A 115,343-nucleotide genomic window follows, 5' to 3' on the forward strand; every position below is an offset into this window, starting at 1 on the left:
ACTCAATACGACTAAATCAATATTCATACTTTTAGCTTTCTTGACTTCTTGTATCATATTTTGCTCATCGATCAGATTGACTAAGTAGTCTTTTCCCTTTGGCACTGGGATTCCATTTGTACCATATGTGTATGAAAGCAGGGCAAACTTGATACCATTTACATTGAAGGTTCGAATTCGCTCCTTGTCTTCCTGACTTTTAAATGCACCCACATATGGCATGGATATCTTCTCATAATAGTCGATTGCACTCAGAAGACCTTTTTCACCTTGATCCAATGAATGATTATTGGCAGTCGTGACAGCATCCACCCCCACGTCCTTTAAGGATTTCACAATTTCTTTCGGACTATTGAAGAGCGGGTAACTGGAAACCCCCAGTTCCACACCAGCCGGGGTTGATTCCTGATTGGCAATCAGAAAATCAGGGGATGCCAGCATGTCCTTGATCGGAGAAAACATTGGAGCGAAGTTATACCCATTTTCATCTTTTGCATCATTATATACTGTATCATGGAGAAGAATATCTCCAATGGCTGCAAGAGTTGCATTTGACTTTATCGATTTCCCTGAAGCTTGAACTTCTTTCGTCGTATGGAGCAAAGAGGAGAGGGTCTCACTCGGTTCTCCTTCAGCAGAGGTGTTCCAGTCTGCGTATTGCTTATTTACAAGAAACCCGATCACTAAGAGTAAAGGAACACAAAGGAATACTCCTGTCATTATTCGCTTTTTATTCATATTCATCATCCTTTATATATACACTATCTCTATTTTACAAAAAAATAGGGGAAAGCGGGATATATTTATGAAAATATTGAGGTATAATCTCGTATTTTGGTGAAAATTGTACTATTTCGTTTAATCATGATCCTATTTTCCATTTTATATCCATCATCTTTCTCAAACCAATGGAAGGGTATACCTATTTGATTTATTTAAAACCATAAAAAAAGCCACCTCTACAGCCAGAAACTCTCCAATAGAATAAGGGAGAGCCTGTCGCTTAGGTCGCTTTTTTAACTACAGCCACTTGATTTTAGGTTCAGTTTTATTTTTGATTCGGACAATATTCGCACGATGTCTGTAAACAACGAATATGGTCAGGATGCCTACGACAATAATGAGTGGAATATCTCCCGTGAAGATCGAGTACGTAAAGGCGAGCACTGCTGCTATCATAGAAGAGAGTGATACATACTTGGTAGCATACAAGCAAATAAAAAAGACTGCCAGTAAAATTAAAAATAAGATGTAATTATAACCTAGAAGAACACCCGCAGAGGTTGCTACCGCTTTTCCTCCTCTAAATTTTGCAAACACGGGATACATATGACCAATCACAGCAAATACCCCAGCCAATAACATATGTACATCACTTTCAAATACCAATGGTAAGAGAGTTGCTACCGTTCCTTTTAAAATATCCATGATTGTAACAATCATCCCGGCCTTCACACCCAAGGTTCTGAACGTATTGGTTCCGCCAAGGTTTCCACTTCCATGCTCACGGATGTCTTTTCCGTAGAACGTCTTCCCAATCAGTAATCCTGAAGGGATAGAGCCTAATAAATAAGCTAATACAAGTATAAGGGCAAAAATCATCATCACTGCTCCTTTTAAAATTACTAATCCGTTCTTATTTTAACATGTTTCCCATAGGATGGGGAGAAAATAAGCGAAAAAATTAGTACCTGTTCATAAAAGTAGATAATATCTTTTATTCCTCATAAATCTGAATCACAAGGAAGGAAGTATGTTAAAATAGACACACTTTACATAGTTGAAATGAAGGTGTACACATATGCAATTATTTTTATCGGCGTTTCAATGGGTGGCCTTTATGGTCGCAGGCTCAATCGCCGCTCCTATTGCCATAGCTGACCTTTTTCAGTTGTCTCCAGCAGATACGGCAGGGTTCATTCAGAGGACCATCTTTGTGTTAGGAGTAGCCAGTCTTATCCAAGCATTGGTTGGTCATAAGCTCCCCATTAATGAAGGACCCGCCGGACTGTGGTGGGGGGTTTTCGCCATCTATGCAGGTTTTTCAGGAACCCTGTACAGCAGTCACAAAGAAGTGTTGACCGTTTTACAGGGGGGGATGATTGTTAGTGGTGTGATTTTCTTTATTCTGTCTTCAACAGGACTATTAAAGAAGTTATCAACTTTATTTACACCAGCGATTACATTTATTTACTTAATGCTATTGATTCTCCAATTAAGCGGATCTTTTATCAAAGGGATGTTCGGGATACAGCATGAAGGACAATCTCTTCAGCCGTTTGTCTTATTAGGAAGTATCATAACCATCCTTTTGGCATTATACTTTTCAGGTCATAAACGAAAGTGGATTCAACAATACTCCATTATTCTTGCCCTACTCTCGGGCTGGCTAGTCTTCATTCTCATGGGACTGGGTGAAAACGTGACTGTTTCTGACAGCTGGTTTTCATTACCGGATATGTTAGTCTTTGGAGCACCTGTATTCGATACGGGTGTCATAGTGACATCCATTTTCATTACATTCTTGTTAACGACCAATATGATTGCTTCCATTCGAGTGATGGAAGAGGTTATGAAGTCAAAGGGACAACCCACATATGAAAGGTATACAAAGAGCGGCTTTGCTTCGGGATTAAATCAGCTATTCGGTGGAGTATTCTCTGCTATTGGATCAGTACCCATTTCCGGATCTGCCGGGTTTGTTACCGCTACAGCGATGTACTCGATTATTCCCTTTATCCTTGGAAGTGCGATTATTATGATCATCAGTCTGATCCCAAAAGTGATGAATCTATTCGCAAGTCTTCCAGCTCCGGTTGGCTATGCCGTTACAACGGTCATCTTCATCAAAATGGTCGGACTTGCTCTCGGAGAGTACAGAAAAGAAGAGAACGTCGAAAGAATCCATTTTGTCGCCGGCATCTCTCTCATTGTAGGGGTAGGAGCCATGTTTGTGCCCCCTTCCGCATTTAAAGACATGCCTGTAGTGGTTGCCTCCATATTGAACAATGGATTGATACTCGGAACCATCACAGGAATCATTGTAGAACAATATATTCTGTTAAAGAACAAACAAAGCCATGAAGCCAGTAAACAATAGTTTGCTGGCTTTTTCTTATCTTGTATGAGGAATCCACATTATTCATAAACTATGGCCATAAAGGCAATTTCTTGGACAACATGTTTACCTTTTGTATAATGAGGGTATCCCTTCTATGTTTAGAAAAATTTCTCAGTTCATAAAGCAGGTGGAAAAATGATTGAATTTAAGAATGTCACGAAAGTCTACGAAGATGGTACAGAAGCCATAAAGGGTATCAACCTGACGATTCCAAAAGGAAAGCTTGTTGCCTTGATCGGTCCTAGCGGATGTGGGAAAACGACCACGATGAAAATGGTCAATAAGTTAATTGCACCTTCCAGTGGAACGATTATGATTAATGGTAAAGATACTTCAAAAACCGATGAAGTGGAGCTCAGGCGTAATATCGGCTATGTCATACAGCGTATAGGATTGCTTCCACACATGACAATTGAAGAGAACATCAGCCTGATTCCACGCTTAAAAGGGTGGAAGAAGGAACAATATGAAGGCCGTGTAGATGAGCTTTTAAACCTTGTCGGACTTGATCCTAAAGTGTATCGTAAACGATACCCGCTTGAGCTAAGCGGCGGACAACAACAACGGGTGGGTGTCATTCGTGCCCTGGCAGCTGAACCGCCTATCATTCTGATGGATGAACCCTTCAGTGCCCTGGATCCGATCAGCCGGGAGCAACTTCAGGATGAATTGAAAAGCATACAAAATACGATACATAAAACGATTGTGTTCGTCACACATGATATTGACGAAGCGTTAAAGATCGCTGATGAGATCGCGGTGATGCGGGATGGAGAAATTGAACAGATCGCTACACCATCAGAGCTTTTGTCCCAACCTGCAAATGAATTCGTTCGGGCATTTATCGGTGAGGAACGCCTGAACGATCGACAAACTCAGATGCAAGTAATTGACATAATGGAAGACAACACAAATTACGTGCTCTATGAAGAATCGGAATATACCTTAATACCATATGACGCAACGGTCCACGAAGCGGCAAGAGTACTACTTGAGAGCGGAAAACCCTATCTCATGGTGACTAAAGACGGCAAAAAGATTGGAACCGTCACGTCCAGCGGGATTCTTCGTACAGTAGCCTCAGAAGGGAAAAAGGAGGCACGTTCGGTATGAATACATTTACACTATTGTTTATCAAAACCATTTCAAATCGCTCGGACGCCATCTTAAACGGGTTATTTGAGCATCTGTACTTATCATTCGTATCCATTTCCATAGCGATTGCCATCTCTTTGCCGCTTGGTATATACATATCACGAAAAAAGCAAACAGCTGAATTTTACATCGGGATTACAGCCATTTTCCAAACCATACCCAGCTTAGCACTATTTGGTTTTCTCATTCCCCTATTAGGTACAGGTAGTATCACAGCGATTATTGCCCTGACCGTGTATGCACTCTTACCGATTCTCAGGAACACCTACACGGGGATCATCGGAGTTGATGAGGGAGTCATAGAAGCGGGCAGAGGGATGGGGATGACAAACTCACAGCTTCTGTTTAAAGTAGAGCTTCCTCTCGCCCTGCCGTTCATTATGGCGGGTATCAGAACTGCAACTGTATTAACGGTGGGAGTTGCGACGCTTGCAACCTTTGTAGGCGCGGGTGGACTTGGTGACCTCATTTACCGGGGACTATCCACCTGGAATAATTCTTTAGTTCTTGTAGGGGCCATTCCTGCTGCATTACTTGCACTTTCTTTCGATTTTTTATTAAAGCTTCTAGAAAGAATGACAACACCTAAAGGATTAAAAGCACGGAAATAAACCACAATCAAAGGAGAGTAAGAATGAAAAAGAAAATAAAACCATTTATTTTATTAATAGCACTATCCTTCATGATCGCAGGTTGCGGAAATGGAGGGGGTAAAGACACCATCACGGTTTCAGGTAAGATGTGGACTGAGCAGTTTATTTTAACGCAAATGATGGCTGAACTTCTCAAAGAGAAAACCGACCTGGATGTTAAAGTGGAAGAAGGACTGGGAGAAGTATCGATTTTGACACCCGCTCTTGAAAAAGGCGACATCGACGTATATATCGAGTACACAGGAACCGGACTCGAAGCGGTGTTAAAAGAGCAAGCGAAGGAAGGGGCTTCAGCTGAAGAAATATTATCTCAAGTCCGTAAAGGCTACGAAAAAAAGTTCAATGTGACTTGGTTAAAGCCACTGGGTTTCGAGAACACGTATACCCTTGCTTATACTCAAGAACAGGACTTTGATGCCAAAACGTTCTCTGACCTTGTTCCCTTATCGAAAGATTTAAGCTTTGGAGCGCCGCATCAATTCTATGAGCGTGAAGGTGATGGGTACGATGCATTTGCAGAAGCATACGGTTACGAATTTAAAGCGAAAGAAAGCTTTGACCCGAATATTATGTATGAAGCAGTGAAGAAAGGAGATGTAGATATTATTCCCGCCTTTACAACCGATGGAAGAATACAACGTTACAATCTGAAAACGACTACGGATGATAAAGGATTCTTCCCACCATATGATGCCGCTCCTATCATCCGTCAAGACGTTCTGGAAGATCATCCTGAAGTAGAAGAAGTCCTGAATGAATTAGCAGGGCAAATTTCTGAGAAAGAGATGAGTGAGATGAATGCCAAGGTGGATATGGATAAACAAGATCCTAAAGATGTAGCGCGTGAATTTCTCCTATCCAAGGGATTAATCGAAGAGTAAAATGTTAAGAAGTGTCAGAAAGGATAGAGGAGTAATAACATGTCCTTTTTCCATCTGACACTTCATTCTGTTTAGATATATTTTTAAAATTTTGAAAAATTAAAGGGAAATATGGTATAAAAGAAGAATAGGACTTATGGAACAGTTAAAGAATGAATGGATAAGGAACGATGAAGGAGTTGTAATCATCTATGGAAAACCCATCCCGACAAGAAATTGGAAACATCCTTAAACAATCAAATCGCATTGCGGTGATCGGATTAAGTGACAATCCTGCACGAACATCCTATATGGTCTCAAAAGCGATGCAGGATCAAGGTTATGAGATTATTCCTGTAAATCCAACCATTGACGCCGCATTGGGCGTTAAAGCGGTATCTTCTCTGAAGGAGATTGAAGGACCGATTGACATTGTCAATGTATTTCGCCGCTCAGAATTTTTGCCAAAGATTGCGCAAGAATTTGATGAAATCGATTCAAATGTATTTTGGGCGCAACAAGGTGTAATGAATGAAGAGGCTTATCGCTTTTTGAAAGAACGTGGGTATACAGTCATTATGGATCGCTGTATTAAGGTTGAACATGCTTTAACCAAATAATTCTCACTCGTAACAAGCGGCTCTTACCGCTTGTTTTTTTTTCGGGTGGACTTTTCTTCTTTTATTCACTAAAAATTCCGGTCCATACAAATGAAAACAGTCTGATTTCAGAGGTGTTCTAGGAAATTACATTTGCGAAAATCAAATAAAACGCTACAATATAGCATAGTGGTTTACCTTAGAAATGACCAAAACAGGTAAACGAACAAATGTTCTTGTGTTATAGTTAATATATACATAACCAATACTACCGTACAAGCACCATTTACGGTTAGAGAAGTTTTGAAAGGGGAATGTTCGTGGCCAACCAGAATAAGACCATGGATTACAATGATGATGCCATTCAAGTATTAGAAGGTTTAGAAGCCGTTCGTAAGAGACCTGGAATGTATATAGGCTCTACAGATTCAAAAGGATTGCATCATTTAGTATACGAAATTGTCGATAACTCGGTGGATGAAGCATTAGCAGGCTTCGGAAACGAGATTATTGTTACGATACATAAAGATAATAGCATCTCAGTGCAGGATAAAGGACGTGGGATGCCTACTGGAATGCATAAGCTTGGCAAGCCCACTCCTGAAGTCATCTTGACTGTGCTGCACGCAGGAGGGAAATTCGGACAAGGGGGGTATAAGACCAGTGGCGGATTGCATGGTGTAGGTGCCTCAGTCGTAAACGCCCTATCTGAATGGCTTGTTGTGACGATTGAAAGAGATGGAACGAAGTATGAACAGCGTTTCACAAAAGGTGGAAAACCGGAAACCACTCTTGAGAAAATCGGAAAAACGAAAAAATCCGGAACGTGCATCCATTTCAAACCTGATCCGGAGATTTTCAGTAATACCACCTATAATTATGAAACGCTATGTGAACGTCTAAGGGAATCTGCATTCCTTCTTAAAGGATTAAAAATTGAAATCATTGATGAGCGTCAAGATCAGAAGGAAGTCTTTCATTTTGAGAGCGGGATCCAAGCCTTTGTTCAATACTTAAACGAAGAAAAAGATGTGCTTCATAACGTAGCTTTCTTTGAAGGAGAAAATAATACCATCGAAGTGGAGTTCGCCTTTCAATTTAATGACGGGTTCTCTGAAAACATTCTGTCATTCGTGAACAATGTTCGTACAAAAGACGGAGGTACCCACGAAGCCGGAGCAAAGACAGCCATGACCCGTGTCTTTAATGAGTACGCCCGAAAAGTTGGAATTCTAAAAGATCGGGACAAAAATCTTGAAGGGACCGACATTCGTGAAGGCCTGGCCAGTATCGTTTCTGTTCGTATACCAGAACATCTCCTTCAATTTGAGGGGCAGACGAAAGGAAAGCTTGGTACGAGTGAAGCACGTTCAGCAGTAGATGCAGTTGTTTCGGAGCACCTTCTATACTTCTTAGAAGAAAATCCCGATACAAGTTCCCTTCTTATTAAAAAATCCATTAAGGCCGCCCAAGCCCGGGAAGCAGCACGTAAGGCAAGGGAAGATGCGCGTAACGGGAAGAAACGAAAGCGATCTGAAACCGTTCTATCTGGTAAATTAACACCTGCTCAATCGAGAAATCCAGCGCGTAACGAGCTTTATCTTGTGGAGGGTGATTCTGCGGGAGGTTCAGCGAAACAAGGTCGTGACCGTAAATTCCAAGCTATTCTTCCACTTCGGGGGAAAGTCATCAATACGGAAAAAGCCAAGCTTCAGGATATCTTCAAAAACGAAGAAATCAATACAATCATACATGCGATCGGTGGGGGAGTCGGTCCGGAATTCAACGTCGATGACATCAATTACGACAAAATTGTCATCATGACCGATGCCGATACAGATGGAGCCCATATCCAGGTTCTGCTTTTAACCTTCTTTTATCGCTACATGAAACCATTATTAGAAGCAGGGAAAGTTTATATTGCACTTCCTCCTCTCTACAAAGTAAGCAAAGGAGCAGGAAAGAAACAAAAACTTGAATACGCATGGACGGATGAAGAGCTTCAGGGAGCCATTTCTAAAGTTGGCAAAGGCTATATGATCCAGCGCTATAAAGGTCTTGGAGAAATGAACGCCGATCAGCTGTGGGAAACGACGATGGATCCTGAAACACGTGCACTGATCCGTGTCCGCATTGATGATGCTGCCCGGGCTGAGCGTCGCGTGACGACTCTTATGGGAGATAAAGTAGAGCCGCGCCGTAAATGGATTGAAAGTAATGTAGCCTTTGGGTTAGAAGAAGATGGAAGTATTCTTGAAAATGAAAACATTACGGTCCCAGAGGAGGGGTAATACATGACAACTGTAGAAAGATATCAAGACTTACCTCTGGAAGAGGTACTTGGCGACCGATTTGGACGTTATAGTAAATACATTATCCAAGAGCGTGCATTACCTGATGCTCGTGACGGGTTAAAGCCTGTACAAAGACGTATCCTTTACGCCATGTACGTGGATGGTAACACCCAGGAAAAAGGGTTCCGAAAATCAGCGAAAACCGTTGGTAATGTTATTGGTAACTACCATCCTCATGGTGATACATCTGTGTATGATGCCATGGTGCGTATGAGTCAAACGTGGAAAGTGCGAAAATATTTAGTCGAGATGCACGGAAATAACGGAAGCATCGACGGAGATCCGCCTGCTGCCATGCGGTATACAGAGGCTCGTCTTTCTGCTATCTCCATGGAGCTCTTGCGTGATATCGATAAAAAAACCGTGGACTTTGTACCAAATTTTGATGATACATCCAGTGAACCAACTGTATTGCCGTCACGATTTCCGAACCTTTTAGTCAACGGTTCTACTGGTATCTCAGCAGGATATGCAACTGACATTCCACCTCATCACCTTGATGAAGTCATTGATGCGACAATCATGCGTATGGAAAAGCCACAAAGCACGGTGGATGATTTAATGACGGTCTTAAAAGGACCTGATTTTCCAACAGGAGGAATCATTCAAGGGGTAGATGGCATTAAAAAAGCTTACGAAACCGGAAAAGGTAAAGTGGTTGTTCGTGGAAAAGCGGATATTGAAAACATCCGCGGAAGCAAACAACAAATCGTCATAACGGAAATTCCTTATGAGGTAAACAAAGCGAATCTTGTCAAGAAAATGGATGAATTCCGTGTAGATCGCAAAGTGGAAGGAATTGCAGAAGTTCGTGATGAAACAGACCGCGATGGAATGCGCATTGTCATTGAGTTAAAGAAAGATGCAGATGCTACTGGCGTCTTAAACTACCTCTATAAAAACAGTGATCTTCAAATCGCCTATAACTTTAATATGGTTGCGATACATAACCGTCGTCCTAAACTAATGGGACTGCGTGAACTTTTGGATGCTTATATTCATCACCAAAAAGAAGTAGTGACAAATCGTACCAGACATGATCTAAATAAAGCGAAGGATCGCCAGCATATTGTTGAAGGCTTAATGAAAGCTCTGTCAATATTAGATCAAGTTATAGCAACGATTCGTGCTTCGAAAGATAAACGGGATGCGAAGGATAATTTAATTCAGCAATTTCAATTTACTGAAGCACAGTCAGAAGCAATCGTAAGCCTACAATTATATCGTTTAACGAATACAGACATTACTGCACTGCAGGCAGAAGCTGAAGAATTAGCGAAAACGATCGCTGAGTTAACTGCCATCCTGGAAAGTGAAAACAAACTTTACAGTGTAATCAAAAAAGAATTAAAAGGCATCAAAAAGCAGTTCTCTGATGCTCGTCGCACTAAAATTGAGGATGAGATTGAAGAAATTAAAATCAACCTTGAAGTACTGATCGCCAGTGAGGATGTCATGGTTACCGTTACCCGTGATGGTTACATGAAACGAACTAGTCTACGTTCTTATTCTGCTTCAAACGGCCAAGATCTCGCCATGAAAGAAACAGACAGGCTCCTTGGTCAGTATGAGATGAATACGACGGATGTACTATTAGTGTTTACAAACAAAGGGAATTACATCTATTGCCCTGTACATGAGCTCCCGGATATTCGCTGGAAAGACCTTGGTCAACACGTTGGGAACATCGTGCCGATTGATCGCGATGAACAGGTTCTAAAAGCGATACCGATTAGAGAATTTAATCCATCCCATTATTTGTTATTTGTAACGAAGAATGGAATGATCAAGAGATCTGAGCTTCCCCAGTACAAAGCACAGCGCTACTCCCGTCCTCTTGTAGGAATTAATTTAAAAGGAGACGATCAGTTGGTCGATGTACACTTAACCGATGGTTCCTATGATATATTCATCGCTACACACTTAAGCTATGGTCTTTGGTTTTCCGAGGAAGATGTGAACATCGTCGGACCACGGGCAGCTGGTGTAAAAGGGATTAACCTTAAAGATGAAGATTATGTTGTGTCTGGTAAGATCGTTAAAGACCCAGTGAAGGATTACATTTTCTTAGCAACCCAGCGAGGGGCTGTAAAGAAAATGAAATTAGCCGAATTCGAAAAGACATCCCGTGCCAAACGTGGAGTCATCATGCTGCGGGAATTGAAATCAAACCCACATCGTGTGGTAAGAATAGAAGTGGTTAAAGATACAGATATGGTAGGCCTGATCACGAAAAAGGGAAAAACAGAAGAAGTGCTCCTTTCAGATCTTAGACCTAATGACCGTTATTCAAATGGATCATTTGTGATTGATGAAGGGGTTAGCGGATCTGTTTGTGAAACGTGGGCAGAATCACTACTACCCGAAACAAAAGAATAGCCACTCAGAGAAACGACCAGAGTTATTTCTGGTCGTTTTTTATTTCGAAAAACGAATAATGTATGTATATTCATTCGAAATTGTTGTACAATACCCGTAAAAAATTGTACAACAATTAATATTATTTCAACAATATGAATTTATCAGTTGAATAGATATCTGTTTTTTGATAGATTATAGAAGTGTCTTAAGGGGTAAACATACATAGGATCATACATTATTTGTCATAAACACAAACATCTAGGGGGAACAAATATGGAGTTATTTACAAGTATAATAGGCACCTTGAATGATTATATGTGGTCATACATACTGATTGTGGCGCTTATCGGTCTCGGTTTATACTTTTCATTACGAACAAAATTCGCACAATTCCGTTACTTAGGAGAAATGGGAAGATTATTAACAGATAAAACCACCATTTCAGCAGAGGGAAAACGAGGCATTTCTTCCTTCCAGGCTTTCACAATCAGTACCGCATCCCGTGTCGGTACTGGTAATCTGGCCGGGGTTGCAACAGCGATTGCCGGCGGTGGGCCAGGAGCCGTATTCTGGATGTGGCTGATTGCCCTTTTGGGTGGGGCAACAAGCTTCGTTGAGAGTACACTTGCACAAATCTATAAAGTGAAAGACGGAAAAGACGGCTACCGCGGTGGTCCCGCTTACTATATGGAAAAGGGATTAAATGCCCGTTGGATGGGGATCCTGTTTGCCGTTATCATTACATTCTGTTTCGGCCTTGTGTTCAACTCGGTACAATCCAATACAATTTCTCTTGCAATGGAAGAAGCGTATTCAATTGATCGTATGACTGTTGGTATCATTCTTGCCGTGTTAACAGCTCTTGTTATTTTCGGCGGGGTGAAGAGAATTGCCAGTGTAACTCAAATTGTCGTTCCGATCATGGCGGTTCTATATTTGATTCTGGCATTCTTTATTCTAGTCACCAATATCTCCATGCTACCAAATATGTTTGCGATCATTTTTGAAAACGCATTTGGTATTCGTGAAGTAGCAAGTGGCGGAGTAGGGGCAGCCATCATGATGGGAATCAAACGCGGTTTATTCTCGAATGAAGCCGGTATGGGTAGTGCGCCGAACGCAGCTGCCTCTGCGGGTGTCACTCACCCCGTAAAACAAGGACTTATCCAAACTCTTGGTGTGTTCACAGATACCCTGCTTATCTGTACAGCAACAGCCTTCATGATCATCCTGTCTGACCAATACACCACAGGGATCGATGGCATTCAATTGACGCAGGCAGCCTTAAGTTTCCATGTAGGGGAATGGGCAGATACATTTGTCGCTGTCGCTATATTCTTATTCGCCTTCAGTTCGATTATCGGAAACTACTACTACGGGGAAACCAATATCGAGTTTATCAAATACAGCCCGATCACTCTATTCATATACCGAATGGCCGTTCTTGGCATGGTGATTTTCGGAGCGGTTGTCAAACTGGATATTGTGTGGAGCCTGGCAGATTTATTTATGGGTCTCATGGCGATCATCAACTTAATCGCCATCACGTTATTAGCTAAAATCGCGATATCTGCCCTAAAAGATTACCGGGAACAAAAGAGACAAGGTAAGGATCCTGTTTTCTACTCCAACTCTATTAAAGGGTTAAAAGGACTTGAGAGCTGGGATGCAAAACCTGAGACGACTTCAGAACAAAAATAGCATGAAAGGACCAACCTTATCGGGGGTTGGTCCTTTTTCATTTTTCTGACTGAGAAAGATGAGAAGAGAAACGATAATCATTACATAGATTTTCCTTCTTTGGTGAAAATAAAAGTGAATAATTTTCTAAAAAGGAGAGAAAATCATGAGAAAAGAATTACTATTTGCTTTCGGTGCTTTCTTTATTATGTCCCTCCATGCCATTGCAGGAAATTTTTCCAATGAACCTTTGGAAAAACAGCCTGTGAATGAAATGACTGTCAATGTGTATAAAAAAGATGTAACCGGCGATGGTAAAAAGGATACGATTACGCTTAAGGCGATTCCATTTTCTCCTGATGCCCTGTTTCTCAAACAAATTTGGGCGGATATTCAAACGTCTGAAGGAAGTAAGATTCGAATTGATTATGAAGGTGGGTATGAGCCGAAAATCCAATTCGTTGATTTAAATCACGATGGAATAAAGGATATGCTGTACTCATCTCCTACAGGGGGAAGTGGTGGACTTTATAATGTAGCCCTCCATACGTTAGCAGATAATAAACTGGTCGATATTGGATTACCTGAGCCCTTAACGATTCAAGCCCAGTTTGAAGATGACTACCAAGCTTCTATTTCATTTGTGGATACGAATCAATCCTACACAGTCGATTTACGTGACCGCAAAGAAGACTATGATCGATTGGGGATATACAAGGACGGAACCTTAAATGAACCTATGGAATTAATGGTTCTCCCATATGCATTTTTTGAGCCGACGAACATCATGGACAAACCTGGTAAAGGATTAAAAGGTTATCAGCAAATAAGTGGTGCCTATAAGGCTGATGGCATCGGAACGGCGACGTCTTATTGGTATTATGAGAATGATCAATGGAACCTGATGAAGATAAAGTGGAAAGCAAGTAAATAGCTGAACCATTTCTAGGCTTTTATCATACTCTGTTGTAAGCCCATTTTTGTAAAGGAGGCTTACACATGAGTGAATTCAAGCCTGAAAAGCTAGCTGTCACGTATTTGCCACCAGCTTCAATCTTCAGTCCCATTGATAATCGAAAGTACACATTAACTCATTCTGATACGACGGGTGAACTATTTTTAAGCGTTGGTTGTCACTTTGATTTGGAGAAGATCAATCCATCCATGAGGGACGAAGTTTTAGGAGAATGGAGAAGAGACCTTGGTCAATACACTCTTGCAGGAACCGTGTATGTGAGTGGGGGAGAATTTGATCAACAGCTTTCCAACGTAAGGTTTATGATTTTCAAAAAGGAACTGCCATTGGCATTAACAGCAATGGTGAACGGTGATAAGGGATTCTACACGTACTATCCATGGCTTTTGGATGCACCCATCATCGTCTGCTTTGAATCTGTATTCCCGGAATTTCAGCAAACGCTTTATTTCGGGACACCAAGACAGTATTTATTGAAATAGTGCTTAAGCATAAAGAGGTTCAGGCTCAATGTGAACTCTTTATGCTTATTTATATGTAGCTTCACTGCAAGTATTTATTAAGAGAGGGGCTTAGTGAGAGTAGATTCAATCGGGGTTTAACTAAGCTGATTAATAAATTAGAAATGATAGTTAAGATAATGACATAATATTATGTAAACTAATAAGTGAGTATGAACGCAGCAACTAACAAATGAAATGATACATATAAGAAGAAAAAACAAAACAGTATTAAAATCAACTAAATAAATTATCAGATAATGGATATTCGAAAAAAACATACAAATTCACATTTGATATCCAATACAAAAATTTAGATGCATGACCAGACTGAATGGATCATGAGAGAAAAAATTTCAGGATCTGATTAATAAACCATTATAAATGAATAGAATTAACCAAATTTAATTCTTGAAGTAAAGTGTCTTATTTTTTCTTTTGTCTCATTGTTAACAGTATACTTGTGATACGAGACAGAAATCGATTATTTTATTCAGGTACCGATAATAAATATTATGTAAACTATAAACAAACTTTAACATAACAATAACTCTTACCCCCACTTTTGTCCATTGAAAAGAATCTTCCTACATTAATGAAAAGAATCCACCTACATAAGAGCTTGCTTTTTTGATAGAGAGTTTATACTCCCCCTAGAAAACCTCTATTTTACATCTCTTACTTGCTGCTTAAAGAAATTTCATTACAGATCATAACATTTTATTGAAAAGAAACTTCCTACATACAAACTTGTCAATGAAAAGAATGTTCCTACATACTACAAATTAATTAGGTATGTAATCGCTTATCGCTGCCCGATTGTTGAATAAGCTAGTAACTGCAGTAACCAGAGATCAATTGTTGTTCTTCAGTTATTGCTGTAATTTAATTTCCTTTACAACCAAGTTCCCAAACGTTTGTATATCCTCTATGTGATCAAAATTTTTATTCTCATATGTGTATAAACTGTTATACATCCTTACAGCAACAGCATTATATTTAGGAATTACAAGGCAAGCACAACCCGAAGCCCCAAGTATTTGATAGCTCCCTTCTGGTAATTCTGCTCCTAATTCATTATAGTCACAGAAAACTTTATTATCTTTTAACCACCAAAAGAAACCAAATTTAGGAAGTTTCAGCTCAACTGATCCAGGACTTTGAATTGTGGTAGAAAGGTCAAATACTTCTTTTGGCAAGATTTGTTTTCCATCCATTAACCCTTTATTCAAATGTAAACTTCCCCCCACTTCTTTTTGTTCGTCTCTTCATTATTCTGCTTACTTATCTATTCCACAAAAGCATGCGTAACCCTGCATCAGGTTACGCATGCTTTTTAGCATATTACAAATAAGGACTATATATCACTTTTCGTGTACAATATTATATTTTTTCAACAACTCTTTAGCTTGATTGATACCATCATCAGTTAGGTAAACAGACTTTGATCGTTTGCCTCCCATAATGTACTTATTCTCACTTAGTTCGTTTAACGATTCAAAAGGATAACCCTTCCAACTTCTTTGTGCTTCCCCTAATCCATAATCATCTGTAAAAGAAGTTAAATACAAGAGCAATAATGTAAGTTCGTCAATTTGATCCTTCAATTTAAAAGCTCCTTTACTTTTTACTCACGCCTGCTTTGAACCAATTAATATTCTGTTTAACAGCCTTTAACTGCACAACATTCTACTTGAAAATGTTTCTTAAAAGATTTCACTATCTTTTTTCCATTACCTTTATATGATTTTTCATTAAGAACCGCCCTTTATTCTTACTTGACTTAACATTAAATGTAACTTATTTTTATTGTCTCATCATTTTTTTATAGAAGAATAAGCGTTTCATTTATTGCAGAACCGCCCTCGTTCGTATTATAAGGTTAACCAGATATGAAAATATTTCTGGTTGACCTTATAATACTTCCCTCTTAGCTATATATAAACTTGAAAGTAAAGTCATTCCGCGTTTATTAGGGCATGAATTCCCCTAGGTAATCCAATATCGAAGCTTATCTTTCATAGGATGTTGGCTTCTTAGCATTTATTTGATTCTTAATCTTTTTCTTCCGGTTGGCAAATATAGCAAACCATACTTTAGGGTGGAAAAGGTGGAAGGGGGGCCGAATTAAATTCATTACTCTAATTAATCTGAGATAAACTTCCGGATCAAAAGCCGAAAGCTGATATACTTTTTTGCTATACCACTGTTTAAACGACTGCATAAGGGATCTGTTCCCATTAATATCGGGGTGGCGAAATGCCTCTGTAATTGCCATCTCCCATGGTGTTGCAATCAACTTAGAAATTTTCTGATGAAATGTTTTGGTAAACCCTTTATCGGAATAAGCATAATATTTAAAATAACTCTGTAACTCTAAGGCTTCCATAGCAGCAACAGATATCCCTTGCCCAAATACCGGATCAAAGCGGCAGTGAGCATCCCCAACAACCAGGAAACCTTCGGGGACATCTGCAAGGTCAAAACGTCGACGAACCTGATAAGGAATATTATATATTTTCATCTCTGAAACTGGCTCCACTTGTTCTAGAAATTGAAGAACGTCAGTGACGGGTAACCTTTTTGCATAAGCAAAAAATTCCTCATTTGTTTTTGGCGCACGTTCATTGGCGTAACCACTAAAGGTAACAGAGAAGCGATTATCTTCAATCGTTTGAATAAATGCACCGTAAGGGTTTTCAGGAAAACTAGGAGAAATCAGAAGATTACACCAGTCTGGACGGTCTCGATTTTTCAGACGAAAGAGTCTTGTGGCATAAAAAAGTTGAATCCACACCTTTTCTTCCCTAACCTTAATACCGTATGATTTTAGCCACTCTATACTCTTTGATCCAAACCCGCTAGCATCAACAACCATATCTGCAAGAAGGACTTCTTCTCTTCTTGTCTTCAGAGAACGTACCTGTACTCCAGATATTTTATTACGTTGATGATCTAATATTAGTTGCTCGGCCATTGTTTCGTACCTGGTTGTAATATTGGAAACTTGATCAATATGGTGTTGTAATTGCCATTCTAACATAGGGCGGCTTTGTTGAAGCATAACTAATTCTCCTGGAAACCGTTGTTTCCAGAACCCAAAATGATGCCACTTCAAATCTCTTGTAAAATTATTTACAACACTCCCACCTTCTTTTAATTGATCAAGAAGGTTTGGAAAGATTTTCTCAATAGCTTCTTCTCCACCTTTTAATAAGACATGAGGATGATAGCTTTGTGGCACTCTCTTCCTAGGAGCTTTTTCTTTCCATCTTTGACCAGCTTCCACAATGATTACTTGTCGAAAGGTATGTGACAGGGCTTTAGCAACTAGTTTCCCAGCAATGCTTCCTCCGATAACTATTACTTTTTCCATCACGATTCTTCCTCCAATCTCCTATAAGTATCCGATTTCTCTCTAAAAACCCTTCCTCGGCAAACCTTCATTTTAGAGCAAATAAAAAAAATCAATTTTGTAAAAAAGATTGATCAAAAGAAATCCACTTTTATTGATTAACTGGTGATTCTTTTTACTCCTGAAAAACTGTCCTTTAACTTAATAACAATTATTTCAAATCCCCCAAATTTTAACAAGAAGTTATTCAATTATATGGCCCTTTAACGGAATAAGGGTTTGTTAAGGCTTTTCCAAATAAAATGGCTCGTCGTTTTGAAGTGATTGAGTATTTCAGCTAAATCACTAACGGTTGATGCTATATTTTGAATCCCATTCCCAAGCTCACTTTGCCCCAGTCCCTGCCGATGAAACGCTAATACTCTATAGGTTTTACTTAAAGTTTGTATTACCTCATACCACTCCTTAAAAGAACAGCCCATCCCTGTAAGAACAATAACCAGTGACCTTTATTACCCTTAAAAAGAACTTCAAACGACATAACTGTACCAATTTCATATTCATCATAATCCCATCCAACTGATTCAGATTGTTTCAGATAGCTCAATTAAACCAGGGACGTCAGTTTTGTCAAACTGGACTAATTTTAACTTTGACTTATTACTTGTAATCATAAAACCTTCTCCTTTATCAACCCCTTTTTGAGAATATTACCTTTCTTTAACGAACAAATTTGAACAAAAAGAAATACCATTATTTTCAATTCTATCATAATTCACCAATAGAGAGGACATGATCGAGGTTACTCAGAATCATTTACTGATTTGTACCTGACCCTGGAGACGCTAAAGCTTGTCCCTACTGTGGAATGGCTCCATCAATTCTTTTTTAAAATGCTCTGTTAAAGTTTAATGCTGATATATATAGAAAGAAGAGTACCCCAAAATAATTGAAAGTCCTCTTTTGCATTATTGTTCTTATTGAACTAACGCCCCCGTTAGATGAGCACTTTAATACAAGATAAAGTCTCTACTTTCTCAGAGTAAACCGTCAAATCAAGCATCTCTTTACTACCTCTCCCTTTATTAAGTATGATAAAAAGCCAGCACCTAATGCTGGCTTTCAATCTTTCATATTAAATTAAAGCACTTGCATGAAATAAGCACCTTTAATACCAATTAGTCTCTAAAGGTTGATTCAATATGTTTAATTAATTCGCTCTAAAAGCTTCCTGATAATACTCCTTTAATTCAGAGGCATTATCTTTCCATTCCACTGGATGTCCGTTGACTATCTGGTGAAGGACATCCAAGCACCGATGCCATCCTGCAGCGGTATTAACTACCCATGAATCGTCGTCAAAAGTGTGGGTGAAGATCATTCGTGAACCTTTATCCTCTTCCTGCAAAGATATGTTCACTAGATCACCTTCTTCACGGAAACCAAATAAATATGGCTTTTCTAACTCAGTGATGGTAGCCTTATATGTTGTTCCTTCTCCGTCATCGAAGTCAATTTTGCCCCCTAGTCTGACATCCATCTCTCCTGTGGCAAAAGGGTACCATTGGGTGAAGTAACTCGGAGTTGTTATGACATGGAAAACATCTTCTGGATTTTGAAGGGAAAATCGTTCAAATCTTAAAGCATAACGACCGTTTGATTCATGTAATGTACCATACTCATTCATCATTTCATCTCCTTTTCTTTATCCTTGAAGTTTCTCCCGCTACTAATTCAGAAAAACAAATTAATGTTTGTTCAGCTCGGGAAAATATCAACCATTTATTCCATTCTTTTATAGTACCATAATATTTAATCCGTTTAGATTATAATGTTCCGTTCGTTCTTTAATGTTGATGTTTTTTATTTGCATTTCCCCCCAAGTTAACTTTAATAATATTATCGCAACACGAATATACGTTTGGTTATATTTGTTGATAGTAAATTCTATTAATGAACTATTCCACTAAACTGCTCAATAATGGAATAAGGGTACAGGTGAAGATCGGCTGCCCGGCCTTCAGCTGTACCCTTAGAGAATAGCCTTAGCAATGATAATAGATTATGATGTCAAAGCATCAACTTTGTACCAATCACCTTTGACTGTAATTTGTAAATCATCTATAACATTGCTCTTCATCTTAATGTTCGGATTTAGTAAAATCGTTCCATTCTGAGACAGTTTATTTACTTTTGACCTTGAAATGCCAAGAATTTCTGCTATAAGTTTATCTATTCTAAGACCAAAATCATATTTATAGCAAAGTCTAATCGTAAACTTGTTAGATCGTGAATCGAGCTTTTCTTTTTTTAACTCGTATCGTATATCTGTAATTACATCATTACATAGTTTTCTTAATTTGTTGACTTGAAAAGCATAGTACCAAATGGTCTCTTTATCATTATTCATAAACTTTTGAATGAGCATTGAGTCAATTTTATTAATATTTACTCTGGATAAAATGGGGTAATTCCAAGTTCCCTCACAATGTGTACAGTTATAAATAAGCCAAATATCAACTATTTTTTGATTCGCATTTACCCTGAATTTCTCACTACAATAAAATTCTGTGTTCGTTTTACATTTACTGCAATTTCGTTTTATATAAGGGGTTTCCTTAGCAATGACCTCATACGTGAATAAATTATTTAAACTCATACACCAGTTCCTCCTATTTATTCAGAGGAACGCAAAAAATGGTTGAATGGAGAAAGATTTCCCATTTAAAAAAGCGGAATACCATATAGGTATCCCGCTGGAATTAAAACAACTGACTATCCTGCGTTCCCTGTAATGGTTAAAAATAGGCGCACTTCTCCCGTCATTGAACACTAATGTTCAAAAAGAAATGTACTATTTAGTTGCTTAAACCATTACAAGTATGTTGGCAAACCCAATTCCACCTTCCAGATTTCTCCTGTATCTTTAGTATACCATTATTTTATCAATAATTACCATTGTTTTATTATCATTCAGGAGATTTACTGTTGGCTTATTCTCCCCATTCTACATATTCACTGCAATCTTGGGGGGTTTTTGCCCTTTCCCTCAAAAAGTTGGAGTAAGGAGGCTTTCGAAAAATAAATCCTTATCAATATGACATAACTATGCCAATTTTATATTCATCATAATCCCAACCAACTGATTCACACAGCTCAATTAAACCTGGAATGTCATATTTGCTAAGCTGGACTATTTTTAACTTTGACTCGTGACTTGTAACCATTAATTCTTCTCCATCTTTAAATCCTAATTTTTTGGGGGGCTTATTGCATTAACTCACCACTTTATTCCACCAACCTCCCTATAAAGGAACAATGAAAATAGCTGGAGATCGCTATCTATTGATAACGGTCAAAATCTTCAAGAATATCTGGAATTATTTCTGATTTTTTTATTACTTTTTCTTAACCATAGAACAGTACCCTCCCTTTAATTTATATAACTCATTAATTTAATTCATCTGTTCATACTAAGAGTTAAAGGAAATCAAACCATTACTGGGGATGAAGTCATGATAAAACGTTTATTAGTAATTTTTTCTTTTCTTATTTTTGCTATCGGGTGTACCGGCAGCAGCCAGGTCTCGCCCCTGGATACCAAGATACCGTTCCCTCTGCAAACTGGAAGCCAATACCATCCGAAAGTGGTTCTCCTCGTTATTGACTCATTAATGGAAAAATCGCTGAAAAAGGCAATTGAGGACGGAAAAGCTCCCGCCCTGGAATTTTTTAAAAAGAACGGCCAATACAGCACTGATCTGGTAAGTTCGTATCCGACAATGTCGGTCACGATAGACAGTTCTTTAATTACAGGTACTTATCCAGATCAGCATAAAATCCCAGGGCTTGTCTGGTTTAATGATAAAGAAAGACGAATCATTACTTATGGAAATGGATTTTTTGAAATCTTTAAGCTGGGTGTTTCTGATTTTGCAAGGAACGGTCTTTATGCCTATAACAATCGAGACTTGAGTAGCAATGTTAAAACCATACATGAAGACCTGGACAATGCAGGCTTAAAGACTGCTTCTATAAACGCTTTGATTTACCGTGGAAATTATCCTCATACCCTGAAGGTCCCGGCCTTCATTTCGTCAGTGACCAACCTGCCTGATGAAATACAAACCAAGGGCCCTGAAACGCTGTCATTAGGATTGTTTTCCAGAGAGAATCAGGAAAACAATCATATCGTCAATCGAATTGGCCTGAATGATTCTTTTGCAGCAGAGGAGTTGATATACCTTTTTAAGAATAACACTTTACCTTCCTTTACAATCCTGTATTTACCGGAAAATGATTATACTGTACACAAAAAAGGTCCTTCCGCGATTAAAGGAATAGAAGATGTGGATAAGCAGCTCCAAAACGTTCTGAATAGCTTCCCTGATTGGAACGATGCACTCACTAACATTGTGTGGGTTATTATGGGTGACAGCAACCAGTCCTTAGTGAAATCAAATAAAAAAGAAGCTCTCATAGACCTTAGAAAAGAACTCTCTGAATACAACATATTGGAGCTAGGCGAAGCTGTCCGGGCTAAAGACGAAATTGTTATCACCGCAAATGAACGGATGGCGTATCTTTATATTCTTAAAGAGGACATTCAGCTACGGCAAATGGCGAAAATATTACAAAAAGAGTCACGTATTTCTTGGATAGCATGGAAGGACAACGAAGGTATTAAAGTAATTTCCCCTGATCATCAAGGGGAACTGTCATTTCAACCAGAAGGCCCCTATAAGGACCAATATCATCAGTCATGGTCCGTAAAAGGAAACAGTGATATCCTCGATATGAAAATTAAAGACAATACAATCAGCTTTGGAAATTACCCCGATGCTTTAGCAAGGCTATATGGAGCAGCAGAATCACAAAAAGGCAGCTTTCTTATCACGGATGCCAAACCAGGATATGAATTCATAGGAGAAAGTTCACCGGAGCATTCCGGCGGAGGTGCCCATGGCTCGATGCACAAGGCAGATTCAACGGTTCCACTCATAGTGACAGGAACAAATAAAAGTATTGAAAACTTAAGAATCGTTGATTTAAAAGACTGGATTATTGAGATTATCCAAAGATAAAGAAAGCCCACCTGAGTGGGCTTTCTCCTGAATGAGCTTTCTACTATTCATTCTGCATTTGATTCTTGTCAGGAGCTATTTCATTCGCAAATTCGTTAATTGCTGCCAGGTTTGGCTTGGCTCCACTTAAAGGATTAGTGTTCACTAGATTCTGAAACGTACGTCCAATGTTGCTGTTCATGCTTCTTCTGTTCAGACCATAGGCAGCAGCACTCATGGCAAGGCTCAAAACCGATCCCCAAACCATTCTTTTGTTAGCTCTTTTTCTGCCAAACATATTTAGGAAAGAAGATCTCTTTCTTCTATTGAAAAGCGATAATAATTTATTCAAACAAACACCTCTTCGTTTAGATTAAGAAAGTTCTACTTTGACTTTCAAATTTATTATCTGTCTAGTCACTGTCATTATGACTGGTAAAACATTAAAGGGATAAAGGTTCCACCTTATTATCTGCATAACATCATTACCGGTTTTTAAAATAAAACTCCAGCACCTTCAGGATTTCACCTTCCTCCTCAAAGGTTTGGATACGGTCCCCTTCAAGGCACGAAAAATTAGTCGGGCTCAAATAAAGTAACCGTTTGTATGTGTCAAGCTTCCCTCGACATGGTAATATTTTAGCCAACATTTCCGATAGCGTAGTTCTAAAAGGTAAATTTCCTCATATAGACATTGCCGAATAAAATGAACGATGAAGCCATCCAGAAGAAAAGAACGTGGGTTTATAAAACTTTTAGTCGCGTTGACCGACCTAATGAGGAGACATTTTAAATCGTAATCACGGCTGATAATCCATTCTGCTACCAGTTCCTCGACCACCTTTAATCCATTTATCGACCTTGTATTGATCTTCAAATTTTATTGCCCGATACAGGAAAAGGACGCGTTCTTCAATAAACGCGACCGATTGCGGAAGATGCTCAATTTCCGCCAACGTTTGTAAAGTAAAACTTTTACGAAAGATCAACTTTTTGAAAGTGTTCAACTGTCGGGAATGGGTCATAGAAATGATGGAGTTGATGTTTCCATTCTTGATATTCGTGTGATTGTCTAAATCCAACTGTATGATCTTCTAAAGTTTCCCACCTTACTAATAATAAATATTTCCCCTCAGCTTCTATACAACGTTGTAATTCGTGGGATATATAGCCATTCATCGATGAGATAATTTTAGAAGCTTTACTAAATGCCTCTTCATATTCCTGTTCCATACCTTTTTTAACTTGAAGCATGACTCCTTCTAATATCATAAAAGCTACCCCTCTGTGTCAAATTATAGAATGAATATTTTTCACTCTATTTCTTCTTTTTGTGATTAATATTGCTTTCTAAAAGACGCCCTTCTCTATTCAAGAAATGCGTCCTTGGAACTACTGAGCTGCTTCTATTCGCTGGGTTATCAAAAAAAATACTTCAGCAACCTTAATTTTTCATCCTAGTCACCACTTTTTAATTTAACGACAAATTATAATTTCGAGCCACTCCACGGACAAAAATTAATTTCTATATTCTGACAAAATAATCATTTTTAATAAAAGAGATAATAAATATGGATTGATTTTTCATGATGGTGGTATGATAACCGCTGTCCTCGCAACATTGTTCATTCATTATTTTCACTTCTCCAGAATACTTCAACCTCCATTACAGGAAGAAGACATCATTTTTCTAGTCTCACTAACGTTTTTTCGGGTAATTTAATGTGATCAATATCAAAGTTATTGATTTGAAGGGTTAGATCAGCTTCTCGCTTTTCTGTTTCTTCTCCGAGCCAACAGCTATACAATTCGAAATAATCACCTTGTTCAAGATATTCATCCATAATTTCACATAATCTAATAAGCTTTTGCTTTGATTGAGCACGAACACTTGAATTCGTGAATTTCGAAATTTCAATCCCCCAATCAGTTGACACTTCATAAACATATGTAGTAGTAAATTGGTGTTTCTTTACATTTATTCGGTGTTGTTCTTCCGAAAAAGAATCACCTATAAGTATAATATCATTCGAATCTTCACCACTTAGTGGTATTTCAATATTACAGCCAATATAGCTAGCTAAACTCATTTCCATCCATCCCTTTTAATCCTTATTAAGCTAACATGACCCGTTACTCTAAGGACAACATTTGAAATTTCTTCCTAATTTTAGTATTATACCACAACTGCGTTGCTCCATAATCTAGCTCAATTCATTAAATTGAACGCATTTCTTGCTCCAGAAATGCGCCCGATTGTTGAAAAAAAGGCGTATTGTTTCACATATCTATTCAACATATAATTCGTTATTCCGTTATCGTTTTCTGCCATTACTCACTTAGTTGTCTATAGATTTGGATCTATGAACCTCCTCACTCTGTACATCCTTTCATCACTTATCTTCCAGACCAAAAAAAGTCACAAATTGGATCTCCATCAATATGAAGGGAGACGAAATTTTGTAACAGTATATATTCATGGATGCTTATTTAATGTCCTACGGGAAATGCGAGTAAAAGGAGATCCCTCATGCACGTAATGACCGAGGATCGTCAGACCTGCAGCGGAAATCGAGTTTCCCCGAGCGGATCAACAATTAAGTGTCTAATAGATTAAAGAAAAAAAACAATGACTCTTCAGCAGCCATTGCGTTTTTCCAAGCGTCCATTTTTTGATTGACGAGTTTATACTAAATACCGCTCGATGATTAATAAAAGAGTATCGCCAGGTAAATGTAGAGTTACTCACCAAATATATGTGGCCCAACATCTCGGGGCTGCCCAATACACAATCTGACGCATTATCCTATTAATGCGTCAGATTGTGAAAGGTCCTTGCGCAAAGTCTTATTAAACCAATTAAAAGGTTTTAAGCTTTTATTATAAATATTGACCTGTCACAGATGATGGATTCGCCCTGATGTCACTTGGTGTTCCATTTGCAATAATTTGTCCTCCTTTGACACCACCTTCTGGACCCAAATCAATAATCCAATCACTCGCATGGATCATATGAATGTTATGTTCTACCATAATAATTGAATTACCATTATCGATTAAACGGTTGAATAATTCTAACAGATATTGAATGTCAAAAGGGTGCAGTCCTGTTGAAGGTTCGTCTAATAAGAACAGGCTCTTTTGTTTATTTTTCTTCATTAAAGAAGTTGATAGCTTTAATCGTTGCCCTTCACCACCAGATAATGTTGTAAGTGATTGACCAAGTTTTAAATAACCTAATCCGATTTCAGTTAATAATTTGAGGACTTTATGGATTTTTGATTCATTCTGGAAAATATCTAGTGCTTCTTCAACTGAACATTCTAAGCAGTCATTTATATTATAGCCGTTGTACGTGATATTGAGGATGTTTTCTTTGAAACGTTTACCTCTGCACGTCGGACAGACAACTTCCATATCATTAAAAAACAACATGTTACTCATTACATAGCCAAGTCCTTCACATGTCTCACAACGACCGCCATTCGTATTGAATGAGAAGTGTTTAGATGTAAGCCCTTGTGCTTTACTATCTTCGAGTTTGGCAAAAAGATTTCGAATGTCTGTGAATACATTGGTATATGTAGCAACATTCGAGCGTTTCATTTTTGAAATACTTGTTTGGTTAATGGTAATGATTTCGTCAAACTGGTCTAACCCTGAAACATTGTTTGCTTCTTCTCCTACGACATCAAATATCAATGAAGATTTACCTGACCCTGAGACACCTGTTACACTTACCAGTGATTCAGTAGGAACGGATACACTTACAGAAGCGAGGTTATGACGCGTGGCTTCTTGAATATGAATGGGTGTTTTTCCAGCTTGTCTAACATTTTTCTTAGGTTGACTTCTGTTTGAAATGTAGCCTTTAATTAGAGATTTCACATTATTTTCAAGATCTCCTAATGTACCAGTACCAATTAATTCGCCACCGAATCGGCCTGCCTTTGGTCCAATCTCAATTAAATAATCAGCTTCTCTCATGACATCCGTATTATGTTCAATCACTAGAACTGTATTGCCTTTATCTCTTAGTTTTTTCATGATGTCGATGATACCTTCAGTGTCTTTAGCATGAAGACTAGCGGTTGGTTCGTCGATAATATAAACAACATCTGTTAAGTCTGAATCTAAGATGGCAGATAAACGAATGCGTTGACTTTCTCCGCCAGATAAAGTGTTTGTCCCACGTTCTAATGTGAGATAACCGAGACCAAGACGTTTTATACGTTTAAGTTTAGTTTCTATATCACGAATATAGACATTAACTGACAATATTTCCTCCTCAGTCAGGATCAACCTACAGTCATTGACCCACTCTAACAATTGATCTAAATCCAACGTTGAGATTTCTGTGATTGAACGATCCATCACTTTAACACTACTGCTTTGTTCAGTTAACTTCGCGCCATTACAATCAGGGCATGTATCACTATAGAAAAAAATAGATTCTTTCCCCATATCTCCACTTTTTTCTTGATATTTACGCCAAAGGTTTGTCATTACACCTTGGAATTTACCTTCACCTACTGTTTTCGGTTCCTTTTTATCAGTAAGTTTCCCTACTTCTTTACTGCTTGTCCCATAACAAAGTAAAGCATATTGTAATTCACTAAAATGTTTAAGCGATGTATTTTGTTCAAGTGGCACGTTGTAATAGTTCATTGTCCTTTTGATATTATCAAGTTGATAGTCTAAGTATCGACCGTTCCATAAAGCAATCGCACCATTTTCAATTGACAATTCAAAATTAAATAAGGTGTTGACATTAATTTGGATGACTTTACCGATACCTTTACATTTTTGACAAGCGCCTTCGATTGTGTTGTAAGAAAAGTGGCTTCGTATCAATTTTTTATACTTATGCTCACAGTGGGGACAAATTTGAAAAACAGTAAACTCGCCATCTACGTGTTCTGTTTCTTCAATAGCCTGAATGGGGTTCACTTTTTTCTTGCAGTTGGGACATGGGCGGATGCCAAGCTTTTCATAAATCATACGTAAACTCGTATACATGGCAGTTTTAGTTCCTACTGTTGATCGAGGATTAGATGAGGTTTCTTGCTGCTTTAAACTTATAGCAGGAGAAGCACCACTAATATGTGCAACATTTGGTTTTTCAATGCCTTGCATTCCCATTGCCTCTAAATATTGTCGTTGTGACTCATTAAATAGAATGTCATGTGCGAGTGTTGACTTCCCTGATCCAGAAACACCAGTTATTACTGTCAATTTACGTTTGGGAATTTTCACACTAACATCTTTTAAATTGTGTTCGTTCGCATGTTCAATACTTATCCATTCCGTCATCACAACATCCTCCTTATTCTATTGAAGAGGTTATTATATATGTGTACATAAGAGCATGCAAGTAATATCCGAAAGTATTGCTCAAACCTTTACACATGGTTTTTCATTGAAGGGATTGCTCTCGATTTTCGATGATGTTTCTTTTCGTTAATTATAAAGAAAGTAGTGGAATTCATTTCATTTTGCTTATAGGGACTTTAAGGATCCATAACAATCCTACAGTTATCAGTACAGATATCCCAAAAGCCAGTAATGGTTTTTTATTATGAAGTCGTAATATAGGCAAGGAATAAAGATAAAACATTATTGACCATTTGATATTCCAACCATTATGGAAGGTTATCAGCCCTGCTTTGTAATTAATAAACTCTACAATAGATAAAAAGGTAGTAAAGGAAATGATCCAAATACCTTGTTTAACCCACCCAGTTGGATAGCGTCCTAGATATAAAAGTACTAAACATGGGTAAATAATAAACATTACAATCAAATTGTTAAGAGTATGATTTGGAATAATAGCTGTAGGTTCATATTGCCACAAGGTGTAATTGTATGTAAGAAAGTTATAAAGCAGATCGAGTAAAATGAAAAAAGTATGGTCGATTGATACTTCTTCCAGTTCCGCCAATCTCCCCATCGCCATGCGACAAGAATCCATAATACTGACCGTATGATAAGGAACATACAGTAACCTCCTACTAAATATAACTTCAACATTATTTTTAACTATTCTTCATTCGAATATGTGTCACCTAAAGAATAGCAACTTTTAATCTCAAACCTTATTCTTACTTAAAGTTCATTTTTTCAAGATTTCTTTCTAATATTAAAAGAGAAATCTAGTTATGTTTGAAAACCTTATAAAACATAACTACAAGTCTTAAATGTCCATAGATAAAAGTAATCGATCATTTCAACCCCAGGGGTCTCTTTAAATGAAAACTAAAATAACTAGAACCGCATCAGTAATTGTATCTTTATGGTTGTCAAAACAATAAATTTGTACATTAATTCGTCATGGCTTCTCATTGTTATTAACCATTATGACCATGAGTAACTTATGTTATGCGATTAGAGTTGTTTCGTTTATGGTAACTACTTAAATGACTAACACACATAAATAGGCACTTTCCTTATTAGAGAAAAGTGCCGAATATACATCAAGAAATGGTATGTTTCAAATTAACAAACAACATTTGTTGTTACTTCGATATTCCCACAAGTAGCTTTAGCATAAGACAAACCTAATGAGCTTCTGCGACGAATTCCTCTACCTCGCTAGTTTCTAGGAAATTTAATTTAGATGTCCATAGTAATTGCTAGCACATACGGTACAAACTGAGAAAACAGTTGACTAACTTCTTTTAATGACTGCCATCGTACATCGAGCAAAACAATTAAGGTTACCTTCTTCATCTGTATCTTTTATTTCCCCAAATCATTGTCATTTTCCATTGATATAAAATATCCGGTTGCTGTTAAATTCCGTCCTTTTTTCCTTTTACATGATTTGCATTACTCTCTACTGTTGCCACAGTTCGAGCTTTTAAGCTTAATGATCAAGAAATAGAAGCCGCTATTGGGTATTTGGAGCGAAGAATCAATCACTTCCCAAAAAAGTACGATTAAATTTGACGGAATAAATCAATACATAAACAACAATGAGTGCCGCAAACAAGTTTAGCACGATGAGAGAAAGGTTCAAATTGAAAAATTGAGTAAGAGCTCCGACTCCAATAACCGGAACGATAAATCCAGAGTAAGCGCAAAAATAAAAAGCCGAAATGACTCGTGGCCGCGCTTCTGGTTCAGGTAACTGTCCGGCAAATCGTAACGCGATTTGAAAAGTCCATCCGCCGCCGATAGCCTGGATGACAATGCCTGTCCAGAGTAATGGCAGACTTGATGATAAACCAGAAGAAACAATAACCCATGACCCAATCGCAAGTAGCAGGATGCCGAATCTGATACGTGTAACTGGATGACTCGGCCAAGGTATGAGCTGAGCCAAAGCTGCACCACTTAAAAGCACGAAAATGATTAATCCAGAAACGGAGAGGTTAGTCGTTTGAATGACATTTTTGACGAAATTAGGGATAAGGGCAAATGCTATTCCTTGAATCGCGAAAACTGTGAAGATTGGCAAACCGACCATCGACCAGAATTGAGAGCGAATATTGCTAGGTACACCAAGTGATACCTTAGCTTTTACTCGCTTTTGGTCAAATGAAACAACATCTTTAGGAATTGTTTCAAGTAAAATTAAAGAGATGATGAGCAATACGAGCAAAATCCAAAATGGCAAACGGAGCGGCTGAAGATGTATATATTGCAAGATTAAACCTGCGATAGCCGGTCCCAGACCAAAACCAACAAGAATCGTGACTCCTGATAACTTGAGAGCTGCACTTACTTTATTTGGAGGAGTTTGCTTCATGAGAAAAGCAACAGCTGTACCTGTAAAGGCTCCGTACGCGATTCCTTCCAATAACCTGGCGACATAGAGCATCCAGGCATTTTGGCTTCCCAGGAAAAACAAGGTAGATGTGATGGATATCCATATACTGATACGAACCACCCTTTTTAATCCCCAAGTGCTGCCTTTGTCTCCAGCAATAAATAAAGTTGGTAAAAGGAAAGCAGCATAAATGGCAAACAGGATCGTGATTTGCAAACTGTTCAGTTGATAAGTCTCACTATACAAAGGAAATAATGGAGTTATAAAGGTAGCCCCACTTGACATCAATAGAGAAACCAAAAGCATTCTTTTCACTACGACAACCCCAGCTTTCTATAATTAATTCTCCAAAAATATTTTATATAAGTGAATAGTCATACTAATAAATAGTAGTTAACATTTTAATTTCTAATAATAATTTAAACCAAGGTTATAGGCTAAGAATTCAATTCTTTATGCTCGCAATAAATCATCTAACACAAAACTAAACTTACTTACTAAAAGGTAATTTACGCTTAAAAAAACCGTTCTTATGGATTTTTTAAGAAACGGTTTAATTGCTTTAGTACTTCGGCTTATACATCGTCACCAAGAACACGTCTGTATAATAATGCTCCCTTAACATTTGATACTATCATTACCGCTATCAGATGAACGTCTTCAGAACCATTTATAATTTTTTCAATTTATGCCTCTGTAACTATTTCTTTCATTACCGTGTTTCCAGTCTGCTGACTTCCTCAATCCTTTGTTACTCCAAGTTGTTTAGAGATGTCATCATAGCTAAAGGCCACATACCCTTTTGGTTGTATCAATTTTATTGCTAAGTCTAGAATTTGTTTTTTCTGTTTTCCATGTCATTAAATTAACTTACTAATAGGTAAGTGTCGAGGTAAAAGGTCCTGAGGCGAAATAAAATATCTCTCTTCAGAATTGTTGTACTATCAGCCACTAAATCGATTATTTATCATGACAAACACGACTGTGCTAACGATCCCGCCGGAGCAGCAAGGCAGAAGTTACAGCCCATGTATCCCCGACAAGCATGCCATAATCACAATCGTGTCATAATGTGTAAAGAGACTTTATCCTCCCGCATAATCAACTATTTTGCTTATTACTTCATCTTATTGGTAAGATACTGACGATACTCGAACTGTGTGCTGATTAACCAACAACGTTCGATATTACTTCGATATTGCCACGAGTTGCTTTCGCATAAGGGCAAACCTTATGAGCTTCTGCAACGATTTCCTCAGCCATGCTAGTTTCTACACCTTTAATAGTGATGTCCATTGTAATTGCTAGCACATAGCCGTCGTCCGCATCCTTGCCGAGCGTAACATGAGAAGCAATTGTTATGCCTTCTGCTTTGATATTCTTTTTTCTAAGAACCGTACCCATCGCTCCTTCGAAGCATGCGGCAAATCCTGCAGCGAACAACTGCTCCGGATTGGTTCCAGCTCCGTTACCACCTAATTCCTTGGGATATCTCAAATCAACATTAAGATTCTCATCGCTGGAAACCGCTTTACCATCTCTTCCGCCTTGAACGTTTACAGTAGCAGTGTACAACTTCTTTTCAATTTTAATCATTTTTGAAACTCTCCTCCTTTTAATACTGGATTATTATTTACTCTTTGTGCACTAATTAACCAATAACTTTCGATATTGCCACGAGTTGCTTTAGCATAAGGGCAAACCTTATGAGCTTCCGCAACGATTTCCTTGTTGCACTACGCCATTAATAGTGATATCCATTGTAATTGCTAGTACTTATCCGTCGTCCACATCCTTTCCGAGCCTAACATGAGAAGCAATTCTCATCTTTAATTTTTAATCTTTCAATAAAATTTTATTTAATTCATTAGAGATACTAATAAGCACCTTAAAGGAGATCTTAAAAATTAAAGTTCGAACTACTTACTTACTAGAAGGTAAGATTTTTTTAAAAAAATAAACCGTTCTCATAATTTTCTTAAGAAACGGTTTAACTGGTTTAGTACATCGACTAATACATCCTCGCCCAGAACACGTCGATATAATAATGCTCCCTTAATGCTGGATAATATAGTTACAGCTAAAAACTGAAGGTTTTCAGAATCATTTTCGCTTTTTTCATTTTGAGCCTCTGCAACAATTTCTTTGAGAATTGAGAGTTCTAATTTACTGACTTCCTTAACTTTATGTTGAACAATATATGGCAGAGATTCATAATCCGTCTGCAAAGATGAAATCGGGCATATTTCAGTAAACTCGAACCGTTCAGCCTGTTGTTGGATGAATTGTTTTAACTTCTCTTCTGCTGAAACCGAAGAATCTTTAATTGACAACAAAGAGTTTTGCAATCTATTTGTAATCCGTTCGGTAATGGCAACCCCTAAGTCCTCCTTTTTTTCAAAATGATAATGGATACTTGCCTTGGTCACGCCTAGTTGTTTAGAAATGTCATCATAGCTAAATCCTACATACCCTTTTTGTTGTACTAACTTTATTGCTAAATCTATGATTTGTTTTTTTCTGTTTTCCATATCCGTATATTAACTTACTAATAGGTAAGTGTCAAGTTGAAAGTTCACAGGTATTACAATTTATCATTATTTAATACTTAATAATTCATTAAAGACACCCACCTTGCTTCTATTCACATGTGAAATCAATAATTCAATAAAACCTTTTGCGGCTGTCCCAATGTATTTTTGTTTATGGTGCACAATGGTGACTTCCCTAATAATAGCTGGATTTTTAATCTTTATTGCCTTCAATATCCCTTCATTTTCCAGAGAAAAAAGTGTACTGGATATAATAGTAGCCCCTATCCCTTTCTTAACTAGATTCAATATTGACTTTGAATCAGTTGATTCAATAATTGGCTGGATTTGAATTCCTTCAGCACTGCACGCAGCATCAAGTGATTGCCTAAAACAGTGACCTTTAGGATTTAATATTAAGGGGATGCGCTGAATTTCTTTAAAATCTATGGCATTTCTATCTGACCAAACATGATCCCTTGGTACAGCTAAGAAAAATTCTTCTTCGTATAATGAAATATTTGTTAACCTTTCATCTTTTCCTGGCATAAGCGTCAAGGCTAAATTAAATTCATTCTGTATAACCTTTTCAACCACATCATCTAAAGAGAAAATCTGTATTTGTACATCTGGATATATGGAATGAAATTCTAACAATACTGTCGATGCAATATGATTTAAATCACCTGACAAGACTCCGATTACTAGTTTTCCTCTTTTGACATTTTGAAGCTCTTCTATTTGTTCTTTGGCACTTTCTAAATTAGCGAATATCTTTTTGCAGTGTTCAAGGAGAATTTCACCAGCTTCTGTAATTGCTATTTTCTTCCCTAAACGATCAAATAAACGAACACCAAGTTCGTCTTCTAAGGCTTTCATTTGGTAGCTTAAAGTAGGTTGCCCAATTCTTAGTTTCTCAGCAGTCTTTGTAAATTGCATTTCTTCACAAAGAGCCATAAAATGTTCTAATTGTCTCAATTCCAATATTCCCCACACGCCCCTTAGATATCTGTAAATCCATTTTAAAGTTAAACACATATAATATACTATTCGAAATATTTTATAAAATTTCTATTAAATTCTTTTTATTCCATAACAAGGATATAATGAGCTTACGAACTTCATTGATAGTAAAGTAGATAATAGAAAAGTTCAAACAATCTAAAACTAACAATCTGATTTCTAATTAAAGAGACAGTTCACCTATCCTTAAATATGTGAACTGTCCCAAATCAAACTATAACTTTCCCTTTGACTTAATAAACTTCAAACTGCACAACAATCTATTTGACTTGAACGTGAATCTTTTTTCTCTCTGTGTTGCCTGCTCTATCAGTCGCAAGTACGATAATTGAATTGTCCCCTTTTTTCATTACAACTCGATGATGGAAAGCTCCTTTTGAATCCACTTCTGCTTCTTTTCCATTAATAAGCACGTTATCTAAGTAATCATCTTTTGCCAAGCCCCGAACGGTGACCTCATGATCTTTTTCTACCATACCTTTAAAATCGTAGATAGTTATCTTAGGATTCTTCTGATCTAAAATTATGTTGACTGGAGAAGATGGATCTGTACTTCCTTCTTTCGTCATGGCTGTGGCGGTTAACGTATTCAATCCATTCTTCAATTTAATCGAGATGTTAAAGGTACCGTCCTGTTTGCTGGTGCCGGATCCTACATTTTTGCCATTACGTTGAATCGTAACAGTGCTTGCGGGGATCGCTGTCCCCTTTACTAGAACCTTATCTTGATTCGTATACGTATTATCCTGCGGTGTTTCAATGACAGGCGCTGAGATCGCATTGTTCATGACCGCGCGAATCATTACGTTACCTTCTTCTGGTGTCGTAACATGCTCCCAGGTTCCATTAACCCGCAACCAAAGCCTGTCATGGAAAGGGCTATTTATATCACTATAGAGACTTGGTGATCTAGTAGAGTCATAGGGTTGTACATAGACCAAATAGAAATCTCCAGTGACAAAAATGTTTTTATCGGTTAAATCAACATGAGTCCAATCCCCGTCAGTCCGCGCATCAGCTTCAAATGGACCCGCAATTCTTTTACCAGGAGCTCCGTTAAGACCTGTTGAATCATATACTGCTACTTGAAATCTAGTTGATCCCAGGTTAGGGAATTCAGTATTAACTTTAAAGAGTCCACCTGTCAGCCAAGATTTCGTGACTCCTTCTTCCAATGACATTCTAATCGCAAAGCCATTGTTAGCACCGTAAAAAAACCGTGCCTCTTCTGATGTTCCATCATCATAAGCGATTTCTCCAGGAAACCCGATAAACCTTTCCAATTCGACATTCTGTTTGGTATTCTTTTTCGACCGGAGTGTAATCAAGTATTCTTTATAATCATATTCTTTATTGAACACATGTAACGTATAGTTACCTTCATAGGCTGTGAGCGTAAATCTTCCTTTACTATCCGTTTTCACAGGTGTTACGGCGGCATCCTCTACTAAAGAGATGATCGCATCTGATATCGGTTTCCCTGTCGTTTGATCCTTGACTACCCCTTCTACTGTTCCTTTCCCTAAAGGTTTAAGATTAAAGTTTGCTTCGACGGTCCCGTCTTTTGGAATCGAAACAGCTTGGTCTTTGGAATGAAAACCATAGGCTTCAGCGCGAAGAGTAAATTCCCCTGCCTTATGTGTCATGGAGAAACTTCCATCAGCTGGATTAGCTGTAGCTGAGAATCCAGAGTCTACTAGAGTTACCTGTGCACCGATCGGTAACACGTTTGGCTGACTAGAAGTATCTTGAACGAATGTTGCAGTTGGAGCTAACTCACTGTTCTTAGACTTCTTTTTGATATGGATTTCATTTGTTGTATTTTTCTTAAAATTTTCTTGTTTCCTGTCTTCAGTAATAGGTTTATCAGTTAATGCTATGTCATCCAAGTACCAGCCATCATAAGTTTCAGTCTCTGATTCAAGGTTTGTTTTATATGCATACATATAGAAGCTGATATAAATCCGCTTTCCAGCGTAAGCAGAAAGGTCCACTTCCGCATCAACCCAATTATCTGTATAGTACTTTGAAGGTTGTCCGAACTCATCAAATTCAGTAGCTTCCGTTTTAGTAACTATTTCCCAGTTTTGGCGGTCGGTAGAGATTAGGACCGCACCGAAATCGGTTGAACCACCGAATCCATCTGGACTAAAGTCATACCACTGCTTATACTGCAGGTATGACTTACCGTTTTCAGGTATGTCGATAGGAGGCATATTGAGATAAGAAATAGTATCTGGGACATGTGGACCCTCTAAATTGGTTCCATATACGTTTTGTCCTGAATAAGCTTGTCCAGGTCCTGCTGCTGGGCTGCCCCATTCCCAATCGTTATTCACCCCTTCTGAATACCAACCTTCAAGAGCGGTTTCTAAATCGTGGAAATAACCAATCGTGATTGCAGGCTTAACTTCTACATCATATGTGGAAGAAGTTACTTGATTTTGACCATAATCAACGAAATTCCATTTGTACATAAATGTACCTTTCCTTATATCCGCCCCTGGAACTACAGCTTGATAGGTCCCGTTTCTAAAGTCTCCGGCAGTTCTAGTTGCTTTTACAGTCTTCCATTGTTGATCAACTAAATACTGAATTTCTACTGTATCTACACTGATGTTATCTTGTACTTCCACTGTTAATGGCAATACTTCCTGGTCGTATACAAATCCAGTAGAGGTATGCTGGTAGGTGGGATTGGTTGTGTCTTTACCGTCATGGACAACAATACCTTTAACCATTCCATTTCCTTTATTTAATGTTTTTATAGCGTTATAAGCATTAACAAACCCATGCCCATAACCGTAATTAGGTGAGGATGAAAATTCAGAGTCTGTCAATGGTATGGATGTACTTGTAAGAATTTCCTCTATTTGGTCTATCGTCAAAGATGCATTTGCTTGCTTTAACAACGCTACGACTCCTGTAATATGAGGTGATGCCATTGATGTACCACTCATCAGTTCATAATCATTCGTAGGTACGGCTGAGCGGATATCGACACCTGGTGCTGAAGCATCTGGTTTCATTTCGTCATATGGCCCTGGTCCACGGGAAGAGAACCACGCTAAGGCATTGCGATCATCCGTTGCCGCAACCGCAAAAGATTCTGGATAGTTCGCTGGTGAGGAAACCCATCCTTCCCCATTAGAACCGGCATTGCCAGCTGCAAATACAGGGAAGATATTGGCAGACCTCCAATTTTGAACCATAGGGCGATACCATTCATCTAGTCCAGGACCACCACCCCAGGAGTTGTTTACTACATCTGGAGCTAACTCGGGATGAGGATTACCTTCAGCATCTTTTGGCGCCAATATCCACTCTCCAGCTTCGAGCAAATCGACATCCTGACCACCTTTTTTATCGAATGCTTTAACCGCAATCCATTTTGCACCTGGGGCAACACCAATTTGGTTACTTCCATCAGGCTCTGAGCCAACCATGGTCCCAACCGTATGTGTACCATGTTTATTATCATCATACGGTGTTTCTTTTCCTCCGACGGCATCAAACCAGTTTAATTGATGATCTGCCTGATTTGGATTCGCTGGATTGTATCCACGGTATTTTTCCATTAAAGCAGGATGTTCCCACTGAACACCTGTATCGATACTTGCCACCACGATTCCTGCTCCATCGATTCCCATATCCCATACTTGAGGGGCTCCGACTTTTTCAACTCCCCATTCAACCGTTGATGAAATTAGATTGGTCGTTTTTACTTTAGGTTGGATTGGTGTGATTATTTGCCGCGTTTCATTCGGAAGAATTTTTGCTACCTCCGGAAATGCTGCCAATTTGTCCATCACATCTTTTGTTGCTGTCACCGCTATCGCATTCACAACATAGAAGGATTGAACGCTTTTCACTTCCCTTTTCTCCTTTGCTTTCTCAAGATAGTCCATTACTTCCGATTGATTTTCCATCGCAGTATTTCGTAATGTTGAAACAACGGCAGAACGGACCTGTAGTTTTGTACTTGCAGCTGTTTGTTTCTGTTTCTTCGCTTTTTCTGCTGCTTCGATCGCTACCCGGTAAGTATCAACTTGCTCTTGGAACTTTAATATGAATGTAACCTGATTTTGATCCTTAAATTGTTTGATTAGTTTAGAATCTACTTTATTGGTAACCAAAGTTTTCTTACCAATAGACACTGGCTTTCTCTCTTCGGGATTTCCTTGTGCTATTGTGTTAATTGGGACGAACAGGTTGATTAAGAGAATGAAAGCTATTAGTAAACTTAATGGAAAATGATAAACGCTATTCTTATTGGCCAAGATGGTTTGAACTCCTCACAATTTTAAATTTGTTAAATCTACTAAATAGTTTATAACTTGATTAAAATCCCTCCTTTAAAATTTATAAACTACTAGACACAATAGTATTAGTATTCTGAATTGTTAACAATACAACTTTTTTGATCGTATCAATCAAGAATATAAATGGATAATATAGGATGAGCGGTCCATAGAAGAAATAATCTTTTTACTATTACTAACGATTTGCCTTTCTTATCCCTTAACAGAGTTAATAAACAACTTTATTTGTAATGGAACATCTTATGTGATTCAACAGCAGCTGACATCAGACCTTCAACAATCAAAAGTGCAGTTCTCACTGCTCTTTTAAAATATATTTGCTGTTTAAAATCTGTATTATGAAAACTAAATGATAAGTAATAGTTGAACAACTGTAGGCAGAGATAGAGCAAAATCGATAGGTAAACACACGGGTCGTCCTTCACAAACGAGAAGGAATACAGAAGAAGCCTTACGACTATACAAAAGTAGAAACACGAATGGATGAAATGTGAAAGACATTGTGACACCCTAAATTGTGATTGTGCCCGATTGTTGAAGATTGGAAAATGCGAAAAGCTGTAAAAATAGCACTTTTTCTAAAGGACCCCCATAGTTAAAGTCATATAAAAAAGAGCTGCCTTCAGCTGGCCGCTCCACTGAGAAGCAAGAAAATGATCAATCCAGAAACAGAGAGATAAGACGTGTGAAAACAGTGAAGATAGGCAATCCTACCATTGACCAAAAATGAGAACGAACAGCCAATGAAATTGATTTCTTGCATCAAATAAGAAACACAAATATGCTTGGCGATCCTGATGAAGCAGCAAGGCTGAGCTTAACAATTATACTCTTACACCGCCTACAAGCTGTTCAAAATCCCAATGTCTCAACAAGTAGAATGAATCTTATCCCCTTCCCACTTTTCAAACCATCTAGCGATTACTTCTCTAATCCACATGATGCTGACAATACTACTTTGTCAACATCAATAATAAAAACGATAAAGTGAATACAATTTTAGATAGTAATAATAATAAGCATTAAGACATTAAGTCCATATTAGGGAGTCCATTTGTTTATGATAAAGAAAAAAAATGATCAGAATTCTACAGAAAGTCAAACACCTACTGAAATAGTGAATAGAGCTAAAAAATCATCTGATTTTAAAGAGATTAAAAAAAATGTTTCAGGAGTCCAGATATACATTCTATACTTCACTACACTTATTGATCACAAGACGATGGAACGAGTATTTCTTCCATATATTAATGATTGTGAAAAAAAGGGAGACCCATCTCTAGATATTATTCATTTTAAAAACAGCCTTCCTCTCGAAGATGTAATTAGAACTCAGGATGCAAAAGAAATCGAAGAAAAAATTTATCAAGGATACGTACTAATTAAATTTGAAAATACCTCTGAAGATTGTCTTTTAGTGAACATAAGCAATTTATCTAAAGGGATTAGAGAATCTAATGAAACTGAGAATGAGTTTAATGTAATCGGACCAAAATTAGGCTTTGTTGAAAGTCTTGATACCAATATTCTTTTACTTCGAACTAAGATAAAATCTCCTTTATTAACTACTGAAGAGTTCGTACTTGGCACAATGTCAAAAACAAGAGTTACCATTGTTTATTTAGATGGAATAACAAATGAAGAACATATAGAAACAGTAAAAAAAAGACTCTCTAAAATAGATTTTGATATTATTTGGGATACTTCTGTAATAGACCAAATAATTAAAGATAATTCTCGTACTCCTTTTCCACTTTACATGACTACGGAGAGGCTAGATAGACTTACTTATACTCTCACTTCGGGCCAAGTAGTTATATTTAGTGATGGTTCACCATACGCAATATCTGGTCCTGCTACCCTACTCGATTTTTTTCTATCCTCGGAAGATTATTATTATAACTGGGTTATTGGGTCATTCTTTCGTTTTACACGAATATTTGCGATCATCTTTTCAATCTTTTCTTCCTCTATTTATGTTGCGGTTGTGACGTTTCACTATGAGGTTATTCCCGCAGATTTACTAGGTCCGCTAATAGAGTCCAGAGCAAATGTTCCATTTCCACCGTTATTGGAAGTTCTTTTTTTAGAAATGACAATTGAATTATTAAGAGAGGCAGGAGCTCGATTGCCTACTAAGGTAGGACAAACGTTGGGTATTGTTGGAGGTATTGTTATTGGACAGGCCGCAGTTATGGCAGCACTGACGAGTAATATATTATTAATTATTGTCGCTTTATCAGCCTTAGCCTCTTTCACTACACCAACTATGGTTATGTCCAACACGATTAGAATATTAAGATTTCCCTTTATCATTATGTCATCCTTACTAGGCGGGTTAGGTATTATGATTGGTTTTGCTGTGTTACTTTGTCATTTATTTAGATTAAAATCGTTTGAATCTCCTTATATGGTTCCTTTGCATCCGTTTCGTGGTAATAGTCTTGCGGATAGTATTATAAGGTCCCCTTATAATAAATTAAACAAAAGGCCCGATTATTTGAGACCTATAGAAAAAATTAAATATTCACCAATAAAGGGAAACAAAAAGAAGGAAGATATTAATGACGAATAACGCATTTGTTAAAATTATTATTGTTGCTTTATCTCTAAACCTGGCTGGATGTGTACCCCACAATATTATAAATGAAGTCTCTTTGATGCATAATGTAGGATATGATAAAGAAGAAGATATGTTAAAAGCAAGTGTTGTCTATCCAAATTATGCCGAGAATAATAATCCTGCTTTAATCACTGCTGCTGCAAAAAATCCATCTAGCCTACAGGAAGAACTTGGCCATCTGTCTCAATTTCCCTTTGAAATAGGTCAAGTAAGGTTAATAATATTTGGGGATAAACTAAGCAGAGATGGTTTAGCAGACGTATTAGACACGATCTGCAAAGATCCAAAAATTGGTATTATAAGAATTGTTATTACAGATGGATCTCCAGATCTAATACTAAGTAAAACCCTGAATAAGAGTCCGCTATTCTTAATGAATTTAATTGATAAAAGTATTGAAAATGAAGGAATTCCCGAATCTGATCTCCATGTAATGTATGACCAGTATTTTGGAAGTGGAATTGATATGTCTTTACCTAATCTTATAGTTGATTCTAAAGGAAATATTAAAGTAGATGGAATGGGGATTTTTAAAGGTGATAAATTAGTACTTAGGATTTCAGATAAAGAAACATTCTTATTAAAATTAATGACGGATAGAAATAAACGGGGGGTATACAGTTTTACCCTCAACATGAATGGTCACAAAGCTAATATTGGGGTTAGAACTATCAAAGGAAAACATAAAGTCAAGGTAAATCTCAGGGAACAAGTAAAAGTGAGCCTAAATTTAGATATAGAACTTGATTCTTTGCCTGAGTGGATCAACTTGGAAAAGGAAGAGGATCTTAAATTATTTAATAAAGCTTTACAGAAATCAATATCAAACGAAGCTGAATTACTTCTAAAGGATTTTCAATCAAATGGTGTAGATCCTTTAGGTGTAGGAAGAATGTATAAAGTCAACCACAGAAATTTTTCTAAGCAGAGTTTTTACGATAGGATTTATCCTAACATGACCTATGATGTAAGTACTAAAATTGTAGTCAGACAAACTGGGGTGGGAAAATAGTGAACGTAGAAGTAAAAAAAAATTTTCAAGTTTCAGCTTTTTTCACTTTTTTTCTCATCCACTCTTCACAAACCGGCATTGGCATTTTAAATTTTCAAAGTCAAGTTATTAAAGGTGCTGAACAGGATGCTTGGATTTCTGTAATAATAACTGGTGTAACAACCCATATAATACTCTATATCATTTTTAAGCTACTAGGTGGGGGGACCAATGATTTAGTAGCTGTTCATCACTATTGCTTTGGAAAAACGATGGGTAACATTTTATCTCTCTTAGCATTGGTTTATTTTTGGTTGGCATCATTGACGGTTCTTCGCGCCTATATTGAGGTAATACAGATTTGGGTGTACCCTACAATAAATACATGGCAACTTTGTTTAGTATTCGGACTTACGTTTTATTATGTAATATCAAGTGGATTCCGTACTTTAACTGGCTTTAGTTTCTGGGGAGTTATTTTACCTTTCTTTCTCTTCTTTTTAATATATTTCCCAATGAAACATACGAATATTATTTATTTACTCCCAGCCTTCAGCCATTCCCTCAGTGAACTATTTGTATCTTCTAAATCTTATTCCCTGCTTTTTCTTGGTTTCGAATGGATACTGATGTATTTTCCTTTCATTAGGGAATCAAATAATAAAAAGATTTCTAAATGGGCGTATCTGGGGAATCTGTATACAATCATTGTATATCTAATAATAACTTTAATTTCATTCTTGTACTTCAATCAAGACGTATTACGACAATTACCTTGGCCAACTCTTATGATGGTGAAAATCGTTAAATTTTCCTTCTTGGAAAGATTCGAATATGTATTCATATTTATATGGTTTTTAGTGGTAATATCCCCTATATGTATTTCTATGTGGGCATGTACAAGAATCGTAAAAAGATCTTTTTCAATTCCTCCAAAAGTGACTTTAATACTCTTACTTATTGCAGAGATGATTGCTTCCATAAGCTTTAAAGAATTTAAAAGTATTGATCATCTTACCAATTTTACTGCTAATGTAGGAATTGGTTTTGTTTATGTGTATCTGCCACTCCTTCTTATAATAAAAATGCTTAAGAATAATTTTTTTAAAAAAGGTCAAACAAAATCTAGTGAGATTCACAAGCATTGATTTCGAAAAATCCCCATAGATAATGATATAAATGTTTTACTAAAATAGAGCGCATAACTTGTTAAAGATATGCGCCCGTTCCTAATATAAAGTTAGCCAAGATTCTCTTTGCCCTTTTACTTTTTGGTCTTATGATAGCGAATTCAAAGGTAGAACGTAATCACCCGTAATGTGACGTTCTGTGACCTGATTAACCAACTACGTTTGCAATTACTTCGATATTTCCACGAGTTGCTTTGGCATAAGGGCAAACCTTATGAGCTTCTGCAACGATTTCTTCAGCCACGCTAGTTTCTAAGCCTCTAATAGTGATATCCATAGTAATTGCCAGTACATAGCCGTCGTTCCCATCCTTGCCGAGCGTAACATGAGAATCAATTGTTATACCTTCTGCTTTAATATTTTTCTTTCTAAGAATAGTGCCCATCGCACCTTGGAAGCATGCGGCAAATCCTGCAGCGAACAGTTGCTCCGGATTTGTTCCAGCTCCGTTGCCTCCTAATTCCTTGGGATATCTCAAGTCCACATTAAGATTCTCATCGCTGGAAACAGCTTTTCCATCTCTTCCACCTTGAACGTTTACAGTAGCCGTGTACAATTTCTTTTCCATTTTAATCATTTTTGGAACTCCCCTTTTCATACTGGATTATTATTTTATACTCTAGCCGTACTGATGACTGCTTTTGCTTACCGAATGGGCGTTGAACGTTCGTTCAGAAATAAATAATAAATGATTAACCATCATAACCCATTTACTGCTGATACACGAAATATTTTTAAGAGCAAATTGAATTAGATATATTTAAAAGATATTTGCAAAGAAATAATATTAAATTTTAGTAATCCCCCCTTTCGAAAATATAATTACTAAAATTCGAATCATGTTTTGAAATTCTAAAAGTATATTTACTTACTAATAGGTAAGTTATATTCTAAAAAAAATTCCTGAGATAAGTTATTGGGATTGCCGGTTGCTATATCAACGCCCCAATACTCAGGAATAATTATTTTTCAGTTGCTATATTCCCCATCGCAATAGAAATTCTATTCCAGCTGTTGATTTGATTAATTATTAGAACAAGGTCAATATATTGCCTCTCGTCATAATGTTTCCGTACTCGTTGATAAAGCTCATCCGGCACACGCATTGTCGGGATCAAAGTCACGTACTCTGTTAACTCAAGAGCTATTTTTTCTGATTCAGTGTAAAATGTGCACTCTCTCCAAGCACTAATACAATACAGTCGTTGTTCCGTTTCTCCCATTTTTCTAGCATCAGTTGTATGCATGTTAATGCAATATGCACAACCATTTATTTGAGAAGCCCTAATTTTTATAAGTTCACGAAGTTTACGGTCTATACCTGTAGTTTTCGTATACTTCTCCATTTCCATCATTATTTTAATTGCTTCTGGTGCCAGCTTGTAATAATCAATTCTTTGGTCCAATATAAATCCTCCTTTAAAAACTTATTCTATTCATATTTGAACCTTAGATAGAACTAAAGTGACAATTATGGAGAGAACCAATCATCGATTGATATTATCCATAATAAGGTTTATAGTTTATTATGTCAAACCTCTTTTAATGTTAATTAATACCAAATGCATATGTTTGACACGGTAACAAAAAATTTCTAAGATTAACTATAAAATCTCTCTTTTATGAAGAAGGTGTTATTAATGCAGTATAGTATTGGAGTTGAGTATGCACTTCACTGCCTTGTCTATTTAATTGATAATCCAGAGGATTCACCCATTGGCATAAAGGAACTTTCCCATTTTCAAGGGATCTCTGAAACATACCTATCAAAGATATTTAGTAAATTATCTAAGGACGGAATTGTAACTTCAGTGCCTGGAGTTAAGGGTGGTTATAAACTTGCTAAATCTCCAGAAGAGATTTCCTTTTGGGATGTAATTGAAGCAGTTGAAGGTACTAAGCCAATTTTTCAATGTAAAAACATTAAAGATAATGGTTATCTGTATAGAGATAAAATCTGCTCTTCAGGCACCTCCTCTTGCACTATCAATTTAGTTATGCTCTCTGCGGAAGAAACTATGCGTGAGTTCTTGCGTGGCAAAACACTTTCATGGTTAAAAGATGAGCTGGAGCGTGTCTTACCTAAACAAATACGTGAAGAAACTCGGAAATATTTTTCGAAGAGCAGCCTATAAAACAAACCTCTCATGAAATTCCTTAATAAATAGGAATTTAGAGAGGTTTGTTCTTTTTTCACTGCTTCGTTTGCATCAATGTATTCCATCAACATATTCCCCACCATATCCGTAGCGATTTGCATTTGTAATTAGATTTTCAAACACAGGACTATCAAATCATTTTTTTATTGGCAGCATTCCTTAATTCAATTTCTCATCCTTTAGAATTAAATCTAAATAGCAGATAACAGAAGTGAGGGCGTACGTAGATCATGAGCCAAGTTTACTACGAGCTGATCCTTGCTGCTTTCGTGAAATCACCTCTTTCAACAGCTTCTTTCAACCCTTCACTTGCCAAATTTATATCCTGTGCGATATCTCTAGACTCATCATGGGGGAATTCCAACCCGCTGGTGAAAATAACCTTTGTTAGATTATAGATCCACTTGGAAATTTCATTGAAATAGGTGGAATAGGGGTTTAGTGAGTAATAAGAAGAACAATACAGAAAGTGGAATAAATAAGAGCAAAAAGAAATTAATATCTCCAATAGTGTTTGCAAATGCAACATGGTTATTTACGTTGAAGTAGCCAAGCTTGCCAGTCTAGAAAGTGAAGGTACGGACTTGGGCGTAGAACGGTCCCCCCTGTTCAGTTCTTCAGATGGGCTCGATCGGTGTTGATGTTATCACGCTACCATATATATTAAGTACGATTAGTGTTTTACCCCACTGTTCCCGATATGGCACCGGACGGTCATTTTGAAATTTTACTTTTTGGTCTAGTAATTCTGGTTATGCGCTGTATGGGGAAAACTGTATTGGCCCAGTTGACACCGCCTGACCTCACTGTCATAGTGCTTAACGTCACATTGTCCGTTAGACCAATCAAAGTACATGGATTAGGACAGACTGTTATCGGGATTTTCATTTTAGTCACTATGTCTCTCCCTTGGTGAAACCCAATTAATAGTAGTAAACATAATACAATGCTCGAATACTCTAGGTAATATTACACAAGAAACGATTTGATATTATATAAAATAGGTTTAATTCAAAAATTACTCGTTCATAGTCTAAATACCGATTTGAATAAAATGTCATCTTGTTGTTGCAGACTTTAACTATTTAATCAATTTATTACAATCTCGTGCATTTTTTTCAGTTCCGAGGCTAAACTATGCAAGTAATAAGTTGAATTTAAGGTGGTTTCCCATGAATCAAAAGATGATTCAAGCTATTCATATTTATATATTATTTATTATGTCTACAGGATTCATGGTACATGTTCTAATTATCCCTGCTTTATTATCAACCTCTAACAGGGATGCCTGGTTAAGTGTCATTTTCAGTACGATACCATTTATCCTCTGGATTCTACTTGTTTTTTATATTTATAAAAAGTTTAATACTCATGATGATATTATCTCTTTACTTAAAAGAAAATTAAATCAATCTGGGGTTTTTATAATATTTTCAATTGTATTCGGATCCTATTTTCTGATTTCTGCCTTTATAACTCTTAAGTTTACATTTTTTTGGACAAATGCTAATTATACTTTTGAGGTCCCTAATTTTGTTATTGTATTGTTATTCGCTCTCATTTGCTTTTATGGGTCTGCAAAAGGTATACGATCGATAAGCACGATTGCTTTTCTAGTATTTCCAATAGTGTCATTTTTTGGATTTTTAGTAGGATTCGGAAATTCGAAAAATAAGAATTATGAACTGTTATTTCCGATATTTGAGAATGGATACACAGATTTTCTTCAAGGTTTAGTATATAGCTGTGCTGGTTTGTTTGAAATGATCTTTCTTTTGTTTTTAACGTCCTATATGAAAGACAGATTAAAGATTAAATGGCTTATATTGGTTGGGATCATTCTTGTGTTTTTAATCTTAGGTCCACTTGTAGGAGCCATTTCACAATTTGGTCCAGAAGAAGCAGTAAAAATGAGGAATCCAGCTTATGAGCAGTGGAAGCTGTTGGAAATTAGCCAGCACATTACTCGTCTTGATTTTCTTTCAATCTTTCAATGGCTCTCTGGAGCATTTGTTCGGATAAGCTTATCATTATTTATAGCAGACAAACTATTTTTATTAAACAAAAAGAAAAAATGGGGGCTTCCAATCCTTTATTTACTATTAATCATTGGTGCATGCATTCCTTGGAATGCCACCTCATTTTTTTACTTTTTACAAAATTATTTCTTCCCATTAAGCCTTATTTTTCAATTTTGCACGCTGCTGTTTTTTTTACTAATCATTCATTTGAAAGGTGATCAACATGAAGAAAGTTCAACCTAATAAAAAAGTCGTCAGCATAGAGCAATTGAAAATTTGGTTTGAAGGTTCTTCTGATACCGTGATAAAAACGAGGGACTACCAAGATCATACTTTGGATTTTTTGTATTGTCCTCAATTAGTAGATATGAAATTTATTAATGAGTTTATTTTCCCAACAATTAATGAAGTCATAGAAAAGAACGGGCACTTAGATTTTGAATTGTTAAATAATGTTTTGGAGGCCAGTAAACTTAAAGATATACATAACGTTAAAACAGAAACAGAGGAAAAACTTTTTTCAGGTGAATTAATCATATTTAATCATCATTTAAACGAACTTTACTTTCTACCCGTGTCAAATCTTCCAAAACGAGGTCCTGAAGAATCTAACATGGAATCCTCAATTAGAGGACCAAGAGATGGATTAGTAGAAAATATATCGGATAATATGGCATTAATCCGTCAGAGATTATAAACATCATCATTAAAAAGTATTGAATATACACTTGGCGAAAGAAGCAGAACGAAAATCTTATTACTTTATATAAATGATATTTTGAATCCTTCTATTCTTGAAGATGTCAAAAAACGATTAGATTCAATAAAGGTAGATAGTGTCGCTAGCAGTTATGAAATTGAGGAATTTCTATATGACAAAACTTTTTCTCCATTCCCTTTGTTGGAGAATTCAGGAAGACCAGACTTCGCTGTTCAATCCTTAACACAAGGAAGATTTGTGATTTTAGTAGATGGAAATCCGACTTGCTTAATAGGACCCGCAAATTTAAATCAACTATTATTTTCACCAGAAGACGCACATGATAGTTTTATTTACGTTAGTATGGTCCGTGTCCTGCGGTTTTTAGCTATATCTACGACGATATTCTTACCTGGTTTTTATATTTCGTTAATAACTTTTCAACTTGATCAAATTCCTTATGCACTTCTCGCAACAATATCTGCTTCTAGAATAGGCTTGCCTATATCTGCACCAATGGAAGTCTTTATTATGCTTGTTTTATTTGAATTATTTAAAGAAGCAGGTGTTCGCCTACCTAAGGCTGTTGGACAGACTGTTGCTGTTTTAGGCGGATTATTTATTGGTGATGCTGCGATTCGAGCAGGGTTAACATCTCCATCCTGTTTGGTCATTGTTGCAGTTACAGTAATATCAGGTTATATCCTAAGTAATCAAACCATGTCAGGCAATATCGTGATTCTGCGATTTTTAGTTTTTGCCTTTTCAGGACTATTTGGATTATATGGCTTCTTTATTTCTTTTTTTCTCATTCTCACAAACGTGGTTTCATTAGAAAGCTTTGGTCAGCCATATATGTCGTATTTATCCAAACCCAATGCAGCAGATATCATTAAAAATATGTTGAAGCTGCCTTATCGATTTATGAAGAAGCGAAATCAAGCATACCAACCTATTGATAGCGATAGTCAAAAGGAGTAATGTATGAAAAAGATTTTATTTATTATCATGATAAGCAGTCAGATTTTTCTTCTTACTGGGTGCTGGGGTTCAAAAGAAATACAAAGTCAAACTTATATTACAGCTTTAGGACTAGATTACGCGGAAGGAGAATTTATCGTCTATATTCAAGCCTTGAATTTTGCCAATATCGCGAAACAAGAAGGCGCATCTTCTCTGCAGCAAGCCTCCCCCATATTGATTGGGGAAGCTAAAGGAAAAACAATACAGTCTGCCTTAAGCAAATTAGTACAAATGTCAGCATTACCGCTCTACTACGGGCATGTTGAATCCATTCTTTTAAGTGAAATTCTTATAAAGGAGCAAATGAAGTCCGTCATCGAATTTATTGGACAAAATTCTTTACTTAGATACAATCTATGGCTTTTTGGTACAGAAAAGGATATTAAAGAAATTTTAACAAGTGAGAGCTTTTTTAATTTCCCATCTAAATATACAATCATCCATAATCCCAAAGCCTTAACTAAATATAACTTATTTATTCCCATTGAAAAGTATAATAAATTTATCTCGACCTATTACCAGCCAGTTGGTACTCAGATCATACCTTCATTAGAAATGAATAAAACTCATTACTCAGAGGATGAAAAAAAGAAAAATATTACTGTTGTTACTGGGGGATTTGTCATTTCACAGAAACAATACAAAGGATGGGTAAATAAAAACGAACTAGTTGGCTTAAAATGGTTTTCTAAAAAAGCTTCTATCATCCCTCTATCCCTCTATGACGAAAAAGTAAGTATAATCATACAGAACCCTAAAAGAACAATTGAAGTAGTAAATGGCTTTAAACCTTCCTATCACTTAATTGTAAAAGCCAATGCAGTACTGATTCAAAATGAGGAAAATATTAGTATAGATAAAATTAAAAAAGAATTAGAAAAGAAAATTAAAAGGGAATTGTTAAAGACGATGGAGAAAAGTGAAGAAATAAATGCAGATTTGTTAAATATAAGTGAAAAAACATATCGATATCACCTAAAAAAATGGGACGTAAGTGCAATTAAATCAATTGATAAAGATTCTATAGAACACATTGAAGTAAAAATACACATTGAACAAAATATCAAATATAAGCATTAAAATGACTATATTTGATACATAGAAGATGCAATTGCTTTGCTAACTTAACAAAATGAATAGTTACCCTCTTTATATATTCTGGTTGGCCTATTTTTTATAGATTATTCTTTAGGTAGCCGGGGTAGGACGTTCGAGCAGGTTGAACCTTGATCCCGTACGTTATTCTCCCCCCTACTAAAGACCTCTGTCATTGTATTGTTTGTCCAATGAATCACCAATTAAACATCTCTGGAGTGAACCTCGAGATATTCGATATAAGGATACATCCCCAACCAAATTTCCGTTTTCTTTTTAAAAATATACCTAAAACAGATGAAATCATCCCGAAAAAAATGGAAACTTATCTTATTACAGATATCGCCCCTTTTCTGGAAGACTCGAAATCAAGGTAATAAGTTTAATAACAGTTCTCATCTATATTTTTAAGACTATGTACTTTTACATCATCGTGTACCTCTCTATTCTTACGATTTATCCATATTCCTTTCATTCCAGCTAACCTGACTTCCATTTGCGTTCGTCTAAAGGAGATCCCCGATGGCCCTTAAATTGAACAACCCTTTTTGTCACTTAACAGTTTCTAAATCCATCTTTTCACAGTAAAATGTTCCTTTAAATATTACCTGTTGATTTTGGACAATGCTATACTTAAATCTTGAATAAATAATGGATTATTCAAGAAATCAAAAATTAAAACTTGAAGATTAGGATGAATAATATGTGGAATATTTTTAAAAAGGATATTAAAAACATTTTTACCAATTGGGTTGCTGCTATATTAATCGGAGGCTTGACGTTATTACCCTCTTTATATGCCTGGTTTAACATTGAAGCGTCTTGGGATCCCTATAGTCAAACGGATCAGCTTCCAATAGGGATTGTGAATGAAGATGCAGGGGCTATGATTCGTGATAAGGAAATACATATCGGGGATGAGATCGTCAAAGGACTGAAGAAGAATGATGATATGGATTGGCAATTTGTTGAGCGTAAAGAAGCAATGGAAAAGGTGGAATATGGAGATTATTTTGCCGTCATCGTAATTCCAGAAAATTTCTCTAAGAAGTTAGGAACCGTTATTAAAGATCACCCTGAAAAGGCGGAAGTTGAATATTATGTGAACGAAAAAATCAATGCTATAGCGCCTAAAATCGCAGAATCTGGTGCAGGCGGGATTGTCGATAAAATTACGAGTAACTTTATCTCAACTGTAAACGGCATTATTTTTAATAAGTTTAATGAATTAGGCCTAGAGATTGAAAAGGATCTTCCTGATATCAAGCGATTTGAAGAATATGTATTTCAAATGGAAGAAAAGCTACCTGAGATTCATGCCTTATTAAATGAATCTTTGTCAGATGCGGAAAATGCCAGAAGAATTATTGATAAGGCACAAGGACTTGTTCCTGATGCAAAACGAGTAACTAACGATGGATTGCAAACGATAGATGAATCCAGCGAGATTTTGAAGAAGGCTGAGAATCGACTAAATGCAATTGCTCCTCAGGTTCGAAAGGATCTAGAGAAAGTACATAGTATGACGACGAAAGTGAACGATTTTATCAGTACTGTGCAATCTTCTGATATTAACCTGAACCAAGGAAAGCAAATAAGTGATCAGATCAATGAGCAGATAGCTAATTCAGTTAAGAATATAGCAGTAGTAGAGGCATCACTAAAGCAACTTCAAGAGCAGAACAATAATAATGATCAAGGTACAAGTCAGAATCGAGAACAAATCAATCAGGCTCTTGAACAATTAGCTTTTTTGAAGAAGGAACTACAGACAATTCAAGAAAGCGGCCAAAAGATCAATACATTTCTTTCTGACAAACAACAAGAAGTGGATGGTTTGATCGCTCAACTTCAGGAAAGATCAGCTACTACGGCAAATGAAATTGATGCATTTGTTAAAGAATATAATGAAAACATCGAACCAACTGTCATACAGGAAGTTGCCAATGCCAAGAAAACGTTGAAGGATGCCAGGGAGATCATAATTGAAATCCAATCTACACTGCCAGAAGTAGAAAAAATCCTCGCAAATACAGAAGGAAACTTGGGTGAAGGAGAAGAAACGCTTAAGAATATAGTAGGGGAATATCCATATATCAACGATAAGGTAAAACAATTAGCAGATCGGATTCGAGAAATCCAAGGGGAAACAGACATTAATGAAATCATTGAGTTACTGCAAAATGATCCTGAAGCAGAGAAGGGATTCTTTGAGGAACCTGTTCAACTCTATAAAAACAGCTTATTTCCAATCGCAAACTATGGAACAGGCATGACTCCCTTTTATACCGTGCTTGCGATATGGGTAGGTGCCCTATTGTTAATTTCCCTATTAGCTACAGGTGTCCATAATTCAGATGAATTTACCGAAAAACAAATCTATTTTGGTAAACTTTTCACTTTTATAAGCATCGGTTTTGTTCAAACACTTGTGGTGACATCAGGAGATATTTTCATTATGGGAGTGGATATCGCAGAGCCAGTGTGGTTTATCCTATTTGGATTGGTGTGTAGTTTAGTATTTATCCTAGTGGTCTATACATTAGTTTCGGTATTTGGGGATATTGGTAAGGCAATGGCTATTGTGCTACTTGTGCTGCAAATTGCTGGTGCAGGAGGAACGTACCCTGTAGCATTACTCCCTGAATTCTTTCAAACCATTCACCCGTTCTTACCATTCTCATATGCGATTGATTTGATGAGAGAAGCCGTTGGAGGCATTGTTTGGGAGAGAGTTTATAGAGATCTAATGTCTCTAACGCTATTTGGGTTCATTGCTTTGTTAATTGGAACCTTCCTTAAAGGTCCGTTAAGTAAGAAGACAAAAGCCTTGATGAAGAAATCGAAAGAGTCCGGGTTATTTCATTAGAGCATAAGTAAAGGGGCCTTGTAGAGAAATTTCTACAGGGCTTTTTTAAATTTTCAAAACGCTGATAAAGGTAGAAGAATCATTTATTTCTTCTACCTTTATCCCCTTTACTTTAACAAGGAATCTTCAAATGATGACTACCCCTCCGATCAGGATTCCTAAACTAACCCCAAATACTGTGACTAGAGGAGGAAGGCTATGCCGAAAAGCGTGCAACTACATTTAAAGTCGTTAATACAGGATCTCCAGGAGCCAGCCGGACAAAAAAACTAACGATTGTAAGAAACAACATAAAAAGCAGAACTTCAAAAAATTCACCTGCAATAATTCGAAACATTCACTTCACATTCAGCTAATTGGAAATCATGTAATATTCACTGCGTGTGGTAACCCAATTTGTTACTTTATATTCGTTATAGGCAACAATTGAATTAATAGTTGTTGTTAATTCAGGTTCCTCGGTACCACTGAAATTAAGACCACCAGTTGGATGATACGTAGTACTTAAATAGTAACCTGCATCCCCGCGGAGAGCTGTTAAATTACTATATGTAGCCAAATCCCAATCACGATTAGACGCCATATAATCTTCAGGAGTATCAATTTGACGGATTTCCACATCAATTCCGATTTGTTTTGCATCGAATTGAAATACTTGCGCTATAGGTTAAGAGAGTGAATGATAGCTGCTCACCATCTTTTTGCATTTTACCGTCTTTAAGTGTGTAGCCCGCATCCTCCAAATATTTTATAGTTGTTTCTCTAGACCGCCAAAAAATTGTTGACACCATATTGTTAGGGTATGCAGAACCCGCTGTCGGACCATTTTACCATCATTGCCATTTGCTCCCTCTTATGAACAAAGTGAAACAGGCATCAGCGAATTCACAGCTCGGCGGACATTTACACCCTGCAAGCTTTTACGCTCCATATTCATCGTCATTTGATGTACTCGATGGGCTGCTTTATGGTGATATGTAATGTATATCCATCTGCTTCAATCGAATCTATTTTCAATGCATTTTGAATCGCAACACTTTCTTTAAGTGCGTTGAAGAGATAACTTAACTGCATCAGCATCCATCTTTTTCCATTGTGAAAGGTAATTCCTATACGAATATCAATGACTCAATTAATTCCATCTTCCCCACTCCAACTCACAGCAAGCCAAGGTGCAATTGTTATGTTTTCTTCGTCTAATTTCACTAACGTTTCTGTAATCCCTGCTCTTAAAGGAACATAACTTGAATCAACATGTGGATCAAAGTGAGTTAGTAGAGAAGTTTTATAGAGAAAATTGACATGCTTGCTTCCTTCTTCTTTATCACTCTTTATATTCTCTGTGCACGCTGTTATAAAGACAGCCTAACCAATAAGACAACTCCCCTTTTCACATGCTTCGTTAGCACGTTCTAAAGGAAAAGTTTCAATCATTGGTCGTATAACAGAGAACACGAAGTTAACGGCATCTTGGATTTCCTTTGTTTGTCCAGTAAATGAACCTCTAACTGTATGTGGTCCTGTTAAGAAGTCCATTGCTGATAAATCCAATTGCTCACCAGAACCAGCTTCAATAATTTGTTCACTGTCTGAATCAAGCCCATTAATCAGAGAAGAAATAGCTTTGGCATTCGGAGCAGTAGTTTAATATAAACTCAATTAATAGTAAATAAATTCAAAAAATAAACGCGCCCTCTTCATGAATAAATTACTATATATTTTAATTTGTATGAACTTGATTATAAAGCTTCATCATGCGATTTTTCCATTCAAGAGAAAGTTCATCGATAGAGAGTATCTTTTCGATTTCCGAAAGATCTTTATCATGAAAGTACGTATGGTGAATGTCCGCAATCGACATCCGTTTAGGATGCTTTTCTAGAAGTTTTATTTCAGATTGAATAGTGATTGTTCCTTCTTCTAAAACACGAAAGAAATACCCAGTGTAGCCCGTTTCCACAACTTTCTTTAATAAAGTATTGATGGATGTATGTTTATTGATGGTTGAGCAGGGAAAGCGTCCCTGCGAAACCTGTAAAATGGTATTTCCTATTTTATAAATATCACCAATACATACATTAGTTTCTGGCATACCTGTAACAGTTAGATTTTCACCGAACGCAGCTTTTGGAAGTGTTGTACTATAGATTTTTTCAAAATATGTATAGTGTTCATAAGGGTATACACAAATGACTCTTTCAGATCCACCATGAAACTCATGATTTTCAACATCATCATCTAACACACGTTCGAAAGTTACCTTTAACCTTTCAACCTGGTCTTTAGAAATCCCAGAACGATATTCTCCTCCTCTATGTATGAGTGTTTTTGGTTTTCCTTTGCTTAGCCAAATAATTTGTGCGGTCATCCGTTTTTCACAACCTTTTTAAATTATGATACCAATGTTCACTGGTTCTTTTAAACTTTATATCATATTCATTAAAGATGTTCCATATGCTCTGAATTTGGCAATCGAGTTGATATATATTCTTGGACAAAAACCTTATCTTATAGAAATCAATAATTTTTATTTATTTCCATATTATGTAAATCCCCAATTCTTTAAGACCTGTATTCATGGTGATTTTCACTATCTTGTTTCAAACATTTTTTACTAGTTATTCTTGAATGAAGAAATAGTACAAGAGAATTATGATTATGATTAAATTCAAATAGAACAATTAATCAGAGGGATACTGTTATGTTACATCTATTCATTTTGAGAATACATGTATAGACTAACAACGCATTTACAATCGATAAATGGATTGGCTTATGAAAGCATAAGGAGATATCTCAACTGTTTATAACTAAGTTTCTCTCAAATTAGCAATCGGTCATTCATTATTGTCGAGTTTTTTATTACATTGTCAAAGTCTCAGAAGTTTTGTCATACATCTTTCAAATAACTCTAAACTCAATCATAATGATTCATGAGGTGATAATTTGATAGATGATTTTGAACTTTTTTTATTTATAAAACATTTATGTGAATTATTTGAAGAATATATTTTATTTGAATCACCTATCTTAAGAGAAGTCATCCTAAATGAAATTCAATTATTTGTTGAAATTATTAATACTTGAATCTGTTTTATTCCCCAAAAATAGGAAGAAGATATTTATTCACACTATGGGTCAAAAGTGACCTATTATCATTCAACAATCCAGCCTTATCGTATTATAAGGTAGCTGAAGATCGTTAATTATGTTTTGGCTTACCTTTCTTCCTGATAAGCCCTAATTGTTAAAGAATTCAGTACCGTTGTGTTGAATCCTTTAACGATTAGCCATATAGCCAAAACCAATTGTTGAAAAGCTATCGGAATGTTCAACATCATATAGGTTGTATCTAGACCGATGAAGTGAATCATAAATAATAAGCTTGCAAATATGGACAATGTTGATCCGATAATACCCCAGACTGACAACAAACGTGGTACTAGTTTTGTTTGGTAAAATATGCAGTGCAACAATAGCATAGCCAAAACAAATGCCAGTGTCGTTGCCACATGGTTCACCAAATCACGTCCTGTCTGTAACAATCCACCTAAGGACTGAAAATAGGATACATCAACCGTTCCGACTTTTGTAAATTCTTGACTTAGTGTCAATAGCAACAGAAGAATGATTACACCAATTATAATGAACACACCCGCAATAATTCCGAAAGCAACAGATCCAAGAGCTAAACCTTTATTATGCCTACTTAAAATCGGATACATCAAAATAGGAATACCAACATAAGCAACAACCATTAACAACTGGAAAAAAGCTCCTATTAGTACCTGGTTTTCAAATGTAAAAGCCTTGGCTATGTAGTCTGCTCCATCTATAACAGGAACAACACTAAATATACCTGCAACGATCCCAGCTATTAATAACACCCCAGCAATTACTGCAGACCTTTTACCTGAATTTGTACTCTTCCTCAACATATCCCCTCCTATAATACCTACCTTTTATAAATATATAATCGAAAAAGGTAAGATAAAGCAGATACTTTAGTATGATTAGGCCTCTGTCCAGAAAGTCGACACTATCAAAAATATTATGGACCTTCCTTAGATGAATAGTTTCCCATTGTAAAAAATGTATCTATTTGATCGTTTCACAATTTTATCCTTTCCTTAAAATTTCTTATGATTTTCTTTACGAATTGTTATGCTCTATGTTTCGGACTTATTCCAGAATCTTGTACTTTAACTTAAACCAATTTTTTTCAAAACCCTTTATCGTCTTGATTTGTGAATGAATAAAGAGGAGGTTATGTCGCTGACTCCAAAATGGGATGTTGTCATTGTTGGTGGTGGATTAGCTGGTTACGTTGCAGCAAATTTTATAGTTAAAACTAATTTGAAAGTATTAATATTAGAAAAAGCAAATAAGTTTGGAGGACGGATACTACTAGGCGTACCTATCCCCTTGGCTCTCCCGGGGAATTTGAGCTCGCAAAAGATGTGGCGTGGAGATTCCTAGAGCTATACAAACATGGCGGATTCGCAGAGAATTTCCATGCAGGATTGAGAGATTTTGCGCATACATGGACATCTAGTGTGTTGATCTACCTAGCTGGGAAACTGAGTTAGATAATTGATGATTTATCGCTTTATAAGCATATAGAACTTACTCGATAGAGGTAAGATGGTTTCCGCATAATGATTTGTTTAATATTTTGATTGATCATCAATATGTACGTGCATTTCTTTCATAGCTCTAAATCCTACCAGTTTTCTCCATTCGACTTCTTGGGTTTCTAGACGGATATTTACTTCGTTTTGTAAAAGCGTCTGTATCGCAATTTGAGCTTCTAACCTCGCTAAAGCAGAACCTAAACAGAAATGAATACCTGACCCAAATGCAAGGTGAGGATTTGGGTTTCTTGTAATATCAAAGACATCCGCGTTTGAGAATTGTTTAGTATCTCGATTAGCTGCTCCAATAAGGACGTACACATGATCACCTTTTCTAATCTGAACCTTGTTAAGTTCAACATCCTCTGATGCGATCCTAGCCATCATTTGAGTAGGACTTTCATATCGTAAGCATTCCTCTATTGCTGATTCAATAAGAAGAGGATTTTCAATCAACTTATGGCATTCTTTTGAGTATTTTAATAAACAATAGAGTGAATTACTTATTAAATTGACGGTTGTTTCATGTCCAGCAATCACAAGTAACACAGAAGTTGCTAAAAGTTCTTCTTCCGTTAGTTTCCTATCTTTTTCTTGATGTAATAATTCGCTAATTAGATCATCCTGAGGAGATTTCCTCCTTTCTTTAATCAGATCTTTAAAAAATGATAGCATCTCCAATGTTGTATTGTTTCCGTCAACAATGGATCGTCTTGAACGTGTAAAGTCGATTGATTGAATCAAATTCAATGCCCATTCACGAAAAATATCTTTATCATCATCTGGTATCCCTATTATTTTTGCAACCACAAGACTGGCAAAAGGAAATGCAAAATCGGAAATCACATCTATTTTCTTCTTATTCTTTAGGCTATTCCATAAATTTATTGCTATTTTTTCTATAAATGGACGACACTTTTCAATTTTAGCAGGAGTAAATTTGTGGCTGACAAGCATACGTAACCTTCCATGATCAGGTGGACTTTTAAAAAGCATCATATGGCTTTGGATATTTTTTAAGACTTCATACTTTTTCGTTGTCTCGGGAAGTGGAATTCGAGTTTGAAAACGGTTATCTTTAAGGATGGTTAATGCTTCTTGATATCCAGTTACGTACCATCCAGGATATTTTAAAAAACTCCCTTTATACACCGGATGTATTGAGCGAATTTCCTCATAAAAAGAATACGGGCTTTTAGTTATTTCAAATGTAAATCTATCCGTACTTTGATTAATCATGTTCTACCTCCTAAACTTCCTTTGTATTGAGTTAGAAAAACTTTGCTTATCGCCATGTCCTAATGGCGAAAGCCTTAGTTTTTTCTTATACTATAATCCTTTAAAAGGTTTAACCTTAAAGTATAAAAAAAAGATGCGCTTTTCTTCATCGGTTATTTTCCTGTAGCTATATTCGCCTTCATTTCTTCAACACTATCAACCTCAATCCCTAAGTCTAATAGCATCTCATGGACTTCCGCCCGTAGTGATTTACAGGAATCGAATCTGCATCTAAGCTTTTTAACCTTAAGTACAGCGGCAATTCCACTTGTTATAACTGTTTTTCCTACATCTGTGTCTGTACCAGTGATAAAAAATCCTTCATTAAATAATCTTCAACTCTCTTCCAATATCTTTAAATGATGTAAGCAAATGCTCAACTTGTGAATCATTATGAGTAGCAGTAACAGTTAGTCGGATACGACTTTCTCCTTTAGGAACAGTTGGAGGTCGAATCGCAGGTGCATAGATACCATTTTCCTGGAGTTTTTTTGAAAATATAACCGACTTTGCTGTATCACCAATAATCACAGGGATGATAGGTGTATTCTGTCCATATACTGTGAACCCCATTGCTTCAAGTGTGCTTTTTATTATTTTTATCTGTCTATGTAACCTTTCCCTTAATTCCTGGCTTTTCTCTATGATATCTAATGCGGTATAGGCAGCTCCACAACTTACCGGAGGGAGAGAAGTTTGAAAAATAAAAGTTCTAGTATGATTTATCAAGAAATCAATCAAAACTCTAGAACCCGTTACAAAACCTCCTTCAACTCCTACTGCTTTACTTAAAGTTCCAACGACTACATCCGGAGAAACTCCAAAAAGTTCACTTGTTCCTCTTCCTCTTTCTCCTAAAACACCTGTAGCATGTGCATCATCTACAATGACATAAGCATCATATCGTTTAGATAGTTTCATAATTTCATCTAATGGAGCAATAGTTCCGTCCATACTAAAAACACCATCTGTGACAATAAATCTACGAGTATAAGTTTGTGTTTCTTTTAATTTTTTCTCTAGATTACTCATGTCAGAATGCTTGTAAATTACAGTTTCAGCTTTTGATAGTCGGCAACCATCGATGATACTTGCATGATTAAGTTGGTCGCTTAATAACACATCCCCTTTTTCCGGCAAGGATGAAAGAACACCAATATTAGCTAAATACCCACTTGAGAATAAAAGAGCAGCCTCCATCCTTTTAAAACTGGCAATCCTTTGCTCTAGCTTTTCATGCCATTCCGTATTTCCAGTCGTTAACCTAGATCCGCTGCTCCCAACTCCAAATTCCTGTAACGTTTTTAATGCCTCTTCAATTAGAATTGGATCATTCGCTAAGCCTAAATAGTTATTTGATGAAAAAACAATCTTTTGTGTACCATTAACTAACATTTTTGGCTGGGGTGCAGTGCTCATTGTCCTTAATTCTCGATATAAGCCAGCCTGTTTGGTCTTTTCTATTCTTTGGCTTAACCATTGATTAATGCTCACTACACGTAACCAATAATGTAGAGTGGGCGACTTTTTCAAATTGCTTTTTGATCGCATCATCTAATTCCATTTTCCTGTCCCCATGGGCATTAAGCCATACAGACGAAAATCCATCGGAATACTCCTTGCCATTAAGGTCCTTCACTTTTATACCTTCACCGCTTTTAATGACTAAAGGATTTTCATCATAATCCTTCATTTGTGTAAAGGGTAACCATAAATATTTTCTGCTATTTTCAATCAACCTTTGTGTCATGAACTTCCTCCCATTGAACTATAATTGGTTGCTCTTCTAAATAAGACATGTATGTATTGATATTAGATAACGTATCAACAAAAAAGATACGGCATCCTCTCTCATCACCATAGTGTTTAAGTTGCGTTATACGTTGATAACCTATGTTTTTACTAGCTACATATCCTGTAATGTAATTTGGGTCATCTGACCAACATAATTCTGCAATGGTTAATTTGTGATTACACACTTTAGTAGCAAGTGCAAGCGCTTCCTTTAACCTAGGGTTAGTAGGAACTGCTTTTGATTTAGCCCACTTTTCAAAATTTTCCGTTTGCCAATCCATTCTAGAGACACGAACACCTTTCTCTGCTCTCCCATCTATCCGCTCCCCCGTTTGAATATCAATTAGGATTGCTCCTCTAACTGCAAATTCAGGGATTTGCTTATAGGCTTTTTCAATAATGTCTTTAGAGACACCCGTTTTCTTAAGAAGATATCTGGCTAGCTCTTGCCCTTCTTTAACTGTAGTTACTTCATTTGTTTGGACTGTCAAAGGATTCACTAGTTTAATAGGTTGATTTACAATTTCACATTGAATTTGAAAAAAATCTGGTTTTCCTCTTGAGTGATTTAATGCTTTTTCTAGCAATGTATTTACTGATATCCGTAAATCATTATAGTTAGAGAGTAGTTCACCACCGGAAATATGCTTCCCTCCATTTTCATGTGATTCCTTTTTTGAAGCTCGCATCCTTACACTATATATTCTACCCTGATCCATACATCTCTCTCCTAAATTTAGTTATAACTAGAATAGTTTTAAATCATGATTGCATTCACAAAGAGTGTGTGGTCAATCTATTGTAAACTAAATACAAATTTTAGTTTACAATAGATCGGCGAAATTGTTAACCCTAACTCAAAAATAGTTAACATATGTTTAGGATTTAAGGGGAGATTTATTTTATAGAGCTAGATAATTCGGCGTTGACTGTGGCACTTATCACGACTTTCTTCGTCACATCAGGCGACTCCGCAACCTTTGTTCTTGGAATGCTCACAACAGGTTGGAAATTAAACCCTCCTAGCGGTGTGAAAGTGGTATAGGGATTTTCCTGGTCGCATCCACACTTGTTCTAATGGCGTCCGGCGGCCTGACAGGACTGCAGACAGCAATCATCGTAAGTGCACTTCCGCTTACATTCGTCGTGCTTGTCATGTGTTATGGATTGGTCAAGCAGCTTAGAAATGAATATGACTTCCAAATGAATCATTGGACAACGAATGAAAAGGATAAATCAAAGGTAGGGCTAAGGAAATTACCTTTCCCATATAAGGGGTTCCATTTTTGGAGAGAATACCTTAAATCACACCTTAATTAGTTATGGAAATAACAGAGAAATTGGCACAGTATTTAGCGCTGTATTTAACCAATAAAAGAGGTTGGGACAAAAGTTTTTTATCCTAAGTCAAACCCGAACAAACCTGCTTCTTAGTGTGCAGATTTGTTCGGGTTTATTATTTATTTTCGAGATTTGATTTTAGCTGTTTCCAGCGGTTGATTGGAGTGCAAGACGAAGACTCCTGCGGGAAGAGTAGCTTATGTGAGACCCCGCAGGCTTGCCGAGGAGGCTCACGGGCTACCCGCGGAAAGCGTAGTCTTGCACGGAAATCATTAGCGGTATGAAGAACCTACACTTCTATTGTTCGTCTTTTTATCGTGGTTTTTTAATTTTGTCCCAGCCTCTTTTGAGTTTTTATTATCTCCCTTATTCCATTAAAGCCCCGTGTGACTTGATCCCGTCCATTAAACTGTTCGCCCCTACTTGTAGAAACATGATTGAGGCTGGTTGGGACTGAGATTCCGTATAGGGGTGTAACCAACATTTTGTCATAAAACCCACGTTAAGACAATAAATGGAAAATGAATACTGATATCTCCAACGCTAAGGAGATATCAGCATGATTTTTTATATCTTTAAAGGCCGCAATTCATTTGATTTTGGTACCTTTTTCGAATCAAATGAATATTCTCCAAGTAAATTTATGTGTTCCCAACCTAATGGGGAAATGTGAGGTAATAACTCCTCTTTTAATTGGCCCTTTTCTCTTAATATCTTTGTAGCCTCAGTGAGATAAACGGTATTCCAAACTGTAATAGCATTAATAAGAATATTTAATGCACTAGCTCGTTGAAGTTGATCTTGCAATCCTCTTTCCCGTAGCTCTCCACGTTTACCAAAGAATAGGGCTCTTGCCAATCCATTCATAGCTTCACCCTTATTTAATCCTCTTTGGATACGCCGGCGTAATGTTTCATTAGAAATATAGTCTAATATAAAGATTGTCTTTTCAATTCTGCCCATCTCACGCAATGCTGTTGCCATTTTATTTTGGCGAGAATAAGATCCTAACTTTCCTAAAATAAGTGAAGCCGATACTCTACCTTCCCGTATGGAATGTGCTAATCGTAAGACATCATCATAGTTATCTTGAATAATCTTAATGTTGATTTTCCCTCGAAGAATGCTGTCAATCTTTGAATAAACACTGGATTTATCCATGACATAAAGTTTAGAGTCAGATAAATCTCGCATTCTAGGAGCAAAGCGAAAACCTAATATATGGCTTAATCCAAAAACCTGATCGGTGTAACCAGCCGTATCCGTGTAATGCTCTTCAATGGATAATTCTGATTCATGATGAAGCAATCCATCGATGACATGTACAGCATCCCTGGCGTTTGTGTTAATAACCTTTGTATAAAAAGAAGAAAATTGATCACTGGTGAATCTATAGATAGTAGTGCCTTTCCCTGTTCCGTAGTGTGGGTTAGCATCAGCATGAAGAGAAGAGACGCCAACTTGTACACGCATGCCATCAGAAGATGAGGTACTCCCATTCCCCCAATATTTTGTTAAAGAAAGATGATGTTGAAAGTTTACTAAAGTAGCTTGAGCTTTACTCAAAGAATCCTCATGTAATCGCCATTGGGCTGCATTAGCTAACTGATGATAGGTGATTCCTGGTGTTGCTTCAGCCATTTTGGTAAGTCCGATATTGGTTCCCATGGCCATAATCGTAGCCATTACAATAGACTTTTCTTCTCCCTTAGGTGGCCTATTACTAGACGCATGAGCAAGGTGTTCATCGAATGCTGTCCAATTTGAAACTTCAATCAATAAATCAGTAAGTTTTACCCGTGGTAACATGTTATATAAAGTTTGGCTAAGAGATTTGGCTTCTTCCGGTGTATCTTTCTCTAAGCGGTCAAGTCGTATCCTTGATTTGTCTATACTAATTCCCTCAAGTGAATCTATATTTTCCATTATATAATCTAATCTTTCATTTAAAGCTGTGTTTCTCTCAATTATATATTCTTGAGCTGACATACCAACAGCTAATCTATTGCCTGTATTCTTAGTTTCATCCCAATTATCTTTAGTGACTAAGTATTCTTCAAAATCCTTATGTAACCTGCTTCCAACAACCCATATATCTCCTGAACGGATATGGTTTTTTAATTCGGTTAATGCTGACAATTCATAATACTTTCGATTAACATTTCCATCTTCATCATAGACATGTTTCTGCCATCTCTTTGGCACGAAATCCAATGGCGCGCCTTCGGGAATATGGCGCTTCTTATTATTGTTAATTTCACGCAAGACATTTAGAGCACGCAATAAAGGCTCAGCAGCCTGAGTCGTATGGAACTCCAATTTACTGAGAAGTACTGGTGTATACTTTCTAAGGTAATTAAACCGGGTGACCAACAAATCTAAGTAATCGTAGTCCATAGGACGAGCTAAACGTTTTGCTTCTTCTATAGAATCAACAATCTTTTCCCATGGCATTATTTTCTCTAATAATTCAAATGGATCTATCTCTTCATTTCGTGCTTTTACTAAAGCTTCACCAATATCCGCAAAGTGTAGTACTTTTTCATTGATAGATTTCCCATTTTGCTTTTGCAGTTCTTCTTGTGCTCTTCTACCCTTTGACTGTAAGATCATAATTTGGCGGTCATGAATTTCGATAGATTGATCAATTAGATCTTGACTAAGAGTTAATAGGTGAGCTACAAGAATAGCGTACCTTTTATTCTCATTAAACCTCCGAAAGGAATGAGGTTCATATCGGGCGCCTAGCCTAGCAAGCTGGAGCAGCCTATTCGAGTGAATATTTTCGGCCTCTGTTGAAAGATTTAATAAACGAACATATTCTAATCTCTCAATTACTTTTAAAAAAGCATCTGGCGATGATTGACTGGTATTTCCCTTAGCCATCCAAGCTTAGTTTTGGATTTATCGGAAGGGGTATCAATTAATTTCTCCAATTGTTGTTTTTGCCATGGAGATAATGGTTTATAGAGTGAATTATATACTTTCTCCTCTGCCCTTCGCCTTGTTTCCCATACTAATCTTTCGATCGTTGTCATAGCAGGCAGAATGATTTTTCGCTTTCGCATTTCTTCTAAAGTCATCCTTATCAGGAACAGTGCATTTGAATTTTCAATTGCTTGGGGTAGTAATGCGTGTGAAATAACCCGATATGAGTGGGCAGAAAAATTAGAGAAACCATAGTGTTTTCGTATTTCTTCCATATGTTCATGTTTTGTTTGCTCTCGTTCAGAATATAGTTTAAATTCACTTGGGTCTATTTGTAGCTGTTTAGCAACATAGTTTATCACCTTATCAGGAATACTTTTAATATCTGAAATTGACCAACCTGGATAACGAAAAAGACAGATTTGAATAGCGAATCCCAATCGATTATGATCTCTTCTTCTACGCCTTATTACCTCTATATCATCTTGTGTAAGGGTATAGTAGTAAGCCAGTTCCCAATTACTCAAAGTAGAAGGGATTGTCAAAAAATCCTTCCTTTGATCAGGTGTAAGTAGTTCTCTTGCTCTTAGGTACACAGGAGAATCCCCCTATTCTAACCCAACGGTTTGAATTTTTTCCAAAGCTCGATACAAAACTGATTTACTTATACCTGTCATGTCCGTAATTTCCTTGATGCTATATTGATTAGAAGAATGTAGTTTTAAAGCGCGCTCCACCAACTTAGGGTCTTTGGAGGGTCTTCCTCCGTTTCGACCTCTCATTTTTGCAGATTTTAATCCTGATTTTGTACGCTCACTAATAATATCCCGTTCTAATTCAGCAATACTCGCCATAGTTCGAAAGAAAAAACGTCCCATTGCGGAGGAGGTATTGATACTATCCTGTATTGAAATAAAATTGACTTTTTTTTCTTCAAAGGTTTCTGCCAACTCAATAAGATGCTTTGTAGATCTTGAAATACGGTCCAACTTATATACAACTACAGAATCGCCTTCACTTATAGCTTTTAGGAGTTGTTCTAATTCAGGGCGTTCTTTTTTTGTTCCAGTTATTTTTTCTTTATAAATAACAGCTGCACCAGAATTCTTTAAGGCGTCAATTTGTAGATCTAAATTTTGGTCTTGGGTAGATACCCGAGCATATCCAAAGATTTTCCCCATTTTAATTCACTCCCTCCAAATTAATTATTCCCTAATTCGGTTTTTGTGTCAATTTTTGGGAAGATGTTAAAGGGAAGCTTTTAGGGAATGAAAAACAATTAAAATCCACCGAATTATAGATGAGTAAAAATTATCCCTAAAACGTTCATTTCTGGGACCATTGACTATCCGGTAACAGGAAAACAGCCATTTTATTAGTGTTAAGACTTATGTGACGGATTAGAGCAGCAACCCTGTGATAAAGCCTAAAAGGATCTTCATTAGAATATCCTTTTTCAATACCGATAACATCTGATTATGTTAAGTGATCGGTTTTAAACTTAAAACTTTCTATTAAAATACTTCCAAAAACAATACCACTAAGTATTTGGGATAAAGGATCTTGTAATATTCCAATATTAATAATAAATATGTTGTTAATTATTAATAACGGTGATAAGGAAATATAAAGTGTTGGAATTCCAATTATAATTAATTTTGTATAATCAATTTTTGAGACTCTTGTTTTTAACAATGAGAATAAGAAATTTGGAAATTTTAATAATGCCCCCAACAATATTGGGAATATTATAATAAATAATGTATAACTAAAACTGTTACCTCCATCCAATCCTATATTTTCCATTTTAACTTTATAACGAATACCTATATATAAGACAATTATAAATGTAATCAAAAAAGCAGCATTATAAAAAATTTTCTTTTTCATATGGAGATCTCCTTTCATATCGTTCTCTTTAAATTATATAAAAAGGTCTTACATTTTAGTAAGACCCTCTATTTTTATTTACTTATAATTCCTTCTAACTGTTGAATCTCCCTGATAAGCTCCATGTGCATACCACTTACCTCCAAAAGAAGCATAAGTTCCACTATTCCTTATACCTGGATTATCTTCCGTTACAGGAAAACCGGTTCCATTAGTACTTGACCATAAATAGTAATAGCTCCAATTCCCATCAAGCCAGTTGGTTGTATTGTAACCAGTATTCACCTGAACTAAATTGCTTGAATAAACTTACCTTGCTTTTGATCATTACTTATTGCGAATATGTGATCGACATCATAATCAGAAGAATCTGTTGTCCAATATTGTGCCTGCATTTTTGTTGTAGATGCCCAATATTGAGATCCATCTGTCCAAACTTTAAATTCGTGCCAGTACTTAGTACCGACCTCATATCCTAAGTTTGAATGTTTTACTAATGTTGGACCTTCTTCTGCATAAATAGTTGGTGACCCTGGACAAGAACTTGCAGCAGACACTTTTTCACCTATAAAAATTGTACTTAAGATAGATACAAATTTATTATTATTGCATATTTCCTTTATGTTAGAAAAGCTTAATTCTCCGTCAGGAAGAGATTTTAAATTGACTTTAGGATTAATCCATATTTTATATCTTTCTTTTGCTTCTTTTTCCGTAAGTTCACCTTTTATAATCTTATCTTTAATAAACGGTATATCTACTGGGTTTGCTTTAATATAATTTGAAGGAACATTTTTGCCACTGTTCTTCTCAAATAAATTCTCCTCTGATTCTAATAGTGTGGCAGTTTCATTGGCTTTTACTTCCAACTCGTTTTTAATTAAAAATAATCCCATAATTAAAGACATACATAAACTGACAATAAGAATTTTTTTCAATATTTACACCTCTCTTTAATTTTTTTAAAAATCATACAATTAAAATTTTCATTCCTTTTCCCTATACACTAAACTCCCTTTCTTGTTAAATTTATATGTTTGAGAAAATCCATAATAACTTTATTAAATTATAAGAATACAGTAAATCTGGTTATGTTAACAAAAAAACATTCCAAATTAAGGGTCTGTTTTCTTTTTTATATGATGACTCCGACTAAAACCAGTAGCAACCCTGTGACTAGGCCTTATAGTCTAAAGTCTTTCAAGCTGTCAGCAATTTCATCTTCACGAATACCGATGTACTTCTTGGTGATCGCAGGGGCAGCATGGCCGAAGATTTCCATAAGAGGGGTCCCAGTAGCAAAACGCGGAAAACATACGCTAAGCTAAATTAGTAATCTATTTTCATCCAAAAAGCGTATGCTACAGATTTCTGCACATACGCTATTAGTTAACTTTTTTTGTTTTATAAGTATTTGAAGAATAAGTACTTAGTTATAGAAATGATGATTAAGCAATTAATATTCTAAGGTAGCTTTTAGCATTTGAAATACTTTACTGATTATTTCACCAGTAACCATTCATCAAAAACTGAATCATCACTTAAACGAAAATAGTGCTTCGTAAATCTTATAAACTCTTTAGAATTTATCTCTTTAAATTGATAGTACTGGTAGTAGGTCCTCAAAAACTTTTCAGCTTCTTTTAACCCACCTCTCTCTTCAAACAACTTCCACAGCATTACAGAAGATTTTCCGTATATATATGAACTTTGATTACTTTCTTCGTACTCGTGCAAAGGTAGATTTACTGGCAATGAATCTAGGAATTGTATCGCTGCGTACATGGAACTATAAGGTACTTCTTCGTTATTTGTTGAATGGAAATATAATTCTGTTGCAAAATCAGCAAAACCTTCATCTAACCATGCATCATGGTAAGGGTCATTGCTAATTATTCCATAAAACCACTGATGAGCAATTTCATGAACAACAGTCTTTTTTAATGATTCAGGTTCTAAGGGTTCACTGTTATAAATGGAGTATGCAGTAACAATCCCAGGATACTCCATACTCATTCCATCCAACAAAATATCTAATTGGTCATGTGGATAAGAGCCAATGTTTTCTTCAAAATAAGTTAGTGCATCTGAAGCGATATCAGTAACTTCTTGGTACAATTCCATATTTTCTCCGAACCCAAAGACTCTAATGTTGGTGTGTCCAGCCTCTTTCTCTATTAGAGTTGGATTATTAAGGATTGCTGCAAAGAACATATTAACATTATTAGCTTGTAAACTACCCTGTTTTTCATTCGGATAAAAATCATTTGGACTAGTAGTGGTAAGTGTGAATCCTTTAGGAATTTGATAAGTAAAATTAAAATCACTAAAGTCCGTATGAAACGTTTCTCCTTTAAATCTATACTCTTCTTTATTCCAACGATGTTCCCTATAAGTAGCAAGCATCGGGTAAAATTGAGCTAAGTAGTAATTTCCGTTATTTTTTGTGTACCTCAAACCATTTTCGGGTAGGGTAAAGTTATATTTAAAACCTACATTAATTTTCCCATTCGAATCTAATCGACTTTTCAACGGAACCCTTAATGTATCTTTTTCTAGGTCATACTCAACTTTTTCTCCATTAATTGCCACCTCTTCGACTGATAAAGTTCCTGGGTTATCTAGAGGGTGGGATATTTTATTTAAAGTCTGTTCGGTAAAGATATTTGGAATAAAATAAAAAATCAACTCATTCCAAGCATCTTTAGATGTATTCTTAATATTCATTTTTGCATCTACTTCAAACTCTCCCACACTACTCATCTTTAAATTAATATCGTATATCGTATCATTACCAGCAGTAACGCTCTTTGGAGAAAACGAAGTTCTATCTAGTGAAACAGTAACCTCCTCTATACTTGTACCTTCATCCACTTCACACCCTCTAAGTAAATAGCTTGTCAATAGCATCAAGTAAATTAGAAAATATAGATGCTTGAACACACCCACCACCTCAACTTTTATTCCATATTTAACATATAAAGGATTGTAAGTTTGGGATAAGAGTTTAATACTAGAAAAATTATAAATGATTACTAAATTACTGGTACCAAGTCGCTTGAGACTCATACATGTTATAATAGGGGTAGCGTCAGGAAAATGCGGATTTACAACGTTAAGGAATTTTCCCTAATAAAAAGCCCAATTTCTCAATTATAATATTAAGAAATTGGGCTTTTTCATTGCTTCGTTAAAGCTTGGTTCTGATTCTTTAAAGCAAATAGACATTTAATGAATAGAAAGAAACTAAAATGGAATACTGTTTTTTTCTGTACGTGTCCAACGGTCACCTGTTTCTAAAATGGCAGGCCTTCTGCTTAGGTATTCACCATCTAATATGGTTCTGATTCCTTGAGTTATCATCGTCAGGGATACAATTAGTAGTGCGAATAGAATGACAGGGAAGAAAATAATCCAGGTCGAAAGCATAATTTCAAAGAAATTGCTGCCAATAAATGCTGTCCACCCAGGAATTATAAATCCTAGAATTGACTACCCCTATCCAGGAAATTTGAAATTATTATTCCTTTGCTTGTTTGGTTTTTTTAAACTTTAGGGTTGATTCTTTTTCTGTTAATACATTCTTATATTTAGTTTCTCCATTTTTGGTTTTAATCTTGTAAAAGATTCCGTATCCATTTGCATTCACTGTATAAATATTAGCTGCTGGTTCAGATAAAAGTAGAGCATATTCTTTCCCTGGTTTTAACTTATAATCGTTAGCAGAAGTAAATGCTAAATACTTAGAATCCTTTTCTTTATTAGATAATTTATTTAACCCCATTTTTTCAATTTGACGTTCAGAAGTTGATTCAATAAATTTTGAAATTTTTAAATTTCCACCTCTGACGTATACAGTCAAATGTCCAAATAAAGGATTTCCTGATATTGTGTCTATTATTTCAACTTCATATGGTGTAAATGGCGTAGGAGAAGAGAAGTTGTCTTTTTTGGGAAACATCCTTGCCTCATCTTCTGCAAGAACTTTCAAATGGACAATAGATGTCCTATCATCCATTAAATTTTCAGGAATACTAGGATCAACAGCCCAGGAATACTGGTCTTCAAAGGTACCATAAATGTTATCAGAACTTATTTCCTCAACACTATCCTTTACCTCTAATTCCTCTTCGTTACTATCAATGGATGTAGTAGTGTTATCTTTTATAGCACTCTCATGTGCAATCTGCTGAATACGACTATCATCTTGTCTATTTATTGTCCAAAATGTTATCCCAACAATAGTTAGAGTAAATAATCCAATTATGAGTTTCTTTTTATACATACATATTCCCTCCTTTAATTAATATTTCGCATTCAAAACATAGTTAGCATCAGTTGTTACTCCAGTAGCAGTAGAAGCATCATTGTAGTACATAATTGACCATTTATTTTCATAGTCATATAAATCCTTCAGTCCATATACATGAAGCATTTCATGAATAATAACCTCTTCTCTATCTGCAGATGACATGTTTTTTAAATAGTAGTCATTTAAGAACACTTCACCATATCTCCAATCATACTTATCTTTCTCACTTACTGTCATTAAGTAATATTGGCCTGAAGAATCTTTTCTAAAAACCCTTGTTAAACCATTAATATAATCAGAGTCAGTATATTGATAAAAGTCCATTTTTGAGCTCATGTAATTTGTAGTTTTACTCAATATAAGAGGATTACTTCCACTACTAGGATACATAAGCTTCTGAACCGCATTAGGAATTGACACTGTATATTCATTATCAGAGTCAATTAAATAATTAATCTCTTTTCCTAAATATAATTTGTTGTTGTAATCTCTGTCTTCATCGTTCCAAGGTAATTCTGAGGCTGATGCAGCTGGTATTAAGCTTGTCCAAAATAGCATTACTAAGGTTGTTGATAATACAAATTTCTTTTTCAAAATTTTTCCCTCCCTAAATTTTTATTCCTGTAATTCAAAAATATACCATATTTATTGAGATTTCTAAATAGAAATTTCATAATTTTCATAATATTTTATCTTCTAGTGGTTTAATAGATTAAAAATCGAGGTATCAATTTAGAATCTATTAATTGAAAAAAGGCAATCAAGTATAGAAATTCCATTAAATTTTTTCATGTCGAAATTTGCTTATCGTATATTTTCCGCGTTTTGTTGGTGGGACCCCTATAAGGAAATTGTGAGTTACTTCTACCAAGGAGTAAATATTGTAACAACTGATAAGTTAATACAAGAATATGCAATAAAAAATTAGAAATAAAAAAGAATCCTCAGTGGGGATTCTTTTTATTTTGCAATGTACATTGTGACAAAGAAACACCTAGCTCACAGTAATTACGTTTAATAAGGTGTCATAACGAGAGGAGATATAAATATACGTCATTAAAAATTTGAAAATAAATTTCTTCAAATTTAGACACAACTCCACCTCACTTTCATAAATTAGAATCTTGAAATTGAATTACGTTACAGATATACAAAATAAGATATGCGTGTCATTTGACACGCTCGCTCCCCTACAATCTGGCCCTTTAATTGGATTAAGGCAGGACTACTTTTTCCTTTCGGACAGCTTTCTATATAATGAAGCCCTAGACACATTTGTAATTTCACAAATTTGATTTACTGTCATACCACCTTCTTGATATAACTTTACTGCATAATTCATTCCTGCGTGATTTTTATGATATTTCTTTAATCGGCCTTTAAACTTTCCTTCCCTCTTGGCCAGCTCAATCCCTTCACGCTGACGCATACGAATAAGATCTCGTTCTAATTGGTTAACACCAGCCATTACAGTAATTAAGAATTGGCTGTATGGATTATCTTCTGATAAATCTAGCCATGTATCCTTGATTGATTTTAAGCTTGCTTTTTTACTTCGTATTAAATCAATCAATTCAAATAAATCTTGTGTACTACGAGTGATTCGAGTTAAATCTGTGACATAAATGATGTCACCCTCCTGTAAACCCTCTAACATTTTTTGAAGTTGTTCGCGCTCCTTTGTGGCACCAGAAACTTTTTCTTCGAAAATAATGTCCATTCTAATTTCTCTTAATTGCTCAAGTTGCCTTGAAGGGTTTTGACCAGCAGAACTTACTCGTACATAACCAATTTTTCTCAACATATCACCTCATCTTTGAGACAAGTCTTATGGGACGCTCTTAACACTAATTCTATTAGTCTTCCAAACTTGTATCAATAGGGTACACTCTATTGATATATAATAATACTAATAAACTGAATAGTTAAAGAAATGAGATGATACAATTTGAAAATTGCAAGAGGAAGAGAATTACTTACAACGGATCAAAGGAATCTTCTTATGGAGATTCCGGAAGATGATTTAATTGAAGGAACCTACTATACATTTTCTAATCAAGACTTGGCAGTTATTAATAAGAGACGCAGGGAAGAAAATAGATTAGGATTCGCAGTGCAATTGGCTGTTCTTCGATATCCAGGCTGGTCATATACACATATTAAAAACCTGCCTGATTCGGTTATGCGATACATAGCAAATCAAATCAATGCCGATCCTTCTTCACTTAGTCTTTATCCTCAAAGAGAAAATACGCTGTGGGATCACTTGAAAGAGATTCGGAACGAATATGATTTTATAACATTCACTCTAAAAGAATATCGAATGACATTTAAACACCTTTATCAATTAGCATTGGAAAATGGAGATGCTATTCATATACTACACGAGAGCATAGATTTTTTGAGAAAGAATAGAGTTATACTGCCTGCTATTACAACACTTGAAAGAATGGTATGGGAAGCTAGGGCAATGGCAGAAAAGAAGATATTTAATACCGTCAGTCAATCTTTAACTAATGACCAAAAGGAAAAGCTTGAAGAAATCATTACCTCTCAGCATAGATCTGAAACTAATAAGACAATATTGGGTTGGTTAAAGGAGTCACCAGGTCATCCTTCTCCTGAGACATTTTTAAAAGTAATAGAAAGACTTGAATATATTCGGGGAATGGAACTAGGAAGCGTTAAAGTTAATCATTTACACCGGAATCGCTTTTTACAGTTTTCTCGACTAGGTTCAAGATATGAACCTTATGCTTTTCGTGACTTCCAAGAAAACAAACGTTATACAATTCTAACCGTATATTTATTGCAACTTACTGAGGAGTTAACAGATAAGGCGTTTGAAATTCATGATAGACAAATACTTAGCCTGCTATCAAAAGGACGAAAAGCTCAAGAAGAAATTCAGAAAAGGAATGGTAAGAAAGTCAATGAAAAAGTAATTCACTTTTCTAACATAGGCCAAGCATTAATAAAAGCGAAAACGGAAGGGTTAGATGTCTTTGAGGTTTTAGAGTCCATTATTGAATGGAATTCCTTTGTCACATCAGTAGAAGAAGCCCAAGAACTAGCCAGACCTGTTGATTACGATTATCTGGATTTACTTCAAAAGCGTTTTTATTCCCTTAGAAAGTATACACCGACCCTATTGAAAGTTCTGGATTTTCATTCAACAAAGTCAAACGAACCACTTTTGCAGGCGGTTGAGATTATACGTGGAATGAACGATTCCGGAAAGCGAAAAGTCCCTATAGAAGCTCCTGTAGATTTTGTTTCAAATCGTTGGAAAAAGCATTTATATGAAGAAGACGGTACAATCAATCGACACTATTATGAAATGGCTGTTTTAACGGAATTAAGAGAGCACGTTCGAGCCGGTGATGTGTCTATCTCAGGCAGTAGGCAATATAGAGATTTTGAGGAATATTTGTTTTCACAAGATACGTGGAACCAAGACAAAGATCATACACGATTATCAGTTAGCTTATCGTTCGAAGACTACATTCAAGAAAGGACCAATAGCCTTAATGAGAGAATAAAATGGTTATCTAACAATTGGAATAAACTAGAGGGAGTTTCGCTCGAGAAAGGAAAGCTTTCAATTGCACGGTTGGAGAAGGACATTCCAGAGGAAGCCAAAAAATTTAGTGCTAGCCTTTATCAGATGCTTCCTAGGATAAAATTAACCGATTTACTCATGGATGTTGCTCATATAACTGGATTTCATGAGCAATTTACTCACGCCTCAAATAACCGTAAACCAGATAAAGAAGAAACAGTAATCATCATGGCAGCCCTATTAGGAATGGGATTGAATATTGGGTTAAGTAAGATGGCTGAAGCAACGCCTGATCTTACATATAAACAACTTGCCAATGTATCTCAATGGAGAATGCATGAAGATGCCATGAGCAAAGCGCAAGCTGTATTAGTAAATTTTCACCACAAGTTAGACTTATCTTCCTATTGGGGTGACGGTACAACTTCTTCGTCAGATGGAATGAGAATGCAGGTAGGCGTTTCATCTTTACACTCAGACGCAAATCCGCATTACGGAACCGGAAAAGGTACAACAATCTACCGATTTACCAGCGACCAGTTCTCATCGTATTATACAAAAATTATTCATACTAATTCAAGAGACGCTATTCATGTCCTAGATGGATTATTGCATCACGAGACAGACTTAAATATAGAAGAGCATTTCACAGACACAGCTGGCTATACAGATCAAATTTTTGGATTAACTCACCTTTTAGGCTTTAAGTTTGCGCCAAGAATAAGAGATTTGTCAGATTCAAAGCTGTTTACATTAAAAAAGGCAAGCGAGTATCCAAAATTAGAGTCTATTTTACGTGGCCAAATCAATACAAAAATTATTAAAGATAATTATGATGATGTCTTACGATTAGCTCATTCAATAAGAGAAGGAACTGTCTCGGCATCACTTCTTATGGGGAAGCTTGGCTCCTACTCTAGACAAAACAGTTTAGCTACAGCTTTACGTGAAATGGGAAGAATTGAAAAAACTATTTTTATTCTTAATTACCTTACTAGTGAATCTTTAAGAAGAAAAATTCAAAAAGGCTTAAACAAAGGAGAGGCCATGAATGGTCTCGCAAGAGCTATTTTCTTTGGGAAACAAGGGGAACTTCGGGAACGAACGATACAGCATCAACTACAAAGGGCCAGTGCTTTAAACATAATTATCAATGCCATTAGTGTTTGGAATACTCTACATCTTACAAAAGCAGTGGAATACCAAAAGGGTTTAGGGGGTTTTAAAGAAGACTTGTTGCACCATATGTCTCCTTTAGGCTGGGAGCATATTAATTTACTGGGGGAATACCATTTTAGTCCGGAGAAAATGGTTTCATTAGATTCTTTAAGACCATTAAAACTTTCTTAACGTTGTTAAAAACGGGGTAATCGTCAGGAAAATTTGCTTAACGTTGTAAATCCGCATTATCCTGACGCTACCCCTATTATATCTTTTATACAAAGGGGGATTGTTTTTGGAGTTGTTTATCAGAGCAATGCTAATTAGTATCTTATTGGTCAGTTCCATTTCTAAGTTTGTATCAATAAAATCCTTTAAAAAAACGGTATTCCAATTGTTTCCAAATAGAATTAATTCAGTAGTTTCAATTTTAGTTCCCTCTATTGAAATAGCTATAGCTTTATGTCTATTCAGCTCAAAGCTACTGATATTTGGGGTATTTGGATTATATGTTCTTTTGACGATTTTTTTAGTAGTGGTAGTTAAAAATAAAGATATAAAAAATATTAAATGTAATTGCTTTGGCACTTTAACAGACAGCGTTTTAGGTAACAAGACTTTGGTTCATATATTTTTTTTAGTGTTGTTGAATACTTTCCTATTATTTAGTGAAAATCACGTTGCACTTATAGGTACTTCAGCTATGTATTTAGTAAGTCTATTTTCTTTATGTATTGGTATAGTATTCATTTATATATTATCAATATCATTATACTCCTATATTAAGGCATTAAATGATGTTAGACATTAGAAAAATAAGGACGTGAGAATGTGTTTTTAGCAGCATTTGTAATTTTGTGGGTTCTTGTTATCTCCAATACTATAATTAATATTTTTTTCTTGAAGAAATTCAAACCAAAACCATTAACTTTGGATTTACAGGACAGAGGCGTTGATATAGGTAAATCATTTTCGAATTTAGATTTACATACAATTGAGGGAAAAGAAGTAAATCTAAAAACTAAACAGCATTATAAAGGAACAATACTAGTTTTTCTTTCTGTACAATGTGGAGTCTGCACTACTATATACCCAGAAATAAAAAAATTTACTAGCCAGAATAAAAATACTCGAGTTATTACTCTAATCAGAGGTTCTGAGCAAGAAATCGAAGAACTAATCAAAAAATATAATATTGACACTCCGACAGTAAGACTTACTGAAACCCTTATGGAAGACTTCCAAATAAGCCTATATCCATTCTCTTATTTTATTTCTAACCAAGGTAATTTAAATGATGCAATTACCAAGAAAGAAACAAGCATAATTTTTTTTACCAATTTGATATCCTCCTTTAAAATTCTTTCTTAGATAATTCTTTCGACGAAAACGGTCTAAAATCCTCCTAAATTTGGTAATAAATCAAAAAAATAACAACTCTTAAAAGAGTCGTTATTAAAATAAGTTTCTTATGTTATTTGAAATTGTTGGCAATTTCAATAATTTCTTCTTTGGTAAATTCAGATGTGTCTTTAATGGAGTATTGATAATTTAGTCCATTAGTTGAGAATGTTAAGGTGTGAAAGTTGTTTTTATAATAATATCCTTTTATTCCGTCTTTTAATAATACAGTTTCTGAATTTGTCTTTCCCAAAAACTTATTGTTAGTTTGACTTGTGATGATTAAGTTAAAGCTTTTAGGTGGTGTACTTCGTGTATCAAACCATTTTAGGCTTAATTTGCTGTCACTATCCTTACCTAATTTAATATTTGCATTAAATGGAACTTTAGGTAGTTTAACGGTCACGTTATTACTTTTTTCAAAATTTCTTATTGAATCTTTCATTGTTTTGTAGCCATCTAATTTCATTTCTTCAACCAGGGACTGATCTGAAACTTTTGAAGCAAAAACAGGCAGAGGAATATAAAACAATAAGATGCAGGCAAGTATAAACTTCCTCATAAACTCACTCCTTAGATATTTTTTAATTTCAATATAACTTTAGAGTGTCTAATTCACTTTAATCCATTCACTCTCTTCACCTATTACAAAAAATGGAATTTTATAATAAGTGAAGAAGGTAGTTTTTTCTGAATTATTTATCTCCTCTTTATGTGTGATTTGTGACAATATATTTTGTGGTTATATCATCTGAAAAATGGCTTTATTAGCGGAGAGATAAATGCTTTAAACTCCCATAAAATGGCTTAACGTGGGTTTTTAGTCAAAATGTTGGTGGTACCCCGTATAACAAGCGAAGCTATGACACTGCAGGATGGAGTTAAGGGTTACCGGCAAGTATATTCACAAGGAGGAGATTTTAGAATGAATCCAGTCGTTGGTCTGGATTTCTCAAAAGGAGAAAGCCAAGTTCAAGTATTTTTAGATAAAGGAAAGCCGCACCGAAAAAGTTTCAGTTTACCACACACTGTAGAAGGACTTGATTGTCTTGTAGCCTATCTTGAGGAAATAAGAGTTCTTAGAGGAATTAGACCTCCGATCGTACTAGAATCTACAGGTCACTACCACCTTCCAGTTGTTCAGTACTTAGAGGAGCGTGATATCCTTTTAATTATTATTAATCCCCTTGTCTCCTATAGAGCCAAAAGTTCAAATCTACCGAAGATAAAAACCGATGTGATTGATGCCTACCACCTATGTGAGCTGTATTATAAGGAGGAGTTAGAACCTTACAAAAAGCGAGGAATCCAACTCTTAAACCTTCAGAATCTAACTACGCAACATGAAAATATCACCGAACTTCATGTAAAGGCTAAATTACAATTTCAATCGCTCTTGGACCAAGTTTTTCCGGAGTACATAGGAGTTTTTGGCAGCTTGTATTCAGTGGTGTCATTACTGACGAGGAATATCCTTATTCAGAGGATATTTTAAAGGCTGACGAGGAAGAGCTTTCTGGGAAATTAGCATCAACTTTAGTGTTTGGAATTATAAACAACATCATTAAGATTAGGATAAATTTGATTTTTTTCATAAAATACACCTCACTTTAGTTTGCTATATTCTAAGGTGAGTTTTTCCGTTAATGCTGCCCGTTAGTATAAGTACATTTTTTCACAATCTTGCTATTGAAAGTAGACGTAATTAAAGAACTTTTTAACATCGACTTCTTGCAAACCCATAATTATATAGGTTTTTCAAGCTAACCTGAATCGTTAGTTTAAGTGAAAATTTTCACAACCTCACCCATCTTTGATTCTAAAATGATAACAGAAATTAAAAATTTATTGCTCAAGTTATTCATAAGTATAAAATAATTTCTAAAAAGAAAAGGTACCAAGGTAGTTTATACAAGGTACCCTGAAGCAAATCCTCTTATTAATAAACCAATCTTAAAGTTACTTGCTGAACCGTATCGGTATACTCTGTAATAATGTGTTGTTCCATTAAATGGCCAACAAGAAGAAAGAGCACAATTCTTACTCCAGAATCGCGCACTTTAATTGAACAAAGTAATCTATAAGGATTAATTTAAAAACAAACGATTTTCTTCTATGTTGTCATTAGCTCAAACGTATATGAGAAACGCTAAAAATACAAGAAGTTGTAGAAAAACTTACACCTGTTTTAAAACGATAATCATATTAAATGAACATTTAAAGTCCCTTTTAATACCTATGTTATCTTTTTATCATTTGATTTCGATCCTCAACCTGTGGTGGTTTTTCCATCCAACCATTTTTGATCATAATTATTCCACCTTGTTTTGCAAAATCAAAAATATCTTTTGTAAGGAGTGCCATTTTCGCCGGTAAATCAGTTCGTAAACTAAAAGCACCGCCAAGTGCATTACTCCCAAGTCCAAATGTGGTTAACAAACTGGTATTATACATCATCAATTTATCAGAGAATGGAGTGACAGTCGAATTAGTCGCTTTTCCGGCATGAGTAGCCGGTGGTTCAATGTAATCTTGTCGTAAAAATTCACCTAGTGATGTTTCGACTTACTTAGATAGTTCCATTCCTTTAACAAAATGATTTCGCACCTGTTGATCATGTGCTACTTGTGCAAATCCGATCATAAATTGCATTCCCGTAAGGTTTGTCTCAATCGCATTATGTATAAGAGAAATCTCAATTGTGTTTAAGGATCTTTCATTACTGAACCAATTTAATCCTGTCATATAATTTTTATCATGTACAAACTCCACTTCTTTTGGCATCGATACATAAGGGGAACGAGAAAGAACTCCTGCTTCTAAAAGAACATTGGTCGCTTGGTCATATGCCTCTTGTGCTTCAGTTGTTAATCGTCTAAAAAATTGTCTTATATCTTGACGGTAAGACATAGTCGAATAGAGCGAGTAAAGAGCAGTTCCTAATTTAGACATCATGTGTAAATACATGACATCATACATATAATCGAATAACTTGGGAGCCCCTTTATTCACGTCGTTTTCAGTAAACCCAGCTGGAATAACTGCACCTTCCTGCTGAAAAATAGATATCACAAACTCTACACTTTCAGCAGCTCGTTCATAATAAGACTGCAGAATTTTCCGTGTTTCCTCTTGTTCAACATGTTCAAGAAAGTACTCTAGAAATCTCATGATCATTGTTTTATCTTGATACGTCATCCACAAGTTTGCTAATTCTGAAGATGTAATTGGTACTCGATTTGAACTACTCATCCAAAAGCCTCCTAATCCTATTCTTTTATTAACATTACCTAATGGATAAAATTTTATAAATCAATATGTGTTTTTTAGTAAATTAGAAAATCACAAACCTAACGGGTTCTTACACTTCATTTATTTTGAAAAATCTCTTCGGAAATACGATTGCTTTATTTTTGATACATATATAAGAAACATAGGAGGGTATTCTCGAATAGAAACGATATCATTCCAATATCGACTTTCCTCTTTTTTGATTTATTCCATTCTCATTAAGAGTATAAACGTTGAAATACTCCAAGAGAGTTTCCTGACCCCTGGAATTGCTTATGAATAACAAATAAACTAATCCAAGGAGTATTATCAGAGGGATTATTTATGCAGTAATCCACTAATCCTATGTAATTATTATCCTGCTTGATTAGCAGTCGAGTAGTATTTAACTTCTTGGATTCTTCCTACTCAGAAAAGATATCATCGTAGTTAATAGTGCTTTTATTTTTAGACATCTGATTATAGGAAGAGTTTGAATTCATAATTTCTAGTTCAATCTTCCATTTATTTATTTCGTTAGTTTCAAAAGTATTCACGTCCAACACCCTTTCCTACTTTCAATGTTAATCGATGCTACCCAATAAACACAACAGAGTGCCTGTTTGTTCAGCAAACGCCCCCTTATAATTTAAGATAGCTACTCAATAACTTGTTATTCCAAGGATAAGTTTAAAAGCATTTCGATCCTTCTTCATTTTTTTAAATCCTTCTTTAAAGTCAATAACTATGACAGTTTTCAAGAGCCATATTCTTAAATATACAGATTGGAACTTTAAAGGACGAATAATTCCTTTTCCTCATACTCAGTACCATCCTCAAGTTCAGTTTCCGTCCTAACAACCCAAGTATTCCCTATTCCAAACTCTATGTATTTCATCAGTACCCCCCATTACATAAAAGAAGTAATCACCATACCTTTGAGTATAATTATTAACACTTTATAATTAGACAAAAATCAAATTTCGGTTTATTCCGTTAAACTGCCCCTTTAATGGAATAATTCACTGTCTTTGCCTATACTTATTTTACCATAGGTTAGGTTGCCGATTTAACAGTTTATGATTTGTTTTTAACAGACAAAACGACGAGGTAATTGACACTCATTTTGGCACCTTTTTTTACGAGGACAATAGGTGTTATCCGGTATGAAAATCTTGTAATTTGGACTGCCATTTACACGATTATTGCTTTATAAACCTTGAAATAATAAGAAACTGACCTATGCCAATCCATAGGTCAGTTTTAATGTCGTTTATACAAAAAGCATCCGAAAACGGAATCCTTTACTTAAAATGGGGGTCAGTTTTTTTATGGATTCATAAGGGCTTTTTATCTCTCCCTATAATACGTAGGCGGAAGAAACATAAGCAACAGCTACTGACAAAATAAGATAAAGGGAAAACATTTTAACGTCCTTCTCAACAATCTTTTTGATGGCCAAAGTCAGTATGAATAAGGAGAACAAGGCAGGACCAGCTATGTTTACGAAATATGAAAATTCAGTTTCCTGTCCATATACTGAGAGATAGAAGGCTTGAAAAAGCGCCCAAACTATTAATAAACCTCCCACTACTTTTACCAATACATTTGATTTTTTCATATTTATATTTACACCTCCCCTTATAGTGATAAAGAACTAAATTGGAAAATTTGGAAAATTATTTACATTTTTTCTCGAAATATGTTACTTTTTAACAGTACCATATATTAGGAGGAGGAGAAAACATGAAAAAATAAAGCTGGCCTATGAGGTTCAATAAGCTGATCAAACTTCTTTTTCAAATCTCGCATTTCATTCGACATATGTTCTAGTGTATTCATAACAACAACACTTCCTCCTTTTATCTATTCACTTTATAAACACAGTTAGGAGGATATAGGATACGGGGAAATTAAAAAATTCGCAGTGCTTGTATTTACCTACTTTTAATCCCAATTATTTCATAATCAAGCAGCTTACTCTAGAAAAACTTTAAACAAAAAAGAAGCTCATCCTATTCCGGATAAGCCCCCTATAATGGAATAAGAGTTACATAATTTATTATTATTAATTGAAAATTGGCTTTAAATAGTCTGCGTGACCTCTTATTAGATCAACTTCTTCATCAGATGATATCCAAAAAAATTGAAAGGTAAGTCCTTTTTCTTCTCCTCCACCTGTTGGATTGTGTTCCCATTCATCAGCAATTTCCTTGCAAATTATCTTATAGAAATACCTATTATGTATAGCACCATCATCATTTTCCCAATAGTCTTCTGATATCAACTTATTCACTTCAAACCATTGGATTCCAGTTTCTTCTTTAATTTCTCTAATTACCGCGTTATACGTGTCTTCATACTCTTTAACTGTACCTTTAGGTACTTGAATACCTGCCTCTGGGATATTCTTGTGCCGAAATACCAATACCTGTGTCTTCTCGTCTCTTACTCTTGTGACGTATCCATAAGCTTTTTTTATTGGTGTCATAAATACAATCTCCTATGTTATCAGTTCTTACCTAACGTTGATTTCTTTACCGCTTTCGTCGAATAACTTAAACGTTAAACCAATTTGATTGGCTCTGTCGCCTTTGTAGTACGGTAGTGACAGGTCTTTTGGAACTGGTTTAGCAATGAAGAAAGCGTCTTTGTTCTTTGGAACGGTAACGGTTGTTTTGATGTGTGATGTAACATGTTTTTGTTTGCTGACGGAAAATTGTTGTGCTTGTAACACGACGCTTGCAATTGGTACATTCCCGTATAAATCATTGATTCGTTTTCCGTAAAGGATTTCAAATAAACCATCTTTTGTTTCGATGACACTTGCTGTCAGACCACTTGTTGTTCCCCACTGGACCATCCAATCGTTTTTTTCTGTGATGGGCGGAATCCGATACTTCCCGTTCCATTTTTTCTCTAGCAATGCAAATCCGTTCATCTCTCCGTATTGTTCACTTTTGACGCTAAAGAAGGCGATCGCTGATTTGTCACCAAGTTTGTCCGTTTGATGCACGCTTACTTTATCGCGGGTGAGGGTTTGTATGGCAGCCGCCATTTTTGAATCGTGTAAGGTGAGTGTTCCCTTCTCGCTATTTAGAATGAATCCTCCAACAATCAAGCCAACTAATAGTAATACAATAATTAATCGTTTCATCAATTCTCCTCCAAGATAGATGTTATGACAATCTTGTTTATTAAATTACACAAAGCATATCTCCAACTTCATAATTTCGATTAGAAAAGTCTATTCCCCTTCTTTTTCAACTAAACTGCCCTTTAATGGAATGTAAATAAAGCTGAAGACCAGCTGCCTGATCTTCAGCTCTTGCCCCCGGTTTAGGTACATTTGAAACCAACAGTTATCCAAAGTGATTATGAAAACACCAAACAATAAGAAACAAACTCACTACTCCCCAAGCTGTGGCACTCACTATCCACCAAATTATGGATTTAGCTTTTGTTGAACTTTCCTCGTCTTCCACATTTGCTGTTACAAAAGCGAGTTTACTTTCCATACCTTTTTTCATAGAAGTAAGAACAGCAAATCCGATTATTATGAAAACAATAGTTATCCAGAGTAATAAGTCCAAATTTTACACCTCCTTTTTTTGTGTGAAATACTTTCCTTTCAATCTTCTTTGTTCAATTAGCTGATCTTCCATTATTGCCCCTTTAATTGAAGATTTAATTTTCTAAGTATGAATGTATTAAGAAGTGCTTTTGAGTACGGGTTCTTCTGCAAAATACTCGGATTTACTTGGCATAAGAACCAACCTTATTTGCCAAATACTTATCACAAGCATTAATGTAGAGGCAGCAATAATACTATACCTAACCGGAATAATATCACCTGTAAAACCAATCAATAAAATGAAAATTACCTGAAGAAAACTTTGAAAGATACCGTATATGCTAGAAATCCTCCCCATCATTTTAATAGGAACATTATTTTGATAAAAAGTCATAAACCCAGTGCCGGAAAAAGAGTTAAAAAAACCTAAAATCATAAATCCAATAGCTACTGACCAAAAGGAAAAAGAAAAAGCATAAACCAGATAGCCCACTGAAACCATAAAATAACCAAGGGAAATTAGGATTCTTATTGATAATTTTTTAGCAACCATCGAAACAGTAGTTGCCCCTAGAATAGAACCCACTCCTGTTAAACTTATAAGTAATCCATATTCTGTCTCAGATAAATTTAATACCTTCTGTGTAAAGGCAACCTCTTGGGCATCCATTCCAAGTGCTACAATCATAAAAAATTGAGCTAAGAAGTACACTTTCACTATAAATAGACTGTTTTGACTAAATTTAAATACTTCTTTCCAGTCACTTTTCAATATTTTCAAATTAATCTTGCGTACTGTGACATCAATTCCAGTATTCACATTTGGTAATAAATACACCATGATCGCTGAAATAACAAAAGAAAAGGCATTTATCCATATTGATATATTAACAGAGGTAATGAGTAGGAGTGCCCCAGAAATAGCAGGACCGATTAAAAAGGCACTAGATGTAATCAAACTCCTGAAAGAGTTAAATTGTTTCCGGCCTTTCTCTGGAACAACATTCGTGATAAGTAATTGCTGCTGGTTCAAAGAATGCTTTTGAAACGGAGAGAAAGAATAGACATACATATATAAGCCAGATAGAGCTGAAGAAGGGAATGATTGCTACCAAAGTTGCACGAATAATGTCTGTTACAATCATTATTCTGCGAATGTTCAATCGGTCAATAATACTCCCAGACCAAAATTTCGTTAACATCGAAGCTATAGGTCCTATAATCCATAACCCCGCTACAGCAGCAGCAGAGCCCGTTAGTTTTAATACTAAAACATTGATGGCAACAAGATAAATAAAATCTCCTAAGGTTGATATGCCCAATCCAAATAGTAATAAATATGAATTCTTTTTTTGTGAGAAGTTTGGTTGATTAATATTAACACCCCATCAAATGGATTCTAGTATATACTTTTTCTACAAAAAATTGGGAATTTCCTGTAAATATTAATACTTGTCACAAATAATTCATACCTAAAAAAGAACCCTAAGAATAAGGGTTCCCTTGTTCCATTAACCTGCCCCAATAATTGACGATGGACAATAACAGAAGATTAATTAGCTGTCTTCAGTTATTGCCCCCGTTAGCTTAAGTAAATTTATTCACATACTCTCCATTGTATTGATTCTCTATTTAATAACAATGGATAATTTATAATTTGCATGCTCATTTAACCCTTCCAAAAAGTTATCCATTAATTCATTGGATGGAAATTTACATTCAAGAAGGTAACAACCATCCCCACTGATTTTATAATTGCGTACAATGTATTGTTCCTGCGTTTTGATGAATGATAAATATGGCTGATGGTTAGTGCTCTGTGTAATGATCGTTAGAAAAGCATGTATATAAAATCCCAATTTGACTTGATTAACTTTTACAGTATATCCCTCAATAATTCCATTATCCTCTAATTTCGCAACTCTGGCTGAAGTAGCTGGTCCAGTCAAATGGACTTTCTCACCTAATTCTTTCATCGTGATACGACTGTTCTTGGATAATTCATCAAGGATATGCATATCCGTCTTATCTAACATTTTAATAATCCTTTCATAAATAAAGTGAAACTGCCGAAAGACTTTTTTTAGCCCATGTATTCGTAAGTTGGTCATAGTTTAAACTAAAAGAGTGCTTCAAATCAATAAAAAAAGAAAAGGAGAGTTAATATATATGAATATACATCACATACGTAATGCAACAGCGGTTGTAGAATATGCAGGCAAAAAGTTTTTGATTGATCCAATGTTAGCGGAAAAAGGAACTATGCCGCCTTTTGGAACTGGTGTTGGTTTACCCCCTGCGCCAAGAGAAGACCAAAATAATCCTTTGGTAAGCTTACCGACATCCATTGACAATATTATATCTAATATTGATGCTGTCATTGTCACTCATCTGCATCCTGACCACTGGGATGATGATGCAAAAGAAGCATTGCCAAAACAAATTAAAATATTTGCCCAAAATCATGAAGATGCGACGGAAATTGGAAACGCTGGTTTCAAAAATGTAGAGATTTTACAAGAGGATACAGTTTTTGAAGATATCCAATTATTTAAAACGAAAGGCGAGCATGGTAGAGGCGAAATCTTAAAGCATGCTGGGGAAGTATGTGGCGTTGTCTTTAAACACTCAAATGAGAAAACACTATATTTTACTGGTGATACAGTATGGTATGAAGCAGTCCAAGAAATCATCGATGCACATAAACCTGAAATCATTGTGGTCAATGCAGGATATAATCAATTCCTTGTGGGTGGCCCTCTTATCATGGGGAAAGATGATGTTTATGAAGTGTACAATGCTACCCCTGATGCAAAAATTATTGCTGTCCATATGGAAGCAGTGAACCATTGGGGACTGTCTAGAGAGGAATTAAAGAGCTTTATAAATGAAAAGGGAATTTCCTCTAATGTGTTAGTACCTGATGACGGGGAATCTTACTCATTTTAAGCGGAAAACCAGACAAACCGTGAGTGAATTTTAATATGAGGAGGTGCATTGGTATGTCAGTTGAAGCAAATAAAGACTTAGTTCGCCGTTTTTTTGAAACGATTGAGCAAGAGAACTACGAGGCACTTAAAGATTTTTGTCATCAAGACTTTGTATTTTATCCGCAACTTGATACGCAGTTTCCTGGGGGAGAAGGCCTTATTGAATCGGAAAAGAAAAACTTCGATGCCTTTCCAGACTTTAAAATGCCGATTAAATCCATGGTTGCTGAAGACGACCTAGTAGCAGTCTATTTTATATTCGAAGGTACTCATACTGGCACCCCATTTTTCGGTGTCCCTGCAACTGGAAATAAGGTTAGGTTTTCTCTAATGTTATTGTTGCGAGTTTCTGAAGGGAAAATTATTGAGCAAAGATCTCATGTTGACGTAAATGACATTCTTCGCCAGCTTAACGCTTAATTTAGAAGGATAAATTCATATGTGTTCGCCTAGAGACCCTTTAAGGGTCTCTTTTTTATGTAAAAATGACTATTTACCCAGCAAGGAATATTTTCATATTTATCCTAAAGTTAAATCAAACTTTTACGAGCCCTTTTAAACTAACCTACCGTTACTTGAACAAAGGGCGGCTACTGTATACAGCAAACCTCTCAGAAATTTGAATTTATTAATATACGAGTTAAAAATAAAAGGTTTCAAAAAGCCAATCTTCGATTATACTGCCCCGTTAGCTAAAGATGCTAACGATTGCTGGCATAGTTGAAGGGAGGCGACGGCTTGTTCAGAAAACGCCCCCTTAAATGGAACAATGATTTCTATACCCTCCTAGCGCTGAACAAACTCAAAGGAGGTTACTTTCCCAGTTATTTCACCTTTAAGATTTATGGAATAACTAGCAATCTGACTTGTCGCTTTTTCAGGGTTTGTTAAACCATCCTTCAAGTTAAAAGTCACATCCCAGGCTTTTGATGTGCTGCTGAAATGCGTCTCATTCGATAACAACTCAACATCATCCATTTTTATATCTACGTTGCTCTCTTCATTGAAATTGGCTATATCTTTCTCGAACTCCTCCATAGTAATTTCCTCAGCTTGCTCTTTTGTTGTTTCTTCAGTCTCATCATTTCCACAACCGACCAAAGAGAAAATTGCTAGTAAGGTAATAAAAATAACAGATATTTTCTTCATAAAATTTTCTCCTCCTAATTAGTAACCTTTACGAGCGGGACCCATAAAAGGTTTCATTTTTCTTTTTCATCCTCAATTAAACTGCACCGATAATTGAATAAGGACAATAGACAGGAAAACAGGAAATTAATTCGCTTATCTTTAGCTATTGTCCCGTTTCTTAAAATGTGATTTTGTGATTTGAAATTATATTTGCTTTTTCACCATCTATTTCTAACCCATTTGCCTCTTGGTGTATCCCAATTATCAATTTCAGTCTGATTATATAACTTTTCTTTTGCACTATAAGTTTCGAGCCAACTTTTTTCAAACCTGTGTAACTGTGAGTTGTTACAATAGGTTATTATTTTAAATGCAAAGCTTTCCTTCCCATATTCCTTAAAATCCTCGTTTACTTCTGTATATTTATGTTTTCCTGATTTCATTTTCAATGCATGAGATTTTAGCCTACCAAAAATATGGTGTGAGAATATCGATTAGTTTTTATATTTTGAAATACATATATTCCAATTAAGTCTTGTGTGTTAAGTCTATATTTTTCTTCACCTAACTCCCACACATCATCAAATGATAACAATTGATTTAAATACTTTAATTCCCACTCAGTAAAATTTTTTTCTCGTTGTTTCCATCCCCATTTTTCCAATCCATCCTCTCTTTTAATTTTATGATATCCGCTTTCACTACCCACGCCCCTAAATCGAAAAAGAAAAGCTACCAAAAATGACAGCTTTAATCTTAAACCTTATTCTCATTACCATTTAGATGAACAATCAACTTTTTTAATAATAAGTTGAATATTTACTTATCCTCACTTGAGGGTGCTACCTGCTCGTAAGCAATACCTCCATTTGACAGTAAACCTTCCATTATACATTTCCATTCAGAATTAACTTCCGCCCAAGTGTCCCCCCAGTTTTCAGAAATAAATTTATACGCCTTAAATGGCTTGTTATTACTTGGGGCAGAATAACCAAGCAGATCCTCCATACATTCTCTTAAGGCTATCACTCTTGATTGATCACCTACTGCGTCTAAAATTGGTTGATTATACGAGTAAGCTCTAAGTGTATCTTTATCTCTGTCATGAATGACAAAAGGTGTTATACCTAATGCCCTTAAATATTTTACTAACGAAATAATTGTAGCTTTCCCTCTTGCCCTAACTACTTCCCAATTATATGAGAACTCTTTATACAAACTTTCAGGCATCCTAGATAAGGATTCACGTATAACAACTTCTTCTGTGTCCCCCTCAATTATTAAAACATTCCTTGAGAAGAATACCTTACTTATACCATCGTCAATCTTTAGTAGCATTTTAATATAAGTTTGGTCATCAGCTACTAGATTTTTAAAAGCATCACTCACACTAAAAGGGTTACAAAAAACCATCTCTATGTTTTTATCAATGCCCTTGTGTTCAACTAAAACATTTTCGACAAAAAAAGAATTCAAAGTTTGATTTGCCTTTTTACTTAAATCTATCATGTATGGAGAATGTGTGGTACAGATTATTTGGTTGTTTGCTTCTAGTGATAAATCATAAATTGTATCTCTCATTTGTTTTGCAGCTTGCGGGTGTAAATATATTTCGGGCTCTTCAAAGGCAATTAATAGTGGCCTAACATACTCACTTGATTGCTCTCTCCTTTTGTTTTCTCTTATACTTCTATACCTAAGCATCGCAAAGACGGCAGATCGAACTACCCCCGCGCCTTGATAATTCACAGAAGTATTAATATTACTTCCCAGCTGCACGCCAAAATTAGGAATTATGACTTTGTCTGCATTAGACAAGTTAGCTTTGGCTAAGAAAGCAGTTTCAGGAAAGACATCTCCTACTACTCTGTTTAAATCTCTTAATAAATTTGCGAACTCACTATTTTCATCATCAGGATCCAATTCTTTAGCAAGTTCATCAAGATAGTGTTGTGCTTTGCGAAAATTTTCTGATTCATCTCTAACATCTTCAAAAAGTTGTTTGAGAGTTTGCATCAGCGCTCCGTTATTCGCTGAAAGCTCTTCACTCCTAGATTTATCAGATATTAACAAATATTTAGGCAGCCTGTGTGACACATTAGCTGCTATGCCCCCGGGATTTTCAAACCACTCTATTTCATCATGATTAATATCAAATAATTCATCCACTCCAAATGCCTCTAGTTCCTTCTCCATATTAGAGGTCATATTTTGAGTGAATTCCTTATTTGGAAATAAATCTGTGAATATTTCTTCTTCAATCCCTTGATCTATGTAATCTTGTATTTTTCTACAATCGTTAAATATCTCCTTTTTTGTACTCTTAAATTGCTTCATTTCTACTTTGTATTTTTGATTGGGTTTAAAAGTTTTTCTGTAAAAGATACTAAGCCCAGTATCTCCTTCTAATCCCAAAGTGTCATACTCAAAGATACGTTGTTTATTGAATCCTCTCCACTGGAATGCCTCTTCTGGAACATTTCTAAATTCCCCGGTTAATACAACTTCATCACTTATTTGATCATTATTTTCAGCATCATCACGAACACAGCAAAAATCTTCGATCGTCATTTTTTGGATATCATTTAGTAAATACTCAATTGCTTTTAATACTGAACTTTTCCCTACATTATTGGAACCTATCAAAAACGTAGCTTCAGAACATTTTCCCTCTGTTTTAAAGTGTCTTCTAAACCCTTCAATTGATAGTGAGTGTAGCCTCAAGTTAATCTCCCCCTAGTTAATATATAACCAAATTATACCATTAATTTACTTAAAGGTGATTAATTTACAATATTCCATTAAATGGCCCTAAAATGAAAAATGAGCGCTTATTCTTGTTCAAGAATTGCGCCCATTAATGTAATAACGAAAATAGAAACACGGATGCAAATTCGCTTATTTTTCTTCACTAAAGCCTCCATTAGCAATAGAAGAAAAGTATTGAATTCTAAACAAAATCTGGATTACTTAAATCATTATTTTTAATGACTACATCCGCATTCAATTGAGTTGAATGTTGCTTTAAATAGAGTTTCGAAGCTGCATGATACCTTTTAATGAACATTTCTTCGGCTTCTTCATAGCTTCCAAAAGCTCGTTCTTCCCGTTTAGCACCTCTTTTTCTCGCTAATTCAAAATCAGTATTTACGAATATTTTAAAGTCATATAGGTTACACAAATTCTGCTTGAATAAAAAGGTCCCATCTACAATTAAAATCATATCCTTGGTTGCTACTTTTACTTCTGGATTAACATACTCATCCTTTGCTAAATTTAAAGAGATGGTTTGGTAATGAAGATTTCCATTTGGTCTTAAAGGAATTAACAGCTTTTGCTTTTTAATAGTCATGGAAAATTAACATGGAAGTAGTTTCAATTACAACAAGTATATCTAAGTTATTTGGAACAAATATTATAACTATTGAAAATCGAAAGGAGGTGGCTACAATGAACGCACAACGAGCACAAGAACTTGCTTCTTCGCCAATTATGGCTAATGTAACCTGTAATGGAGAAAAAATTTATATTGAGCATGTGGATGAACAAAATGGAACAGCTACAATCCATTCCCTCGATGCACCCAATAATAAACAAAGTGTTTCTGTAACAAGCTTAAATGAACAGTAATTTATTAAGTATTACCCCATATTAAACCACCACCTTCAGGTGGTGGTTTCGTTTTTGATTAAATTCAATTGAAACCTCCTTCTTACAAAGCCTTTTCAATAAATTGGTCCAACTCAAAAAGAACGCCCTCTTTTTTATGAAAAGCGCCTAAGTATTGAAGAAGCTACTCTAATATTGCATATTGATTTCGAAATGCACATTAGCGATGATTTTATTTTCAATTCTTTCGATTTCACTACATCTTATTCCTCCTCCAATATAAATAGCAATTACGATATAAGATAAAATTAGTTTTCAAAATAACTAAAAGTTTTTCCGTATTTTTATGTATGATTGAAACTTCTTCTTTTGTTACCCTGCTCAATAATTGAATAAAGAAAAACTGAAGACCAGCTACTTGATCCTCAGCAATCGCCTCCATTTAATTTAATAACTCTAAAACCACATCAGAAATCCTATGCCTTAATACTAATTGTGTTTTCTTTACTTTAAAATTTAAGTTTTCCATATCTTCTGTTTGCTCTTCCCAGGATAATTCAGTTCTATTTTCTAAGTTAACCAATTCATCCTCTATCCAATTTTGATATTCTCTATAGATTTTTTCAGCTTTTAATTCATTTCTGAATGGTTCTGGTACCTGAAAATGTAAATTAGCAAGACACTTTTGGAATTTTTTTCTCCTTTTTCACGTATCATTTTATTAAATTCCATAAGTATTTGCTGTATAAGTCTTTCAGGGAATTTTTCATCTTTCATTTTTTCTTCTATGTTATGTAAAGTTAATCCATCTAAATCTTTATTCTCCATACCTAAGAAATCATAAAAGAATTTATTTAGTTTTCTCACAAAAAACACCTCCACTAATAGCTACGTTTATAAGGGTAGAAAGTTCCCACAGAACATAATTCATTCTAAATTATTCCACAATCTAGCCCTTTTAGTAAGACGCAGCTCTCATTTGGAATTACGTACTCACAAACTGGGTTTGTCGAAATAGCTAATCTTCATTTTTTAAGATTTTCTTAGTTCCTCAAAGATTTCTGTATTCGTTTTATGTATTTTTCTAAATGTTACCTCAATGGATAAAAGAGATATCATTAAAACAATTATAATAAAAATCTCCACTCTATATTCCCTTCTGAATAAAAGGAAACGCTGAAGATTATCTACCCAATCTTCAGCGTTTCCTCTTTTTAAAAAACTATCAATATTGAAGCTATAGCTTATTAAAAAAGTCTGATCAAAAGCAAACCCATATTTTTACGATAAATAAAAAGAAACCATTTTGAAAAAAGATTGATCAAAATGGTTTCTTTTTTTAGAATATACATATGATTTTTCATAAAAAAGTTTGATCATTTTTCCACCTATCTTATTCAACAATCGCGCCCGTTTATGGAATAACACAGATGCTGCTATTAGCTGGTTTTGTTCAAGATTAAATAGATTCTAGTCGCTGAGTCAGATTAACTAATACTATATGAAATGTCTCCCTTACTAACTATCAGTCCATAGCTAAAAGTAGATCAAACACATTTAAGATGTTCAGTCAGTTATCTAAAAGAGAACTCTTCATAATGGATTGAGCTGGCCGGAATACCATAACGCTGGAACTCCTGATTAAACGTAGTAAGCATAGGGGTCGGCCCACACATGTATATATGTTTATCTGCTATACGTCCACTTGTCGTTTTTACAATGTCTTCTATGGTCAGCCTGCCATTATCTTTAGAGTAATTGATATGGACATTGAAAAGGTCATGTTGCTGCTCTGCTTCAAGTATTTCAGTAAGAAACAACTCGTCACCATGAGTTCTTACATTATAGTAAAAGTCGATTCTATAATTTAATTCTTGAGGCATATCTCGGATCCAACTGAGAAAAGGAGTTACACCCACACCTCCTGCAATCCAGATCTGTTCCCTTCCACCTTTTCGATAGTCCATCATACCGTATGATCCTTCCACAACTGCACGAAATCCAGTTCTAAGATTCTTATATAAGTATTGAGTGAAGTCGCCTGCAGAAACGATGGTTAGTCGCAGGTTCTCCTCACTTGGAGAGCTGCTAACTGTAAATGGATGTGGCTCAGATAGTACTCTATCACCTTTAAATCGAACAAATATGAACTGTCCAGCCTTAAAATTCAACTGTTTTTTTTCTGGTTTTAGAACTACTTCCACCGTTTTTTTGTTGAGGTGATTAACTTCCTTAACCTGATAGGTAGCAGTACGTCTTGTAAATGTAGCTAAAAATTCGGTGTATAAGTAAGATGCAATACCTACTACGTTAGCAGACATTAAAACAATAAACGGAACTAAAGTTGTTCGAACAAGTGAATCAACTAGGAACATATGGGCTGTTCCCATGATAAAGAAAATACCAATGAACTTATGAGATACCCGCCATCGCCGGTAACTAATCCGTACGAACTTACGAATTACTGGGAGACGCGGGGCGATTGTTAGTATGATAAGTATAACGAATCCAAAAAATGCAATATACCCAGGTGCTCTTCCTGGAGGAACGTAACTTGGGTCAATCGGCGTAATAATATAGTGAAGGATAAGCAACAAAAATACGATCACACCTGCATTTCTATGAGCCAAGTACATCTTGTCGAGACCACCGAAGAGTGGTTCAAGAAATCGAAATCGTGTTGATAGAAGTAAAGTAAGTGCCATCATTAGCATCATGGTTGAACCTATGATTTCTCCAAGATATTGACTGGAATAATCTGACCGTGTCCCGTTATCAATCGGAGGGAACATAATCCATAGAACAACATAGATGAGAGGAATTGCAGCAATTAGGACGTTTCCCAGGTTCCTTCTATTTTGAAATTTACTGACTTTATGTATGTTGAACATACATGATCATCCCTCCTCAAGTTTAATAAGCATTTTGAGTTTCGTGAATTCCTCTATATATTAACACAAATATCAAATTTCCTTTACGAAGTGTTCCTCGACAATATGGCCCTAAAATGGAAAATAAGCGCTTATCTTTATTCTAGATAAGCGCACTATTATGGAATAAATTGAAATACTCGATCTTGAAAATGGATCACCACTTACATTAATAAGCCTTTTCACTAATGTAAGGTGATAAATTAACCAAAAATGGATCAATTCAGTGGATTAGATGTTCATTGCTTCTCCGATAAAATCTTCTCAATGCTTACTAATTGAACACAAAGGCATAACACTTCAATAGCTTTTTCCAGTTCTTCAATCGAAGGAAATGTAGGGGCTATACGTATATTTCGATCTCTTGGGTCCTTCCCATAAGGGTATGTAGCTCCTACCTTGGTTAACTTGACACCAACTTCGGCTGCCATATTTATAACATCTCGGGCACAGCCGTTTAGTGTATTAAGACTAATGAAATACCCACCATTTGGTTTATTCCATGATGCAATATTTTTTCTGCCTAATTGCGAATCAAGTTTGTTTAATACCATATCAAATTTTGGTTTGATAATCGCTGCATGCTTTTCCATATGTACTTTCAAATTATCTATATCTTTCAGGAAACGAACATGCCGAAGTTGATTGATCTTATCGGGCCCAATCGTTTGGATGGAAAGCTGCTTCCTAAAAAAACTTAGGTTTTCTTCACTAGCTGCCATCATAGCAATTCCAGAACCAGGAAAAGTAATCTTGGACGTAGAGCTATACATAAAAACACGGTGAGGATTACCTGCTGACTTGCAAGCAGAAAAGATATTACTCAACTGATCTGCCTTTTCAGTTAAATGATGAACAGTATATGCATCATCCCAAAAGATTCTAAAATCACTGGCTTTTGTACTCATTTGAGCAAGCCTATCTACTGTCTTATCCGAGTATGTTATGCCATCAGGGTTACTATATTTAGGAACACACCATATACCTTTAATTGAATCGTCTTCACTTACAAGTTTCTCAATCGTATCCATATCAGGCCCAGTACTCAACATGTCTACTGTTATCATCTCTATATTAAAGAGCTCACATATAGCAAAATGCCTGTCATAACCCGGGCTAGGGCATAGAAATTTCACTACAGGAAGTTTACCCCATGGAAATTCACCGCCATATACACCATGAAACATGGCTCTGGCTATCGTATCATGCATCATATTAAGGCTGGAATTGCCACCTATTATTATTTCTTTAGTACTCACTTCAAGAACTTGTGAAAATAATTCCTTTGCTTCTGGTATCCCATCAAGACCTCCGTAGTTACAATAATCGGTACCATCCTTTGTATTATAGTCCTCATCGGATTTCAAAATATCTAGCATACCCTTGGAAAGGGCAAGTTGTTCAGGACATGGTTTTCCTCTAGACATATCCAAATTCAGACTTTGACTTTTATATCTATCGTATTTTTCTTTTAAACTCAGATAATGTTTATTTAATTCAGATACGTTTAATTCTATAAAATTGTCGATACTTCCCATTTCCCCACTTCCCCGTCAATAAATTATTGACCATTATATCATATTTATTTAACATGACTGTCCCTTTTTAACAATAAGTCTTGTTCAATTATACTGCCCGTTAACGGAGGAAGAAAAAATAGCTGAAGATCAGCTGCCGGACCTTCAGCTATCGGCCCCGTTTGCTGAATAAGATTCAGTTTCTATGTAGTTCCAAGACTTTGTTAACAACCACTTCAGCTGTATTTTCGACTGGAGGCATCCACAAACCTGTAACTGGTCCATATACTACAGGATTAAGTTCGACTTCATAGCCTCCGAATGGATATGCTTCCTCTGTAGGTAAATAACCGAGATAACCATTGGTATAGCCTCCAAAAAAAGCAAGTTTATTGTTAAGTTTTTCTTGGACATCAAGAGCTGATTCTGAAAAGGGTTCCATAGGTATTCCTGAAAAAGAACCTTCGTTGATTTGAAATAGTTGAATTTCCAAATCAATCGATAATTTTTTTGTATGCTGGTTGTACTTATTTAACATAACCGTAAGCCATTTATTTGTATTGACTCCCCATTGTTCTTCAGCTGATAAAGCCATTCTTTTTATGTTATCAGGTTCAGGTATGTCTCTTAAGTTCATTTTATACTTAGTAGAAATAGTATTGAGCTTAATAATAGAGCCGAAAGTAATTGTAGGCATCATAGTGAGAACATGGCCACTTAATGCATACGACATTTGCTCTATTGCTTTCAATGAACCGCGATATTTTGCATTAACATTTCCAGATGCACCTTGTACAATTATCACTGTACAATGAAGCGTCTGCTCAAGAACCTCCCTTGTTAGGCCTGGATAATCTGCTGATAAGATGTCACTGTCTGACTTTAAGACATTAGGATGGGCAGTACAAAATACCATTGCTCCTGATAACTTTTGTGTAGCTTGATTTCTAATTGCCAAAATTCCTATTCGCGGATCAACGATACCATTTTCATTTGTTCCCATCTTTACTTTACCTTCAGTTGTTTCTTCTCTTCGATTAACTCCAATATCGCCCAATGTAACATTCCATCCAACCTCAGAAAGCTGTACATTATCATTTGCCTTAACCGCAGCTTTTACAACATTCCTTATTAATATCGTTCTATATGCCTTCACGACATCACTATTACTAACCGTCGCAGGTCCTGAATGAGTATGTGTGTAAACAACAGTAATCTCTTCAGATGAGATACTTAATTCATTTGCAATTTGTCCACGGATTATTGATGTATCTTCTATTAGCATTCCTATATTATCAATACTAATAAAAACAGTTTTAGTTGTATTGCTTTCAAACACAAACGCTGTTGCATAAATTCGTTCATCAACATTTGTAACCCCTGTCGGTCTATGGTATCCAATAAATTCAATACCTAATGGCGGTGTAATATCCACCTTGTAAACTCCTACTTTACTCATTTAAATCTCTCCATATATCTGATTGTTTGTTCAACTAAACTCCCTTACCCCAATACCAATTATTTCAAATTACAATTGATAACTCAATCTATTTTTTCACACAAAAAAGAGCTTATCATATTAAAGATAAGCCCCCTTTAACGGAAAGATATGAATTGAAAACAACCTTTTTAATTCAGAAAAATAATCTAAAATACTTACATTTCACTAATAGCTTCCTCAAGTTGAGAAATGTGATCCCATTCCATAGCACCTTTTGGTAAGTTATGGTCATGATTGTACAAAGCATGTAAGAGCTCTCTTATGCTTTTATAAGCCTCATCATCCCTAGTCAACTCCATTAGAGCATTATAAGGTTTGTCACTACTTACTTCCTTGCTTAAGAAAGCAGATTCGAAGTTTTTAATAGAACTTACAAGCCTTACCTTTTCAGGAGTAGAATGTCGCTTTACAGAATTCAAGATATTATTATTTGTTCCCCAAGCCGCACTTTTACCTTTATTTTTGTTTAACGGTGTATCACTATCATGTAACACCGAATAACTACAATTGAAGTGATTCAGAATTTTAACTAATGAAGCTATCGTTGCTTTCCCTCTCGCTCTAATAACATGGGTATCTTTAAAGAAATCGCCTTCATTATTAATTACATACTTAAATGCGGTATATTCGGTGTCACCCTCAACAATAATTGAACGTCCTCCAAAGAAAAACTCAGCTACATATGGGTCAAATTGATTTAAAAGTTTCAATAAACGTTTATCATCTTCATCAAGTTGTACTTTATCAGGCCTGAATAGTGTGGTACCCTGAATAGCTCCATCAATATCTCTTTCCACTCTAACAATTGTAGTGTTATCTCTAGATAAATCTATGAATGCTGGAGAATGTGTCGTCACCATCACTTGCCAGTTATTAGTTTTAGGCAGGTCGTAAAGTACTTTACATGCTTCTCTAATTGCACTTGGATGCAAACATAATTCTGGTTCATCAATTAGTAACACATTAGGTCTCTCTAATGAACTTTGACGATCTTTTTTACTTTTCTTATGATATCCATTCTCTGTGATGAACCTTAAAGCAGCCCATAGGAGTGTTCTTCGTGCTCCACTACCTTGCTTTTCGATATCACTTTTAAAACCATTCTCAGGACCCATTAATAATTGAGGTGAACTCTTAAAAAAACTAATTGATTTCTCTATCTCATCTTCAGGTTTGGCATCAAAACTAACTTGATATCCAGGGAATACTTTATTTATTGAACTAGTTAGTTCAGATTCAACTATACTTATTTGAGATTCTGACTCGTCAACAATCTTTTTCTGTATTCCCTTTATCTGTTCTAAAAGCGAACCAAATTCAGACCTATCACCATCTGCTTCTATATTTGAAGTTACTTCCTTCACTTTCTCATTTAGAATAGACTCTAATATTTTAATAATTGATTTCGCTTGATCCTCTGGGTTTTCAAATGCATCTACCCTATGGGGTTCTGGCCTTCGTGAGTTTGCAACATTAGCAGCTCCCCATGGTACTTCTTCAGCCCAATCATTGATATCAGCATCATAACCTTGTCTCCTTGGAGAGCCAGGCTCTGCCCATTTCCATCTTTCCCTGACTATCATTTCTCCGGATGAATTGTCGATCCACCTTTTCCCTGGTGAATTTTCTGAATTAACAATAGAGTGTAATTCAATTTCAGGTGCATTATTAGGATCTATTACCTTATTAGGAAAATCATCAATTGATAACTTTGCATTATTTGACCCTTCCGACATTACTACTTGATAAGCTCTTAATATGGAGCTTTTACCTGCATTATTAGGTCCTACTAAAACCACAATCTCATCCAAATCGATTGTGACAGGGGTTGGTCCAATTGCTCTGAAATTCTTAATTTTCAACTTATGTAATCGAGGTCTTGATGTCGCAACTTCTTCATCAGATACTTGTTGGTTAGAATCTCTCATTAAATCTCCTCCTTTTTTCCAAATCATAACATAAATATTGGTAAAAAAGGGATTTGGCTTGAATTCAAGTCTTCAACAATTCTGCCCAATAATTGAAGAAGGGCAATAGCCGGATTAATTAGCTGATCTTCAGTTATTGTCCTCGTTAAAGGAATAACCTAATAATACATAAATTACATAAAAAGGACTTTAATCTAATACCAGCTTTACACCAGTATCCCAATTTATAATAATAAAAGAAGCCATTATTAGTATACAAAATAATAGTAAATTCAAAGTAGCTCCATAAAAATTCCTTAATGACAGCACTCTTAGGATAAAGTCAATAAGACTTAGAAGGGCAATAGTCATAAGGAGAGCTACAAAAATCAAAATATATTCACTCATTAGTATCCCTCCACAAAGTGGTTAATGTTAAAATTTATGAAAAAGTCAACGTTATTATTACACTTGTCCAATTGTATATAGTAACTTCTTGGAGTTCATAATCCTGACCATTAGCTTGATTCCAAATTTCACAATAAAGGGGTTATCCTGTTCTGGATAAGCCCCTTTATATTGAGTTTATTTGTCTAAACCTAATTTGTAATGCTAAGTATTTTACTTAAACACTTTCATCGATCCTGCAATTTCTATCATTTCTTGTTTGGTAACAGTGTTACTATCCATTTCTACAAAAGTTCCATCTTGATTCCAAGTAAGTATTCCACCAGGAGCATTATCATAGGTTTTAAAATATCCTTTGTTTCCATTAATATTAATGGTTTCCGCATCTTGAAATGAAAATTCCGATTGAGTTTTTGATAATTTTCTTTGTCCAATTCCGACTAACGGAACTTTATCATCTTTATCCATATAGTGTAATCTGATTTGAGTGAAGCCATCATTTGCCCCTTCAGGATATGTTTTAATCTCCAATGTACAATCATTAGGTAGTTTATCAGGGATAAGAACATTAAAGCCAATCTTACTAACGAGTTCTTCAATCTTAATACTATTGTGATTGTATTTAATCTCTTTAGCTTGAACACGTTTTGATTTGACGATTTCAGCAAAAGTAAACTTTTGGTTCAGAACAGTTGAAGTCAAAGTTATAATAAAAAAAAGCAATAGCACTCGTTTACAAAGCATATTCTAACCCCCATTTTTAATTGTAGTTTCCCACAGCAACAATTATCTATTAATGGAGATTAATTACTAACCGATCGAACCAAAAAAGTAGGTGGGTTGGTTCCAAGGAGTAGCTACTCCAAGTATTTGGACAATTATTTAATGATTCTGTTTCCTCCAGCAAAGTAAAAAAAGACGGTGGAAAAAGAGCAGATGATTCAAATACTTCTTAATGCTTGCCAAAATTTAAATAGTATTACCGTCAGTTTCCTGGGAGAGGTACAAAAAACAGCCATTCCTTTATGAAACGGCTGTATCTCCTTATTCTGTTATGTGGAATAATTTCTGAATCCGCTTACTCCGTTAAACTGCCCTTTAACTGAATATTGAAAAAGCTGAAAACCAGCATAGGTCACTCAGCTTTTCCTTACAATTTCAATACTAATATCAGTTATATCTCCAACTTAAGTAACCATTAGTTCAACAAAACCTTACTGTCAAATCCAATCATGCCCATATTTTCGGATGAATTTAAGCTCCTGTTGGTAATGATCATAATGGCCCTCATCAATCATTTTTTTAAAAGCCTTATCTCCTTCTCGAGCTTTTCTTTGCATGGTTTTACATAAACCTTCCACGCGTAAGATAACCATCTCTAAGAAGCCAGTTTCCATTCCTTCCACACCATATGATTCGAAGAAGAGTTTCACTCTTTGTTTTATACGATCGGCATCCTTTAATGGGTCATAATTGACTGCCTCACCTGATTCTAAATGATAATGTCTACTCAAAGGAACGCATGTGTAGAGCGTATAGGCTATATCCCAAAGTCTTGGGCCTGGCGCTGCTACGTCAAAATCAATAATACCCACAGGCTTTCCGTGATTATAAATAATATTGTAAACGGCAAAGTCATTGTGACATAACACCTCAATTGGTTGAGGGGTGTTATCAAGAGGTTTCCAACTCTCTTCAATAGAGAAATCACTTACAGCGTCATGATAGTGACGAAGCATTTTCGCTACCTCTTTTAAAGCATCTTTAGACCACATATAATTTTTCAACGGATAATTCCCTGCTTCTCCTTCAATATATGATAATACTTCTCTATTCTTATCATCAATTCCTAAAAATTTTGGTGCACTATTAAAACCTTTTTTCTCCAAATGCTGTAATACTTTATGAATTTTTTGGCTCTCTTTTTTTAAGTCTCTTCGCACAGTATCTCCCAGACGATATACATTAGAGACATTTCCACCTGATAATATTTCTTCTTTTTCGAACTGACTGGTCATAAACTATTCCCCCAAATTTAGGGACTCTATGAATGTGTCAATAGAGATGTACTTTCAACCCCAAAATAAAAAGCAGATATACCAAGGTATCTGCTAAGGCAATGGGAATTTAATTGTCCACACCATGTATCCCTTGAATGATTTTCAAGATAGACAAATAAACGTACCCCTTAGAATACAAAGGACCGCTATCGTCGATATCTAATTATTTAATCATTTCAAGTTTTTCCACATTGTGTATAGATTCCCCTCTCTTTACATCTCTAAGTAATATATTACCAAATACTGATAGATTAGTATAGCGTTTTTTAAATTATTCCACTATTCAACCGGTTGGCCGAAGATGATAACGTTTGGCGAAGTACACAAGGAAAGCGGTTGCTTGGTCAGCAAACGTTAGCAATAGGTAAGCGTTTGAAGTTATCTCCGGCTTTTCCCCTGCTCCACACCATGGACGTGCTAGTTTCCCAGCATCCGGCGCTCCATCTACTGATATGTACTAGACTATAAGTTCCTCGTTACTCTTAGTAACAGGAAGGTTCTCACGTCTTCCTGATTTTTTTGAGCTCACACTGTGGCACCTCTCCTTTTCGAGCGGTGTCCCCACATTCCTACCCGACCGGTACGATGCACGTTTGGAAAATAATCGTTCCATTCGGTAGACTTGGGGCTGTTCCTCCACTCCCATTACAGGAGCTTCCTTAGTCGTACCCCTACCCTCACAAGAATAAATGCCTTTCAGAATTCTCTTTACGGCAAACGTTTCAGGTGACAGCCTTTGGTTCAACGTTCCTTGCTTTCCAAGTCCCTTACAACGTAGCTATCCATTCTAGAATTAGGTGTTTCCTGTAAGCCTGTGAGCTGGATACCGCCTTTGTTCGGTATAACGTGTTTCAGAGGGGGCAATTTTACTCCGCGCCACTCACGCCATCTATGGATGGCACATAAGTTTCCCTACGTCTTAAATCTAGACCTGTACGTTCGGAAATTCGTCAGTTCCCTTCTCAAGGAACATTCTCACCATATCTAGTTTTTCAGCCGTGCGGCATATCCGTTGGCATACCTTTTTAGGCTTCAGCCTTCGTTCTGCCGAATCTACCTGTGCTTCACACCCTATAACCTGTCAGCTATAACGCATGCAGGAGTATTGACGGGATGGTTTCGGGTAACATGGAACCGTCATTCCCATCCTCAGTTGTAAAGTTAGAATTCAAAAAATAAATTCCCTGCTTTTCACGCTTAATAGCGCTTATAGCAGAACTTGTCGCGCGCCCCCTTTAACTGAAGAAGGCTTAACTTTCTTCTACAACAACCTCTGATAACTTTCCTCCTGTTAATATTTCAAATAAAACGGCGGAACCTTCCTCATTTAATTGAAAATATTTACTTTCAGCATCTATTATTAGTTCCACTTTATCTTTATTTGGACTTATCCAAAGTTCATATAACACGGCTTTTGCTTCTATTTCAGGATTTTTAAATTGAAATACAAATCTGTAATCAGCAGGACTTGCCATATTTACTTTTGCAATTTCCCAATCAATATTATCTAATATTTTCTTAACCTCTTGAACTTGTTCGTTGTTAGTAATTTCTTTGTAGTCTTCATATTTATTTTCATCACCAATACGCTTTTCCACTTCAATTTTTTGTTCCTCGTTTTCAATTCCGTTCACACAACCAGTAACTATAAATAAAAACATTGCGAGCAGAACTAAAAATAACCTTTGAATTTTCATTTTCCCCTCCTTACTCAATTAGACGAGTATTTATTATAAACGTTCAAACAAAATTACTTTTCCACTATACTGCCCTTTAACTTAATACCAATTATTTCAAAATAGAACAATTTACTCAAGGTAAACTTTAAAAGGATTTTACGTTATTCTGGAACTCCCCTTATAATTGAACAAAGAAAAAGCCGAAAATCAACTAAATGATCTTCAGCTTTTTCCCAATTCGCATAAGAAAATTGACTGTTAAACTTCTATCAATTTAAATTAATCCTAACCTTCTCTAACTCAACAGGAATATTAGCGCTCAATGTTCCCAAATTAACTCTAATCACATAATCTTTTAAGTTGAAATCATCAATTTTGCTAATATCAAATTTGCTTGTAAATCGTAAGTCATCTTTATTAATTATTTCGACAGAGTGTTTAATTGGCTTCTGGTAATTTTCTTTTTCTGATTCTTTAACCAGTTCAACGTCATTGCGAGCGAAATCTTTATAAAACAAAAAATCTTTATTCATCTTATTACCTTTATTTATTTGAAAATCGAAAGAAATGCTCTTCTCCTCAACGGAGATATCTTCTATTTCCACAGCAAAACCTTGCATTCCATCATTTATTTTAATAGGAGTTACTTCATCTAGCTTAATAAATTGGTCGGGTAAACTTAATGCTACTTTAGGAAACACCTCTATATAACTTGCTTCTCCCTTTATTGAAAATGGAATAATGCTTCTACCTTTAACAATAACTCTATTGTTACTTTCGATAGACTCTAGGTCTATTCCGTCTGTGGAGATATTGATTTCTTCACCTTGATCATCATATGCCTCTAATCGTACTTGATTATGCTTTCCTTCAATCGGAAAAGAAGCTGTATAATTAATGGCTGTTGATGCTTTACCTTGAATAATAGAATCAAAATGGATATTTATTTCTGCTTCCTCGTTGCTAGTTCCTTTATCAATTGTTACTGTTTCATATGGTAATTGGTTTATAGGAACATCGAACCGCCAACTACCATCCTTGCCACCTATTCTCTTGAATTCAAGTGGGAAAGAGGTATCTGAAGGTAATACAGTTTGGGGATAGCTTAATTGTATATGTCCTATATAGCCATTTTTTGAGGACTCCATATATACCAATTCTTTACTATCAGAAATGCCACCCTTACCATCAAATATTTCATAAAACCCTTGAACACGGCCGTCTTCTTCAGTTCTTACATTTCCTTCAACAGAAAAAGTAACTCCTACTACAGCTCCATCATAATAAGCATTCTTTATAGATACATCTACTCCTTTAAAACTAGATACTTGATTCAATTCTGTAATTAAATCTTTTGATTGTAAATTTCGACCTACAGCATCATTAAAAACAGTATATACATTTCCTAACAAAGGTACTTCTGCCATTACTTGAGATATTGAAGGAGAAATCAAACTTGAAGAAATGAAAATAGTTGCAGCGGCAACTGACGACCATACAAGATTCCTTGCTCTTTTTTTCTTTTTAGATACACTCTGACTAGCACGATTTTTTCCAGCAATTATTGCATCCAAAACGTCATCTTCAGGTACTTCAATCTTCTCATATACTTCTTGAAATGATTTTTTCTCCATTATAGCTCATTCCTCCTAACAACTTTTTTAATCGCTCTTTACCTCTCCTCAAATTTGTTTTTACCGTACTCTCAGGTAAATTTAATGCTTTGGCAATTTCACGTATAGAAAGATCATGAAAATAGAAAAGAATAATAGCATTTTTGTGTTTTTCATTAAGCCTATTAATTGCTTCTAATAAATCTAGAATTTCCTCTCTTTTTTCCCTTTGACTATCTGAAGTGAGATTGGTCATATTGTTAAAGGGCAACTCTTTCTTATTCCTTCTTAGTACATCATATGAGCAGTTTATAAGGATTTTTGTTAGCCAAGTTAGAAAGAACTCTTCGTTTTTCAATTGACTAATTGATAAAAAGGCTTTATATGATGTCTCTTGGACAACATCCAAGGCATCTTCTCGGTTACGAACATATAAGTAAGCAGTACGGTACAATTGATTTCCATGAATAATAAGAAGTTTTTCTAGACATTCTTTGTTTCCATTTATAGCCTTCTTAATAAGAGTAAGTTCTTTCATCAATTTGACCTCCTTTCCGCTTATTAGAGTGAGATTGTCATTAAAAAGTTTCAACTTTTTTCGAGAGAAAACAGAGGTATTGTAAAAAAAATAGAGCATCTTTTGACAGCTCTTCTAATATAGTACTTATTTTCAGAACATTTTGTTGGTCAAGAACAATATTCTTCGATTAACCTTTAATTGACAAAGGGCGGCTGCTTTTTCAGCAACCGCCTCTTACAATGGAAAATAACAGCTCAAAATAAGGTGAAAGTTTTATTTTCCTAAATTTCATCTAAATCATAAATACTAATAATTTCTCCTTCGTCTTTGTATAACATTGATCTTAAACACAAAATAAACTTGTTATCTGCAAACTTATATTTCTTGGTATCCTCATCTTTATGTAATATAATCGGATCTGTTTTACAAAGGTCATTCATTATCTTTGTAGGATTTAGTTTAGTACCCTCAGTTGAATATGGGAATTCATTACACATGTCTTGTGCAATTTCACCAGAAGTAAACTGTTCTTTCTCTTTCAATCCCAAACAGAATAATACCTGATTCTTTCTAGATATTTTCTGAGTATCGTATACGAATATTCTCGATATTGCTGCGTAATTCTTGCTTAAAGAAGTCGTTAACCAGGTTTTAGTTGCTATCTGTAAATACTCTTTTTTAGCAATCCAATCATTCTCTTTGCACATTATACTTAATTCTAGACAAAATTCGTGTAATCTTTGAGGTACTCCACCAGTTACCCATGCAATTTTTTCTTTATACAATTGTTTGTCTGTATTGGAAGGGAAAGTTATATCTAACTTTGAAAATCCTCTGTCCACTAATTCAAAGGATTGCTGTGTTGTCAGTGTTCTTATTTCTGGAAGTTCCATAACCCTATTATCTATAGTATTTATATTTGAAACCTTCTTAAAATAACTTTGTATATCACTCGTCGCAGCTACCACAATAATCTTAGTATTGTATTTAAGTACTTCATCATCGTCAATTAATATTATAAGGTTCGTCAGTTCCTTTAATAGTTCCTCATTACCAACTATTGCTTCAAAATTCTCAAAGACAATATACCTCTTTTTTTCTTTGTTCCTTGACCTATATTTCATAAATTTTAAGAACTCTAAAAAATAATCTATGTTATCTACGTATTCAGCTGTGTGACTTACCCCACCGTCTGCTACAGCAACTTTTACATTTGCTCTCTTAGTTTCCGTATATTTTGTCCTTATTTGCCAGTTCTCTCTAGCCATAATGTTTTTAAAGCATGTGGAAATACTCTGTGCTGAGGAGGCACTAGCAAGATTAATCGGTTTAAAATAATATTCTTCCTCAATCAAAACTCTTCTAGTTAGCCAAGTTTTTCCTGTCCCACTTTGGCCATGAACTAATATACAAAGGTCATTTCTAAGAGCATTTTTAAATTGACGCTCGTGTTCAGGGCGAGATACATACATTTCTGGATCATACTCTTTACGTGGATTAAATACAGCTTCCGGTTCCAATCGTGACATTCTTAATATTCTTTTCATTTCCTCACCTTCCAACTAACCTTTTATTTAACTCTTCCTTAAGGGTAATCTTTTGTTATTATTGGAACTCCTAGAAGATATGTGTGTAAGTCAATAAATTAATCGAGGAACAACTAAAACATTTATTTTATTAACCTAATTATTCCAAATATTAGCTTATTATTCAATACTCTTATTCAATTAAATGGCCCTTTAATGGAAGAAGGGGATTGTTGGACATTCTTAGCTTGAAGACAGCTAGAATGTCCTTCTGTTTTGTCGTTAATGGGAATTTTCAGGGTAACGTATGTAAGAACGAAAAACGCCAAGGTTCCCTCCCTATCAAGGATCCTTGGCGTTTTTCATTTATTTAGTTAGTTTCGTTATTACTATTTCACGCAGACCTTCCATTCTCCCGAAAATTACTATTTATCTTTAGTTTATTTTTTATCGCTATCCTCTTTAATGCTTTTTCTACTTTTCCTTATTCCAATTTAGGTATGTACAATTGTCAGTCTTTTTGTATCAGAATATTCGGTTATGAATGTGGCAATGGCTGGACCTATCACGCGGCAGGACATTCATATTATTTGCTCTCTTTGAAAATTGTTTTCTGTATTTATGGCGATGGCATCGTTAGAATGAACTTCATTTTCGTCTCCATGAACAAGATATTTCTATTACATTTCTTCTTATTTGCCGGTCTTCTATCATTCTTCTGTCGTATTAGACCCAAAGTTCATGCCCCATTCCTGCAAGTATTGGACAACTGGTCTTAAACCTTCACCAAGATCTGTTAACTCGTATTCAACTTTGGGTGGTATAACGGGATAAACCTCTCTGTGGACAATTCCTGCTTCCTCCAGTTCCCGCAATTGTTCTGCGAGCATTTTATGGGTAACCCCGGCGATGTTTCTATGAAGCTCCCCATATCGCTTTTTTCCTTCGAGAAGTTGGCAAATAATAGTGGTTTTCCATTTTCCTGAAAATATAGAGACCGAAAGTTCTATGGGGCATTGAAATTGTTTTCCGTTTATTTCATACATTTCCTGATATACCGTCATAACCATTACTTCCTTTCTAGTAAGTATTAAACGAAAAAGTGCGTACTTACTTTTAACTAGTTTATTAGGTAACATTTGGTTTGTAAAATAAAAAAACGTTTCAAGGAGGTTTATATGGATAAATTTGTTAGGTTAGGTAATGTGGAAGTAGCCTACTCCGTTGATGGAAACGGACCAGGATTGCTGTTGGTCCATGGGACAGGTGGCACATATGAGAATACTTGGGGAGATATGATCAAGTACCTATCTGAAAATTATAAAATTATTTCTCCCAATTACAACCGTTCCAGTTACACAATGGATCAAACGGGAAAATTGCAAATGGATGATTTGATTGAACAGCATATACAAGCGGTTCAACAAGAAGGTATCGGGCAATTCCATGTAGTGGGATATTCTCTTGGGGCAGAGATTGCTGCAGGAATAGCGGCTAAATATCAGGACAGGGTGAAATCAGTCACACTGATAGCCGGATGGGTAGAGAGCAATTTATCATCCACCTTTCAATTTGACCTATGGCAAAAACTATATCATTTGGATCGTGCGCTGTTTGCACAATTTTTGATTCATACCGGATTTAGTCCGGATTTTTATCATCGATTCAGCAGTATCGAGGAATTGCATCAAATGGCACACCAATTCGGAGGGATTCTGTCCACGGGAACAGATAACCACTCAGAACTTGATAAAGGGATAAATATTCGTCCCCTGCTTACCAGTATTACTGCACCGGTCTTAGTAATTGGTTTAACATACGATCGCATGGTCCCTGTTGAAAAAACGAAAGAACTTGCCTCGTTAATAAAAGGAGCTCAATATAGGGAAATTGCCTCGGGGCATTTGGTTCCTTGGGAGAAAGGTGAAGCTCTTATTAAAGAAGTATCGAGTTTTCTTTATTCAAGCTCCTGATTTATGGGTATTTCAATTCAATCAAAATTAGAACAAAAGGAGTGAAGATAAAATGCATAAGGAAGTCGTATTGAATGCATTTAACTATAGACACGCATGCAAGGAATTTGAAGCTACCCAAAAGATTGCTAAGGAAGACTTTGACTTTATTCTCGAAACTGCAAGATTAACTCCGAGTTCATTTGGTTTCGAACCATGGAAATTTATCCTGTTACAAAATTCACATATACGAGAAAAGTTAAGTCCGGTCACCTGGGGAGGGCAAAAACAGCTCAAAACAGCAAGCCATTTCGTCATCATACTGGCACGGACAAAAAATGATATGTCTGCTGACTCAGATTATATAATGGACATCATGCGTCATACGCACAAATTATCTGAAAATATTATCAAACAAAGAAGTTCTGCTTATGAGAAATTTCTTCATACTGATTTTAATATATTTAATAATGAAAGAGCTATGTTTGAATGGTCATGCAGACAAACGTATCTTGCAGCAGGTAATATGATGACTTCAGCCGCATTAATCGGTATCGATTCCTGTCCAATAGAAGGTTTCAATAAAGTTGAGGCAGAGAATATCCTTGTTAACGAGGGTCTCTTGGATAGGGATCACTTTGGTATAGCTTGTATGGTTGCTTTTGGTTATCGCTTAAATCAGCCTCGAGAAAAAACGAGACAAACAATTGAAGAAATTGTTCAATGGGTACAATAATACTGAATGCTAATTTACCTAATATAAAAGTCTAGTTTCACATACAATAGGATTTTTTATCAAACGTTTTTACAATGATTAAACTTTTTTATAAAACTTATTAATGATTCAATGGATTGAAAAAAATTATTCCAAAAGGAAAAAATAATGGTGCCTGTCCCAACTCGTAATTGGGCTTGGCACCAAAATTAAATAAAATCTATGATGTAAGCAGTTCAAGAATCCAATCTTTCATTTCTAAAATCCGCATATGCCTTGGTGTTGTTTCCGTTCCATTCACAATCATTGATACGTAAGAATCTTGCATATGTAATCCACCGTGACTCGCACCACCAATATGTGTTGGAGAGCCTTCCCCTTTAAATTCATGACCCGGTTTAGCGCAAACAATTAAGTATTCTCCATCATGTGAGAAAAAGGAAGAATAAAGCCTTGATAAAGCATCAGGATAGTCCCCATATTTGATTGCATTATTTGTTATTGTAAGATCTAATATGCTAGTATTCCCTTCAATAAACCATGTTTGATTAAACTCATCTACATGTTTTCCATTAGGATGAAAGTGAAGCTGTCCACTATGTACACCGGATGTTACGATTACGGTATTGTCTTTTATGATGGCAATTACATCAATTCGATTATCTTTTTGGAGGATGCTTGCAATTTCCTCTAAAGGAGCTTTTTGATTATTTAGCGTATAAATAAAAGACATTCTTTCATTCACACAAAGAACGATTTCGTCATGCTCCGTTACGCCCTTTCTTAATTTCACAATTTGATATGAGTTTAATACTTTTCTAAGATCAATTAATGCAGCTTTTCGATTTTGATCAATCCACGCTTGTCCATTATCACCAAGAACAATCCAAATTGTGTCCTTTAATGCGTCATCCCAGGAAGGGTATTCATCTAAAATATTGCAAAGTTGCTGATCTACTTTCTCAATTCCTTTTATATCCGTTCTCCCATGTTTATGAACACTTTGATCTAAATCCGGAAAATAAACAATCGTAAAATCAGGTAATTCATTTCGTTTTATTAGATACCTTAATGCATTTGCTGAAAATTTATCGTTAAATCCATATCTTTGCCAAAAGAATGAGTTCTCTTTTAACGCGCTAAGTTTATGCATTGAACCATATGAGAAAATGTTCGGTGCATACGAATCAAGCTGTCTTTTTAACCCCGTTATAAATGAAATTAAAAACGGAATTTTTATTTGAGTAGGGTAATCCCCCCTATATAATAGTGCATTTATAGATGCACTTTGCAATCCTTTCTCTTTTAAAATTTCATGAATCGTTTTGTGCTGTTTACTTAAGTGTTGATGATTTAAACCATAAAAAATGTCGACCATCGCTTGCTTAATTCCTAGTTTAAAAAGCTCATGAACATGACCACCATAGTCAATGATTCTTTTTTCTTGTTGACTGTACCAAAGCAAACCAGGAACTTTATGTTCATCACTATAAACGCCTGTTAATAATGTACTGTCTACATTGACAGACATCGTTGGAAATGGACTAATCAGATTCGAAAAATATCGACCATTGTTTATAAAAAAGTTTAAGGCAGAAGCTTTCCCACTCTTAATTGCAGCTTGAATTGACGGGTCCATTAAAGAATCAATCACAAGCATAATCACTCTTTTTTTCTGAGGCTGATCTGATGTCATAACGTATCTCCTCTCAAAACATACTTTATTCTATTATGGAATGTTTTCCCTATAATTATTTATATAACTACAGAATAAAGTGACCTTTTTGGTAGAAGCCATTGTATTATCACGGTTTAACAACTTCATCTTTAATAATTTGATTAACCTCCATAATATTCTAAAAATGTCAAATAGCAATTTAGAGTAACAACTTCTATATAAGTGAAGCTCAAGGTATTTATCGTTTTAAATTTCTTGACATTCCAATTGAAAATTTTTTAAAACCTAAAGATTCATAATAGGACCCCAAATTTTCTTCACACATAAGTTGAGGAATAATTCGATTTTGCTCACAATGTTGAATTATTCGATTCAATATTTCTTTGCCGATACCCTTAGATTGATATTTAGGCAGCACACCGACTCCACAAATAATTCCAGTAACTACACCATCCGATATAACACGTCCCATACCCACTAATTGTTGTTTATCAAAAGCATATATTGCATACCAACTTTGATTACACATTTGTTTTAAATCATTAACTGTTAATTCAAGTGAATTCCATCCTAATGACTCGTATAAGGTCAATAATTGCATAAATTTTTCTGGGGGCTCAATTGTATAACATATAGTGTTTTCCAATATCTGCACTTCCTTTATGTTTTTACCCACAAATATCTATATTCTACATACCTTCGGTTACAATCCTGCATGTTAATTGAAGAAAGTTTGAGTAAGAAAAAAAGAGAATCACTTTAAAATGGTGATCCTCTTAGTTGATAAAATTATTAATTTCTTATTCTTAATAGCTTGATTGTGAGAGATTTTTAATATTGATCCAGCCATAGGTTTTATACATCCTACTATTATTTTACAGGACAAACAAGACAATGACTCATTTCTTTATCTTTTTCTAACTTATGAAAATAACAACACGTACTCCTTTTTTTAGTCATAGTAAGAGTATCTGGGGTAGTCAAATAGGTGGACATGGGATGTGACGGCTGATTGAAGTCCTTGGCCTCCAGACGATGTAGTTCGCTGACTAAATAGAATATCTTGTCTTCTAGTTCCGGGTGCTTTTCCACAGTTTTTCTAAAATATGAGTTGAAACGCACCGCTACATTTTCCCACAAAATGATAGAAGCTAGATTTGTGGTGCGGTGTAGAGCCGTTACTACCTCAGTCAAATGATCACAGAATAAATGTTTCCACGCCGTAGCTCTTGAATCCGTATAGGTGACTTGAGTTCCGTCAATTTCAAGGTTTAACTGTTCACTGAAATGACAGGCTGAGAGCGGAATGACTTTACAAGAGTCCTCCCATAACATTGAATTCAAAATATATGGAGGATAGATTTGAGCATAGCGCTTCATGATCATAGAAGCGGTTACCTTCATATTAGGCGCATGAATTCGATTTTGTTGATGGTGTAAAAATGTGTGACATTCATTATTGTTAAGCATGTCAGACAATAAAATCATTCTTTCATCCCCTCCCGGTTTCTATAGAGTAAGTAAATGAAAAAAGGTGCACCGATCCCTGCGGTGAAAACGCCAGCAGGGATGTCCGACGGTAAAAAAGCTGTCCGAGCTATAATGTCTGAAACCATGACAATCAAGGCACCAATCAAAGCAGAACCGATCACAAGTAGACCGAAAGAACGGTGGAGCAAGAGTCTAGCTATATGGGGTGCAATAAGACCAACAAATGCAATTCCGCCTGCAAAGGATACGGCAGCCCCTGCCAGACCGACACTTAAGGCTAGCAGCAATATACGGAAAAATTGGACACGTACCCCCATTCCAAGAGCGACATCATCTCCAAGGTGCTTGACATCAACAACTCTTGTAAAAAACAACGAAATCAATATTAATAACAAAATCACCGGAGATATAATCCAGACTTCCTGCCAATTGGCTCCATACAAGCTACCGGTTAACCATAAATAGACCTTGGATGCTACAGCTGATTCACTAGAAACCATGAACATCGTCACGATGGCATTTGTCAATGCAGAGATTCCTATGCCGACTAAAATGAGACGCATAGGTGTCACACCACTCTTCCAAGAAAGGAGATAAATGAAAACCGTGACGACAGCGGCCCCTATTATAGAAGCAAGTGGAAGCCAATGAACACTTACCTCCCCTAGTAAGAACACGATAAAAAGGACAGTTCCTACGGAAGCCCCCCCTGTTACCCCGACGATATCAGGGGAGCCAAGAGGATTACGGATCATTCCTTGCAGGATCAAGCCAGAGACTCCGAGTCCGGCACCGACAAAGACAGCCATCCATACGCGCGGTAACCTCAGTTCATTTAAGACAAAAGCATGGTCACTTTCAGAGAATATTTCCTGAATGACAGCGCTGAAAGGGATATAGCTGCTACCGGAAGATAAACTGATGACAAACACGATACACGCCGCCATTGCTAAAAGAACAAGCGTGGCAAGAGAACGTGTATGAAATTGCATTGAAATGGAATCAGATTTATTCCTGAATGTAAAATACTCAGTCACTTTTTTTCACTCCTTTCCTTGCAATGTAAATAAAGAAGGGAGTTCCGAACAATGCGGTCATAACTCCTATCGGCATTTCCTGAGGTGCAATGATCAATCTTGCGGCAACGTCCGAAAGCAATAATAGAATTGCACCGAACAGACCACTGAGAGGTATCACCCATTGATAGTTTGGGCCGGCTATTCCTTTAGCTATATGCGGCACGACAAGCCCTATGAATCCGACAGATCCAGCAACTGCTACAGACCCCCCTGCAAGAAATACTACAATGATTCCTGCCATCATTTTTACTAAAAGGGTGTTTTGTCCCAGGTTTTTTGCGATATCTTCACCGGACATCAATATATTTAATGGTTTCCCCATAAGGAAAGCTATAGCTGTTGCAATGACAACAAAGGGAAGCACAGGTAGGAGCATATCTAGATCACGTCCCGCCACCGATCCGGCTAGCCAGAACAATACACTTTGCATACGTTGTTCATCAAGAACAAGCATTCCTTGAGTGAAAGAAACGAATAATGCACTGATGGCAGCCCCTGCAAGAACTAGGCGGATAGGGGAAAGACCATCCATCCCAATGGAACCGAGTAAGTATACTAAAGCCCCTGCTGTCATGGCTCCGAGAAACCCAATCCACATGTAACTCGTCAAGGACTGAACTGAAAAAAATGTCGCAGAGAAGACAATGAAGAAGAGGGCTCCAGCATTAACCCCAAAGATATCAGGGGCGGCCATCGGATTTCGAGTCAAGGCCTGCATAAGGGTGCCAGCAATAGATAGGCTTGCACCGACGGTAATTGCCATCAAGGTTCTCGTCAATCGAGATGTCCGAACTATGATGTGATCCGTACTCGAAGGATCATAGTATACAAAAGATTCCCAAATGGTAGAGAAGGGAATCGATGTCTTTCCCAGGGCAAGGCTGGTTAATACAGCTC

97 protein-coding genes and 9 pseudogenes (2 of these 106 cut by a window edge) are annotated in these 115,343 nt (G+C 35.9%); 33 read left to right on the forward strand and 73 right to left on the reverse strand.

What is annotated here, in order from left to right:
• Both F0342_RS10465 and plsY read right to left on the reverse strand, forming a co-directional pair.
• Positions 1-738, reverse strand: partial view of a CapA family protein gene (locus F0342_RS10465; RefSeq protein WP_149155876.1) — the 5' portion only. Its footprint begins 429 nt before the window's first position; 738 of the gene's 1,167 nt are visible here — the first part of the coding sequence; the start codon lies at positions 736-738; the stop codon falls past the left edge of the window.
• A gap of 282 nt (positions 739-1,020) precedes the next feature.
• Positions 1,021-1,602 (reverse strand): glycerol-3-phosphate 1-O-acyltransferase PlsY, encoded by a 582-nt coding sequence (gene plsY, locus F0342_RS10470; RefSeq protein WP_149155877.1) that lies wholly within the window; start codon positions 1,600-1,602, stop codon positions 1,021-1,023.
• 199 nt (positions 1,603-1,801) lie between these two features.
• On the opposite strand from plsY, the gene F0342_RS10475 reads away from it, so the two are divergent.
• The 10 genes from F0342_RS10475 (at position 1,802) to F0342_RS10520 (ending at position 14,241) form a co-directional block, all read left to right on the forward strand.
• A complete protein-coding gene (locus tag F0342_RS10475) occupies positions 1,802-3,100 on the forward strand; it encodes a purine/pyrimidine permease (protein WP_149155878.1) in 1,299 nt (432 codons plus the stop codon).
• 156 nt (positions 3,101-3,256) lie between these two features.
• A complete protein-coding gene (locus F0342_RS10480; RefSeq protein ID WP_149155879.1) occupies positions 3,257-4,234 on the forward strand; it encodes an ABC transporter ATP-binding protein in 978 nt (325 codons plus the stop codon).
• The gene (locus F0342_RS10485; RefSeq protein WP_149155880.1) at positions 4,231-4,887 is read left to right on the forward strand and encodes an ABC transporter permease; all 657 of its coding nucleotides are present in this window, start codon (positions 4,231-4,233) and stop codon (positions 4,885-4,887) included. The genes F0342_RS10480 and F0342_RS10485 overlap by 4 nt, the downstream gene beginning before the upstream one ends.
• Positions 4,888-4,910: 23 nt before the next feature.
• A complete protein-coding gene (locus F0342_RS10490; protein ID WP_149155881.1) occupies positions 4,911-5,810 on the forward strand; it encodes an ABC transporter substrate-binding protein in 900 nt (299 codons plus the stop codon).
• A 191-nt stretch (positions 5,811-6,001) separates the two neighbouring features.
• Positions 6,002-6,409: a CoA-binding protein gene (locus F0342_RS10495; protein ID WP_149155882.1), complete on the forward strand. Its 408-nt coding sequence runs from the start codon at positions 6,002-6,004 to the stop codon at positions 6,407-6,409.
• Between the two features lie 299 nt (positions 6,410-6,708).
• Positions 6,709-8,679: a DNA topoisomerase IV subunit B gene (gene parE / locus F0342_RS10500; protein WP_316252599.1), complete on the forward strand. Its 1,971-nt coding sequence runs from the start codon at positions 6,709-6,711 to the stop codon at positions 8,677-8,679.
• Between the two features lie 3 nt (positions 8,680-8,682).
• Positions 8,683-11,121 (forward strand): DNA topoisomerase IV subunit A, encoded by a 2,439-nt coding sequence (parC, locus tag F0342_RS10505; RefSeq protein ID WP_149155884.1) that lies wholly within the window; start codon positions 8,683-8,685, stop codon positions 11,119-11,121.
• Positions 11,122-11,376: 255 nt separating this feature from the next.
• Positions 11,377-12,804, forward strand: coding sequence for an alanine/glycine:cation symporter family protein (locus F0342_RS10510; protein ID WP_149155885.1), 1,428 nt, complete (start codon positions 11,377-11,379; stop codon positions 12,802-12,804).
• 145 nt (positions 12,805-12,949) lie between these two features.
• A complete protein-coding gene (locus tag F0342_RS10515) occupies positions 12,950-13,717 on the forward strand; it encodes a hypothetical protein (RefSeq protein WP_149155886.1) in 768 nt (255 codons plus the stop codon).
• 65 nt (positions 13,718-13,782) lie between these two features.
• Complete coding sequence (locus F0342_RS10520; protein WP_149155887.1) at positions 13,783-14,241, forward strand: staygreen family protein; 459 nt, start codon at positions 13,783-13,785, stop codon at positions 14,239-14,241.
• An 890-nt stretch (positions 14,242-15,131) separates the two neighbouring features.
• Here F0342_RS10520 and F0342_RS10525 read toward each other — a convergent pair.
• The 5 genes from F0342_RS10525 to F0342_RS10545 all read right to left on the reverse strand — a co-directional run bounded on the left by F0342_RS10525 (position 15,132) and on the right by F0342_RS10545 (position 20,273).
• Positions 15,132-15,491, reverse strand: coding sequence for a hypothetical protein (locus tag F0342_RS10525; RefSeq protein ID WP_149155888.1), 360 nt, complete (start codon positions 15,489-15,491; stop codon positions 15,132-15,134).
• Between the two features lie 132 nt (positions 15,492-15,623).
• On the reverse strand, positions 15,624-15,866 hold the full coding sequence (locus tag F0342_RS10530; RefSeq protein ID WP_149155889.1) for a DUF6429 family protein: 243 nt from the start codon (positions 15,864-15,866) through the stop codon (positions 15,624-15,626).
• A gap of 404 nt (positions 15,867-16,270) precedes the next feature.
• Complete coding sequence (locus F0342_RS10535) at positions 16,271-17,638, reverse strand: FAD-dependent oxidoreductase (RefSeq protein ID WP_149155890.1); 1,368 nt, start codon at positions 17,636-17,638, stop codon at positions 16,271-16,273.
• A 1,186-nt stretch (positions 17,639-18,824) separates the two neighbouring features.
• The gene (locus F0342_RS10540; RefSeq protein ID WP_149155891.1) at positions 18,825-19,301 is read right to left on the reverse strand and encodes an SRPBCC family protein; all 477 of its coding nucleotides are present in this window, start codon (positions 19,299-19,301) and stop codon (positions 18,825-18,827) included.
• A gap of 375 nt (positions 19,302-19,676) precedes the next feature.
• The gene (locus F0342_RS10545; protein WP_149155892.1) at positions 19,677-20,273 is read right to left on the reverse strand and encodes a DUF1062 domain-containing protein; all 597 of its coding nucleotides are present in this window, start codon (positions 20,271-20,273) and stop codon (positions 19,677-19,679) included.
• An 856-nt stretch (positions 20,274-21,129) separates the two neighbouring features.
• On the opposite strand from F0342_RS10545, the gene F0342_RS10550 reads away from it, so the two are divergent.
• Positions 21,130-22,698 carry an alkaline phosphatase family protein gene (locus tag F0342_RS10550; protein ID WP_149155893.1) on the forward strand — a complete coding sequence of 523 codons (1,569 nt, stop codon included), beginning with the start codon at positions 21,130-21,132 and terminating at the stop codon, positions 22,696-22,698.
• Between the two features lie 43 nt (positions 22,699-22,741).
• On the opposite strand, the gene F0342_RS10555 is transcribed toward F0342_RS10550, so the two are convergent.
• The 8 genes from F0342_RS10555 to F0342_RS25715 all read right to left on the reverse strand — a co-directional run bounded on the left by F0342_RS10555 (position 22,742) and on the right by F0342_RS25715 (position 31,242).
• A complete protein-coding gene (locus tag F0342_RS10555; protein WP_149155894.1) occupies positions 22,742-23,029 on the reverse strand; it encodes a hypothetical protein in 288 nt (95 codons plus the stop codon).
• A 448-nt stretch (positions 23,030-23,477) separates the two neighbouring features.
• Positions 23,478-23,666 carry a hypothetical protein gene (locus tag F0342_RS10560; protein ID WP_188048492.1) on the reverse strand — a complete coding sequence of 63 codons (189 nt, stop codon included), beginning with the start codon at positions 23,664-23,666 and terminating at the stop codon, positions 23,478-23,480.
• A complete protein-coding gene (locus F0342_RS10565) occupies positions 23,653-23,949 on the reverse strand; it encodes an antibiotic biosynthesis monooxygenase family protein (RefSeq protein ID WP_149155896.1) in 297 nt (98 codons plus the stop codon). Before F0342_RS10565 ends, F0342_RS10560 begins: the two co-directional genes overlap by 14 nt.
• A 410-nt stretch (positions 23,950-24,359) precedes the next feature.
• Positions 24,360-24,767: a hypothetical protein gene (locus tag F0342_RS10570; protein WP_149155897.1), complete on the reverse strand. Its 408-nt coding sequence runs from the start codon at positions 24,765-24,767 to the stop codon at positions 24,360-24,362.
• A 790-nt stretch (positions 24,768-25,557) separates the two neighbouring features.
• Positions 25,558-27,990: an ATP-binding cassette domain-containing protein gene (locus F0342_RS10575; RefSeq protein WP_149155898.1), complete on the reverse strand. Its 2,433-nt coding sequence runs from the start codon at positions 27,988-27,990 to the stop codon at positions 25,558-25,560.
• 172 nt (positions 27,991-28,162) lie between these two features.
• Positions 28,163-28,633, reverse strand: a complete 471-nt coding sequence (locus F0342_RS10580) for a CBO0543 family protein (RefSeq protein ID WP_149155899.1) — start codon at positions 28,631-28,633, stop codon at positions 28,163-28,165.
• A 957-nt stretch (positions 28,634-29,590) separates the two neighbouring features.
• Positions 29,591-30,754 (reverse strand): MFS transporter, encoded by a 1,164-nt coding sequence (locus tag F0342_RS10585; RefSeq protein WP_149156086.1) that lies wholly within the window; start codon positions 30,752-30,754, stop codon positions 29,591-29,593.
• Between the two features lie 434 nt (positions 30,755-31,188).
• Positions 31,189-31,242 (reverse strand): hypothetical protein, encoded by a 54-nt coding sequence (locus tag F0342_RS25715; RefSeq protein ID WP_395940678.1) that lies wholly within the window; start codon positions 31,240-31,242, stop codon positions 31,189-31,191.
• A gap of 139 nt (positions 31,243-31,381) precedes the next feature.
• Between F0342_RS25715 and F0342_RS25160 the strand changes: the two genes are divergently transcribed.
• The gene (locus F0342_RS25160; protein ID WP_223145714.1) at positions 31,382-31,519 is read left to right on the forward strand and encodes a hypothetical protein; all 138 of its coding nucleotides are present in this window, start codon (positions 31,382-31,384) and stop codon (positions 31,517-31,519) included.
• Positions 31,520-31,615: 96 nt separating this feature from the next.
• Here the strand turns inward: F0342_RS25160 and F0342_RS10595 are convergent, their stop codons facing one another.
• The 4 genes from F0342_RS10595 to F0342_RS10615 all read right to left on the reverse strand — a co-directional run bounded on the left by F0342_RS10595 (position 31,616) and on the right by F0342_RS10615 (position 38,282).
• On the reverse strand, positions 31,616-32,044 hold the full coding sequence (locus tag F0342_RS10595) for an organic hydroperoxide resistance protein (RefSeq protein WP_149155900.1): 429 nt from the start codon (positions 32,042-32,044) through the stop codon (positions 31,616-31,618).
• A 371-nt stretch (positions 32,045-32,415) separates the two neighbouring features.
• Positions 32,416-32,979, reverse strand: coding sequence for a TetR/AcrR family transcriptional regulator (locus F0342_RS10605; RefSeq protein WP_149155901.1), 564 nt, complete (start codon positions 32,977-32,979; stop codon positions 32,416-32,418).
• A gap of 66 nt (positions 32,980-33,045) precedes the next feature.
• Entirely contained in the window at positions 33,046-33,957 is a 912-nt protein-coding gene (locus F0342_RS10610) for a LysR family transcriptional regulator (RefSeq protein WP_262481697.1), read from the reverse strand.
• Positions 33,958-34,262: 305 nt separating this feature from the next.
• The gene (locus tag F0342_RS10615; RefSeq protein ID WP_149155903.1) at positions 34,263-38,282 is read right to left on the reverse strand and encodes a S8 family serine peptidase; all 4,020 of its coding nucleotides are present in this window, start codon (positions 38,280-38,282) and stop codon (positions 34,263-34,265) included.
• Positions 38,283-39,384: 1,102 nt separating this feature from the next.
• On the opposite strand from F0342_RS10615, the gene F0342_RS10620 reads away from it, so the two are divergent.
• From F0342_RS10620 to F0342_RS10630, 3 genes are read left to right on the forward strand one after another with little or no spacing between them, the layout of a single operon-like run.
• Positions 39,385-40,899 carry a spore germination protein gene (locus F0342_RS10620; protein ID WP_149155904.1) on the forward strand — a complete coding sequence of 505 codons (1,515 nt, stop codon included), beginning with the start codon at positions 39,385-39,387 and terminating at the stop codon, positions 40,897-40,899.
• Positions 40,889-41,959: a Ger(x)C family spore germination protein gene (locus F0342_RS10625; RefSeq protein WP_149155905.1), complete on the forward strand. Its 1,071-nt coding sequence runs from the start codon at positions 40,889-40,891 to the stop codon at positions 41,957-41,959. The genes F0342_RS10620 and F0342_RS10625 overlap by 11 nt, the downstream gene beginning before the upstream one ends.
• On the forward strand, positions 41,959-43,086 hold the full coding sequence (locus tag F0342_RS10630) for a GerAB/ArcD/ProY family transporter (RefSeq protein WP_149155906.1): 1,128 nt from the start codon (positions 41,959-41,961) through the stop codon (positions 43,084-43,086). The genes F0342_RS10625 and F0342_RS10630 overlap by 1 nt, the downstream gene beginning before the upstream one ends.
• 190 nt (positions 43,087-43,276) lie before the next feature.
• Here the strand turns inward: F0342_RS10630 and F0342_RS10635 are convergent, their stop codons facing one another.
• Positions 43,277-43,705, reverse strand: coding sequence for an organic hydroperoxide resistance protein (locus F0342_RS10635; protein WP_149155907.1), 429 nt, complete (start codon positions 43,703-43,705; stop codon positions 43,277-43,279).
• Positions 43,706-44,090: 385 nt separating this feature from the next.
• A complete protein-coding gene (locus tag F0342_RS10640; RefSeq protein ID WP_149155908.1) occupies positions 44,091-44,534 on the reverse strand; it encodes a carboxymuconolactone decarboxylase family protein in 444 nt (147 codons plus the stop codon).
• Between the two features lie 234 nt (positions 44,535-44,768).
• Here F0342_RS10640 and F0342_RS10645 point away from each other — a divergent pair, with 234 nt between their 5' ends.
• On the forward strand, positions 44,769-45,263 hold the full coding sequence (locus tag F0342_RS10645) for an Rrf2 family transcriptional regulator (protein ID WP_149155909.1): 495 nt from the start codon (positions 44,769-44,771) through the stop codon (positions 45,261-45,263).
• Between the two features lie 189 nt (positions 45,264-45,452).
• Here F0342_RS10645 and F0342_RS25370 read toward each other — a convergent pair.
• Positions 45,453-45,796, reverse strand: a pseudogene (locus F0342_RS25370) (vancomycin resistance histidine kinase VanS); the annotation flags it as partial.
• A gap of 663 nt (positions 45,797-46,459) precedes the next feature.
• On the opposite strand from F0342_RS25370, the gene F0342_RS10655 reads away from it, so the two are divergent.
• From F0342_RS10655 to F0342_RS10675, 4 genes and pseudogenes are all read left to right on the forward strand, one after another.
• Positions 46,460-47,551, forward strand: a complete 1,092-nt coding sequence (locus tag F0342_RS10655) for an endospore germination permease (protein WP_149155910.1) — start codon at positions 46,460-46,462, stop codon at positions 47,549-47,551.
• Positions 47,532-48,989 (forward strand): annotated as a pseudogene (locus tag F0342_RS10665) (spore germination protein). Before F0342_RS10655 ends, F0342_RS10665 begins: the two are co-directional and overlap by 20 nt.
• 3 nt (positions 48,990-48,992) lie before the next feature.
• Complete coding sequence (locus F0342_RS10670) at positions 48,993-50,111, forward strand: Ger(x)C family spore germination protein (protein WP_149155913.1); 1,119 nt, start codon at positions 48,993-48,995, stop codon at positions 50,109-50,111.
• A 718-nt stretch (positions 50,112-50,829) separates the two neighbouring features.
• Positions 50,830-52,995, forward strand: a complete 2,166-nt coding sequence (locus F0342_RS10675) for a YhgE/Pip domain-containing protein (protein WP_149155914.1) — start codon at positions 50,830-50,832, stop codon at positions 52,993-52,995.
• Between the two features lie 352 nt (positions 52,996-53,347).
• Here the strand turns inward: F0342_RS10675 and F0342_RS25635 are convergent, their stop codons facing one another.
• The 4 genes from F0342_RS25635 to F0342_RS10705 form a co-directional block, all read right to left on the reverse strand.
• Complete coding sequence (locus F0342_RS25635; RefSeq protein ID WP_316252600.1) at positions 53,348-53,578, reverse strand: hypothetical protein; 231 nt, start codon at positions 53,576-53,578, stop codon at positions 53,348-53,350.
• A gap of 356 nt (positions 53,579-53,934) precedes the next feature.
• Positions 53,935-54,069, reverse strand: a complete 135-nt coding sequence (locus F0342_RS25375; protein ID WP_262481698.1) for a hypothetical protein — start codon at positions 54,067-54,069, stop codon at positions 53,935-53,937.
• A gap of 646 nt (positions 54,070-54,715) precedes the next feature.
• Entirely contained in the window at positions 54,716-55,363 is a 648-nt protein-coding gene (locus tag F0342_RS10700) for an MOSC domain-containing protein (RefSeq protein ID WP_149155915.1), read from the reverse strand.
• A gap of 850 nt (positions 55,364-56,213) precedes the next feature.
• Positions 56,214-56,933 (reverse strand): DUF4386 domain-containing protein, encoded by a 720-nt coding sequence (locus F0342_RS10705; RefSeq protein WP_149155916.1) that lies wholly within the window; start codon positions 56,931-56,933, stop codon positions 56,214-56,216.
• 331 nt (positions 56,934-57,264) lie between these two features.
• On the opposite strand from F0342_RS10705, the gene F0342_RS10710 reads away from it, so the two are divergent.
• Complete coding sequence (locus F0342_RS10710) at positions 57,265-57,474, forward strand: NAD(P)-binding protein (protein WP_262481699.1); 210 nt, start codon at positions 57,265-57,267, stop codon at positions 57,472-57,474.
• A 188-nt stretch (positions 57,475-57,662) separates the two neighbouring features.
• Here F0342_RS10710 and F0342_RS10715 read toward each other — a convergent pair whose 3' ends face one another.
• The 5 genes and pseudogenes from F0342_RS10715 to bioW form a co-directional block, all read right to left on the reverse strand.
• On the reverse strand, positions 57,663-58,868 hold the full coding sequence (locus F0342_RS10715; protein ID WP_149155917.1) for a cytochrome P450: 1,206 nt from the start codon (positions 58,866-58,868) through the stop codon (positions 57,663-57,665).
• Positions 58,869-59,152: 284 nt separating this feature from the next.
• Positions 59,153-59,218, reverse strand: a pseudogene (locus F0342_RS25380) (hypothetical protein); the annotation flags it as partial.
• A 13-nt stretch (positions 59,219-59,231) separates the two neighbouring features.
• On the reverse strand, positions 59,232-60,401 hold the full coding sequence (gene bioF / locus F0342_RS10720; RefSeq protein WP_149155918.1) for an 8-amino-7-oxononanoate synthase: 1,170 nt from the start codon (positions 60,399-60,401) through the stop codon (positions 59,232-59,234).
• 10 nt (positions 60,402-60,411) lie between these two features.
• Positions 60,412-60,657: pseudogene (locus F0342_RS10725) on the reverse strand (adenosylmethionine--8-amino-7-oxononanoate transaminase); the annotation flags it as partial.
• Positions 60,638-61,420: a 6-carboxyhexanoate--CoA ligase gene (gene bioW / locus F0342_RS10730; RefSeq protein ID WP_149155919.1), complete on the reverse strand. Its 783-nt coding sequence runs from the start codon at positions 61,418-61,420 to the stop codon at positions 60,638-60,640. The gene bioW and the pseudogene F0342_RS10725, both read right to left, overlap by 20 nt.
• A 212-nt stretch (positions 61,421-61,632) precedes the next feature.
• Here bioW and F0342_RS25385 point away from each other — a divergent pair, with 212 nt between their 5' ends.
• Positions 61,633-61,746 carry a BCCT family transporter gene (locus F0342_RS25385; protein WP_262481708.1) on the forward strand — a complete coding sequence of 38 codons (114 nt, stop codon included), beginning with the start codon at positions 61,633-61,635 and terminating at the stop codon, positions 61,744-61,746.
• Here the strand turns inward: F0342_RS25385 and F0342_RS25390 are convergent.
• A complete protein-coding gene (locus F0342_RS25390) occupies positions 61,724-61,858 on the reverse strand; it encodes a hypothetical protein (protein ID WP_262481711.1) in 135 nt (44 codons plus the stop codon). The genes F0342_RS25385 and F0342_RS25390 overlap by 23 nt on opposite strands.
• Between F0342_RS25390 and F0342_RS25395 the strand changes: the two genes are divergently transcribed.
• Positions 61,803-62,021 carry a BCCT family transporter gene (locus F0342_RS25395; protein WP_262481709.1) on the forward strand — a complete coding sequence of 73 codons (219 nt, stop codon included), beginning with the start codon at positions 61,803-61,805 and terminating at the stop codon, positions 62,019-62,021. The genes F0342_RS25390 and F0342_RS25395 overlap by 56 nt on opposite strands.
• A 588-nt stretch (positions 62,022-62,609) precedes the next feature.
• Here F0342_RS25395 and F0342_RS10740 read toward each other — a convergent pair.
• The 9 genes and pseudogenes from F0342_RS10740 to F0342_RS10790 all read right to left on the reverse strand — a co-directional run bounded on the left by F0342_RS10740 (position 62,610) and on the right by F0342_RS10790 (position 72,973).
• Positions 62,610-65,566, reverse strand: a pseudogene (locus tag F0342_RS10740) (Tn3 family transposase).
• Positions 65,567-65,578: 12 nt separating this feature from the next.
• Complete coding sequence (locus F0342_RS10745) at positions 65,579-66,151, reverse strand: recombinase family protein (protein WP_149155920.1); 573 nt, start codon at positions 66,149-66,151, stop codon at positions 65,579-65,581.
• 295 nt (positions 66,152-66,446) lie between these two features.
• The gene (locus F0342_RS10750) at positions 66,447-66,860 is read right to left on the reverse strand and encodes a hypothetical protein (protein ID WP_149155921.1); all 414 of its coding nucleotides are present in this window, start codon (positions 66,858-66,860) and stop codon (positions 66,447-66,449) included.
• A 290-nt stretch (positions 66,861-67,150) separates the two neighbouring features.
• Positions 67,151-67,768, reverse strand: a complete 618-nt coding sequence (locus F0342_RS10760) for a hypothetical protein (protein WP_223145715.1) — start codon at positions 67,766-67,768, stop codon at positions 67,151-67,153.
• Between the two features lie 592 nt (positions 67,769-68,360).
• The gene (locus F0342_RS10770) at positions 68,361-69,734 is read right to left on the reverse strand and encodes a M1 family metallopeptidase (RefSeq protein WP_188048493.1); all 1,374 of its coding nucleotides are present in this window, start codon (positions 69,732-69,734) and stop codon (positions 68,361-68,363) included.
• Between the two features lie 372 nt (positions 69,735-70,106).
• On the reverse strand, positions 70,107-70,289 hold the full coding sequence (locus F0342_RS10775; RefSeq protein WP_149155925.1) for a hypothetical protein: 183 nt from the start codon (positions 70,287-70,289) through the stop codon (positions 70,107-70,109).
• A gap of 91 nt (positions 70,290-70,380) precedes the next feature.
• A complete protein-coding gene (locus F0342_RS10780; RefSeq protein ID WP_149155926.1) occupies positions 70,381-71,145 on the reverse strand; it encodes a hypothetical protein in 765 nt (254 codons plus the stop codon).
• A gap of 18 nt (positions 71,146-71,163) precedes the next feature.
• The gene (locus F0342_RS10785) at positions 71,164-71,766 is read right to left on the reverse strand and encodes a hypothetical protein (RefSeq protein WP_149155927.1); all 603 of its coding nucleotides are present in this window, start codon (positions 71,764-71,766) and stop codon (positions 71,164-71,166) included.
• Between the two features lie 631 nt (positions 71,767-72,397).
• Entirely contained in the window at positions 72,398-72,973 is a 576-nt protein-coding gene (locus F0342_RS10790; protein ID WP_149155928.1) for a recombinase family protein, read from the reverse strand.
• Between the two features lie 147 nt (positions 72,974-73,120).
• Here F0342_RS10790 and F0342_RS10795 point away from each other — a divergent pair, with 147 nt between their 5' ends.
• The 3 genes from F0342_RS10795 (at position 73,121) to F0342_RS10805 (ending at position 77,266) form a co-directional block, all read left to right on the forward strand.
• The gene (locus F0342_RS10795; RefSeq protein WP_149155929.1) at positions 73,121-76,084 is read left to right on the forward strand and encodes a Tn3 family transposase; all 2,964 of its coding nucleotides are present in this window, start codon (positions 73,121-73,123) and stop codon (positions 76,082-76,084) included.
• Between the two features lie 127 nt (positions 76,085-76,211).
• Positions 76,212-76,706 (forward strand): MauE/DoxX family redox-associated membrane protein, encoded by a 495-nt coding sequence (locus tag F0342_RS25720; protein ID WP_395940679.1) that lies wholly within the window; start codon positions 76,212-76,214, stop codon positions 76,704-76,706.
• 20 nt (positions 76,707-76,726) lie between these two features.
• A complete protein-coding gene (locus F0342_RS10805) occupies positions 76,727-77,266 on the forward strand; it encodes a TlpA family protein disulfide reductase (RefSeq protein ID WP_149155931.1) in 540 nt (179 codons plus the stop codon).
• Between the two features lie 103 nt (positions 77,267-77,369).
• Here F0342_RS10805 and F0342_RS10810 read toward each other — a convergent pair whose 3' ends face one another.
• A complete protein-coding gene (locus F0342_RS10810; RefSeq protein ID WP_149155932.1) occupies positions 77,370-77,858 on the reverse strand; it encodes a hypothetical protein in 489 nt (162 codons plus the stop codon).
• A gap of 363 nt (positions 77,859-78,221) precedes the next feature.
• On the opposite strand from F0342_RS10810, the pseudogene F0342_RS10815 reads away from it, so the two are divergent.
• Positions 78,222-78,823, forward strand: a pseudogene (locus F0342_RS10815) (IS110 family transposase); the annotation flags it as partial.
• Positions 78,824-79,537: 714 nt separating this feature from the next.
• Here F0342_RS10815 and F0342_RS10820 read toward each other — a convergent pair.
• From F0342_RS10820 to F0342_RS10855, 9 genes and pseudogenes are all read right to left on the reverse strand, one after another.
• Positions 79,538-80,548, reverse strand: a pseudogene (locus F0342_RS10820) (DUF3231 family protein).
• 680 nt (positions 80,549-81,228) lie between these two features.
• Positions 81,229-81,464, reverse strand: a pseudogene (locus F0342_RS10825) (DUF3977 family protein).
• A gap of 462 nt (positions 81,465-81,926) precedes the next feature.
• Complete coding sequence (locus F0342_RS10830; protein ID WP_149155934.1) at positions 81,927-82,187, reverse strand: hypothetical protein; 261 nt, start codon at positions 82,185-82,187, stop codon at positions 81,927-81,929.
• Between the two features lie 447 nt (positions 82,188-82,634).
• Entirely contained in the window at positions 82,635-83,057 is a 423-nt protein-coding gene (locus F0342_RS10835) for an NUDIX hydrolase (protein WP_149155935.1), read from the reverse strand.
• A 27-nt stretch (positions 83,058-83,084) separates the two neighbouring features.
• Entirely contained in the window at positions 83,085-83,723 is a 639-nt protein-coding gene (locus F0342_RS10840) for a hypothetical protein (RefSeq protein WP_149155936.1), read from the reverse strand.
• A gap of 205 nt (positions 83,724-83,928) precedes the next feature.
• Positions 83,929-84,159 (reverse strand): hypothetical protein, encoded by a 231-nt coding sequence (locus tag F0342_RS10845; RefSeq protein WP_149155937.1) that lies wholly within the window; start codon positions 84,157-84,159, stop codon positions 83,929-83,931.
• Positions 84,160-84,276: 117 nt separating this feature from the next.
• Positions 84,277-85,098 carry an MFS transporter gene (locus tag F0342_RS10850; RefSeq protein ID WP_262481700.1) on the reverse strand — a complete coding sequence of 274 codons (822 nt, stop codon included), beginning with the start codon at positions 85,096-85,098 and terminating at the stop codon, positions 84,277-84,279.
• 13 nt (positions 85,099-85,111) lie between these two features.
• Complete coding sequence (locus F0342_RS25400; RefSeq protein ID WP_262481701.1) at positions 85,112-85,462, reverse strand: MFS transporter; 351 nt, start codon at positions 85,460-85,462, stop codon at positions 85,112-85,114.
• A gap of 306 nt (positions 85,463-85,768) precedes the next feature.
• Entirely contained in the window at positions 85,769-86,176 is a 408-nt protein-coding gene (locus tag F0342_RS10855; protein ID WP_149155938.1) for an Lrp/AsnC family transcriptional regulator, read from the reverse strand.
• A gap of 133 nt (positions 86,177-86,309) precedes the next feature.
• Between F0342_RS10855 and F0342_RS10860 the strand changes: the two genes are divergently transcribed.
• Both F0342_RS10860 and F0342_RS10865 read left to right on the forward strand, forming a co-directional pair.
• Entirely contained in the window at positions 86,310-87,089 is a 780-nt protein-coding gene (locus F0342_RS10860) for an MBL fold metallo-hydrolase (RefSeq protein ID WP_149155939.1), read from the forward strand.
• A 53-nt stretch (positions 87,090-87,142) separates the two neighbouring features.
• Positions 87,143-87,550, forward strand: coding sequence for an ester cyclase (locus F0342_RS10865; protein WP_149155940.1), 408 nt, complete (start codon positions 87,143-87,145; stop codon positions 87,548-87,550).
• A 366-nt stretch (positions 87,551-87,916) separates the two neighbouring features.
• Here F0342_RS10865 and F0342_RS10870 read toward each other — a convergent pair whose 3' ends face one another.
• The 5 genes from F0342_RS10870 to F0342_RS10890 all read right to left on the reverse strand — a co-directional run bounded on the left by F0342_RS10870 (position 87,917) and on the right by F0342_RS10890 (position 91,613).
• Positions 87,917-88,279 (reverse strand): hypothetical protein, encoded by a 363-nt coding sequence (locus tag F0342_RS10870; RefSeq protein ID WP_149155941.1) that lies wholly within the window; start codon positions 88,277-88,279, stop codon positions 87,917-87,919.
• Between the two features lie 200 nt (positions 88,280-88,479).
• Positions 88,480-88,704 carry a GIY-YIG nuclease family protein gene (locus F0342_RS10875; RefSeq protein WP_149155942.1) on the reverse strand — a complete coding sequence of 75 codons (225 nt, stop codon included), beginning with the start codon at positions 88,702-88,704 and terminating at the stop codon, positions 88,480-88,482.
• Positions 88,705-88,721: 17 nt separating this feature from the next.
• Positions 88,722-88,970: a hypothetical protein gene (locus F0342_RS10880; RefSeq protein WP_149155943.1), complete on the reverse strand. Its 249-nt coding sequence runs from the start codon at positions 88,968-88,970 to the stop codon at positions 88,722-88,724.
• 110 nt (positions 88,971-89,080) lie between these two features.
• Positions 89,081-90,985 (reverse strand): AAA family ATPase, encoded by a 1,905-nt coding sequence (locus F0342_RS10885; RefSeq protein ID WP_149155944.1) that lies wholly within the window; start codon positions 90,983-90,985, stop codon positions 89,081-89,083.
• Between the two features lie 226 nt (positions 90,986-91,211).
• Positions 91,212-91,613: a nucleoside/nucleotide kinase family protein gene (locus F0342_RS10890; protein WP_188048495.1), complete on the reverse strand. Its 402-nt coding sequence runs from the start codon at positions 91,611-91,613 to the stop codon at positions 91,212-91,214.
• A gap of 98 nt (positions 91,614-91,711) precedes the next feature.
• On the opposite strand from F0342_RS10890, the gene F0342_RS10895 reads away from it, so the two are divergent.
• Positions 91,712-91,891 (forward strand): small acid-soluble spore protein H, encoded by a 180-nt coding sequence (locus F0342_RS10895; RefSeq protein ID WP_149155945.1) that lies wholly within the window; start codon positions 91,712-91,714, stop codon positions 91,889-91,891.
• 609 nt (positions 91,892-92,500) lie between these two features.
• Here the strand turns inward: F0342_RS10895 and F0342_RS10900 are convergent.
• The 6 genes from F0342_RS10900 to F0342_RS10925 all read right to left on the reverse strand — a co-directional run bounded on the left by F0342_RS10900 (position 92,501) and on the right by F0342_RS10925 (position 100,877).
• Positions 92,501-92,737 (reverse strand): hypothetical protein, encoded by a 237-nt coding sequence (locus tag F0342_RS10900; protein WP_149155946.1) that lies wholly within the window; start codon positions 92,735-92,737, stop codon positions 92,501-92,503.
• A gap of 707 nt (positions 92,738-93,444) precedes the next feature.
• Entirely contained in the window at positions 93,445-94,761 is a 1,317-nt protein-coding gene (locus F0342_RS10905) for a ferredoxin reductase family protein (RefSeq protein ID WP_149155947.1), read from the reverse strand.
• 278 nt (positions 94,762-95,039) lie between these two features.
• The gene (locus tag F0342_RS10910) at positions 95,040-96,338 is read right to left on the reverse strand and encodes an aspartate aminotransferase type Ic (protein WP_149155948.1); all 1,299 of its coding nucleotides are present in this window, start codon (positions 96,336-96,338) and stop codon (positions 95,040-95,042) included.
• Between the two features lie 175 nt (positions 96,339-96,513).
• Positions 96,514-97,776 (reverse strand): neutral/alkaline non-lysosomal ceramidase N-terminal domain-containing protein, encoded by a 1,263-nt coding sequence (locus F0342_RS10915; RefSeq protein ID WP_149155949.1) that lies wholly within the window; start codon positions 97,774-97,776, stop codon positions 96,514-96,516.
• A 197-nt stretch (positions 97,777-97,973) separates the two neighbouring features.
• Positions 97,974-99,746, reverse strand: a complete 1,773-nt coding sequence (locus F0342_RS10920) for an ATP-dependent nuclease (RefSeq protein WP_149156088.1) — start codon at positions 99,744-99,746, stop codon at positions 97,974-97,976.
• A 600-nt stretch (positions 99,747-100,346) separates the two neighbouring features.
• On the reverse strand, positions 100,347-100,877 hold the full coding sequence (locus tag F0342_RS10925; RefSeq protein WP_149155950.1) for a DUF4367 domain-containing protein: 531 nt from the start codon (positions 100,875-100,877) through the stop codon (positions 100,347-100,349).
• Positions 100,878-100,971: 94 nt separating this feature from the next.
• Here F0342_RS10925 and F0342_RS25405 point away from each other — a divergent pair.
• Positions 100,972-101,162, forward strand: a pseudogene (locus F0342_RS25405) (IS1595 family transposase); the annotation flags it as partial.
• Between the two features lie 191 nt (positions 101,163-101,353).
• Here the strand turns inward: F0342_RS25405 and F0342_RS10930 are convergent.
• The 6 genes from F0342_RS10930 to F0342_RS10955 all read right to left on the reverse strand — a co-directional run bounded on the left by F0342_RS10930 (position 101,354) and on the right by F0342_RS10955 (position 108,595).
• A complete protein-coding gene (locus F0342_RS10930) occupies positions 101,354-102,151 on the reverse strand; it encodes a phosphotransferase (RefSeq protein ID WP_149155951.1) in 798 nt (265 codons plus the stop codon).
• Positions 102,152-103,443: 1,292 nt separating this feature from the next.
• Positions 103,444-103,890 carry a YhfM domain-containing protein gene (locus F0342_RS10935; protein WP_149155952.1) on the reverse strand — a complete coding sequence of 149 codons (447 nt, stop codon included), beginning with the start codon at positions 103,888-103,890 and terminating at the stop codon, positions 103,444-103,446.
• A gap of 251 nt (positions 103,891-104,141) precedes the next feature.
• A complete protein-coding gene (locus F0342_RS10940; protein ID WP_149155953.1) occupies positions 104,142-105,506 on the reverse strand; it encodes a DUF4179 domain-containing protein in 1,365 nt (454 codons plus the stop codon).
• Positions 105,475-106,023 carry a sigma-70 family RNA polymerase sigma factor gene (locus tag F0342_RS10945; protein WP_149155954.1) on the reverse strand — a complete coding sequence of 183 codons (549 nt, stop codon included), beginning with the start codon at positions 106,021-106,023 and terminating at the stop codon, positions 105,475-105,477. Before F0342_RS10945 ends, F0342_RS10940 begins: the two co-directional genes overlap by 32 nt.
• 263 nt (positions 106,024-106,286) lie before the next feature.
• The gene (locus F0342_RS10950) at positions 106,287-107,552 is read right to left on the reverse strand and encodes an ATP-binding protein (protein ID WP_149155955.1); all 1,266 of its coding nucleotides are present in this window, start codon (positions 107,550-107,552) and stop codon (positions 106,287-106,289) included.
• Positions 107,553-108,241: 689 nt separating this feature from the next.
• A complete protein-coding gene (locus F0342_RS10955; protein ID WP_316252601.1) occupies positions 108,242-108,595 on the reverse strand; it encodes a winged helix-turn-helix transcriptional regulator in 354 nt (117 codons plus the stop codon).
• A 114-nt stretch (positions 108,596-108,709) separates the two neighbouring features.
• Here F0342_RS10955 and F0342_RS10960 point away from each other — a divergent pair, with 114 nt between their 5' ends.
• The gene (locus F0342_RS10960) at positions 108,710-109,504 is read left to right on the forward strand and encodes an alpha/beta fold hydrolase (RefSeq protein ID WP_149155956.1); all 795 of its coding nucleotides are present in this window, start codon (positions 108,710-108,712) and stop codon (positions 109,502-109,504) included.
• Positions 109,505-109,556: 52 nt separating this feature from the next.
• On the forward strand, positions 109,557-110,219 hold the full coding sequence (locus F0342_RS10965) for an NAD(P)H-dependent oxidoreductase (RefSeq protein ID WP_149155957.1): 663 nt from the start codon (positions 109,557-109,559) through the stop codon (positions 110,217-110,219).
• Between the two features lie 199 nt (positions 110,220-110,418).
• Here F0342_RS10965 and F0342_RS10970 read toward each other — a convergent pair whose 3' ends face one another.
• The 5 genes from F0342_RS10970 to F0342_RS10990 all read right to left on the reverse strand — a co-directional run.
• Entirely contained in the window at positions 110,419-111,894 is a 1,476-nt protein-coding gene (locus F0342_RS10970; protein ID WP_149155958.1) for an alkaline phosphatase family protein, read from the reverse strand.
• Positions 111,895-112,114: 220 nt separating this feature from the next.
• Complete coding sequence (locus F0342_RS10975; RefSeq protein ID WP_149155959.1) at positions 112,115-112,522, reverse strand: GNAT family N-acetyltransferase; 408 nt, start codon at positions 112,520-112,522, stop codon at positions 112,115-112,117.
• 224 nt (positions 112,523-112,746) lie between these two features.
• Positions 112,747-113,364, reverse strand: coding sequence for an IucA/IucC family C-terminal-domain containing protein (locus F0342_RS10980; RefSeq protein ID WP_149155960.1), 618 nt, complete (start codon positions 113,362-113,364; stop codon positions 112,747-112,749).
• A complete protein-coding gene (locus F0342_RS10985; protein ID WP_149155961.1) occupies positions 113,361-114,404 on the reverse strand; it encodes a FecCD family ABC transporter permease in 1,044 nt (347 codons plus the stop codon). The genes F0342_RS10980 and F0342_RS10985 overlap by 4 nt, the downstream gene beginning before the upstream one ends.
• Positions 114,397-115,343, reverse strand: the 3' portion of a protein-coding gene (locus F0342_RS10990; protein ID WP_262481702.1) for a FecCD family ABC transporter permease. It continues 55 nt past the right edge of the window; the window shows 947 of its 1,002 coding nt (coding positions 56-1,002); its start codon lies beyond the right edge, outside the window; it ends in the stop codon at positions 114,397-114,399. The genes F0342_RS10985 and F0342_RS10990 overlap by 8 nt, the downstream gene beginning before the upstream one ends.

The sequence above is a fragment of the Bacillus sp. CH30_1T genome (assembly GCF_008364765.1).
GTDB lineage: Bacteria > Bacillota > Bacilli > Bacillales > Bacillaceae_B > Rossellomorea.

Coding starts and splice junctions, on each gene's coding strand:
- F0342_RS10565 (WP_149155896.1), bottom strand. CDS start 23,949: ATGATATTAGAAGGAGTCATGCTTCAAGTTAAAAAAGGTATGGAACAG.
- F0342_RS10925 (WP_149155950.1), bottom strand. CDS start 100,877: ATGCTTTGTAAACGAGTGCTATTGCTTTTTTTTATTATAACTTTGACT.
- F0342_RS10490 (WP_149155881.1), top strand. CDS start 4,911: ATGAAAAAGAAAATAAAACCATTTATTTTATTAATAGCACTATCCTTC.
- F0342_RS10540 (WP_149155891.1), bottom strand. CDS start 19,301: ATGAATGAGTATGGTACATTACATGAATCAAACGGTCGTTATGCTTTA.
- F0342_RS10960 (WP_149155956.1), top strand. CDS start 108,710: ATGGATAAATTTGTTAGGTTAGGTAATGTGGAAGTAGCCTACTCCGTT.
- F0342_RS10920 (WP_149156088.1), bottom strand. CDS start 99,746: ATGAGAGATTCTAACCAACAAGTATCTGATGAAGAAGTTGCGACATCA.
- F0342_RS10840 (WP_149155936.1), bottom strand. CDS start 83,723: ATGAAACGATTAATTATTGTATTACTATTAGTTGGCTTGATTGTTGGA.
- plsY (WP_149155877.1), bottom strand. CDS start 1,602: ATGATTTTTGCCCTTATACTTGTATTAGCTTATTTATTAGGCTCTATC.
- F0342_RS25375 (WP_262481698.1), bottom strand. CDS start 54,069: ATGCAGTTAAGTTATCTCTTCAACGCACTTAAAGAAAGTGTTGCGATT.
- F0342_RS10645 (WP_149155909.1), top strand. CDS start 44,769: ATGCAGTATAGTATTGGAGTTGAGTATGCACTTCACTGCCTTGTCTAT.
- F0342_RS10495 (WP_149155882.1), top strand. CDS start 6,002: ATGGAAAACCCATCCCGACAAGAAATTGGAAACATCCTTAAACAATCA.
- parC (WP_149155884.1), top strand. CDS start 8,683: ATGACAACTGTAGAAAGATATCAAGACTTACCTCTGGAAGAGGTACTT.
- F0342_RS10620 (WP_149155904.1), top strand. CDS start 39,385: ATGATAAAGAAAAAAAATGATCAGAATTCTACAGAAAGTCAAACACCT.
- F0342_RS10580 (WP_149155899.1), bottom strand. CDS start 28,633: ATGGCGATGGGGAGATTGGCGGAACTGGAAGAAGTATCAATCGACCAT.
- F0342_RS10865 (WP_149155940.1), top strand. CDS start 87,143: ATGTCAGTTGAAGCAAATAAAGACTTAGTTCGCCGTTTTTTTGAAACG.
- F0342_RS10545 (WP_149155892.1), bottom strand. CDS start 20,273: ATGAGTTTAAATAATTTATTCACGTATGAGGTCATTGCTAAGGAAACC.
- F0342_RS10510 (WP_149155885.1), top strand. CDS start 11,377: ATGGAGTTATTTACAAGTATAATAGGCACCTTGAATGATTATATGTGG.
- F0342_RS25720 (WP_395940679.1), top strand. CDS start 76,212: ATGCTAATTAGTATCTTATTGGTCAGTTCCATTTCTAAGTTTGTATCA.
- F0342_RS10895 (WP_149155945.1), top strand. CDS start 91,712: ATGAACGCACAACGAGCACAAGAACTTGCTTCTTCGCCAATTATGGCT.
- F0342_RS10935 (WP_149155952.1), bottom strand. CDS start 103,890: ATGAAAATTCAAAGGTTATTTTTAGTTCTGCTCGCAATGTTTTTATTT.
- F0342_RS10485 (WP_149155880.1), top strand. CDS start 4,231: ATGAATACATTTACACTATTGTTTATCAAAACCATTTCAAATCGCTCG.
- F0342_RS10575 (WP_149155898.1), bottom strand. CDS start 27,990: ATGACGGAATGGATAAGTATTGAACATGCGAACGAACACAATTTAAAA.
- F0342_RS10890 (WP_188048495.1), bottom strand. CDS start 91,613: ATGACTATTAAAAAGCAAAAGCTGTTAATTCCTTTAAGACCAAATGGA.
- F0342_RS10915 (WP_149155949.1), bottom strand. CDS start 97,776: ATGAGTAAAGTAGGAGTTTACAAGGTGGATATTACACCGCCATTAGGT.
- F0342_RS10675 (WP_149155914.1), top strand. CDS start 50,830: ATGTGGAATATTTTTAAAAAGGATATTAAAAACATTTTTACCAATTGG.
- F0342_RS10625 (WP_149155905.1), top strand. CDS start 40,889: ATGACGAATAACGCATTTGTTAAAATTATTATTGTTGCTTTATCTCTA.
- F0342_RS10760 (WP_223145715.1), bottom strand. CDS start 67,768: ATGTCTTTAATTATGGGATTATTTTTAATTAAAAACGAGTTGGAAGTA.
- F0342_RS10715 (WP_149155917.1), bottom strand. CDS start 58,868: ATGATTAATCAAAGTACGGATAGATTTACATTTGAAATAACTAAAAGC.
- F0342_RS10870 (WP_149155941.1), bottom strand. CDS start 88,279: ATGAAGAAAATATCTGTTATTTTTATTACCTTACTAGCAATTTTCTCT.
- F0342_RS10705 (WP_149155916.1), bottom strand. CDS start 56,933: ATGTTGAGGAAGAGTACAAATTCAGGTAAAAGGTCTGCAGTAATTGCT.
- F0342_RS10585 (WP_149156086.1), bottom strand. CDS start 30,754: ATGCTTTTGGTTTCTCTATTGATGTCAAGTGGGGCTACCTTTATAACT.
- F0342_RS25390 (WP_262481711.1), bottom strand. CDS start 61,858: ATGACAAGCACGACGAATGTAAGCGGAAGTGCACTTACGATGATTGCT.
- F0342_RS10940 (WP_149155953.1), bottom strand. CDS start 105,506: ATGGAGAAAAAATCATTTCAAGAAGTATATGAGAAGATTGAAGTACCT.
- F0342_RS10950 (WP_149155955.1), bottom strand. CDS start 107,552: ATGAAAAGAATATTAAGAATGTCACGATTGGAACCGGAAGCTGTATTT.
- F0342_RS10475 (WP_149155878.1), top strand. CDS start 1,802: ATGCAATTATTTTTATCGGCGTTTCAATGGGTGGCCTTTATGGTCGCA.
- F0342_RS10710 (WP_262481699.1), top strand. CDS start 57,265: ATGTCGCTGACTCCAAAATGGGATGTTGTCATTGTTGGTGGTGGATTA.
- F0342_RS10775 (WP_149155925.1), bottom strand. CDS start 70,289: ATGCTTTCGACCTGGATTATTTTCTTCCCTGTCATTCTATTCGCACTA.
- F0342_RS10570 (WP_149155897.1), bottom strand. CDS start 24,767: ATGAGTTTAGCTAGCTATATTGGCTGTAATATTGAAATACCACTAAGT.
- F0342_RS10520 (WP_149155887.1), top strand. CDS start 13,783: ATGAGTGAATTCAAGCCTGAAAAGCTAGCTGTCACGTATTTGCCACCA.
- F0342_RS10875 (WP_149155942.1), bottom strand. CDS start 88,704: ATGAAATCAGGAAAACATAAATATACAGAAGTAAACGAGGATTTTAAG.
- F0342_RS10905 (WP_149155947.1), bottom strand. CDS start 94,761: ATGTTCAACATACATAAAGTCAGTAAATTTCAAAATAGAAGGAACCTG.
- F0342_RS10955 (WP_316252601.1), bottom strand. CDS start 108,595: ATGACGGTATATCAGGAAATGTATGAAATAAACGGAAAACAATTTCAA.
- F0342_RS10655 (WP_149155910.1), top strand. CDS start 46,460: ATGAATCAAAAGATGATTCAAGCTATTCATATTTATATATTATTTATT.
- F0342_RS10835 (WP_149155935.1), bottom strand. CDS start 83,057: ATGACACCAATAAAAAAAGCTTATGGATACGTCACAAGAGTAAGAGAC.
- F0342_RS10860 (WP_149155939.1), top strand. CDS start 86,310: ATGAATATACATCACATACGTAATGCAACAGCGGTTGTAGAATATGCA.
- F0342_RS10550 (WP_149155893.1), top strand. CDS start 21,130: ATGATAAAACGTTTATTAGTAATTTTTTCTTTTCTTATTTTTGCTATC.
- F0342_RS10635 (WP_149155907.1), bottom strand. CDS start 43,705: ATGATTAAAATGGAAAAGAAATTGTACACGGCTACTGTAAACGTTCAA.
- F0342_RS10700 (WP_149155915.1), bottom strand. CDS start 55,363: ATGACCGCACAAATTATTTGGCTAAGCAAAGGAAAACCAAAAACACTC.
- F0342_RS10605 (WP_149155901.1), bottom strand. CDS start 32,979: ATGGAAAACAGAAAAAAACAAATCATAGATTTAGCAATAAAGTTAGTA.
- F0342_RS10945 (WP_149155954.1), bottom strand. CDS start 106,023: ATGAAAGAACTTACTCTTATTAAGAAGGCTATAAATGGAAACAAAGAA.
- F0342_RS10515 (WP_149155886.1), top strand. CDS start 12,950: ATGAGAAAAGAATTACTATTTGCTTTCGGTGCTTTCTTTATTATGTCC.
- F0342_RS10830 (WP_149155934.1), bottom strand. CDS start 82,187: ATGAAAAAATCAAATGTATTGGTAAAAGTAGTGGGAGGTTTATTAATA.
- F0342_RS10745 (WP_149155920.1), bottom strand. CDS start 66,151: ATGGGGAAAATCTTTGGATATGCTCGGGTATCTACCCAAGACCAAAAT.
- F0342_RS10910 (WP_149155948.1), bottom strand. CDS start 96,338: ATGGGAAGTATCGACAATTTTATAGAATTAAACGTATCTGAATTAAAT.
- F0342_RS10855 (WP_149155938.1), bottom strand. CDS start 86,176: ATGTTAGATAAGACGGATATGCATATCCTTGATGAATTATCCAAGAAC.
- bioW (WP_149155919.1), bottom strand. CDS start 61,420: ATGGATCAGGGTAGAATATATAGTGTAAGGATGCGAGCTTCAAAAAAG.
- F0342_RS10750 (WP_149155921.1), bottom strand. CDS start 66,860: ATGAAAAAGAAAATTTTTTATAATGCTGCTTTTTTGATTACATTTATA.
- F0342_RS10930 (WP_149155951.1), bottom strand. CDS start 102,151: ATGACCAGTCAGTTCGAAAAAGAAGAAATATTATCAGGTGGAAATGTC.
- F0342_RS10970 (WP_149155958.1), bottom strand. CDS start 111,894: ATGACATCAGATCAGCCTCAGAAAAAAAGAGTGATTATGCTTGTGATT.
- F0342_RS10965 (WP_149155957.1), top strand. CDS start 109,557: ATGCATAAGGAAGTCGTATTGAATGCATTTAACTATAGACACGCATGC.
- F0342_RS10670 (WP_149155913.1), top strand. CDS start 48,993: ATGAAAAAGATTTTATTTATTATCATGATAAGCAGTCAGATTTTTCTT.
- F0342_RS10980 (WP_149155960.1), bottom strand. CDS start 113,364: ATGATTTTATTGTCTGACATGCTTAACAATAATGAATGTCACACATTT.
- F0342_RS10810 (WP_149155932.1), bottom strand. CDS start 77,858: ATGAGGAAGTTTATACTTGCCTGCATCTTATTGTTTTATATTCCTCTG.
- F0342_RS25635 (WP_316252600.1), bottom strand. CDS start 53,578: ATGGCGTCTAATCGTGATTGGGATTTGGCTACATATAGTAATTTAACA.
- F0342_RS10780 (WP_149155926.1), bottom strand. CDS start 71,145: ATGTATAAAAAGAAACTCATAATTGGATTATTTACTCTAACTATTGTT.
- F0342_RS10595 (WP_149155900.1), bottom strand. CDS start 32,044: ATGATTAAAATTGAAAAGAAGTTGTACACTGCTACTGTAAACGTTCAA.
- F0342_RS10480 (WP_149155879.1), top strand. CDS start 3,257: ATGATTGAATTTAAGAATGTCACGAAAGTCTACGAAGATGGTACAGAA.